Raw genomic sequence first — 111,592 nt, forward strand, 5'->3', positions numbered from 1 at the left:
CCGAATCCGCCAAGCGCGTGGCGGCGGCCGTCGGCGAGGGTTCGATGGCCGTGATGCTGGTGCACCGCTACCTGGCGGAAGCGTAGGAAGGAAGTCCGATGGGCTCACAGAACGGTGAGGAGTGCGTGCGCGAGGAACTCCGCACGCTGTTCCTCTTCGAGGACCTCTCCGATGAGCAGCTGGACATCCTCTGCCAGGCCGGCCACATCGAGACCTTCCCCGCCGGGCCGATCAGCATGGAGGGCGAGCCCGCCACCTGCTTCTACGTGATGATCGACGGCGAGCTGATCATGTCGAAGCGCTCGGGTGGCGTCGACATCCAGACCAACCGGACCTCGCAGCGCGGCGTGTACTTCGGCGCGTGGTCGGCCTACATCCCCGGTGAGGAGCAGAGCTACCAGGCCTCGGTGCGGCTGACCAAGCCGTCGCGGTGCTTCGTGCTGGACTCGAACGACTTCGCCCGCTTCATGCAGACCCAGTTCCCGATGGCGGTACACCTGCTCGAGGGTCACCTCGTGGGTGGCAGGCGGCAGAGTCAGATCATCGGGCAGCGCGAGAAGCTGCTCGCGCTGGGCACCATCACCGCGGGCCTGACGCACCAGCTCAACAATCCGGCGGCCGCCACGGCGCGGGCCGTCTCCGACCTCAGAGAGACGGTCGGCAAGATGCGGCACAAGCTGTCGATGCTCGCCGACGGCAAGTTCTCCCCCGAAGCGCTGCGCGTGCTGGTCCGCATCCAGGACGACGTCGCCGAGCAGGTGGCCAAGAACCGGGGCGTCGAACTGTCGGCGCTCGAGGCGTCCGATCGGGAGGACGCGATCGGCGACTGGCTCGAGAACCACGACATCGTCGGCGCCTGGGACTACGCACCGACCTTCGTCGAGGCCGGCCTGGACACCGATTGGCTGGAGAAGGTGCTCACCTCAGTGGACGAGGTGGACGCCACCGCGTCGCTGCAGGCCGCGGTCGGGTGGCTGAAGTACACCATCGACAACGAACTGCGGATGAACGAGATCGCCGAGGCCAGCAAGCGCATCTCGGCGCTGCTCGCGGGGGCCAAGCAGTATTCGCAGATGGATCGCGGCTCCTATCAGAGCGCCGACGTGCACGAGTTGCTCCGCAGCACGATCATGATGTTCGGCGAGAAGATCGGCCATCAGGGCAAGGGCAGGCCCATCACCATCGTCAAGGAGATGGACAAGACGCTGCCCGAATTGCATTGTTATCCAGGCGATCTGAACCAGGTGTGGACCAACATCATCGACAACGCGATCCAGGCCATGGACGGGCACGGCACCCTGACCATCCGGACCAGCCGCGAGAGCGAGCAGATGATCCGGGTCGAGATCTGCGACGACGGCCCCGGCATCCCCGAGGACATCGTCGACCGCATCTTCACTCCGTTCTTCACCACCAAGCCGTTCGGCGAGGGCACCGGCCTCGGCCTGGACCTGGCGTGGCGGATCGTGGTGGAGAAGCACGCAGGCAACCTGTCGGTGCAGTCCCGCCCTGGCGACACCCGGTTCATCGTGTGCCTGCCGCTGGTGGCACCGCCGCCGGTGACGCCGACGCCCGGCGAACTCTCCGCCGCAGGCACCGAATGATCGTGGGCGGAGTTCAGCTCGACCTGAGCCGAACGGAATAGCACTCACCCGGCCGGAGGTTGTCGCCACCATGACCAAACCAGACATGGGCCGTTACGGCGTCATGGGGCTGTACTCCCAATTCGCGCAGCTGACGCCGGCGCAGCTGCGCGAGATCGAGGCGCTCGGCTACGGCGCCATCTGGGCGGGCGGATCGCCGCCGGCGGAACTCGAGTGGATCGACCCGATCCTCGGCGCCACCGAGAAGCTGCAGCTGGCCACCGCCATCGTCAACGTGTGGAGCGCCGCCCCTGGCCCGACCAGTGAGTCGTTCCACCGCATCGAGGCCGCCTACCCCGGCCGGTTCCTGCTGGGCATCGGCGTCGGCCACCCCGAAGCCGACTCGGAGTACAAGAAGCCGTTGGCCGCGCTGAACGACTACCTCGACAAGCTCGACGAATACGGCGTCCCGAAGGACCGCCGGGTGGTCGCCGCGCTCGGCCCGAAGGTGCTCGAGCTGTCGGCGCACCGGTCGGTGGGTGCACACCCGTATCTGACCACCCCCGAGCACACCGCCACGGCCCGCGAGGTGATCGGCGCCGAGGCGTTCCTCGCACCGGAGCACAAGGCGGTGCTGACCACCGATCCGGAGCGTGCCCGCGCCGTCGGCCGCAAAGCCCTCGAGATCTACCTCGACCTGCAGAACTACCTGAGCAACTGGAGACGTCTCGGGTTCGATGATCAGGATCTGGCAAAACCGGGTAGTGACCGTCTTGTGGACGCCGTCGTCGCCTACGGGACACCTGGCGACATCGCCGCGCGTCTCGCGCAGCACATCGGCGCCGGCGCCGACCACGTGCCGGTGCAGGTGCTGACCGGACCTGACAAGCTGGTGCCCGCACTGGCCGACCTGGCTGGGCCGCTCGGCCTGCAGTGAACCTGAAGGGACTCGAATCGTATGAGTGAGGCTTCGACGAGCGAGGGTGTGTCGCTCAAGCCCGGACTGGGCCGCTACGGCGTCTGGACCGGCGGGGCGCCGGAACCCGAACAGGCCGCGGAGATCGAGAAGCTCGGCTACGGGGCGCTGTGGGTGGGCGCATCACCCGCGGCCGACCTGGCGTTCGTCGAGCCGATCCTCGAGCAGACCGAGACGCTGCAGGTCGCCACCGGCATCGTCAACGTCTGGGCGTCGTCCGCCGAGGAGGTCGCGGAGTCCTACCACCGCATCGAGGATGCGTACCCGAACCGGTTCCTGCTGGGCGTCGGCATCGGCCATCCCGAGCACACCGATGAGTACCGCAAGCCCTACGACGTGCTGGTCGAGTACCTCGACAAGCTCGACGCCGCGAAGGTGCCGACGAGCCGCCGCGTGATCGCCGCGCTCGGGCCGAAGGTGCTCGAGCTCTCGGCGCGGCGCAGCGCGGGTGCGCACCCGTACCTGACGACGCCCGAGCACACCGGCCAGGCACGCAACCTGGTCGGCCCGACGGTGTTCCTCGCGCCCGAACACAAGGTGGTGCTGGAGACCGATGCGGACGAGGCGCGCGACGTCGGCCGTCAGACCGTCGAGTTCTATCTCGACCTGCGCAACTACGTGAACAACTGGAAGCGGCTCGGCTTCACCGACGACGACGTCACCAAGCCGGGCAGCGACAAGCTGATCGACGCGGTGGTCGCATACGGCACCGCGGAGCAGATCGCGTCGCGCCTCAACGAGCATCTCGACGCGGGCGCCGACCATGTGACCATCCAGGTGCTCGGCGGCAAGGATGCGCTCATCCCCACGCTGACCGAGCTCGCCGGTCCCCTCGGACTCAAGAGCTGATCCGCAAGGGGTGAGCATGGGCCACGGCGCCCGATAGGGTCGAGGCCATGCGACTGCTGGTCACCGGCGGTGCCGGTTTCATCGGCGCGAACTTCGTCCATCGCGCGGTGAGCGAGAACGCGGCGTCGGTCACCGTGCTCGACGCGTTCACCTATGCGGGCAGCCGCGAGTCGCTCACGCCGGTGCAGGGCGCGGTCGACGTCGTCGAGGGCGACATCACCGACGGCGCCCTGATGGACGAACTGGTCGCGAAGTCGGACGCCGTCGTGCACTTCGCCGCCGAGACCCATGTCGACAACGCACTCGCCGAACCCGAGCCGTTCCTGCACACCAATGTCATCGGCACCTACACGGTGCTCGAGGCCGTGCGCCGCCACGGCGTCCGGCTGCATCACGTGTCCACCGACGAGGTGTACGGCGATCTGCCGCTCGACCAGCCGCAGCGATTCACCGAGGCGACGCCCTACAACCCGTCGAGCCCGTACTCGTCGACCAAGGCGGCCGCCGACATGCTGGTGCGGGCGTGGGTGCGGTCTTACGGGATTCGGGCGACGATCTCGAACTGCTCCAACAACTACGGGCCGTACCAGCACGTCGAGAAGTTCATCCCGCGCCAGATCACCAACATCCTCACCGGGCGGCGCCCAAAGCTCTACGGCAGCGGCGCCAATGTCCGCGATTGGATCCATGTCGACGACCACAACAGTGCGGTGTGGCGCATCCTCGAGCGCGGCGACGTCGGCCGCACCTATCTGATCGGCGCCGAGGGGGAACGCGACAACCTGTCGGTGCTGCGCACGTTGTTGACGATCATGGGACGCGAGCCCGACGACTTCGACCACGTGACCGACCGCGCCGGCCACGACCTCCGCTACGCCATAGACCCCTCAGTGCTCTACGACGAGCTGGGTTGGGCGCCCAAGCACACCGACTTCACCGACGGGCTGCGGGCCACCGTCGAGTGGTACCGCGCCAACGAATCATGGTGGCGGCCATTGAAAGACGCCGTCGAGGCCCGCTACGCGGAGCGCGGCCAGTGACCTTTCGCGAGCTCGCGGTGCCGGGCGCATGGGAGATCACTCCGACGGTGCACGCCGACCACCGCGGCGCATTCTTCGAATGGTTCACCGACCGCGGCTTCCGCGGGTTCGCCGGGCACGGGTTCGGCCTCGCCCAGGCCAACTGCTCGGTGTCCGCGGCCGGCGTGCTGCGCGGCGTGCACTTCTCCGAGCTACCACCGAGCCAGGCCAAATATGTCACCTGCATGTCCGGCGAGGTGCTCGACGTCGTCGTCGACATCCGGGTGGGCTCACCCACTTTCGGCCGATGGGACTCGGTGGTGCTCGACGACCGCAATCGCCGGTCGGTGTACCTCTCCGAGGGACTGGGCCATGCTTTCCTGTCGCTGCGCGACGGGTCCACCGTGGCGTACCTGTGTTCGACGGCCTACGCCCCCGACCGGGAGCACACGATCAATCCGCTGGACGCCGCCATCGGCGTCGACTGGCGCTACGACGGCGAGCTGGTGCTCTCCGATCGCGACGCGGCGGCGCCCTCCCTGGCCGAGGTCGAGGCGGCCGGGCTCCTGCCGACGTGGGCGGATACCCAGGCCTACGTCGAGGAACTGCGCCGAAGCTGACGTCAGGGCTCGATCGTGGTCTCCGCGCAGCCCCTTGCATCCCGCCCGGTCGATTTACTAGGATATCCAAGTAATCAGCCATCGTCGGCGCGTAAGGGCACATTCCATGAGCACACAGATTCCACACTTCATCAACGGCCAGCGCACCAGCGGCCAGTCCACCCGCACCGCGGACGTGCTCAATCCCAGCACCGGTGAGGCCCAGGCCCAGGTGCTGCTGGCCTCGGCGGCCGATGTGGACGCCGCGGTCGCCGGCGCCGCGGAGGCGCAGCTGCAGTGGGCGGCGTTCAACCCCCAGCGCCGCGCGCGGGTGATGATGCGCTTCGTCGACCTGGTGAACCAGAACATCGACGAGCTGGCCGAACTGCTCTCCCTCGAGCACGGCAAGACGGTGGCCGACTCCAAGGGCGACATCCAGCGCGGCATCGAGGTCATCGAGTTCTCGATCGGCATCCCGCACCTGCTCAAGGGTGAGTACACCGAGGGCGCGGGCACCGGCATCGACGTCTATTCACTGCGCCAGCCGCTCGGCGTGGTCGCCGGGATCACCCCGTTCAACTTCCCGGCGATGATCCCGTTGTGGAAGGCCGGCCCCGCGCTGGCATGCGGCAACGCGTTCATCCTCAAGCCCTCCGAGCGGGATCCGTCGGTGCCGCTTCGGCTCGCCGAACTGTTCCTCGAAGCCGGCCTGCCGCCCGGGGTGTTCCAGGTCGTCCAGGGCGACAAGGAGGCCGTCGACGCGATCCTGCACCACCCGCAGATCCAGGCCGTCGGCTTCGTCGGCAGCTCCGACATCGCGCAGTACATCTACTCCACCGCCGCGGCCAACGGCAAACGGGCACAGTGCTTCGGCGGTGCGAAGAACCACATGATCGTGATGCCCGACGCGGACCTCGACCAGGCCGTCGACGCGCTCATCGGCGCCGGATACGGCAGTGCCGGCGAGCGGTGCATGGCGATCAGCGTCGCGGTGCCCGTCGGTAAGGAGACCGCGGACCGCCTCAGGAACAAGCTCGTCGAGCGCGTCAACCAGTTGCGCGTCGGACACAGCCTGGACCCCAAGGCCGACTACGGGCCACTGGTCACCGGTGCGGCGCTCGAGCGGGTCCGCGACTACATCGGCCAGGGCGTGGAAGCCGGCGCCGAAGCCGTCATCGACGGCCGCGAACGCGCCAGCGACGACCTGACCTTCGACGACCAGAACCTGCAGGGCGGCTACTTCATCGGCCCCACCCTGTTCGACAACGTCACGCCGGACATGTCGATCTACACCGACGAGATCTTCGGCCCGGTGCTGTGCATCGTGCGCGCCTCGAATTACGAAGAGGCACTGGCCCTTCCGTCGGAGCACGAATACGGCAACGGGGTGGCGATCTTCACCCGTGACGGCGACACCGCCCGCGACTTCGTGTCCAAGGTGCAGGTCGGCATGGTCGGAGTCAACGTGCCCATCCCGGTGCCGGTGGCCTATCACACCTTCGGCGGCTGGAAGCGCTCCGGCTTCGGCGATCTCAACCAGCACGGGCCGGCGTCGATCCAGTTCTACACCAAGGTCAAGACCGTCACCCAGCGCTGGCCGTCGGGCATCAAGGACGGCGCCGAATTCGTCATCCCCACGATGAAGTAGCGCATTCATGGACCTGTTCGGCCTCGACGACGACGAACGCGTGATCGCCGAGACGGCGGCCGCATTCGCCGAGAAACGCCTGGCGCCAAGCGCTCTGGAGTGGGACGAGTCCCACCACTTCCCCACCGACGTGTTGCGGGAGGCCGCCGAACTCGGCATGGCGGCGATCTACTGCCGCGACGACGTCGGTGGCAGCGGGTTGCGCCGGATCGACGCCGTGCGGATATTCGAGGCCCTCGCCGCCGCCGATCCGACGATCGCGGCGTTCCTGTCGATCCACAACATGTGCGCGTGGATGGTCGACACCTTCGGCACCGAGGAACAGCGCAAGTCCTGGGTGCCCCGGCTGGCATCGATGGAGGCCATCGCCAGCTACTGCCTCACCGAACCGGGCGCGGGTTCCGACGCGAGCGCGCTGCGCACCAAGGCCGTGCGCGACGGCGACCACTGGGTGTTGGACGGGGTCAAGCAATTCATCTCTGGGGCGGGCAGTTCCGACGTCTACGTCGTGATGGCGCGCACCGGAATCGACGGCCCGCGCGGCATCTCGGCGTTCGTGGTGCCCAAGGACACGCCCGGACTGAGCTTCGGCGCCGAGGAGCTGAAGATGGGCTGGAACGCCCAGCCCACCGCACAGGTGATCCTCGAGGGCGCCCGGGTGCCCGCTGACGCGCTGCTGGGCGGGGCCGATGGTGAGGGCGCGGGCTTCGGGATCGCGATGAAGGGCCTCAACGGTGGCCGCATCAACATCGCGGCCTGCTCGCTGGGCGGTGCACAGACGGCCTACGACAAGGCGACCGGATATCTCGCCGACCGGCAGGCCTTCGGCGGGGCGCTGCTCGACGAGCCCACCATCCGGTTCACGCTGGCCGACATGGCCACCGCGCTGCAGACGTCGCGAACGCTGCTGTGGCGGGCGGCGACGGCGCTCGACGACGACCACCCCGACCGGGTCGAGTTGTGCGCGATGGCGAAGCGTTACGTCACCGACTCGTGCTTCGAGGTGGCCGACCAGGCTCTGCAGTTGCACGGCGGATACGGCTATCTGCGGGAGTACGGCTTGGAGAAGATCGTCCGGGATCTGCGGGTGCACCGCATCCTGGAGGGCACCAACGAGATCATGCGCGTGGTGATCGGCCGGGCCGCGGCAAGCCGGGCCCGCGCGTCGTGACCGGAGAACCTGACATCAGAGCGAAGCGACAGGGGACATAGACAGATGGCGACGATCGCGTTTCTGGGACTGGGCAACATGGGCGGCCCGATGGCGGCGAATCTGCTCGCCGCCGGTCACGACGTCCGCGGCTTCGACCCGGTCGCCGCGTCCAAGGCGGCCGCACAGGCCAAGGGCGCCACGGTGTTCGACAGCGGCGCAGCCGCCGTCGCCGAAGCCGACGTGGTGATCACCTCGCTGCCCAACGGCGACATCGTGAAGGCCTGCTACGCCGAGGTGCTGCCCGCGGCCAAGCCGGACACCCTGTTCATCGACACCTCCACGATCTCCGTCGACGACGCGCGCACCATCAACGGCCAGGCGGCCGACCTCGGGTTCGCCCAGATCGACGCGCCGGTGTCCGGCGGCATCAAGGGCGCGACCGCGGGCACCCTCGCGTTCATGGTCGGCGGTGAGGACGCGGCCGTCGAGCGGGCCCGCCCGGTGCTGGATCCGATGGCGGGCAAGATCATCCACTGCGGGGCGTCCGGCGCCGGTCAGGCCGCGAAGCTGTGCAACAACATGGTGCTGGCCGTGCAACAGATCGCCATCGGCGAGGCGTTCGTGCTCGCGGAGAAGCTCGGCCTGCCCGCCCAGTCACTGTTCGACGTGATCACCGGTGCGACCGGCAACTGCTGGGCCGTGCACACCAATTGCCCGGTGCCGGGGCCTGTTCCGGCGTCACCCGCCAACAACGACTTCAAGCCGGGCTTCGCCACCGCGCTGATGAACAAGGATCTCGGGCTGGCGATGGCGGCGGTGCAGTCCACCGGCTCGGCCGCACCCCTCGGTACACACGCCGCCGAGATCTACGCGGAGTTCGCGGCCGACCACGCCGACAAAGACTTCAGCGCGGTGATCGAGAAGCTACGCGGCTGAGCGGTGCCGGCTGCTCCAGCGCGCGTGCAGGCGCTGACAGTCCGCGAGTCGCAGCGCACCGGTGCCCGAGCCGATGTAGTCGGCACGCACCGCGGCCGCGGCCGGGATGTCGCAGCCACCGGCGCCGTCGATCAGCACGGTCGCCATCCCGACGGAGTTCGCCCGTCGCAGCCCCGCGGGCGACCCGGCGATCGCCAGGACGCTGCGAGCGGGCAGTCCCAGTTCGGCGAGTGCGTGCTGATGCGCCTCGCCGCAATGCGCCGGCGTGCTGACGTCGTCGGCGGTGACCAGCGCCTCGACCAGGCCCTCGCCGACCAGCTGGCGCACCAGCGGCGCCACCACGGCGCGGCGTCCGCCGGACACCACCGCGATCGGCACGCCGGCGGCATAGGCGTCCTGCACCAGGTCGACCAGCCCCGGCCTGGGCGCCAGGTCGGCCTCGGCGATCATCTCGTCGAACATCATCGCCTTGGTGGCGCAGATCTCGTCGGCGAGCAGTTCGGTCAGCACGTCGCACTCGGTGCCGACGCAGCGCTTGCGTAGTTCCGCGGTGACGCGCTGCCTCTCGTCGCTCAGCGCCAGCAGCTGGCGGTACCGGCTGACGGACCAGCTGAACGGCATCCCGTGCGCGGCGAAGGCGGCGTTGAAGACCTTGCGGTGTACTTCGAACTCGACGTCGGCCAGTGCGTCGAGGTCGAAGACGAGGGCCTGCAGCCGGGAGTCGTCGGCGTCGGCGGCGCTGCCACCGTCCCACCAGAAGCGACCGGCGCGCCATGTTCTCTGCTCTGTGGAGGGCATGCGACAACAGTGGTCTACGTCACAGGGCTGCGCCTCCCCCATTGGGGGGATTGGCGGCGCGAAGTTGCGCTACCACGCTGGGCGGCGGCCCTAAGGTGATGGCCATGGCCTCCCCGGTGCGCCTCGTGCTGGTCGACGACCACGAGATGGTCATCGAGGGCCTCAAGGCCATGCTCGCCGCGTTCGACGACCGGGTCACGGTGGTCGGACAGGCCGTCGGGGCGGAGCGCGCGGTGGGCGTGATAGACGACCTCAAGCCGGACATCGTGCTGTGTGACGTGCGGATGCAGGGCGCCAGCGGCCTCGACCTCTGCCTGCAGCTGCGCGAGCGGGACCCCGCCCAGAAGGTGGTGATGCTGTCGGTCTACGACGACGAGCAGTACCTGTTCCAGGCGCTGCGGGTGGGCGCATCGGGATACCTCCTCAAGAGCATCGGCAGCGACGAGCTGGTGCGCCAGCTGGAGTTCGTGCACGGCGGCGAGACCGCGATCGACCCGACGATGGCCGCGCGGGCGGTCGACACGGCGGCCCGGCTGCAGCGCGACGAGTTCTGGCCCGGTGCCCGGCAGGGCCTCACCCAGCGGGAGAGCGAGATCCTGTCCTACGTCGTCAACGGCCTGTCCAATCGCGGCATCGCCGGGAAGCTGGTGATCGGCGACGAGACCGTGAAGAGCCACCTGAGGTCGATCTACCGCAAGCTCGGCGTCAGCGACCGCACCGGCGCGGTGGCCACCGCCCTGCGCGAAGGCATCTACCGGTGAGGCCCCACGCGGTGCGCGACCTCGGTCAGTACGCCCTGGCGGCCGACCGGGAGCTGGCCTTGCTGCGCGAGCTGATCCAGGCCGCCTCCAGCGGTCCCGGTGTGGAACCGCTCGCCGCCGCGGCCGCCAGGATGATCACCGCCGCCACCGCCACCGACGTGTGCTTCGTACACGTGCTCGACGACACCGAGCGGTCGCTGACACTGGCCGGCGCGACGCCGCCGTTCGACAGCGAGGTCGGCAAGATCCGGCTGCCACTCGGGCAGGGCATCTCGGGCTGGGTGGCCAGCCATCGCGAACCCGTGGTGATCGCCGACGAGAAGGAGTCAGACCCGCGCTACATGCCCTTCGAGTCGCTGCGCGGGCGTGACTTCACCTCGATGGTGTCGGTGCCGATGGAGACCGACCCCGGCGGTCTGGTCGGCGTGCTCAACGTGCACACCGTCGCGCGGCGGGAGTTCGCGGCCCGCGACGTCGAACTGCTGCTGGTCATCGGGCGTCTCATCGCCGGTGCGCTGCACCAGGCCCGCCTGCACCGTCAACTGGTGGCCCGCGAACGCGCGCACGAGAATTTCGTCGAGCAGGTGATCGAGGCGCAGGAGATGGAGCGCCGGCGGCTGGCCGCCGACATCCACGACGGCATCTCGCAGCGGTTGGTGACGCTGTCCTACCGGCTCGACGCGGCCGCCAGGGCGGCGGATCCGGCCAGTGCGGCCGAGCAGCTGGGCATGGCCCGCGAACTCGTCGACCTGACACTGGGCGAGGCCCGCGCCGCCATCGGAAACCTGCGGCCGCCGGTGCTCGACGATCTCGGGCTGGCGGGCGGGCTGGCCAGCCTGGCCCGGTCGATCCCCCAGGTGGAGATTCAGGTCGACCTCGCCGAGGTCCGCCTGCCCGACCACATCGAGCTGGCGCTGTACCGCATCGCACAGGAGTGTCTGCAGAACGTCGTCAAACACGCCAGGGCCGACACCGCGCGGCTCACCTTCTCCGTCGCCGACGCGCGTGACGTCGCCAAGCTCGAGATCGTGGACGACGGAATCGGATTCGACACCTTCGAGCACCCGCTGGGCAGCGACGAGATGGGCGGCTACGGCCTGCTGTCGATGGCCGAACGTGCCGAGATCGTCGGCGGCAGGCTCAACATCCGGTCGCGGCCCGGCGCGGGCACCGCGGTGACGGCGACCATCCCGTTGCCGGCGACTTCGCCCGACTGAGACCGCCGCTCAGATCCCGAGTTTGGGCCCCTCCTCGGGGCATTCGTACTTCACCCCGACGCGCACGATCACGTCGAGGATCTCCGGCGAGAGCGTGCTGCCCATCTGGATCAGCACGTCGACGACGTCCTGGACCGAATCGTTGAAGCTGCTACCTGCCATGATGCAGGCGAGGGCTATCTGCTCGGCGATCGCGTCGTCGGAGCCCTCGATGCCCGCGGCACGCACCTCTTCGAAGGCTTGTGGTGGCAGGGATTTCGATCCGCCGGCAGGCGCCTCGCTGGTGGGGGTCGTCGTCGTGGTCCTCGTCGTGGTCGTCGTGGTGGTGGTCAGCGGCTCGACGTCGCTCGGGGCGGTGGCTTCACCGCGGACCGTGTCGCCGCACGCCGCCACGGCCGCCAGCGCCACCACCGACAGCGCCAGGCCGAGGCGTTTCGTGATCGTCATGCGAACCTCCGTCTGCCGGATCCGGCCTGTCCGCCGAACCCTAGAAGTCACCGGCGTGGCGGCGCAACGTCTCGATCGACGCGGCCAGCGCCCGGGATTGCTCGCCGGACAGCCCGATGTCGGCGAACACCTCGTTGTTGAGCGTCACCGTGGCGTCCTCGACCGTCGAGCGGCCGAGGTCGGTGATGCGCACCAGCGTGGTGCGTCCGTCGGTCGGATGCGGGATGCGCTCGACCAGGCCGGCGGCCTCCAACCGCCGGATCGCATGGGTCACGCTCGTCACGTGCACCTGCAGCCGGTCCGACGCCTTGGTAATCGGCAGGGCGCCGCTGCGGCTGAACGCCAACAGCCGCAGCAGCTCGAAGCGCGAGAAGCTCAGGTCGTAGGGCCGCAGCGCCGTCTCCACCCGGGCCAGCAGGATCTGGTGGGCCCGCATCACCGACGTCACCGCCACCATCCCGTCGGCGACCTCGCCCCAGCCGGCGTCCTCCCAGTTGGCGCGCGCCAGGCCGATCGGGTCGGGGCGATCGGAGGGTCGGGGGGCCACGCCTCTTCATACCGCATCGGCGGGCGGGCTCACGGTGCAGCGCGCAGGTCAGTCGGGCAGCCCGTACTCGCCGAACCAGTGCGCCAACCGGCCGCGCCGGCTCACCGCCCGCAGCCGGCGTTCGGCGGCCTCCCGCGTCTTGGAGGTGGTCACGATCAGCAGTTCGTCGCCGATCTGGATGCGGGTCTCCGGCTGCGGGACGAACGGCCGGGCCTCACGGATGATCAGCGTGATGACGCTGGGATCGGGCAGCCGCAGTTCGAGCACGGTGACGTTGCGCAGCGACGAGCCCGGCGACACGGTCATCGTCAGCAGTTCGGCCTCGAGCACGTCCAGCGGCGCTGACTCGACCATGATCTCGCGGGTGGCGTCCGGCGAGATAAGCCCGAGCCGGTTGGCGACCGTTCGCAGACCCGGACCCTGCAGCAGCGTGAACACCACCACCAGGATGAAGACGATGTTGAGCAGCCGCTCGCTGCCGGGAACGCCCTCCACCACCGGGTAGGTGGCCAGCACGATCGGCACCGCACCGCGCAGCCCCGCCCACGAGATGAACGCCTGATCCCGCCACGGCACCCGGAAGTGGAACAGCGACAGCACCACCGACACCGGACGCCCGACCAGCAGCAGGATCAGCCCCACGACGAGGGCGGGCACCAGGTCTCGCGGCAGTTCGTCCGGCGACACCAGCAGACCGAGCAGCACGAACAGCCCGATCTGGGCGAGCCAGCCGGAACCTTCGGCGAACGAGCGGATCGCCGACCGGTGCGGCAGCCCGGAGTTGGCCAACACCAGCGCGGACAGGTAGGCGGCGATGAACCCGCTGGCGTGCAGGGTTCCACCCGCGGCGAAGGCGAGCATCGCCAGCCCGAACGTCGCGAGTGGGTAGAGGCCGGAGGCGGGCAGCGCGATGCGGCGCAGCCCTGCCGCGCCGACGAAGCCGCACGCCAGTCCGATCGCGATACCGACCCCGAGCTCGTAGACCAGCGTGAAGGCGATCTCACCGGGCGACAGGTCGAGCGGCGTGGTGCTGAACAGCAGCACCAGGATGATCGCCGGGGCGTCGTTGAAGCCCGACTCGGCCTCGAGCAGGCCGGACACCCGCCGCGGGAGTGGCACCACCCGCAGCACCGAGAAGACGGCGGCGGCGTCGGTGGACGACACGATGGCGCCGAGCAGCAGTGAGAGCTGCCAGTCCAGGCCGAGAAGCAGGTGCGCGCCGACGGCGGTGATCCCGGTGCTGACCGCGACGCCGACGGTGGCCAGCACACCGGCGGGCGCGATGACGTCGCGGATGTCGGAGAACCGCGTCGTCAGGCCGCCTTCGACCAGGATGATGCCCAGCGCCGCGGTGCCGAGCGCCTGCGCGAGCTGGGCGTCGTCGAACTGCAGCCCGACGCCGTCCTCGCCGATGAGCACGCCCACCCCGAGGAACAGCAGCAGGCTGGGCAGGCCGGCGATCGTGGCCAGCCTGGTCGCCGCGATGCTGGACAGCACCACGAGCCCGCCCACCAGCAGCGTCACGTACAGCTGCTGAACCGTCATGTCCCCGCCAGTATCTCAGTACCGATGCCGCGCCGCGCCCTCCGGTCGGTCACCATAGGTTGACACGGCGAAGGAGAACACCATGCGTATCGCGATTGCCGGAGCGGGGGCGGTCGGCCGGTCGGTGGCGAACGAGCTCGTCGAGAACGGCCACAAGATCCTGCTGATCGAGCGCAATCCGGCGAAGTACCAGCCGTCCACGGTGCCCGGCGCCGACTGGTTCCTGGCCGATGCGTGCGAGCTGGCGGCGCTCGAGGAGGCTGCGCTGCAGACGTGCGATGTGGTGATCGTCGCAACCGGTGACGACAAGGTGAACCTGGCCGCCGCGCTGCTGGCCAAGACGGAGTTCGGGGTGCCGCGGGTGGTGGCCCGGGTCAACGACATGCGCAACGAGTGGCTGTTCACCGAGTCCTGGGGTGTCGACGTCGCGGTGTCCACCCCGCAGGCCATTGCGGCGATCGTGGAGGGCGCCATCGACGTCGGCCACCTGGTGCCGCTGATGGGACTGCGCGGTCGGGCGGACGTCTCGACGCTGCGGCTGCCCCGCGAGGATCCCGGGGACAACCCGTTCATCGGGCGGCGGCTGCGCGACGTGGCGCTGCCTGCGAACAGCGCGCTGGTGGCGATCGTGCGCGACGAGCAGGTGATCCTGCCGCCGCACGCGGACGTGCTGCGCGCCGGCGACGAGTTGTGGTTCGTCGCCGACGCCGACGCCGAGGACGTGATCCGCGCGGCGGTGCGCCGGGCGTAGGTCTCGCGCGACAGATTGTGCGGCTAGACGCGACCCGACGCCGCCACCGCTGACAGCACCGCCCTGGTCGACCGCCGATTCCCGACCGTGATCCGCACCCCGCCGTCCGCGTAGTGACGCACCCGCGGGCCGGTGCCGTCGAAGACGTCGCGCCACGGGCGATGCGGCGGCAGATACACGAAGTTCGCGTGGGCGTCGGTGCTGTCGACGCCCATCGACCGCAGCCGCCTGCGCAGCAGCCGGCGTTCCGCGGTGATGGTCCGGACACGTTGCAGCAGTTGACATTCGGCGTCATAAGACGCGGCCACGGCCACCATCGCCAAGCTGCCGATACCGAACGGGAGCTGCCACGTCCACAGCGTGCGAGCAAGTGGCGCGGCGCAGAACGCGTAGCCGACCCGCACCCCCGCCAACCCGTAGGCCTTCGAAAAGGTGCGCACCACCACGGTGTTGGGAAATCGCCGCACCAGTTCTGCCGCGTCGATGCGGTGACGCGGGGCGAGGAACTCCACGTAGGCCTCGTCGAGGATCACCACGGTGTCCTTGGGCACCCGACGCAGGAACTCCTCGACCTCGGCGACGGATTCGACGGTGCCGGTGGGGTTGTGCGGTCGGCACAGCACCACCACCCGCGCGGTGCGCGCCGCCTCGGCCATTCCGTCGAGGTCGTGATGGCCGTGGGCGTCGAGTGCGACGGTCACCGAGATCAGCCGCGCCGTCGCGGCGAAGATCGGATAACCGTCGAAGGTCGGCGAGGTCATCACCATGGTGTCGCCGGGGTCGGTGACCGCCTGCAGCACCTGCATGATGACGCCGGTGGCGCCGACGCCGAGGACCACCTGATCGTCGGCGACCCCGACGTGAGAGGCGACCAGCGTGCGCAGCCGCTCGGGGAGGAACGGCGGATACCGGTTGGCCGCGTCGATCGAGGAGATCATCGCCGCGCGCACCGCAGGCAACGGCGGAAACGGACTTTCGTTGAGCGACAGCGCCAGTGGATCCGACGCGTCGGGCAGTGCGGCCACCGCATCGTCGAGCGCCAGGCGGGGGCTGCTCATCAGCTCCGTCCGCCCCAGCGCACCGCCGCGGCGCCGGCGAAGTCGCCGGCATGGGCGAACGCCGCCATCAGCACGACATCGCCCCTCTCGAGCCGGCCGTCCCGGATCGCCCGGTCCAGATTCACCGGAATGGCTGCGGCGAACAGGTTGCCGCACTCGTCGAAGGTGTCGACATGCCGGGACGCGGGCAGCTCCAACGCTTCCCGCCAGTTGCGCAGGAACAGCCGATTCGGCTGGTTGGTGACGAACAACCCGATGTCGCCGGGCGCCACGCCGATCCGTCGGCACACCGCCAACGACACCTCCGGCACCTGCCGGTTGCCCCTGGCCAGCACCTTGGTGATCTTGCCTTCGGTGAATCCGATGCAACCCTCGCCGGGGCCGGCCTGCCACCACTTGCGCGGTGGGTCGGTCGCGATGGTCATGTCGCCTGCGTATTCGCCGTAGCTGCGGCACACCACATCCAGGATGGGTGATTCGTCCGACCGCGTGATGAGCCCGACGGCGGCCCCGTCGCCGGGCACCGCGGCCTGTGCCCTGCGCCGCACGGTCGGCTGGTCGAACACCTGACCCGCCGAGTTCTGCGCCACCGCCACGAGGGCGCAGCGGCCCTCGCCCGACGTCAGCAGCTGCCGCGCCAGCTTGAGCCCGAGCACGAAAGCCGCACAGCCGCCGTTGTGCAGGTCCACCACCCACTCGAGTTTCATGCCGAGGCGATGGGCCATCGCCGCGCCGCCGCCGTAGAACGGCATGTCCGGGAGTTGTGTGTGGGTGATCAGCACATCCACCTCGGCGAGCACGTCGGGGCCGTGCCGCTCGAGCAGGCCCGCCGCGGCCCGCTCGACCATGTCGACCGCGGTCTCGTCCTCGGCGACGTGGTGGCGCCACCGCGGTGCCCGGAACATCACGTTGTCGCGCAGGTCGTCGGATTCTGCATGTCTGGCGTAGTACTCGGCACCGATCGGTTCACCGGGCAGGTACGTCGACACGTCGATCAGGCTGGCGGTCACCGGGCTCACCTCGTCCAGTCCGGCGTCACCGGCAGGCCGTTGTGGTGCCGGTACTCGGCGATCGCCTTGAGATTGTCCAATTCCAGTCGATGGCCCGCCCCGAACATGTCCCAGAAGTCGCCCACCCAGACCGGCCGCTGGGGCGGCGCCGCCTCGGGATGGGGATTGTGGTCGTAGAACGGGTGATGACAGTTGGTCCACAGCACCACCGACCCCGGCCGGTCGAACACCACCTGCGCGTCGACGACCCGCATGAGGTAGATCATCCAGAGGTGGCGGCCCTGGTCCCACGCGCAGTGGTAGTCCACCGTCCTCGCCGTGCGGTCGGCCACGGTGCGGGTGTAGATCGTGGTCTCCGACCCCAGTCGGTCGTAGGCCAGCCACAGACCCGGCTCGTCGGTGGGGGTGAAGTCGCGCAGGCTGTAGGTCCACTCGGCCAGGCATCGGGTGTCGGCCAGATAGTCGAACAGGTCGTCGGGTGGGCAGTCGACGAAGCTGTTGACGGTGCAGTAGTCGCCGAACACCTCGTCGTGCGGGTACACCGACCGCATCATCTCCATGATGACCGCGGTGACTTTCTCCCGCGGCGACGTCTCGATGCGGATGAGGCCTTCGATCGGTTCTGCGGTGCCGCGATGAGCGGTGATGTCAGCGAGCGTGGGAATCGACATCGGCACGGTCTTCCCTTCTGGTGAGTGAGTGGTCGGGTGGGTCGAGAAAGGCGGCGAACGGCGGGATCTCGTCGGCCGAACATTCGACGGAGACGACCGACGGACCGTCGACGGCCAAGGCCGTGAGCAGCGCGCCGGGCAACGTGTCGAGGTGTTCGACGTCGACCGCGGGCAGGCCGGGGAACATCGCGGCCAGGCCCGCGCCGAGCCGGCTGGCGCCGAACCTGTTGTAGGTGTAGCGCCCGCCGAAGAACCGCTGCTCGCGGGTGACGCACATGGCGTGGGCGTGGTTGTCGAAGAGCACGAAGGTGATCGGCAGCCGGTACTGCAGCGCCGTGTGGATCTCCATGCCGTGCATCAGGAAAGAGCCGTCCCCGGCGATCACCACGGTGCGCCTGCGGCGGTGGAACGCGACGCCGATGCCTGCGCCGAAGCTGTAGCCCATGCCGCCCATACCGAGCGCCACGACGAAGCGGCCGTCGCGCCGCACGGGCAGGTGGTGGATGGCGGCCGCGCCGATGTTGCCCGCGTCGACGACGAGGTCTGCTCCGTCGGGCAGTGCGGAGTCGAGTACGGCCATCGCGTCGCGGTAGCGGATGCCGGGTCCGTGGTGTGCCGGTGGCCGCAGTTCGGCCCGTGGCGCGTCACGGGGCACCCGCAAGCGCTGCGGACGTCCGGCCCCCGACAGCGACGCGATCAGCATGGACAGCGAGGCGCGCAGGTCCCGGGTGTGGACGTGGGTGCACGCCAGATACGTCGGCGCAGAACCGATCGAGTAGGTCGGCACCGTTGCCAGCGCCTTCTCGAGACCGCTGCGCGCGGTCACCGTCAATCGGGTACCGACCACCAGGCACAGCGCGCTGTCGGCCACCGACTCGGCGACGGACGGATGTCCCATCACCCCGGTCACCCCGAGTGCCGACGACGACCCGTACCCGGGTGTGCCCGCAACGTCCTTGGCGTCGGGCACGCAGGCCACCCTCGCCCGCAGTAGCGAGCGCAGCTGGGCCAGTTCCGCGCGGGCATCGTCGCGTGCCACCTGCTCACCGGCGATGATGGTGACCGGCCCGGCGGCGGTGCGCACAGCCCGCGCGATCGGGTGCGGGTCGCCGACCCACCGGTCCTCGGCCTCGGCGGGCACGCCGTTGACGTCGCTCAGCGATGCCTGCTGAATGTTTTTGGGCAGCAACAGAACCGCGGGGCCACCGGATCGGGCGGCGGTGACCGCCGCAGGCAGCGCCGCGCGGATGGCCTCCGGTGTCAGCACCCGCACGCAGAACAACGACACCGCGGAGAACAGCGACTCGGCGTCGAGTGCGCCGTTGCGGCCGCTGGTGTCCTGGAACGCGCCGCGACCGTCCAGCACGGTCGGCGGTTGCCCGACCAGAGCCAGCACCGGCACCCGGCTGGCCAGCGACTCCGCCAGCGCGGGAACGGTGTTCAGGCACCCGCCGCCCGAGGTCGCGGCCACCACGCCGAGCGGCGCACCGGCACGGCTGTAGCCGTCCGCCATGGTGGCGGCGCCGAACTCGTGCTTGGCCAGCACCGCGGTGATGTCCTCGCGGGGGTGCGCCGCATCGTAGAGATCCTCGATGTTGGCGCCGCCGACACCGAAGATCTGGGCGACCCCCACCGCCGCGAGGTGGCCGACGATGTGGTCGACCACCCGGTACGCGCTGGCCATGGTCTCACCTGTCGTCGTGACGTCGCACTGCGGTGCGCTCTCCCCAAGGACACGACAGCCGGCCCGGTCTGGTTCACCCCGTCGGGTGATTCACAGCTTTTTCTCCAGGAGCACGGTGCCGTCGGGCGACGAGATCATCTGTACGGCGGCGATGTCCTCCGGCTGCATCGGCGTGTTCGCGCTCGGCATCGCGGTGGCACCGGACAGTCCGAGCCAGGTGGCGATCTCCGAGCGGCTGCCGTCCCGGCCGATCACCACCATGGCGAGGTTCTGCGGTGCGGCGTCGCGGACACCCCAGTCGCCGTACGTACACGTCATGTCGATCCGCGTGCCCCACCCGAACCCACTCACGGTGATGGACGCGTTGATCGGCGTCGGCGACACCTTCGCCATCTCCAGTGCCGGGGCGCCGGCCTGCGTGGTGGTGGCCCGTTCCAGCCCCACCACCTCGGGCCGGATCGCGATGACGGTGCCTGCGGCGAGCAGCGCGGCCGCAAGGCCGACGGCCGCAGCGGTCACCCTGCGGTAGCGACGCCGCCGCGACCCGACGTCGTGGAGCACGGAGTCGAGCACCTCGGGCCGCAGCGGCGCCGGATCGGCGGGGTGCTCGTCGATCGCGCGGACGTCGTCGCCGTCGAGCGTGGCCAGCAGGGCCGGGATACCGCTGAGCTCGGCCACCGCGGACCGGCAGCGGCCGCAGCCGGTCAGATGCCCTTCGTATTCGCGGCGCTCGGCCTCGGACAGGGCGCCGAGCACGTAGGCGGCGTCCCAGGTGAGGTACCGGTCGTCGGGGGGCGCGGCCTCCGCCCCAGCATCACCATGATGGTTCACCGGGTCACCCCCATCTCTTGCAGATTGAGCCGTAGCGCCCGCACCGCGTAGTGCAGCCGGGACTTCACCGTGCCCTCGGGAATCTGCAGCTCCTGCGCGATCTGCCCGGTGGCGGCGCCGTCGTAGTACGCCCGCCGGATGACGGCGAGGTGTTCGTCGGACAGGCCGGCCAGCGCGGCGTGCAGTGTCATCCGGTCCAGGGTGGCACTCACCTCGTCGGGGCCGGCCCGGTCGGCCACGTCCTCCACGACCGGCGTACCGGACTCGTTGCGGTACCGCGCGCTGCGGCGGTCGTCGATGACGAGGTTGCGGGCCACCGTGAACAGCCAGGCCCGCGGCGAGCGCGCGCCGCTGTCGAGATGACTGACCGCCACCCCCTCGGGCTGCCGCCGCCAGGCTCGCAGCAGCGTCTCCTGGACCACGTCCTCGGCGCTGGCCTGGTCACCCGTGAGGCGCAGCGCATAGCGCCACAACGCCGCGGCGTGCTCGGCGTAGAGCATCCGCATCATCGCGGCCTCTGGGTCCTCCATGACCAACCTCCGTCTGTGACACGACGGCGACGGTGGTCAGGTTCATCTCCCCCGTCAGGCGGTGAGGATGCGTGGCCCGTCGTCGGTGACGGCGACGGTGTGCTCCCAGTGCGCCGCCCGTGAGCCGTCGGCCGTGACGACCGTCCATTCGTCGGCGAGCACGATGGTCTTGGTCGTCCCCAGCGTCAGCATGGGTTCGATGGCCAGCACCGAACCCGGCGCCAGCAGCGGCCCACGCCCGGGTGCGCCCTCGTTGGGTAGGAACGGGTCCATGTGCATCTGCTGCCCGATGCCGTGGCCGCCGTAGCCGGCGACGATGCCGAACGCACGGTCGTGGCGCTGTTCGGCGGCGTGGGTCTCGACCTCGATGGCGTGCGACACGTCGGTGAGCCGGTTGCCGGGCAGCATCGCGGCGATGCCGGCCTCCATGGCCGAGCGGGTGGCGTCCGACAGTGCCTCGTCGACGGGTATCAGGGCGCCCACCCCGAAGGTGACCGCGGAGTCGCCGTGCCAGCCCTCGAGGATGGCGCCGCAATCGATGGACACCAGGTCACCGGACGCCAACAGCTCGTCGCCGGACGGGATGCCGTGCACCACCCGGTCGTTGACCGACGAGCAGATGCTGGCGGGGAAGCCGTGGTAGCCGAGGAACGACGGGATGCCGCCGCCGTCGCGGATCACCGACTCGGCGACCCCGTCGAGCTCCTTGGTGGACACCCCGGGCGCGGCGGCGGACTGCACGGCGCGCAGCGCGGCGGCGACCAGCGCGCCGGCCGCGGCCATCGCGTCGAGTTCCCCGGCGCTGCGCTGCGCGACGACCTTGCGGCTGCGCAGTCTCAGCCCGGCCACGTCACTTACCGAGTGCGCGCAGCGCGCGGGCGAAGACCTCGTCGAGCGAACCGACGGCCTCGACGGTCTTCAGCTCGTCGCGGTAGTACTCCAGCAGCGGCTCGGTCTCGTCGCGGTACACCTTCATCCGGTTGTGGATGACCTCTTCGGTGTCGTCGGCGCGGCCGCGGTCCTTGAGCCGGGACAGCAGCTCGTCCTCGGACACCTGGAACTCCAGCACGGCGTCGAGCTGCAGACCGTGCGCCTCCAGGATGTCGTGCAGCGCCTTGGCCTGCTCCACCGAGCGCGGGAAGCCGTCCAGGATGAACCCGTCCTTGGCGTCGTCGTCACCGATGCGGTCCTCGACGAGCGCGTTGGTGAGGCTGCTCGGGACGAGGTCGCCGGCGTCGAGGTAACGCTTGGCCTCCTCGCCGAGCGGCGTCTTCTCGCTGATGTTCTTGCGGAAGAGGTCCCCGGTGGAGACGTGCGGGATACCGAGCTTCTCGGCGAGCTTCTTCGCCTGCGTGCCCTTGCCCGCCCCCGGCGGTCCCAGCAGAACGATCCTCACTTCAGGAACCCTTCGTAGTTGCGTTGCATGAGCTGGCTCTCGATCTGTTTCACGGTGTCCAGGCCCACGCCGATCATGATGAGGACGGCGGTGCCACCGAACGGCAGGTTCTGTACCGTGCCGGTGTTTCCGATCTGCAGGAACAGGTTCGGCAGGACGGCGATCACACCGAGGTAGATCGAGCCCGGCAGCGTGATCCGGCTCAGCACGTAGCGCAGGTAGTCGGCGGTCGGCTTGCCCGGCCGGATGCCCGGGATGAAGCCGCCGAACTTCTTCATCTCGTCGGCCCGCTCGTCGGGGTTGAACGTGATCGACACGTAGAAGTACGTGAAGAAGATGATCAGCCCGAAGTAGACGGCGATGTAGACGGGGCTGCTGGGGTCGGTCAGGTACTCCGCGACGATCCGTTCCCACCAGCCGGTGCCCGGGCTGCTGCTGCCGCTCTGGATCAGCTGGGTGATCAGGTGCGGGATGTAGATCAGCGAGGACGCGAAGATCACCGGGATGACGCCTGCCTGGTTGACCTTCAGCGGCAGGTAGGTCGACGTGCCGCCGTACATCTTGCGGCCCACCATCCGCTTGGCGTACTGCACCGGGATGCGGCGCTGGCCCTGCTCGACGAAGACGACGCCGATGATGATGATCAGCGCGGCGATGAGGACCAGGGTGAAGACCATGCCGCCGCGGCTGTCGAGGATCGACTTGCCCTCGCCGGGGATGGCCGCGGCGATGCTGGCGAAGATCAGCAGCGACATGCCGTTGCCGATGCCGCGCTCGGTGACCAGCTCGCCCATCCACATCACCAGCGTGGCGCCCGCGGTCATCACCAGCACGATGATGATCAGCGCGAAGATCGACTGGTCGTTGATGATGTCGAGGGTGCAGCCCTGCAGCAGCCCGCCGTTGGCGGCGAGCGCCACGATGCTGGTGGACTGCAGGACCGCCAGCGCGACGGCCAGGTAACGCGTGTACTGCGTCATCTTGGCCTGGCCGGACTGGCCTTCCTTACGGAGCTGCTCGAAGCGTGGGATCACCACCGTGAGCAGCTGCACGATGATGCTCGCGGTGATGTAGGGCATCACGCCCACCGCGAAGATCGACAGCTGCAGCAACGCGCCGCCGGAGAACAGGTTGATCAGTGAATAGATCTGACCGGAGTCACCGCCGCTGACCTGCTCGATGCACTGTTGCACGTTGGGGTAGTCGACACCGGGAGACGGCAGCTGTGCGCCGGCCCGGTAGAGGATCACCACGCCGAGCGTGAACAGGATCTTGCGTCTCAGGTCGGCCGTCCGCAGTGACGAGATGAAAGCCGAGAGCACTCTTCCTCCTGCGCAGCCGACCTCTCAGCGCGGCGTGCCAAATGGGGCTGGATTCGTCCAGCGTATTGGTCAAATGTGCGCGTCAGCCCCGCGGGCGCACAGCCTGCGGAAGTCGCGCGTGAAACAGTCTACGAGAGTAACAGTTGGGCATCGTCATCCCCGCATCGTTGACCAGGCCAGCCGGGGTATCGGCGGCCGGTCCGCCGGGCACGCCGGTCACGGTCCGTCCTGGTGCGCGTCGGCCGACTGGTCGATGAGGTCGTTGAGGATCCGCCCGGCCAGCGTCTCGATCGAGGCCTCGATGGAGGCGGCGAGCGTCGCGGCCACCTGGGCGACGGCCTGCGTGCGGAATCGCACCAGCATGGTGATCAGCTCGGCGATCTCGGTGTCGGCGGGCAGCCCCTCCCCCGGCCGGATCCGCTCGGTGACGTGTTCGGCGCCGGTCCGCACCAGGATGTTGCTGATCTCGGTGACCGGCGCCAGCGTCTCTTCGTAGACGTCGATCAGCTTGTCGATGCCGATGCCGTAGCCGCGGATCTCGTCGAACGCCTCGAGCAGCTTGGGCCGCACGATGGTGGCCTTCGGGTCGGAGTCGGCGGCTTCGGCGGCCTCCGGGGGGATCTCCGGGTCGAGCCGGATCAACCGCAGCGCCACCAGCCGGTCGAAGGCCGCCGGGTCGCCGACCAGTTCCTCGGCCCGGGCCCGGGTGGTGGTCTCGGGCTTCTCGGCCGCCCAGGTGCCCGCCAGTGCGGTCTCCAGGCCGAGCACGTCGCCGATGCTCTTGCCCTGCTCCCAGGCGCTGAGCATCTCGTCGACGTGGGCCAGGGTGTAGCCGCGGTCGAGCATGGAGGTGATCAGCCGCAGCCGGGTCAGGTGGGTGTCGTTGAACACCGCGATGCGGCCGACCCGAAGCGGCGGGTGCAGCAGTCCGCGGTCGCGGTAGACCCGCACGTTGCGGGTGGTGGTGCCCGCCAGCCGGGCCAGGTCGTCGATGCGGTACTCCCCGTCGGTCCCGGTGTCGAGCGCTTGGCGCACGGCGGCGTCGAAGAGCTGCGAGACGGCCGTCTCGATGAGGTCGCGGGACTGTCTGCGGACCCGCCCCGGCGCCTTGCGCAGGGTGGCCAGGATGGCGGTCACCGCCCCCGCCTGGTCGCGCGGCGGCCGCTCGCGGGCCACGGTTCAGGCGCTGGACCGGGCGACCGCGCGGCCGTCGGCCACCGCGTGGTAGTCGCCGATCCGGAAGTCGCGCATCTGTCGAAGATACTGCGTGGCGAATCCCGGGTACATCGACGCGTTGAACCCGTCCTCGGTGAGGTACCAGCTGGTGCACCCCGACATCCACGTGGTGGCGCCCAGCCGCTTCTGCAACCGCTCGTTGTAGCGGCGCTGGACGTCGCGGCGGACGTCGAGGTAGCGCCAGCCGCCGTCGAGGATGGTGGTGATGGCGCGCACGGCGTAGTCGATCTGACCTTCGACGTACACCAGCAGCGAGTTGTGACCGGGCCCGGAGTTCGGACCCGTCATGAAGAACAGGTTCGGGTAGCCGTGCGCGCTGGCGCTCTTGTAGGCCTGCGCGCCGCGCCGCCACTCGTCCTGCAGCGATCTGCCGCCGAGTCCGGTCACCGGGTACGGCGGCCCGGTCAGGTGGACGTCGTAGCCGGTGGCGAAGACGATGCAGTCGAGGTGGTGTTCGATGCCGTCGCTGGTGCGGATGCCGACGGGGCTCACGGTCGCGATGGGCCAGTCGATGAGCTTGCAGTTGTCGGCCTGCAGCGCCGGGTAGTAGTCACTCGACATCAGCATCCGCTTGCAACCCGGCGTGAAGTCCGGCGTGAGCTGGCGGCGCATCCACGGGTCCTTGACCTGGCGGTGCAGGTGGGCCTTGCCGAGCCGGGCCACCAGGGAGGTCAGCGGCGAATTCCACACCAGTGCCGTCGCGGTGGCCTCGTGTCCCCAGAACAGGGCCTGTCGCGCGATCTGTTGCGTCGCAGGAACTTTGGCGAACAACTCCTGTACCACCGGCGGCACCGACACGTCCAGGCGGGGCAGCACCCAGCCGGGGGTGCGCTGGAACACCTTGACGAAGCCGGCGCGTTCGACCAGTTCGGGCACGATCTGCACCGCACTCGCGCCGGTGCCGATCACCGCCACCCGCTTGTCGGTGAAGTCGTAGTCGTGGTCCCACCTGGCGCTGTGGATGGTGTGGCCGCGGTAGGTGTCGAGGCCGCGGATGTCCGGTGCTTTGTGGTCGGGCAGCGGGCCCGACGCCAGCACGACGGTGCGGGCGCGGTACCTCTTGCGGCCCGCCATCACCGTCCACTCCCCTGCGGTCTCGTCGAAGTGCAGGCCGGTGACCTCGACGCCGAACCGGATGCGGCTGCGCAGTCCGGACTCGTCGACGAGTTCTTCGATGTGGCGGCAGATCTCATCGGCCGGTGAGTACGCCCGCGACCAGGCCGGGTTGGGCACGAACGAGAACGAGTAGAGCAACGACGGGATGTCGCATGCCGCACCGGGATAGGTGTTGTCGCGCCAGGTGCCGCCGACCCGGTCGCTGCGCTCGAGGATGACGAAGTCGGTGACGCCGGCCTCGCGGAGCTTGATGGCCGCCCCGATGCCGGTGAAGCCTGCGCCGACGATCAGCGTGTCGTGAACCGTGGTGCGCGCCATGTCAGGCCGCCGGCTCGTAGGTGAGTTCCTTGAACCAGCTCGGGATCGGCCGCAGCAGCTTGCGCGGGTAGAGGTCGGACGCCCGCACCATCGGGTTGGCCAGCCAGTGGTACGGGTGGCGGGGGTTGACCACCATCCGGCCGTGCAGCTTGAGGATCTGGTACGTGGGCACCCGCCAGGTGAACTCGGCGCGGCCGCCGAGTTCCTTGAAGCGATTCATCGCCTTGTACAGCCGCTCCGGTTCCAGTCCCATGTCGACGATGTTGTTGCGCATCCGGTTGAGCAGCGGAACGTACATGATCATGCCGATGACCAGGCCGGGGGTGGCGAAGCTGCCGACGAAGTCGACGGCCAGCCTGCGCGCCTTGGCGTGGCCGATCATGTTGAGCACCTCGAAGTCCACCGCGATGTGCCGGGACTCGTCGTTGTTGATCTTCTCGAAGACCTTGTGACACACCGGGTCGTCGACCTCGTCGAGCAGGAACTTGAGCAGTGCGCCGTCGAGGGCCACCTCGAGCATCGGGATGACGGTGCCCAGCACGGAGAGCGACATGTCGTCGGAATACTTGTCCAGCCACTCGATGACGAGCCTGATGTTGACGTTCGGCTCCGGCATCTCGCCGTCCTCGAGCATCCCCCACCGCTTCATCAGCGCGAGTTCGGCGTTGGCGTGCCGCTGTTCCTCGGCGTGGAAGTACCGGTAGATCTCGGCCAGCGTCGGTGTCGGCGCCTTCTTGGCCAGCGCGGCGAATCCGCGGGCGCCGACGTTCTCGATCCAGCACAGGTCGGCCATGAACGCCTTGAGTTTCGGCCGGAACTCGTCGCTGATCGTCTCGGCGCCGGGGGCCTCCCAGTCGATGTCGGCCAGCGCCCACTGCCGGTCCTTGATCTTGGCCAGCATCGCGTCCATATCCATGCTCATCCGACGATCTCCTTGCTCTGCGTGGGGAGGTTGATGCGCGACACCAGGCCGACCGCGCGGGTGTAGACGCCCGGTGTGAGTCGTTTGACCGCCCAGCCCATCCGGGCGTCGAGCTGGGGCATGCAGTACAGACCGCCGCGATCGTGGGTGTCGAGGCACTGCCGGGCCACCCGGGTCGCGGACATCCCGGTCCACCGCATCAGGGTCTCGGCGAGGCGGGTCGACTCGTCGGAGATCCGTCCCGCGGCGACGATGTTGGTCTTGACGAACGTCGGGCACAGCACGGTGACTCCGACGCCGGTGCCGGACAACTCGGCGGCCAGCGTCTCCGACAGCGACAGCACGCCCGCCTTGCTGACGTTGTAGGCCGCCATCCCCGGCGCGGCACCGAAGGCGGCGGCGGATGCGACGTTGATGATGCCTGTGGAGAGGCCCGAGGCAGCCGCCTCGCGCAGTACCGGCGCGAAGACATGGGAGCCGTGGATCGGCCCCCACAGGTTGATGCCGAGTGTCCACGACCAGTCCTCGAGTGACACCTCGCCGATCGGCGCGCCGCCCGCCCCGACGCCTGCGTTGTTCACCACCAGGGTGGGTGCCGCGCCGAACCATGACTGGGCTTGCGCGGCAAGCTCTTCGACGTCGCCGATCGCCGACACGTCGCAGCGCACGGCGATCGCCCTACCGCCCTGGTCGGTGATCGCGTCGACGGTGCGCTGGGCGGCGATCTCGTCGATGTCGGAGCACACCACCTGCCCGCCGCGGTCGGCCAGCTCGACGGCGAACGCCGCGCCGATGCCACTGCCCGCTCCGGTGATCACCGCCCGTGAGTCGCGGCTGCGCCTGTCGCCGAATCCCAACATCGTCATCCCACTTTCTCCGTGTCCTTCGCTTCCGCGTCCGCGTCGTTCTCCCTGCTGCGCAACGCCGAACCGATGAATCCCGCTGCGTATCGCATGGCGTGCACCGCCTCCGGCGACAGCCGCGGCAGGGCCTGGAAGACGTGCACCTGGTCCGGCCAGACCTGCAACTCGCAGTCACCGCCCGCGGCCGAGATCTCGTCGGCCAGCCGGTGGGCGTCGGCGGCCAGCATCTCAGCACCGCCTGCCTGGATCAGCGTCCGCGGCAGCACGGGACCCGCGGCCACGTCGAGGGCCAGCCGGTGATCCGTGGGATCGGTTTCCGGACAATACATCCGGACGAGGCGGGCCGCGTCGGCCGAGCGGATCGCGGGGTCGGCGCGCAGCCGCTCCCGTTCGCGGGCCAGACCGAAGGTCAGGTCGAACAGCGGGGAGAACAACACCATGGCCGCCGGGTGCCGCTGCGCCACATCTGGGGTGAGCAGCAGGTCCACCGCCAGGTGTCCGCCCGCCGAGTCGCCGGCCACCACCAGCCGCCCTGGATCGAATCGCTGGTCGTCGAGCAGCCAGTCCCAGCCCGCGCGCACGTCGTCGGCCGCAGAGGGGAACCGGTGCCGCGGCGCGAGCCGGTAGTCGTCGCAGAACACCGGCAACCCGGTCAGTGCCGACAACCACGCGGTGAGCCTGCGGTGCGTGCGCGGCGAGCACAGCGCGTACCCACTTCCGTGCAGGAAGTAGACCGCCGCGTCGCCGCGGGCCACCCCGCGGGCCCGGACCCATTCGCCGCGGACCCGCCTGCCGTCGGCGGTGACGGTGTCGACCGGTTCGACGACGGCGCCCGCGAGCGAGGGGCCGAACGCGTCCATCACCCCGGCGATGATCCACCGGGACATGTGCAGTCCCCATGCCCGCTCGGGCGGCAGCACCGCGCTGATCTGCCGCAGGGTCACCGCGCTCATCGCGGCCGCCGCACGTGACCGCCGGGATCCGCGCCGACGAACCGGCGATTCGGCTGCCACCGCGATGGGAGACGTCGTTGTCATCGGACTGAGTCAACACCCAATGGTGACATTGGTCAATGACAACATTCGCTGTTGGCGGTGTTGCCCGGGCTTTCAGGAGTCGTTCAGGTTCGGCGGGTACTGTCGATTACATCAGCTAAGTAACCGTCCGACGTGCAGAAGAGGGAGACATGGCGCGCACCGACAACGACACCTGGGACCTGGCTTCGAGCGTAGGGGCCACCGCAACCATGGTGGCCGCCGCCCGCGCCGTCGCGACCAGGGCCGACGATCCGGTCATCGACGATCCGTTCGCCGAGCCCTTGGTCCGCGCGGTCGGCGTCGAGTTCTTCACGAAACTGGCCAGCGGAGAACTGCGGCCCACCGAACTCGACCCCGAATCGACCGGCGGCGTCGGCAACATGGACCGGTTCGCCGACGGGATGGCCGCACGCACGCGATTCTTCGACGACTTCTTCCTTGACGCCGCCCGCGCCGGAGTCCGGCAGGCGGTGATCCTGGCGGCGGGTCTCGACGCGCGTGCCTACCGGCTGCCGTGGCCCGCGGGCACAGTGGTGTTCGAGATCGACCAGCCGGAGGTCGTCGCATTCAAGACCCGCACGATGGCCGAGCTCGGCGCGACCCCGAGCGCCGACCGGCGCACCGTGCCGGTGGACCTGCGTGACGACTGGGTCGGCGCACTGACCGCCGCCGGTTTCGACCGCACCGCACCGACGGCGTGGATCGCCGAGGGACTGTTCGGTTACCTGCCGCCCGAGGCGCAGGACCGGTTACTCGACCAGATCACCGAGCTGAGCCCGGCGGGCAGCCGGATCGCCGCCGAGGGTGTCGTCCACCAGGAGGACATCGACGAAGACGAGCTGCGGTCCAAGATGAAGGCCGTCTCCGACCAGTGGAGCAGGCACGGCTTCGATCTCGATTTCTCCGAACTGGTCTACACCGGCGAACGCGCCGAGGTGGCGGCCTACCTCGAGGGCAGCGGCTGGAGCGCCGAGAGCATCACCGCCAGCGATCTGCTCGTGCGGGTGGGCCTGGCGCAGGCCGACGGTGACAACGCCAACTTCGCCGACATCCGTTACGTCTCCGCCGTCAAGTAGGGGCACCCGATGGCACGAACCGACTCCGACAGTTGGGATCTGGCGTCCAGTGTCGGCGCGACGGCGACCATGGTGGCCGCGGCCCGCGCACTCGCCAGCCGGGAACCCGGCGCGCTGATCGACGACCCGTATGCGGCACCGTTGGTGCGCGCGGTCGGCGTGGAATTCTTCGTCAAGCTCGTCGACGGTGAGCTCGAGCTGCCCGCCGACACCGAAGAGGCCCGCGCCGCAGCGCAGGTGATGACCGAGATCATGGCGGTGCGGACGCGGTTCTTCGACGACTTCTTCGTCGAGGCGGCGACCGGTGGAGTCCGGCAGGCGGTGATCCTGGCCTCCGGCCTGGATTCGCGTGCCTACCGGCTGCCGTGGCCGGCGGGCACCCTGGTCTACGAGCTCGACCAGCCCGAGGTGATCGAGTTCAAGACGCAGACCCTGGCGGGGATCGGTGCACACCCGACCGCCACCCACCGCCCGGTCGGCGTCGACCTTCGTGACGACTGGCCGGAGGCGTTGCGCGCCGCGGGATTCGACGCCACCGCGCCCACTGCGTGGAGCGCCGAAGGCCTGCTGCGCTATCTGCCGCCCGATGCCCAGGATCGGCTGTTCGACAACATCACCGCGCTGAGCGCACCGGCCAGCCGGCTGGCCACCGAGGATCACCCCGACGCCGGGGTGGGGATCGGCGAGAAGGCCGACCGGCTCGGCCGCCAGTGGAAGGACCACGGGTTCGACGTGAACCTTTCGCAGCTGTTCTATCCCGGCGAACGCACACCGGTGGTCGACTACCTGCGCGAGCGCGGCTGGGCCGTGCGGTCGCGCTCCCGCCCCGAGGTGTTCGACGGCTACGGCCGGGACTTCCCCGACACCGACGAGCTGGCGTCTCTACGGGATTCGCTGGCCGTCACCGCTGTTCGAGAATAGGAGACCGCAATGACCCGGACCGACGGCGACAGCTGGGACCTGGCATCGAGCGTGGGCGCCACCGCGACCTCGGTGGCCGCGTCGCGGGCACTGGCCTCCAAGGGTCCCGACGCACTGATCGACGACCCGTGGGCCGACGTCCTGGTCAGGGCCGTCGGGCTGGAATCGTTCGTCCGGGTGGCGGACGGGCAGGTGCACGTGGCCGGCGACCCGATCCTCGACCGCAGGCGGATGAGCGAGCAGATCGCGGTGCGCACGCGGTACTTCGACGACTTCTTCACCGACGCGTGCGCGGCGGGCGTGCGGCAGGCGGTCATCCTGGCGTCCGGGCTCGACACCCGCGCCTACCGGTTGGACTGGCCGGCGGGCACCGTGGTGTACGAGATCGACCAGCCGCAGGTGATCGAGTTCAAGACCCGCGTGCTCGCCGACGCCGGTGCCACACCGGCCGCCGACCGCCGCACCGTCGCGGTCGACCTCCGAGACGACTGGTCACAGGCGTTGCGCAACAGTGGTTTCGACCCGCAGGCGCCGACGGCATGGATCGCCGAGGGGCTGCTGGTGTACCTACCGCCCGACGCGCAGGACCGGTTGTTCGACAACATCACCGCACTCAGTGCACCGGGCAGCCGGCTGGCCACCGAGCACATGGACACCACCGCACTGCCCGAGAACTGGGCCGCGGAGCTCACCGAGCGCGCGAAGCGCGTCGGCTCCGACATCGACCTGGCTGCATTGTTCTACACCGGTGAGCGCACCCCGGCCGGCGTGTACCTCGCCGATCACGGTTGGCAGGTCAGCACGGTGTCGAGCACAGAGGCCTACGCCGCCAACGGTTTCGCCTTTCCCGAGGACGACCTGCTCCGGGTGTTCGGCGACTCGGGCTACCTCTCGGCCACCCTCACGACGTAGCGTGAGGCACGTGGCACGTGCAGATGACGACAGCTGGGACCTGGCGTCCAGCGTGGGCGCTACGGCGACGATGGTGGCCGCAGGCCGGGCCGTCGCCAGCCGCGACCCGCGCGGGCTGATCAACGATCCCTTCGCCGCTCCGCTGGTGCGCGCGGTGGGCATCGAGTTCTTCACCAAGATCGCCGACGGCGAGTTGGACATGTCCGACCTCGACCCGGAATCCGCACCGCGGGTGCAGGCCAACATCGACGAGATGGCGGTGCGCACGAAGTTCTTCGACGACTACTTCGAGGCGGCCACCAGGGGTGGGATCCGCCAGGCGGTGATCCTGGCGTCCGGCTTGGACTCGCGGGCCTACCGGCTGGCATGGCCGGACGGCACCGTGGTCTACGAGATCGACCAGCCCGAGGTGATCGAGTTCAAGACCCGCACCCTCGACGGTATCGGCGCGACGCCGACCGCTCAACGCCGCGCGGTGCCCATCGATCTGCGCGAGGACTGGCCGGCCGCGCTGCGGGCCGCGGGATTCGACGCCGGTGCGCCGACCGCGTGGTGCGCCGAGGGACTGCTGATCTATCTGCCGCCCGAGGCGCAGGACCGGTTGTTCGACGACATCGACGCGCTGTCGGTGCCGGGCAGTGCCGTCGCCACCGAATTCGTCCCGGGTATGCGAGATTACGATCCGGAGAAGGCGCGGGCGGCGACCGCGGAGTTCCGCAGGCAGGGCCTGGACATCGACATGCCGTCTCTGGTCTACCACGGCGAACGGCAGAGCGCGGCGGAGTACCTGACGGCGAAGGGATGGCGGATGGACGGCACGCCGCGCTCAGAGTTGTTCGCGCGCTATGGCCTTACGGTCCCCGAACTGGACGAGGACAATCCGCTGGGCGAGATCGTCTACGTCAGCGGCCACCGCTAGAAGCGGTGGTCCCCCAGCCACAATGCGTTCACCCCGGACAGCGACCGTTCGGCCTGACCGAGCATCCCGACCACCGACCGGCTCACCAGCGCACCGAGCGCGTCGGGCAGCGACGCCGCGGCCGGCTGTGACGACTGCCTTGGCCGCAACATGTCCATCAGCGAGGAACCCGGGTATCCGACGAGACGTACGTCGGCGTCCGCGTCGAGACCGGCGAGCACCTTGGCCCGGTTGATCGCGGTGCGCAACCCGCCCAGTTCGTCGACCAGGCCGTGCTCCTTGGCGTCGGCGCCCGTCCACACCCGGCCCCGCGCCACCGCCTCGACCGCCTCCTCCGACAGTTTGCGGCCCGCGGCCACGCGTTCGACGAAGTCGGTGTAGGACATGTCCGCCTCGGCGACCACCTGGGCGTGCTGCTCGTCGGTGAACGGGGCGTTCGGTGACCAGGCGTCGGCATTGGCGTTGGTGCGCACCGAATCCGAGCCCACACCGAGGCGGTCCTTGAGTTCGCGCGCCACCAGCTTGCCGGTGATGACGCCGATCGATCCGGTGATGGTGCCGGGATTGGCGACGATCGCGTCGGCGTCCATCGAGACGTAGTAGCCGCCGGACGCGGCCACCGCGCCCATCGAGGCGACCACCGGCGTGCCGTTGCGGCGCACCCTGACCACCTCACGCCAGATCGTCTCCGACGCCGTCACCGACCCGCCGGGGCTGTCCACGCGCAGCACGATCGCCGACACCGAGTCGTCGGCCGCGGCCTCACGCAGCGCCGCCGCGATGGTGTCGCCGCCTGCGCTCGAGTTGCCCAGCGGCAGCAGCCCGGGGCCGCCGCGGCCGCTGACGATCGGGCCGTCCAGAGTCACCACCGCAATGGTCGGCTTGCCCTTGCGGCCGGGGAGCGACGGCGCAGGGCGGGGCACGGTGGCCCGGGCGTAGCGGGACAGGAACAGCCGCGGTGGGGCGTCCGGGCCGTCGGGGTCACCGGACTCGGGCGAGATGTCCTGTGCGCCGGACAATTCAGCGATCCGGGCATATGCCTCGTCACGGAAGCCGATGCGGTCCACCAAACCGGCGGTGACCGCGGCGTCGCGTAGCAGTGGCGCCTTGTCGGCCAGCCCGTCGATGCCCGCACGGTCGATGTGGCGCGATTCGGCGATCGCGTCCCACACCTGCGACTTGAGGCTCTCGATCAACCGGCTGTCGGCCTCGCGGTGGGCGTCGGTGTAGCGATCCTCGGTGAACACATTGGCCGCCGACTTGTACTCGCCGAGCGCGATGAACTGCGCCTCGATGCCGGCTTTGTCCAGCGCGTCACGCAGGAACATCGCGTTGGTGGCGAAGCCGACCAGGCCGACGGTGCCCGACGGCTGCATCCAGACCTCGCGAAACGCCGAGGCCAGGTAGTACGACAGCGTGGCGGGGTACGCCTCCGCCCAGGCCAGTGTCGGCTTGACGTCGCTGAACGCCGAGATAGCCTCGCGCAGCTCCTGCACCGGGCCGGCGGCCCAGACCGGGAACTGCACCCGCGCGATCAACCCGGCCACGCGGTCGTCCTCGGCCGCGCGGTGGATGGCGGCCACGACCTGGCGCAGCACCGGGGGACGCCCGCCACTGGAGATCATCGCGAGCGGATCGAATCCGTTGCTCTCCTTGGGCACCGACTGCAGATCGAGTTCGAGGATGCACCCGTCGGGAACACCGTGGTGACGTGCGGTGTCGACGCGACGGACGAGCCCGCGCAGGTCGTCGGCGCCGGGGATACCCGGAAGGAAAGCGGCCATGATTCGAGGGTACCGATCGCCGCAGGACCGCCTGTCCGGCCTCGTACGGTGGTCGGGTGCGGTTCTCCATCGCGATACCCCAGTTGGACCCCGACGGCTTCGATGCGGACGGGGTGAAGGATTTCCTGACACGGGCCGAAGACCTGGGTTTCGAGGGCGGCTGGGTGCTGGAGCAGGCGATCGGGCCGACACCGGTGCTGGCGCCGCTCGAGCTGCTCGCGTACGCCGCCGCCTGCACCAGCCGTCTGCGGCTCGGGGTCGGGGTGATGCTGACGGCGCTGCACGATCCGCTGCAGTTGGCGGCGGCGGTGACGACGGTCGACCGGCTCAGTCACGGCCGGCTGGATCTCGGTGTCGCGGCAGGCGGCAAGCGGCGCAAGTTCGAGGCGTTCGGCGTCGAGCGCGCCACGTTCGTCAGCAGCTTCACCGAGGGCCTCGAGCTGATGAAGGCGGCGTGGTCCGACGAGCCGCGGGTGACGTTCCACGGCCGCTTCCGGGACGTCGACGATCTACCGATCCAGCCCAAGCCGGTGCAGCGCCCGCATCCGCCGATCTGGTTCGGCGCCAACGCCCCGAAGCCCCTCGCCCGCGCGGTGCGGATGGGCGACGCTTTCCTGGGCGCCGGTTCGTCGACCACCGCGGCATTTGCCGATGCGGTCCGGGTGGTGCACCGCGAACTCGACGAACAACGCAGGGACGCCGGAGAGTTCACGATCGGCAAGCGGGTGTACCTGGCGGTCGACGACGACGCGGATCGGGCACGGGAGCGTGTGCAGGCCGGCCTGCGCCGGATCTACGGCGGCATGTCGGGCATCGAGGACGTCCCCGTCGCAGGCACGCCGGACGACGTGGCACGCGGGCTGCGTGAGGTGATAGACGCGGGAGCGCAGATGGTTCTGCTCAACCCGTTGGGTGCCGACGTGGCCGAGGACCGTGAGCAGATGGAACGGCTTGCCGCAGAGGTTCTTCCACAGTTGCGCTGAGTTAGGCGCGGTTGTCCACAGCTTCGGTCTCGCGCTTTCGCGTGTCGTACCCCTCTGCCATAATCGAATGTATGTTCGATCCGGCGCAGGCAAGCTTCGACCAGGTGCTGGCCGTCACGCGTCCGGAGTCGGTCGAGGCACGCGAACTGCTCTGCGCCGTGGTGGCGGCGGCGCGTCGGGAGAACCAGCAGGCCGCGGCGCGGTTGACCGCGATCGGTGAGTTGTATGCGGTGCGGTTCGCCGAGCGCGATGAGCTCAGCGACCAGTGGGCCGTGGACACCGAATCGGCGGTGGCCGTCGAGATCGGCGCCGCACTGAACATCGCCTACGAGCGGGCCAAGGACCAGGTCAGCCTCGCCCGCGGACTGCGTGAACGCCTACCGTTGGTCGCGGCGATGTTCCGCGCCGGTGCACTGACCCTCGACATCGTCGACACCCTGCTGCACCGCACCACCCTGATCACCGACCCCGCGGTGCTGACCCACGTCGATGCCACCCTGGCCGGTGCGGCGGCCCGGTTGATGAGGCTGAGCTACGGCCAGCTCTGCGGGTACGTCGACCGTGTGATTGCCACCCACGATCGGGATGCGGTGCGGCGCCGACAGAAAGCCGCCTACGAACGTGAGGTGTGGGTCATCGACGGCCTCGACGGCATGAGCAGTTTCGGCGGCACCATGCCCACCACCGGGGCCCGAGTGTTCGACAACCGCCTCGACGCGCTCGCCGACACCGTCTGCCCCGACGACCCCCGCACCAAAAAGCAGCGCCGCGTCGACGCCATCGAAGCCCTCTCCAACGGCGCCGACCACCTGCCCTGCCAGTGCGGCAACCCCGACTGCCCGAACAGAAACGCGATCGCCGCCCCCTTCGTCATCCACACCATCACCGGACCCAACAACCCCGGTGGGGCTGCGGCCGACACTGAGGCTGCCGCCGAGGATGCGAACACCTCGGCCGACGCGTCGGTCGACACCACCGACACCGACACCGACGTCGCTGAGTCGGTGGCGAGCCTCGTGCACAACGACGGCCTCCTGCCACCTGAGCAGCTCGCCGGCCTCGCCGAACACGCCACCACCCGCCCACTGATTCACCCCGGCGACGCCCCACCCGAGCCCCGCTACACCCCTTCGCGGAATCTGGCGGAGTTCGTGCGGTGCCGCGATATGGGCTGCCGATTCCCCGGCTGCGACGTGCCGGCCTTCAACACCGACATCGACCACACCATCCCCTACAGCCAAGGCGGACCGACCCAGGCATCGAACCTCAAATGCCTGTGCCGCCTGCACCATTTGATCAAAACGTTCTGGGGCTGGCACGACCAACAATTGCGCGACGGCACCGTCGTCTGGACCAGCCCCGCCGGGCAGACCTACACCACCCGACCAGGAGCGGCGCTGCTGTTCCCCTTCTTGTGCAACCCGACCGCGGCCGCGGTCATCACACCGCGACCCGACGACAATTGCGGTGAACGCACCGCGATGATGCCCACACGGCAACGCACCCGAGCGCAGAACAAAGCAGCCCGCATCGCCGCCGAACGCCAAGCCAACCGCGAACACCGCGAAGCCCGCCGCCAAGCCCGCCAACAAGCACTCGACAAACTCTTCGCCCCCCAGCCACCACCCCAACCCGGCGACGAACCCCCACCCTTCTAGCCACACCACGGCCACCACCGCCGACGCCACCACACGTCGGCGGTATCCGCCTGCGCGGAGCACTCGAATCCCTCTCCCCCGCAGCAGGCGGTGCCCTACTCTGCCGTCAAGGCGGGAGGTCAACATGGTGCTCAAGGTCGCGGTATCACCGGACGACATTCACGGCGACGCCGACGAGGGCTACGGCAAGGTTGCCGACGCGTTCCGCGCCAACTTCGCCGCGCGGCAGGAGGTGGGCGCCGCCGTCGCGGTCTATCGCGACGGCGTCAAGGTGGTCGACATGTGGGGCGGCTACCGCAACGGCTTCACGAAGCAGCCGTGGCAGCGCGACACCATCGTCAACATGTTCTCGACCACCAAAGGCATTGCGGCGCTGACGACTGCAGCCGCGGTGTCGAAAGGCCTCTACTCCTACGACGACCGGGTCGCCGACCTCTGGCCCGAGTTCGCTCAGGCCGGCAAGGCCGACATCACCGTGCGCCAACTGCTCGCCCACCAGGCCGGTCTCTGTGCCCTGACTCCGGCACCCACACTTGCCGACGTCGCGGACACCCAGCGCCTCTCGGCGATGCTCGCCGCCCAGAAACCCGCCTGGGTACCCGGCACCCGGCACGGCTACCACGCCATCACCCTGGGCTGGTACCAGTCCGAATTGATTCGCCGCACCGACCCCGCGGGCCGGACGCTCGGCCGGTTCCTCGCCGACGAGATCGTCACACCGCTGGGCCTCGACCTGCACATCGGACTGCCCGACACCGTCAGCACCGACCGCATCGCCCTCGTCCACTACTGGAAACGCTGGGAGACGCTGCTACACACGAACGTCATGCCGCCGGGCTTCCTCGCGACATCTCTCAACCCCGTCGGCCTCACGGCGCGAACGGTCGGTGTGCCCAAAGACATCAACGCTTTCGACGGCGCCTACAACCGCCCGGACGTTCGGGCCGTCGAGATCCCGTCCGTCAACGGTCACGGCACCGCCGATTCCGTCGCCCGGCTCTACGGTGCCGCCGCCACCGGCGGCGCCGAGATCGGCTTCGACACCGCCACGTTCGAGGCACTCACGGCGGACCCCGTACCACCAAGCAAGGGCTCGAGCGACAGGGTCATGCACATCGGCGTGGCGTACTCACTCGGGTTCTGCAAGCCGATCTCGCCGCACTTCTCGTTCGGCTCATCGGAGAAGGCCTTCGGCACACCGGGATTCGGCGGATCCTTCGGCTGCGCCGATCCCGACACCGCCACCGGTTTCGCGTACGTGATGAACCGGCAGGGGTTCCATCTGTACAGCGACCCACGGGAACTCGCGATCCGTCAGGCGCTGTTCCGCGACGTGCTGCAGACGCGTCCGCAGAACTGACTAGCGACCCGTCATCCGGCTGAACTGCGGGCAGTAGACCGCGACCGACGCCCGCAGGAAGCCGACCGCCTGCTCCTTGGTCATGTTGCTGTTCGTCAGAGTGGCGACCACGCCGCGCACCACCGGAGCCGGGTTCGGATTGGCGGCCATCTGCTGGGTCAACGAGTCACAGACCGAGCGCCCGATGCCGGGGATGTCCGTCCCGGGAGCTGCCTTGATGCCCAGCGCGGTGACGGCTTCGGTGAACCGCTCGTCGTTGGTCTGAGCGTGGACCGTCGCTGTGCCACCGCAGACGGCGAAGCCGGCGACGGCAAGCGCGGCGGCGGCCGAACGGAAGTGCCGGTTCATGGTCTGCTCCTCGGTTCGCAGTCGCTGTGTGATCGCGCCCGCGTCGTGCAACGTTACGTCAACGACAAAGGCCCCGCACGCGGGAAGCGTGCGGGGCCTGTGATCGAGTGTCAGAGCTCGGTGGCCGATCCGCCTGCGGCGGTGATCTTCTCGCGAGCACTGCCGCTGAACTTGTGAGCGCTGATATTGACGCTGACCGACACCTTGCCGTCGCCCAGCACCTTCACCAGCGTGTTCTTGCGCACCGCACCGGCCGCCACGAGTTCGTCGAGGCCGATGTCGCCGCCCTTGGGGAACAGGCGGTCGAGATCGCCGACGTTCACCACCTCATACGAGGTGCGGAAGCGGTTCTTGAAGCCCTTGAGCTTCGGCAGCCGCATGTGGATCGGCATCTGGCCGCCCTCGAACGTCGCCGGGACGTTCTTGCGGGCCTTGGTGCCCTTGGTGCCACGGCCTGCGGTCTTGCCCTTGGAGCCCTCACCGCGACCGACGCGCTGCTTGGCCTTCTTCTCGCCGGGCGCGGGCCTCAGGTCATGGAGCTTGATCGGTGTCATTCTCAGACCTCCTCTACGTCAACGAGGTGGTGCACGGTCTTGATGAGTCCGCGGGTCTGCTCGTTGTCCTCACGGACCACCGTCTGGCGGATCTTCCGCAAGCCGAGCGTGCGCAGACTCTCCCGCTGGTTCCAGCGCGCACCGATGGTGCCGCGCACCTGGGTGATCTTCAGTTCAGCCATGTCATGACGACCCTTCACGTGCAGCCGACGCGGCCAGCGCGTCAGCCTCACGACGGTGCCGCAACATGCTGGCCGGGGCGACATCCTCGATGGACAGCCCACGCCGGGCGGCCACCTCTTCCGGACGCTGGAGCATCTTCAGCGCGGCCACGGTGGCGTGCACCACGTTGATCGCGTTGTCGCTGCCCAGCGACTTCGCCAGGATGTCGTGCACGCCGGCGCATTCCAGCACCGCACGGCACGCACCACCGGCGATCACACCGGTACCGGGGCTGGCCGGACGCAGCATCACCACGCCTGCGGCCGCCTCACCCTGCACCGGATGCGTGACGGTGCCACCGATCAGCGGGACACGGAAGAAGCCCTTGCGAGCCTCCTCGACACCCTTGGCGATCGCGGCGGGAACCTCTTTGGCCTTGCCGTAACCGACGCCGACCATGCCCTTGCCGTCACCGACGATGACCAGGGCGGTGAAGCTGAATCGCCGACCACCCTTGACCACCTTGGAAACCCGGTTGATCGCGACGACGCGCTCCAGGTAGTTGCTCTTGTCGCCGCCGTCGCGGCCGCCGCGTCCACCGCGGTCGTCACGACGACCCCGGTTGTCGCCGCGATTGTCGCGGGAGCCTCGCTGGTCGGACGTCGCCGGCCCGGCCGCTCCTGCTGCCTGCTCGGCCATCATGCAGTCCTTCCGTTGCTGTCAATCATCAGAACGTGAGCCCGCCTTCGCGAGCCGCATCGGCGAGCGATGCGATCCGTCCGCCGTAGGTGTATCCGCCGCGGTCGAACACGACCTTGTCGATACCCGCGGCCTTGGCGCGCTCCGCGATCAGCTGACCGACGCGAACGCTGTGGGCCTTCTTGTCGCCGTCCACCGCCCGCACGTCAGCCTCGATCGACGAGGCCGCGGCCAGGGTGGTGCCGGTGAGGTCGTCCACCAGCTGCACGTGGATGTGCCGCGACGAACGGTGCACCACCAGGCGCGGGACGTCGGCGGTACCGGCGACCTTCTTCCGCAGCCGCGCGTGGCGACGCAGTCGCGACGTCCGGCGGGTCTGGGAGATGTTCTGCCCCACGGGCTTGCGCGTGGTGGGGGCTTCTGTCTTCGCAGCCATCTCTACTTACCTGTCTTTCCGACCTTGCGGCGGATCTGCTCACCTTCGTAGCGGATCCCCTTGCCCTTGTAGGGGTCGCTCTTCCGCAGGCGGCGGATGTTGGCCGCGATCTGGCCGACCTTCTGCTTGTCGATGCCCGTGATCGAGAACTTCGTCGGCGTCTCCACCGCGAAGGTCACACCCTCGGGCGCGTTGATGACGACGGGGTGGCTGTATCCCAGCGCGAACTCCAGCGTGTTGCCCTTGAGCACCACGCGGTAGCCGACGCCGAAGATCTCCATCTTGGTGGTGTATCCCTCGGTGACACCGGTGACCAGGTTGGCCACCAACGTCCGCGACAGCCCGTGCAGCGAGCGGTTGCGCCGCTCGTCGTTGGGCCGGGTCACCACGATGGCGCCGTCGTCCTGTGAAACCTTGATCGGCTCGGCCAGGGCCACGGCCAAGGTGCCCTTGGGGCCCTTCACCGAGACGTTCTGACCGTCGATGGTCACGTCGACCCCGCTGGGGATCGTGACCGGCTGCTTACCAATGCGCGACATGATTCAGTTCCCCCTCACCACACGTAGGCGAGGACTTCGCCGCCCACGCCGCTTCGCGCTGCCTGGCGGTCGGTGAGCAGGCCCGACGACGTGGAGATGATCGCCACGCCCAGGCCGCCGAGCACCCGGGGCAGGTTGGTTGACTTTGCGTACACCCGCAGGCCGGGCTTGGACACCCGGCGCAGACCCGCGATGCTTCGCTCGCGGCTGGGGCCGTACTTCAGCTGCACCACAAGGGATTTGCCGACGCGGGCATCCTCGGTGCGGAAATCGGAGATGTAACCCTGCTCCTTGAGGATCTCGGCGATGTTCGCTTTGATCTTCGAGTGGGGCAGTGTCACCTCGTCGTGGTACGCCGAATTGGCGTTGCGCAGACGTGTCAAGAAGTCTGCGATCGGGTCCGTCATTGTCATGACAGCCGGTTCACCTTCCTCGCGGCGGTTCCCACTGTGGTCAGTTCCATCGGGGGCCTACCGCAACCTGTTTGGATTGGTCTGATTTGAAAGCCGGCTTACCAGCTGGACTTCTGCACACCGGGCAGTTCACCCGCGTGCGCCATTTCGCGCAGGCAGATGCGGCACAGCCCGAACTTGCGGAACACCGCGTGGGGACGGCCGCACCGCTGGCAGCGGGTGTAACCCCGCACCTTGAACTTCGGCTTCTTGTTGGCCTTGTTGACCAGCGCCTTCTTTGCCATCTGCTCAGTTCTCCTTGAACGGAAAGCCCAGCGCCCGCAGCAGCGCTCGTCCTTCGTCGTCGGTGGTCGCCGTGGTGACGACGGTGATGTCCATGCCGCGGGGACGGTCGATGTCGTCGATGTTGATCTCGTGGAACATCGACTGCTCGTTCAGACCGAAGGTGTAGTTGCCGGTGCCGTCGAACTGCTTGGGGCTCAGGCCGCGGAAGTCGCGGATACGCGGCAGCGCGATCGAGGTCAGCCGGTCGAGGAACTCCCACATCCGGTCGCCGCGCAGCGTCACGCGCGCACCGATCGGCATGCCCTCGCGGAGCTTGAACTGCGCGATGGACTTACGGGCCCGGCGGATCTCCGGCTTCTGGCCGGTGATCAGCGCCAGGTCGTTGACCGCGCCGTTGATCAGCTTGGCGTCGCGGGCGGCGTCGCCGACACCCATGTTGACGACGACCTTGACCACGCCGGGGATCTGCATGACGTTGGCGTAGCCGAACTCTTTGTTCAGCGCGTCCTTGATCTCTTCGCGGTAGCGCTGCTTCAGGCGGGGGATGGTCTTCTCAGAGTTCTCAACAGTGGTCATTTACTAGATGTCCTTGCCGTTGCGCTTCGAGACGCGGACCTTCTTGCCGGTCTCGTCGTCGAAGCGGTAGCCGATGCGGGTCGGGTTGCCGTCGGAGTCGATCACCATCACGTTGCTCACGTGGATCGCCGCCTCCTGCGTGACGATGCCGCCCGAGGACGCGCCCCGCTCGTTCGCCGACTGCGCGGTGTGCTTCTTGATCCGGTTGACGCCCTCGACGAGGACCTTCTCGCGGGTCGGGTAGGCCTCGATGACCTTGCCCTTGGCGCCCTTGTCCTTGCCGGAGATGACCAGCACCGTGTCGCCCTTGTGGACCTTCATCTACAACACCTCCGGGGCAAGCGAGACGATCTTCATGAAGCGCTTCTCACGCAGCTCGCGGCCGACCGGGCCGAAGATGCGGGTGCCGCGCGGGTCGTTGTCGGGCTTGATGATGACGGCGGCGTTCTCGTCGAATTTGATGTAGCTGCCGTCGGCGCGCCTGCGCTCCTTGACGGTGCGGACGATGACGGCCTTGACGACGTCGCCACGCTTGACGTTGCCGCCGGGGATGGCGTCCTTGACGGTCGCCACGATCACATCGCCGATGCCGGCGTATCGCCGACCCGAGCCACCGAGCACACGGATGCACAAGATCTCCTTGGCACCCGTGTTGTCGGCGACCTTCAGCCGCGATTCCTGCTGAATCACTCGATCTCCTGACCTGGGTTATGTCTGCACGCCAGATACCGACCTGGTCGTACGCGGTCTTGCGTCACCGAAGAGCACGCAGGGCCCATCCGGATGGATCGGCCGAGGTCTGCCCAAGGCAACCCGTTGATTCTAGGTGAGGACCTGCGGAGAACCAAATCGTCGCTGGTCAGCTATTACGGCCGCGGCTGCGGAGCCCATCGTGGGCGGTGGCGCAGCGCCCGCAGAGTCGTGGTTCAGGGTAGTGCGACGCCGAAGTCCCCGGTGAACACCTCGGCCGCGGCCTCGAAGCCGGCGGCCCCCATCGGCGCCGTGACGTGCACGGCAGCCAGGTACATGCCGCCGTCGGGGGTCCAGATGTGCACGATGCGGTCCCGGTATTCGATGGCGTCCTGGTCGGTGTCGGACAGCGTGCCCATCAGTTCCTGGCCGCTGTAGTCGCAGAGCTCACCGGGCAGCACGCTGACCGCGCTGATCGACGAGTCGGCCACCAGCCGGTCCGAGTAGGTCTCGAAGGCGTAGGCCGGCTGCTCGTCGGTCGCCGTCACGGTCACCAGGGCCTTGATGTCCTCGGGACCCGCGATCAGGACCCCGTCCGCGCTGGGCTGCGGCGGCCCGAAGCCGTCCGGGACCGCCACGGTGATGATCGGCGCGGCGGGGCCCGGTCCGGGCACCCTCGCCTCGGCGGCAGGCCGCGCCTCCGGCGAGCAGGTCACCGTTCCCGGCGGCACCGGCACCCGATTGGTCGGGACGACGCCGAAGTCGATCGGACCGGACGGAGGCGTGAACGTCGGACTGCTCGACGACGACGGCTGCGACGACTCCGAGGAGTCCGGCTGCTGCGAATCCGCCACAGCCGTGCCCTCGTCGGTTCGCGAGCATGCCGTCGCCAGACACACCAGGGCCAGCGCCGGCACGAGAGTTCTCTTCATCATCAGTCCCTCGCGTACGCCCGCGCGAAGTCGCGGTCCAGGTCGGCATACGGTGTGCCCGAGACGTCGACGTTCACCAGCGTGATGGTGCCACCGGTGAACGGGAACGGCGCGGTGTAGCTGCGCGACACCGGTGAGCCGGTGTTGCGTCCGACCGACAGGCTCGCGCCCGCAAGGCCGAACGTGCCGGGGTGCACCTCCATGCCGGCCAGGGTGGCGACGGGTTCGTCGTCCAGGTAGAGCGTCGCCTCGCCGAGTGGGGTGTGGCTGCCCTCGACCGTGCCGGTGCGGACGAAACCGACGCCCAGCGTGTGCCGCCCGGGCGCGACGGCCGCAGGCGAGGACATCGTCTGCTCCTTCTCGCCGAGGAAGTTGTGCACGTAGTGCAGTCGGCCGTCGGCGAAGAACAGCACGTGGCCGCCGTGTGCGCCACCGTGTTTGAACACCACACCCCCGGCGTCCGCGTCGTCGAGCAGCACGTCGGCCCGCACCGCGAACGACCGGCCCTGGATCTCGACGGCCGCGCCGACGCCGACGTCGGCGGTGCCCGGGTAGTAGGAGTAGGAGTCGCGTGCCCCGGCCAGGTACGGCCGGTGCCGCGACAACGTCTCGAGGATGTTGAGGTCCGCCAGCGGAAGGCCGTTGTACTTGTCGGCCTCGCTGAACCACAGCGCCTGCAGTTCCGCGAGCCTGTCGGGGTGTTCGGCGGCGAGATCCCGGCACTGGCTGCGGTCTTCGGCGATGTGGAACAGCTCCCAGCGGTCGCGGTCGAAGTGTGACCAGCCGGCAGGCGACGCGGCGTGCACGGTGTTGGCGAACCAGCCCCGGTGCCAGATGCCGCGGGTGCCGAGCATCGCGTAGAACTGGGTGTCCTTGCCGGTGTCGGCGGCCGGGTCGTCCAGCGCCGCGCGGAAACTGGTGCCGTCCAACGGTTTCTGCGCCACGCCCTTCACCGTGTCCGGTGGCGTGATGCCGAGCAGGTCGTACACCGTCGGGGTGACGTCGCAGACGTTGGCGTAATGGTCCCGCACCTCGCCGTGCGCGGCGATGCCCGCGGGCCACGAGACGATGGCGGTGTCGGCGATGCCGCCCTCATGTGAGGCATAGCGCTTGAACAGCTTGTAGGGCGTGTTGAACGCCATCGCCCAGCCGATCGGATAATGGTTGTAGGTCTGCGGGCCGCCCAGCCGGTCGAGGAACCGCATGCCCTCCTCAGCGGTGTCGATGTAGCCGTTGAAGAACTTGACCTCGTTGACCGAACCGTTCGGTCCGCCTTCACCGCTGGCCCCGTTGTCGGAAATGACGACGACGATCGTGTTGTCGAGCTGGCCGGACTCCTCGAGATAGTCCAGCACCCGGCCGATCTGAGCGTCGGTGTAGCTGAGGAACCCGGCGAACACCTCGGCCATCCGGCTGAACAGTCGCTGCTCGTCCCCGCTCAACGAATCCCAGGGCCGCACGGTGTCCTGCTCGGGCCATGGCTGCCCGTCCGGACCGGTGACGCCGCGGTACGGGTTCATCGGCGACAGCTCGGTGTCGGGCGGGACGATGCCCAGCTTCTTCTGGTTCTCCAGCACGATCTCGCGATAGCGCTCATAACCCATGTCGAAGCGTCCGGCGTAGCGGTCCGCCCACTCCGGGGCGACGTGGTGTGGCGCGTGGCCGGCGCCGGGGCACAGGTAGGTGAACCACGGCTTGTCCGGGGCGATCACCTTGGCGTCGCGGATGAACTCGATCGTCTTGTCCGCCAAATCTTTCGACAGGTGGTAGCCGTCCTCGGGGGTGGCGGGCGGCGCGACGGGGTGGTTGTCGTAGACGAGTTCGGGATACCACTGGTCGGTCTCGCCGCCCATGAAGCCGTAGAAGCGCTCGAACCCGCGTGACAGCGGCCAGTGCCTGCGGGTGGCCGCCAGATTGGATTCCTCGAGCGGCGTGAGGTGCCACTTGCCCACGCAGTAGGTGTTGTAACCCCGCTCGGCGAGCACCTCGGACAGCAGCGCGGTGTCGAAGGGGATGCGGCCGTTGCAGTTCGGGAATCCGTCGGTGAACTCTTCGATGGTGGCCATGCCGACCGTGGTGGCGTTGCGACCCGTGAGCATCGATGCCCGGGTGGGCGAACACAGTGCGGTGGTGTGGAATTGGCTCATCCGCACGCCGCGTTCGGCGATCCGGCTCATGGCGGGCATGTCGACCAGGCCGCCGAAGCAGTCCCACGTCGCGATGCCGGTGTCGTCCCACACCAGGTACAGCACGTTGGGCGCACCGGCGGGCGCGGTCGGAGCCGCGTAGGGCCCCCAGTCCGGCTCCGAATCCCGGATGTCGAGGTTGATCCTGCCCGCGAATTCCGGCGCCATGGCCGGGACGCTACACCGGCGGTACGGCCGGGGACGGCGGAATTGACGACGGCGACATCGGCCTACAGCAACGCGTCGCGGGTGATCGGCACGCCGGTGATGTCGCCCATTCCGGCCATATCGATCCCCCCGGGCACCACTCTGAGGTATTCCTAAGCGGAAGAGTTAGAGAGGTGCCGACATGCCCGCTCCGCTGCTGCCACCCGGCTTCGACTTCACCGATCCCGACATCTACGTCCACCGGTTGCCCGTGGAGGAACTGGCCGAGCTGCGACGCTCGGCGCCACTCTGGTGGAATGCCCAGCCACCCGACGTCGGCGGCTTCGGCGACGGCGGGTTCTGGGTGGTGACCAAGCACCGCGACGTACGCGAGGTCTCGGTGCGCAGCGACGTGTTCTCCTCGGCGGAGAAGTCGGTGGTGCCCCGCTACAAGGTCACCGGCGGTGGCGGTCAAATCGAAGCCGGCCGGGCGTCGATGATCATGATGGACGATCCCGAGCACACGCGACTGCGCAAGATCATCTCCCGCGGCTTCACCCCAAGGGCCGTCGAGCGGCTGCGCGCCGAACTCGATCAACGTGCACAGCGCATCGCGGCCGCGGCGGCCGGACTGTCCACCGGCGACTTCGTCCTCGACGTCGCCCGTGAACTACCGCTGCAGGCCATCGCCGGCCTGCTCGGCGTACCGCAGGAGGACCGCGAGAAGCTGTTCGACTGGAGCAATCAGATGATCGGTGACGAGGACCCCGAGTTCGCCGAATACGACTCGCTCGGCTCGGCGGCCGAGTTGATGTGGTACGCCATGCAATTGGCGCAGCGCAAGGCCGGGCAGCGCAGCGAGGACATCGTCAGCGCGTTGATGGACGCCGACGACGACGGCCAGCTGACCGACGCCGAGTTCGGGATGTTCGTCGTCACCTTGACCATCGCCGGCAACGAGACGACGCGCCAATCCATCACGCAGGGGATGATGGCCTTCACCGAGCACCCCGAGCAGTGGGAGCTGTTCAAGGCCCGCCGCCCGAAGACCGCTGCGGACGAGATCATCCGCTGGGCCTCCCCGATCAACGCGTTCCAGCGCACCGCGCTGCGGGACACCGAACTCAACGGCGTCCGCATCGAGAAGGGGCAGCGGCTGGTGCTGTTCTACCGGTCCGCGAACTTCGACGAAGAGGTCTTCGACGAGCCGTCACGATTCGACATCCTGCGACACCCCAACCCCCATCTCGGATTCGGCGGCACCGGGGCGCACTACTGTGTCGGCGCCAACCTCGCGAGGATGACGATCGACCTGATGTTCAACGCGATCGCCGATCACCTTCCCGACCTCGAGCCGCTCGGAGATCCCGAGCGCCTGCGGTCCAGCATGATCAACGGCATCAAGCACTGGGAGGTCGACTACACCGGCGGCCGCCGGACGGATCAGTCCGCGCCGGCGTGACGGACGGGCCGATACGTTCGGGACCGGACCGGCCGCTCCCAGAGCGCTCCCCCGTCGGCGGTGACGCCGGCCTTGATCAGTTCGCGTTTGAGGATCTTGTTGGTGGCCGTCTGCGGCAGCGCGTCGTTGATGCGGACGAAGCGGGGCCACGCCTTGGGTGACAGATCCTGTTGTCCGGCGAGAAAGGTCTCGAGCCCGGCCGGGGAGAGTGCGGCACCGTCGTTCAGGACGACCGCGGCCATCACCTGGTCGCCGACGTGGGAGTCCGGTACCGCGTAGACCGCGACCTGGTTGAGTGCGGGCAGCCTCAGCAGGATGCGCTCGATCGGTGCGGCCGCGAGGTTCTCGCCGTCCACCCGCATCCAGTCGGCCGTGCGGCCCGCCAGGTAGATCCACCCCTCGGCGTCACGGTAGGCGAGGTCTCCGGACCAGTACATCCCGTGGCGCATGCGCTCGTCGGTGGCGCCCGGGTCGTTGTAGTACCCGCCGAACGCGCCGCCGCCGGTGGTGTTGACCAGCTCACCCACCGCGTCGTCGAAGTTGGCCAGCGCACCGGTCTGATCGAATATCGCTGTCGCGCATTCGGTCACGGTGTCGGGGTGGTAGACGGCGACGCCTTCCCAGCCCCGGCCGATGGACCCGGGCGGGGTTCCGTCCTCGCGGACCACGATGACGGCGAACTCGCTGGAGCCGAACCCGTCCATCACCCGGCAGCCGAACCGCCTTGCGAATCCCTCGATGTCGCGGTCGGCGGCCTCGTTGCCGAACGCGACGCGCAGCGGGTTGTCGGCGTCGTCCGGTTGTTCCGGGGTGCCGAGCACCAGGGCGAGCGGCTTGCCGACGTAGTTCATGTACGTGGCGCCGTACCGCCGGATGTCGTCGAGGAAGCGTGAGGCCGAGAACTTGGCGGGCACCATGGCCGCGCCGCTGCACACGGCCACCGACCAGCCGCCCGCCACGCCGTTCGAATGGAACAGCGGCATCGAGAGATAGCAGACATCGTCGGGGGTGATGTCGTGTTGCAGCACCAGGCTGCTGCCACTCAGTACCGCCATCACGTGGGCGAAGGGGACCGCCTTGGGATTGCCGCTGGTGCCCGAGGTGAAGATCAGCATCATCGGGTCGGTGGCCACCACCTCGCGGTGCGGCACCAGGGCCCCCGCGGCGCCGACCGCCTCGAGGTAGGCCGGTGACGTCACGTCGATGACCGTGACGCCGGTCAGATCCAGCCCGTCCAGCAGCGGCCGGTGGTCGGGATCGATCAGCAGCAGCTGACAATCCGATCGGCGGATGTCGTCGAGCAGACCCGCGCCGCGGCGGGTGGTGTTGATGCCGCACAGTACGTAGCCACCCAGTGCGGCGGCGGCCATGGAACGCAACATCGCCGGGGTGTTGCCGAGCAGCACTCCGACGTGCAGCGGACGGGCCGGATCGGCCGAGCCGATGATCGCCGACGCCTCGGCGGCGGCCTCCGCGAGATACTCGTGCCACGACCACGTCAGGTCCCCGTGCATGACGGCGATGCCGTCGTCGTCCATGCGGTCGCGAAGGACCTGCTGGATGGTCTCATGCATGGGGCGTCCTCATCGCGACGTGAACACCAGTCCGGCGTAGTCGTTCTCGGCGACGTCGTCGCACTGCCTCCGGTAGTTGCCGAATCCCCCGACGTACGGCATGAACACCCGCTTCTTGCCCTCGATGTTCGCGCCGAGGTACCACGACGAGGCGGCGTGGACGAACAGCGTGCCCTCGGCCACCTCGGTGACGTGCCGGGTCCAGGCGTCGGCGGCATCGGCACGTGGTTCCACCTGGGTGGCGCCCAGCGCGCGGGCCTCGGTGATCAAGGCGATCGCCCAGTCGACCTGGACCTCGGCATGCAGGACCATGTTGGCCAGCACCGACGGGCTGCCCGGTCCGCTGAAGCTGAACAAGTTCGGCAACTTCGGGATCATCAACCCGAGGAACGTGACCGGTCCGTCGGACCACAGGTCACCCAGCCTGGCGCCACCCGCGCCGACCGGGTCGATGCGGCTCAGCGCGCCGGTCATCGCGTCGAACCCGGTGGCGAACACCAGTACGTCGCAGGGGTATTCGGAGTCGACCGTCCGCACGGCGCCGGCCGTGACGGCGGTGATCGGCTCGCGACGGAGGTTGACGAGGCTGACGTGGTCGTGATTGAACGTCTCGTAGTACCCCGTGTCGGTGCAGATGCGCTTGGTGCCGATCGGATGGTCGACCGGGATGAGGTCGTCGGCGACCACCGGATCGGCGACGAGCTCTCTGATGCGTGCTTCGGCGAACTCCCTGGCGATGTCGTTTGCGGCCAGGTCGGTCAACTGGTCGGCGAAGGTCTTGCTGAACAGCACGCCGCCCTGGGTCCATCGCTGCCGCAGCGCGTCCTCACGCTCCTCGGGGCCGGTGGCGGCGGCGGCCCCGGCCGGGCTGGTGTGCGGCGTCCCCGAGGGCGCGTACGCCGACCGGCGGCGCCGCTCGGTGTACTCCGCCAGGATGGTGTGCACGTCGTCCTCGGTCCAGGGGTGGTTGGGCATCGGCACGCTGTAGTTCGGCGACCGCTGGAAGACCGTCAGTGACGCGGCCGACGCCGCGATGACGGGTGCGACCTGGATGCCCGATGAGCCGGTGCCGACGAGCCCGACGTGCTTGCCGGTGAAGTCCGGATCACGCCGGGGCCAGGCCGCGGTGTGGTAGACCTCGCCGGCGAAGTCCCCGACGCCCGGCAGGTCCGGCCGGTTGACCGCGGACAGACAGCCGGTGGCGCACAGCAGGAATGCGGCACGGTGGTGCGCGCCGGTCGACGTGCGCACCTCCCACGTCGCGGTGCGTTCGTCGAAGGCGGCGCCCGTCACGGCGGCGCCGAACACGTAGTGGCGGGTCAGGTCGAACCGGTCGGCGACGTGCTCGAGGTAGGCCAGGATCTCGGGCTGGCCGGCGAATCGCTCGGTCCAGGTCCACGACTGCTGCAGGTCGTCGTCGAACGAGTACGAGTAGTCGACGCTCTCGACGTCGCAGCGCGCGCCCGGGTAGCGGTTCCAGTACCAGGTGCCGCCCACACCGTCCGCGGCGTCGATCCCCATCACACTGAGCCCGGCAACGGCAGCGCGGTGTACGGCGTACAGCCCGGCGAAGCCCGCCCCGATCACGATGACGTCGAGCCGCTCGCCGGTCACGACACCTCCTCCGCGACGCGGGCGGCCAGCAGCGCACGCATGTCCGACCACAGCAGCTCGCGGGCGGCGACCGCAGGCGGGAACGCCATCATGGTGAGGAAGCCGTGGAAGAGGCCGCGAAAGTCGCGGTGCAGCACCGCGGTACCGTCGTCACGCAGTCGCCGGGCGTACGCCACGCCCTCACTGTGCAGCGGGTCGAGGGTGGCGGTGACCACGATGGCCGGAGGCAGCGCTGCCAGGGACGCAGCGCGCGCAGGTGCGACGAGGTGCGCCGGCTCAGGCAGCGTCGTTCCGCCGAGGTACTGCCGCCAATACCATTGCAGGGCAGCACGGGTGGTGGAGTACCCGGTGGCGCGCAGGCGCTGACTGACGCTGTCGCAGGACGGGTCGATCACCGGATAGAGCAGGATCTGCGCGAGCGGCGGGACCGTGCCCCGATCGCGGCACAGGATCGACGCGACCGCGGCGAGGTTGCCGCCGGCGCTGTCTCCCGCCACAGCGATGCGCCGGGGGTCGACGCCGAGTTCCGGCGCGTTGCGGGTGACCCAGTCGAACGCCGCGAAGGCGTCCTCCGCCGCGGCGGGCGCGGGGTGCTCGGGCGCCAGCCGGTAGCCGACCGACACCACCACCGACCCGGTCTGGCGTGCCATCGCCCGGCAGAACCCGTCGTGGCTTTCGATGTCGCACAACACGAATCCGCCGCCGTGATAGAACACCACACCGGGGCGGCGCGGGTCGCCGGGGCCATGCGGCCGGTAGACCCGGACGCCGAGGGATCCGGCAGGCGTGTCGATGACGCGGTCGCGCGCGGCGGCGTCGTCGATGTTGGTCACCGCCTGGCGCCTGGCCGCCACGGCAGCGCGCGCCGCTTCGGCGGACATCTGCTCGACCGCCGGGAAGGCGTCGTCGAGCGTCCGCAGCATCGCGGTCACACCGTCGTCCATGGGCTCCTCGTGGATGGTGACCTGTTTCTATCAGAAATAGAGAGATGGCCGGGCCGGATTGTCGGCATCCCCGGGCTGCCCCTCATCTAGGGTGTCGCCATGGCCGACGACCACCCGGAGCCGGGCCCGCGCCTGCGGGCGACGAGCTACGCGGTGCTCGGCCTGCTCTCCTTCGGTCAGGAGCTGTCGGGTTTCGACATGAAGCGCTGGGCCGACTGGAGCCTGAAGTTCTTCTACTGGGCGCCGTCCTACAGCCAGATCTACGGCGAGCTGCACAAGCTCGAGGCGATGGGCCTGGTCGCATCGCGGCTGGACGACAACAGGAACGTCGCGCGCAAGCGCGGTGAGCGCGAGAAGCGGGTGTACCGCATCACCCCCGAGGGTGAACGAGCCGTCTCCGCCTGGACGGCCGAGGCGGCACCCGAGCCCGCGGTGCTCAAACACGGCATCATGTTGCGCGCATGGTTGGGCCACACCGCCGATCCGGCAGCACTGCGTGAGATGGTGCTGGCGCACCGTGCGCAGTCCGAGCGCATGAGGGTGCTCGCTCAGGACCACGCCGAAGGCGCGGCGCCCGTGCCCGAATGGGAGTACCCCGTGGCGGTGCTCAACTGGTCGGCCCAGTACTACGCCGACGAGTGCGCCCGCGCAGACACCCTGCTCGCCGAACTGGACCGGCTCGCCGCCAAACGCCGACGCAAGGCGCGACGCAAGTCCTGACGTCTCACGCCTGCCGGTACCGCAGCAGCGTGACGCCGGTGCCCGGCACGTCGTGGAACACCGGCGCGACCCGCATCCCGACCTGGATCTGCCCGGGTTCGACGTCGACCAGCTCGGTGCTGACACGCGGCCCTTCATCCCACTGGACGACCGCGAGCAGTTGCGGCAGCGCGTCGGCCCACGGCGGACCGGTGGGCCGCTGGGCGACGGTGTAGGTGAACAGCTCACCGGCGCCGGAGATCTCGCGCCACTCCAGGTCGTCGGCCAGCGTCCCGGGCGCCAGGGTGCGGGGATAGAACACGTGGCGTCCCAGGGACGGGCTGTACTGGATCAGGATGCGGTGCTGCGTCAGCGCGTGCCAGTACGGTGCGGACACCGGCGTCGGCTCGGGCAGCGGCGGAGCCGGCCGCGATTCAGTGCTCACGTCAGTCACCTTCCAGCACCAGTGCCACCTGCTCACTCATGATGCCGCCGGTGCCGGTGACGAAGGCCACGTCGCAACCCGTCACCTGGGCGTCGGCGCTGCGGCCCATCACCTGCCGGGCGGCGTCGACGACGTGGTGCATGCCGCCCGCCATGCCGGCCTGACCGAAGGACAGCTGGCCGCCTGCGGTGTTGAGCGGGAAGTCGCCCCGGTGGGTCAGATCGCGTCCGTTGATCCACTGTGCCCCTTGGCCCTTGGGACAGAAGCCGGCGTCCTCCAGGCTCATCAGCACGGTGATCGTGTAGCAGTCGTATATCGACGCGACGTCGACATCGGCCTGCCTCAGGCCGGCCATCGCGAAGGCCTTCGCCGAGGAACGGGCCACCGGGGTCACCATCAGGTCGTCGGCGTAGGTCGGCGTCTTGAAGGCGATGTGTTCGCCGAAGCCCTTGATCCACACCGGCCGGTGCCTCGAACGCGCCGCGAGGTCGGCGTTGACGATCAGCACGCCCGCACCGCCCTGGACGCGCATCACCGTCTCCAGCATGTGGATCGGGTCGGCGATCATCGGGCTGCCCAGCACGTCCTCGACGGTGAGCGGCTTGCCGTGGAACACCGCGCCGGGATGAGCGCACGCATTGGTGCGCTGGTCGACGGCGATCTTGGCCAGCGCACCGGGATCGTATCCGTACAGTGCGGCGTACCGCCGGGCGATCTGGGCGTAGGGCGCGTTCTGGCCGACATTGCCGTACGGGATCTCGTATTCGGCCTGCGGCGAACCGAACTCGTTGCTCGACGCGCCGTACCAGGCGGGCGGCTGCGGCGGTCGGCGTTGTGACCGCGGCAGCATCGTCGACCCGGGGACGACGGCGAGCACCGCATCGCAGAGCCCCAGTTCGACGGCCACGGCCGCGCGCCACACCATGCCTGCCGACGTGGCGCCGCCCAGGTCGACACGCTCACCGAAATCGATGGGCAGCCCGAGGTATTCGCTGAGGGTGGCCGGGGCGAACATGGCCGATTCGGCGATGCCGTGGCAGACGATGCCGTTGACCACCGTGGCGTCCAGGCCGGCGTCGCGGCTCACCATCGCGGCCAGCGCGGCGTACTGGTCGATGGTGAAGAGCTCGGGACGGGTCTGCTTGCGCTGCGCGGGAAGTTCCGCGATCCCGACGATCGCCGCTTCGCCATGCAGTCCCGTCATGTGCCGTCCCGCCTCGGCAGGGCCACCGTCGCCGTTCCCGGCATCAGCACCGTGTCCCCCCGTCGGCCCGCGATGTCAACGTCGACGAGGCCGACGCCGTCGTCGACCCGTTTGGTCGTCACGGTCCCTGCGAACGTCAGCTCCTCGTCGGGATAGGCGACGGCGCGGTTCTGCACCGAGTACCGGACAAGCCTGCCGCGGCCGCCGATCCAGTCGGTGAGGGCGCGTGCCAGCAGGGCGGACTGCAACGGGCCCTGCACCAGTACGTCGTCGTATCCCTCGACGGTCGTCGCCCAGTCCCCGTCGTAGTGGATGCGGTGACCGTTGTAGGTGGCGGCGCTGAAGAAGAACATCTGCGTCCGGTCCACTGTGACCGTGAGCGGGACGATCGCGTCGCCGGGTTCGACGTCCTCGTAGTGCAGCTGCTCGTTCACTCGGGTCTCCTATGGCCGGGCGATCATCGACGTGGTGGCCTCGGCCAGCAGCGCACCGAGCTGATTGCGGTAGCCGGTGTGCCACGTCACCAGCACGAAACGCCCTGACCTGCCCTGCTTCTCGACGATCGACTCGATGGTGCGGACCATCTCGACCTCGTCGCGGTGGTAGGCGGGCAGATGGAATGTGGTGGACTCGCCGCCGGCCATCCGGCGCGGCGCGCGTGGGAAGGCGAGGCCGCCGGACACCGCTCCCGACGAGCCGTCGGGGCGCAGGTCGGCCAGCGCCGCGACGCCGAGCACCGCGTACTGCAGGTACAGGGGCGGACAGATCACGTCGTCGTACCCGTTGGCGCGGGCGTACTCCGGGTCGAACCACAGCCGATTGTGATCGCCCACCGAGGCGGCCCAGCGCTGCCACTGCAGCCGGTGCACCTCGCCGGTGGCGCGGGCGGCGACGGTGCCCACCCGGGCCGCCGATTCGGCGTCGATCAGGCTGTCCTCGGTCACGAGTCGCCTCCCTCCAGCCAGGTCGCGGCCACGTCGGCGCCGCCGCCGAGTGTGGAGAGCACCCGTGCGCGTTCGGAATACCGGTGCAGGTCGGTGTCGACGACGTACCCCATGCCGCCGTGCAACTGGTGCGCGTCGAGGGTGGCGAGCTTGGCCGCCCCGGCGGCGTGCATGCGGGCGACGGCGGTCCGACGGGTGGCGTCATGGCCGTCGTCGAGGAGTGACACCGCCGCCCAGCAGGCCAGGCGGGCCGCCGCCAGGGCGATGTGCATGTCAGCCACCAGGTGCTGCGCGGCCTGGAAAGACGCGATGGGCCTGCCGAACTGGTGACGCAGCACGGTGTGGTCGACGGTGCGCTGAAGGGCCGCCTCGCCGACCCCGACGAGGTCGAGGGACGTCAGCGCGGTCGCGACAGTGGCGATCCGGTGCAGCCGCTCATCGGTCACTCCCCCGTCGGCACCGAACACCATCCGGCGGTCGTCGACCGTGACGCCGTCGAAGTGCAGTCGCGCCGCGGTCTGCCGACCCATCATTGTCAGCGGTTCGGCGCGCAGCGACGGGGAATGGGTTGGAACCACGAACACCAGCGACCGGGGCGTGACGGTGTCCGCGGCGGAGACGATGAGGAAATCGGCGTGTGCCGCGTCGAGCACGAAGTCGGCGCGGCCGCTGATCGACCAGCCGTCCCCGTCGGGTACGGCCCGCAGCGTGGGTGTGACGATGCTTGCGTTCACGGCCGACCACAGCGCCGTTGCGTAGCGGCGTCTTCCGGATGCGATGGCGGGTAGCAGCGCGGCGCGCTGTTCGGCGGTGCCGATGGCGTCCACGGCGAGGCCGGCATGGATGGTGCTGTGCACGATCGTCGGGCACAGTCCGCGGCCCGCCTCCACCGAGAAGGCACCGAGGTCCTTCAGGGATCCGCCTGCTCCGCCGTACACCTCGGGCAGGGCGAGGCCGAAGACGCCTGCGTCGGCGAGAAGTGCCCACAGCCCGGGTGATTCGGAGTCCGCGGTGAAGAGGCGCCGCAGCATCGCGGTGAACTCGCGTTCGTCCTCATCGGGCAGCAGGCGCACGTCGGGTCTCCGGTCAGCGTCCGTAGGAGGGCATGCCGTGGCCGCGCTGGGCGATGACGTCGCGCAGCACCTCGTTCGTGCCGCCGCCGAATCGCATCAACGGCGCGGCTCGGTAGAGCCGCTCGAAGACACCGTCGGCGGGGGCGCCGGGCGTGCGGTGCGCCAGCAGGCCGTCGGGACCGAGCAGGTCGATGGCGAGGTCGGCGATCCGTTGGCGCAGCTCGCTGGTGAAGACCTTCTCGACACTCACCTCGACGGTGGGGATGACGCCGGTGTCGAGCATCGATGCGGCCTCCAGCCCCATCAGCGTCGCCACGTCGACGTCGGCCTCGGCCTGCAGGAGACGCCGCACGAAGAACGGATTGTCTGCGGGCACCGATCCATCGCGACGAGGGAGCCGGGCGTGGCGCTGAAGTTCGTCGAGCGCACGCCGCAGATCACCGGCGTTCGTGAGCGCGCCCCGCTCGAGATCCAGGGCGCCGGTGATGTAGGTCCAGCCGTGGTTCTCCTCACCGATCAGATTCGTTGCGGGAACCCGGACGTCGCGGAAGAACACCTCGTTGGTGCGGTAGCCCGACCACGCGGTCAGCGGCCGGATCTCGATTCCGGGCCGGTCGAGCGGCACGATGAGCACCGAGATCCCGCGGTGCCGCCGGGCATCGGGATCGGTGCGCACACAGAGCCACTCGTGGGTGCTGCGCTGCGCCCCGCTGTTCCAGATCTTCGACCCGTTGATCACCCACTCGTCACCGTCACGGACGGCGCGGGTGCGCAGGGCGGCGAGGTCGGTGCCCGCGTCGGGCTCGGAATAGCCGACGGCGCAGGTCAGCTCGCCCCTGGCGATCGGAGGAAGGAACTCGCGCCTGTTCTGGTCGGTGCCGTGGCGCATGATCGTCGGCGCCACCGAGGTCACCGTCAGGTCCGGACCCGGGACACCCCAGTACTCGAATTCGCGCATCAGCAGGTGCTGGTGCATCGCGCCGAGCCCCAGTCCGCCGTACTCCTTCGGCCAGGTGACGCCGAACCAGCCCTTCTCGCCGACTCTGCGACGGAATGCCGACACCTCGCCGCCGATGCGCTCGAGACCGTGTTCGGCCAGTTCGGACACGAGCGCCGGTGTCACCGAGTCGCGCAGGAACGCCCGAACTTCGCCGACCCAGGCCAGTTGCGCCGGATCGAGGCCGTCATCCACGAGCGGCAGCCTAGCCGCAGGCGCGCCTGGCCGGACTATTTCGAAAAGAAAGAGTTTCGGCGGTACGGGATCCGCCCGGCGACGTCACCACATCGTGCCGCGGAGGTGGTCGGCTGGCCTGAGGTCGTGTGCGGCCAGGATGCCGGCCGGGGCGTCGCAAACGGCGCCGACGGCGTTGACCGCACGCGCGGCGGTGGCGATGACTCCGCCTTGATTGTGGTCGATCTCGATGCCGACGTGGGCGTTGATCTCCACACCGGGGTCGCCGTGCACCACGACGCGGTGCACGCCGGGCCTGCCCTCCGGAGGGTAGATCCAGTCCGGCGCGGCCGCCTGGGTGAGCCGGTTGACGTGCTCCATGGTGATCACCACCCGCCCGTCGGCGACACCCTCGACCCCGAACCGCACCGCCGCGACCCGGCCGGGCTCGACCGTCATCATCGTGCAGCGAATGGGCTGCGGCGTCACCCACTTCTCGTGTCGCTCGCGGACGTCGTCGAGCTCGACACCCAGGCCCTCGGCGAGGGTGCGCACCTGTCCGCCCCACAGGGACGTCAGCACCCCAGGCGAGAACATGATCGGCGTGTGGTCCGGCGTGGTGCCGAATCCGAAACTGACGCCGGTGAATTCGGCGTCGTCGTACGAGCCGTAGTCGAAGACCTCCTGCACGGTCACCGCGGTCGCCCTGGTCGAGAGGCTGAGTGCCGCGTGCACCAGGGTGTCCCCGGAGAACCCCGGGTCGATGCCGTTGACGTACAGGGTGCTGCCGCCGGTGCGGCAGGCCTGCTGCAACGGTTCCCGCAACCAGGCGTCGGCGTGCTGCGGGGCGACCAGCCAGACCAGCGACGTGCCGACGACGTTGACCCCCGCCGCGAGGAACGCGGTGAGCTCCCCGATCGCGTCCCTGGGCCGCGTCTCGGCCTGTGAGGTGTAGACGACGCAGTCGGCGTTCAGCGCCAGCAGCGCGTCGATGTCGTCGGTGGCGGTGACGCCGGTCGGCTCGGCCAGGCCGCACAGCTCGGCGGCGTCGCGCCCGATCTTGGCCGCGCCGTTGGCGTGCACACCCACCAGTTCGACGTCGGGCCTGCCGATCAGCGCGCGCAGCGCATGGACGCCGACGTTCCCGGTGGAGAACTGGATGACTCGGCGCTTCGCGGGCATCGTCGCTTCCCGTCCACTCACAGCAGGTCGGTGATCGTCTTGAGGCCGGCGTCGTACAGCACGCCGGGCATCATGCCGCCGTCCACCTCGATCGTGGTGCCGTTGACGTAATCGGCGCCGCCACCGGCGAGGAACACGCAGAGCCGTCCGACCTCGTCGGGCTCGCCACCGCGCCGCAGCGGGATCTTCGCGAAGTACTTCGCGCCGTCCGGATCGTCGGCGGGAAGGACGAACGAACGGAGGTTGTCGGTCAGGTGCGGGCCGAGGGCGAGCGCGTTGACCCGCGCGTGCGGTCCCCACTCCTCGGCGAGGGAACGGGTCATCTGGTTCAGTCCGGCCTTCGCCGCGCCGTAGGACACCAGCGTCGGCGAACCCGCCGGATGCGACGCGCCGCTGGAGATGTTGATGATGCAGCCGGTGCCGTCCTGGCGCCGCATCTGCCGAAAGACCCTGACCGCGAACCACAGTGGGCTGATGAGGTTCATCTGGACGGCGAACGCATGGAACAGCACGGTCCGCTCGTAGTCGTCGTCGCTGCGGGGCGCGCCCTGGATCTTCTGCACCAGTTCGGGAATGTCCTCGGCGTGTGGCGCCGGAACCGTGCCGCCTGCGTTGTTGACCAGGATGTCGATACGGCCGTGGGTGTCGGCGACCTGCTGCACGAACGCATCGATGGCGCGGTGGTCGCCCTGATCGCACACCTGCTGTTCCGAGCGCTCCGCCCAGCCGGGATGCTCACCGACGCCCGGGATCGCGTCCAATGCTGTGCGCGAGCAGCCGATGACCGTGGCCCCGGCGCGCAACAACTCGTGGGCGATGCCGACGCCGACACCGCGGCTGGTTCCGGTGACGATCGCGATCCTGCCGTCCAGGGAACCCATCGATGTCTTTCCTCTCGCGGTCACATCGCGCAGGTGCGGCGGCGGTCGTCCTCACATGCCGGGCCCCGGCCGCGGTCGAACCATAAACAGTTCAATGTTTTGATGTCAATCCCCGACGTGTGGTCCCCTTGTCCGCATGGCTCCCCGAGTCGCGCCGCGCCGGCCCGCGCACGGCAACCAGGCCCGCGCCGAGCGCACCCGGGCCAAGGCGATCGACGAGACGGTGCGGTGCGTGCTCGAGGAGGGAATCGGCGCGGCCAGCGCCAAGCACATCGCCGAACGGGCAGGCATGACATGGGGAGTGATCCAGTACCACTTCGGCGATCGGGACGGTCTGCTCATGGCGGTCGTCGACCAGGGCTTCGCCGAACTGCTTGCGGCGCTGCGGGAATTGCCGCCCGCCGACGCGACGACCGACACCAGGGCGCGGGTCGAACAGGTGGTGGGCGCGGCGTGGGTGGCGATGTCGAGTCCGACGTCGCGGGCCGCCATCGAGATCCTGGTGGGCACGCGCGCCACCTGGGGCGCATCGGCCGGCGACCACCTCGACCATCTGGCGAGGACCTTCGCCGGACTCGGCATCGGCGTCGGTGCGAATCTCGACGCCGCACGCGGCGCCGCGCTGAGCCACCTCCTGCTCTCGACACTGCGTGGCCTCGTCACCACCCAATTGATCATGGCTCGGCCGGTCGACACGGCGCGTGACAGGTCGATGCTCGTCGAGGTGATCTGCGCATACCTCGATCGGGTGTCCGACGCGGGCGGCTCCGGCGTCTAGGTCACCCCGCCCAGGTGTCCCCGCCTAGGCCTCGGGCACCGGTTCGTTGACCCGGTACAACCGCCAGTCCGGCTGGCTGTCACCGTCGTTGGGGATCGAGAGTTCCAGCGTCGCCACGTCGGCGCCCGTGTCGTACAGCGTCGGGTAACGCAGGTTCAGCGCGTCGGCCGCGCCGCGCCCCTCCGGCGGCACCGACAGCAGGTACCGGACGCCGTTCTCGGCGGGCGCGTTCAGCAGCGTGGTGAAGTCGGGGTCCGACGGCACCACGAACGTCTTCGGCCGGTCCGACGCCGCGAGGATGGCGAACCCGTAGACGGTGTCGGTGATCACCGAACTCTCCGGCAGGGCGAGATCGTCGAGATAGTGCGCGATCTCACGTTCGGTGGAGAACGAGGCGGCGATGCGGTGCTCGATCTTCTTGCGGCCGCTCACACTGTCCGGATCGGGCGCCAGCACGGCACCGAGGGCGTACTCCTGTGGGGCGTACCTCGGCAGGCTCATTCCCCACGCCGTCACCGGAAGGCCGAGTGCGAAGACCAGTGCCAGCGCCGCGTAGACCGGCCACGGCCGGCGCGGACCCGGTTCGACGGCCGGCGGTGCGTACCGGCCGCGGCGCTTGGCGGGCAGCAGTGCGCCGTCGGGCACGGCCAGCATCGCCAGGCAGGCGGTCAACGGAACCGCGATGACGTAGAACCGCAGGAACGGGAACGTCGACCCGGCGGCATAGCCCAGCGTCTGGAATGCCAGGGCGGCGCCGTAGACGGCCAGCGGCGGCAGCAGCACCTGCCAGTTCTGCGCACGCGCCCGTCCCGCCACCGCCCACAGCCCGATCGGCAGCAGCGCGGGGGCGAGCAGCAGGATGCACACGACCGCGAACAGCATGCCGGAACCGAAGGTCGGCACCGTCTGTCCCGACTGCGCCAGGATCGCGGTGTTGCCGTACTGGGAGGTGAACTGTGCGAACGCCTCTCCGGTGATCAGCCAGCTGATCACCGCCCAGCCGAGGAAGGCCGCCGTGCCCGGTCCGCTGACCATCAGCAGGTCGAGCAGTGCCCGGCGGAACCGCGGCGCGGGGGTGGCGCGCAGATAGGTGGTGACGCCGACGAGCAGTCCGGCCGCCGCGATGCACGCCACCGCGTCGTAACGGGTGAGGTAGGCCAGGCCCATCGCGATGCCGCCCGCCGTGACGAGGTGATGCACGTCGTCGTCGACCATCCACAGGATCAGCCTGCGCACCGCCCACGACATGAAGAACACGAACGGCGCCTCGCTCATCCCGTTCGAGCCGTAGAACACGATCATCGGATTCAGTGCGAACACGGCGGCGATGGTCAGCGCGTACCCGCGCGGCAGTCCACGGTCGGTGCCCATCGACAGGATCTGCACGGCCGCACCGGCCATGAACACCGCCGACATCATGCTGCCCGAGAACGCCCGCTCGGTCATCTCCGGCCACAGCGGGCTGGCCAACACCGCGGGGATCTGCACCATGGCCGTCAGCGGCGTGAAGATGAAGCCGATCGCGGCGAGGTGCGGATCGCGGCTGAACAGCACCGACTGCGCGGCCGAGACGCGAGACAGCGCGTCGCCGAGGATGAAGCCGTTGCGCACCTGCAGCCAGTATCCGACCCCGAGGTAGATCAGCAGGGTCACGACGAACAGTGCGGCCTTGAGCCGGCGATCGGTCACGACGGCCCGGCCTGTTGCGCCTCGACGTCGTCGGGCCGTTCCGACAGGCCGTGAAACGTCTTCTCCCAGTAGGACGGATTGCGGATCAGCTGGTAGCAACCCTTGGCCGCGGCCACACTCATCATCACCCAGAAGGCGGGCACCGTCAGCGCGGCCACCAGCAGGTCGGAGCGGTCGTCCTCGCGCAGCGCGATCAGGTTCATGTACAGCGTGGCGGCGTTGCCCAGGATCAGCGCGATCAGCGCCGGGAAGTAGATGTACATCGGGAAGATGTCCTCGACCACTGCGGGCTGGCCGAGGAACCAGACCAGGGTGATCAACCAGAACGCCAGGTTGAGCACCGCGATGATCGGCGTGCCAGCGAGCACCAGGTTGAAGCGGACGAAACTGCGGAATCCGATGGTGCGGAACAGCCGCACCGGCCTGCGGATCTGCACCAGCCAGGTCTGCAGATAGCCCTTGTACCAACGGGACCGCTGCCTGACCCAGTTGATCGGATCGCTGTTGGCCTCCTCCAGCGTGCGGGAGTCGATCACCGCGGTGTGATAGCCGTTGGACGCGATGCGCAGTCCGAGGTCGGCGTCCTCGGTGACGTTGAACGGGTCCCAGGCGCCGATCTGCTCCAGCACGTCGCGACGCAGGTGATTCGACGTGCCGCCCAACGGGATTGGTGACGTCGAGCCCATCATGCCGGGTAGCAGATAGCCGAACCACAGGGCGTACTCGGCGGTGAACCACGCGGTGAGCAGGTTCTGGTGGCCGTTGTGGTACACGAGTTTGGCCTGCACACAGGCGATGTCGTCGGGCAGTCGGCCGAATGCGGCCACCACCCGGCGCAGCTGCAGCGGCTCGGGCAGGTCCTCGGCGTCGAAGATCGTCACGATGTCACCAGTCGCGAAGTACAGACCGTAGTTGCACGCCTTCGGTTTCGTACGGGGATCCGCCGGCGGCACCAGCACGATGGTGATGGCGTCGGACTCGGCGCAGTCGCGGGCCGCGGCGATGGTGACGTCGTCGTCGGCCTCCAGCAGCAGCAGCACCTGCAGCTTGTCGGACGGGTACTCCAGCGCCGCCATCGCGCCGATCAGGTCGCCCACCACCTCCGGCTCGTTGTAGGCGGGCACCAGGATCGTGTAAGGCGGGAGGTCGGCGTCGGGAATGGCGCGCGCCTCCTCGTCGGAGACGACGATCGCCCGCGACGCCAGGCCCTGCCGGAAGATGAGCAACCGGTCGGCCATCGTGAGCAGGTAGCCCAGCGTGCACACTCCGATCAGGGCCACCGCCGTCGGCATGGGCTGCCAGACCGCGCACACCGCCAGCAGCCCCAGCAGCGCCCACACCACCGCCTTCTGCCAGGGCAGGACGGAGATCGAGGCCGACCGCAGCGGATCGCCCTCGCGCAGGCCGTCGATGGCCCGGTGCAGTGCGTACTGCTGCTCCGCCTCGGTGGCCGACTCCGGTGACGGACGGTCCGCGAACGTTGTCATCGCTGCGTGCCCGTCGCCGTGAACTGGGCGCCCACCAGTGCCCGCCCGAAGACGGTGAGCAGTTCGCCGTCCTTGAACGTCGGCGTGCGCTGGTCGAGCACCGCGTTGCCGCGGAACAGGAGCGTCAGCAGGGTCCGCAGGGTCGGGAACAGATTCCCCGACGGCACCGGGAACGGTGCGTCCGGCTCGTGGTTGTCCACCGCGAAGATCGTCACCCGCTGCGCGATCTCGGCGTTGCCCCAGGCGAACTGCAGGGAGTTCCACGTCACCAGCAGGTCGTCGTCGACGACGGAGAGCAGCTGACCGGTGATCCCCATTCCCAGGTCGACGGGACGCAGGGTGCTCAGCCGTGCCGCGGTCAACCCGTACAGCACCCGGCCCGGATACACCCCGAACGAGAACGGCCGCTCGCTGACGATGCTGTCCACCACCACCGTGCGGGGCCGGGACGCTTTGTCCCACCGGATGTTTCCCACATCGGCGGTCATGGTCTGGCGCACCAGCACCGCGTCGTCACCGTACAGGCGCTCCACCTGCTCGTAGGTCTGCACGGCGGTGGTCGACCACCCTGTCGGCGCAGCCAGCGGCTGACCCGGCTCCAGGAAGCCGGGAGTGGACCTGCTGATCGGGGCGGTGGTGGTCACGGCGGGCAGGTGGAAGGTCGACAGCACCAGCGCGACGACGATCACCAGCGGCACACCGGACCACACCTGCTTGGCGGCAAGCGGTTCGACAGAGCGTTCGAGTATCCGTTTGGGCGCGCCGCGGCGGGACCGCAGATACATCACCGTGCCGACCACACAGATCGCCGTCAGCGCAGGCACCTGCTGGTAGACCTGGATGGGCGCGTCCTCGAAGAAGACGCCGACCACGAGCAGCACACCGAATCCGACGACCCACGCCGCGACGGAACCGATCGCACCGCGCCTTCGGGTGCGTCCGGTGGCGATGCCGGTGCCGAGGCCCGCGATCAGCAGCGTCACCGCTCCTGCCGCGAATTTTCCACCGCCGAAAAGGATCACCGCGAGGTAGTACGGCAGCGAGAAGCCGAGCAGCAGCATGAACCAGACCCAGGCGAACCGGATCACCGGACGCAGTCCGAACAGCACGATGCAGCAGCTGACGATGAACAGCCACATCGCCACGAAGTCGAGCCGCAGCAGGTGGAAGAACAGGGCGTACCGCTGCAGCAGCACACCCTGCAGCAGCAACGCGAGCACCAGCCCCATCGTCCCGACGATGATGTCGGTCTGCCGGTCGTGGATCGGCAGTTCGGTGCGGTTGCGGCGGGCGACTCCGATCGCCACCAGGACCGCCGCCGCGGGCACCGTCCACACGTAGGCGCCGATGCCGCCGGCCCGGCTGGTCTGGGCCAGGCTCGCGAGGCTGTCCCAGAACGCCACGCCGGTCAGCGCCGCGATGAAGACCCACCGGATGATCAGCCGGTAGACCGGATTGATCTCCTCGTACCTGGCGAGCAGCGCCGCCGGCCCGTGCGGGCCGGTCTCGGTGTCGACAGGTGTCGTCGCGGTCATGGACGCCGGCGGGACCGACTGCGCAGCAGCAGGATCAGGCCGACGGCGAGCACGGCTACCGCCACCCCCGCGGCGACGAGCACCCAGCGCGACCCGGACCCGCCCGTGTCGGCCGGTGCGGCCGCGACGTCCTGCCCACCGGCGCCGGACGACACCGCCGCCGGCGGCTCACCGGGCACCGCGATCACCGCGTCGCCGGTCAGCCGCGACCAGCGGTCCACATCGGCAGACAACCATTCCAGCAGCCGGTCGAGCTCGCCCGGCGCGTTGTCCGACGTCGCCACCAGGACCGTGCGGTTGCCGTCATAGGTCGTCTGCAGTGAACCGAAGGCCGGCGCGGGTGTGATGGTCAGCGTGCCGGCTTCCCCGGTGCCGCGGGCATTCTCGACGGTCAGCTCACCGTCGGCATTCGCGGTGACCGGCAGGGTGATCCGGTCGTCGGTCCACTCGTTCGCGTCGATCAGCACCGCCGGATTGGGCGAAGCGGCGGCCTCGGCCACCGAGGTCACCGCGGTGTCGACGGGCAGCCCACTCAGCCGCTGCAGCCCCACCAGGATCGCGACCGCGCGCCGGGTGTCGGCGAAGTCCTCGCCGATGCCGACCTCGACGCGTGGCATCAGCGCCTGGGGCAGCGCCTGGAAACCGCCCGGCAGCGGTGGCTGTGCGCGCTCGCTGCGGATCTCGCTGTCGCCGTCGATGGTCAGCGTGATCGGCTGGAACTCGCCGCAGCGGCCGACGTTGCCGCTGATGTCGAGCGCCACACCCAGGTTCGTGTAGCGCTCGAGCAACTGATCGGGCACGTCGATCCACCGGTCGATGCGGCCCGAGCTCTCGGCCGGCCAGCTGTCCAGTGTCTCCGCGCCGATCGCGACGACCAGCTGGCCGCCGATCTGCGACGGCAGTGGCGTGTAGGAGCCCTGCAGGTGAACGCGGACGTTGCGGGCGGAACGGCCGAGCCGGGTCTGGTCGAGGCCGATGGACACCTGCGGCGACAGTCCGGTGGCGTTGACACCCGGCTGCCCGAGGCGGCGCAGCGTGGTGCTGTCCGACGCCAGGACAGGACTCGACTGCACCGGTCCGACAACGGCTTTCGAGCTCAACGCCAGGCGGTTGACGTCGCTGGACAGCAGCCGGGCCTGATTGGTCAGCTCCCCGTCGCGGCCGCTGATGAGCAGTGACGGCACCCCGACGGTGCCCAGCAACGACACCCCCGCGTCGTCGCCCTCCCGGATCACGACCTGGCGCTGCATCGGCTGCGATGGTCCCGGTGGCGCGTCCTGGCCGTCGGCCAGCGCGGTGACCGACACCTCGGTGTCCTGTTTCCCGTACCGGGCGACCACCGCGGTCGCGAACCGGATCGCGGCGTCGGACTCGACGCGCGAGGGCGCCGCCGGTACGAACAGGTCGATTCGGCGCAGGATCGGCGGCAGGAAGTCGGCCACCGTGCGCGGCGGTGCCTCGATGCCCTCGTACCGGACCGCCGCGTCGACCAGGCGCAGCGGATTGGAGGGGTCGAGGCAGTAGTCACCGGCGGGGGTCAGGTAGCTCCGCAGGGTGACCGTCACGGCGTTGTCGACGATGGCGGCGCCCGCGAGCGGGATCGAGATCGGCGCCCGGTCGACGATCGGCAACCCGGTCCGCGACAGCGTCCGGTCCTCCTGGGTGGCCGTCAGCGTTCCGGCGGCGACATTGACCGGGACCTCCACCGTGGCGTCGATCGACGCGGGCACCAGACCGGGCGGCACCGGGATGGTGAGCGAGGAGATGCCCTGGGTGCCATAGAACGCGACCACGGGATCGGCGCCGACTTCGGCCAGGCGCAGGGTCGGTGCATCGGCGACCTGACCACCGTCTCCCGGCGCAGCCGTCGCTGGAAAAGCGAAGGCCGTCGGCATGGTTAACAAGACAAGACTTGCGCCGACGGCCAAATTCGCCCGAAATGCAGGCCAGATACCAACCCTCACAAGCCCGAGCGTAGACAATTCGGCCGTCAGGCAAACCCGTAATCGTTGATTTCACCAAAGATGCCGGTAGCCAATGGCACTCGCACGTCGGGCATGGAAAAGCCCCGCACGCATTGCGTGCGGGGCTTTCGCCGTCGTCTTGCGGGTCGGCCTACTTGGCCTTCTCGAGCACGTCGACGAGGCGCCACCGCTTGGTGGCCGACAGCGGACGGGTCTCCATCAGGGACACCCGGTCGCCGACGCCGGCATCGCCGTTCTCGTCGTGCGCCTTGACCTTCGTGGTGGTCCGGATGATCTTGCCGTAGAGCGGGTGGCTCTTACGCGATTCCAGCTCGACCACGATGGTCTTCTGCATCTTGTCGCTCACCACGTAGCCGATGGCCGTCTTGCGACGTCCGCGCGGCTTCTCGGTGCGCGGGGTGCGCGCCGCACCCTTTTCGGTGGCGTCAGATTTTGCGTCTGCCATTACGATTCCTCACCTGCGGGCCCGGAAGCCAGGCCCAGTTCACGTTCGCGCAGCACGGTGTACACGCGCGCAATCTCCTGCCGCACGACACGCAGCCGGCGGTTGTTGGCGAGCTGGCCGGTGGCCATCTGGAAGCGCAGGTTGAACAGCTCTTCCTTGGACTCACGCAGCCGGTCGGTCAGCTCGTCGTCGGTCAGCTCACGCAGCTCACCAGTGGAAACTCCAACGGCCATCAGAAGTTCTCCTCTCTGGTCACGATGCGCGCCTTGATCGGCAACTTGTGGATCGCACGGGTCAGCGCGTCGCGCGCGATCTTCTCGTCCGGGTAGCTCAGCTCGAACAGCACGCGGCCCGGCTTGACGTTGGCGATCCACCACTCCGGCGAACCCTTACCGGAACCCATGCGGGTCTCGGCGGGCTTCTTGGTCAGCGGGCGGTCCGGGAAGATGTTGATCCAGACCTTGCCGCCACGCTTGATGTGCCGGTTGATGGCGATACGGGCGGACTCGATCTGCCGGTTGGTGATGTAGGCGTGCTCGAGTGCCTGGATGCCGTAGTCGCCGAAGCTCACCGAGGTGCCGCCACTGGCGACGCCGCGCTGGCGGGGGTGGTGCTGCTTGCGGTGCTTGACCTTGCGCGGGATAAGCATGTCAGCTCTCCGTATTCTGGGTCGTCTCGGCGGCGGCGCCGGCAGCGGCTTCGGTGCCCACTGCAGCCTCGGCCGCAGCCGGAGCCTCTTCGGTGCCCGTCGCCGCACGACCCGCGTCGGTGCTCGTGGCGGTGGTGCCCGACGCCCCGCTGCGACGCGGGCGGGTGCCCGACGGACGCTCGCGGCGCGGCCGGTCGGCGGCCGGTGCGGCGGCGGCCAGCTCACGCTTGCCACCGACGATGTCGCCCTTGTAGATCCACACCTTCACGCCGATCCGGCCGAAGGTGGTCTTGGCCTCGTAGAGGCCGTAGTCGATGTCGGCGCGCAGCGTGTGCAGCGGCACCCGACCCTCGCGGTAGAACTCCGAGCGGCTCATCTCCGCACCGCCGAGGCGACCGGAGCACTGCACGCGGATGCCCTTGACGTTGGGCTGACGCATGGCCGACTGGATGGCCTTGCGCATCGCCCGGCGGAACGCCACGCGGTTGGACAGCTGCTCGGCGACACCCTGTGCCACCAGCTGGGCCACCGACTCGGGGTTCTTCACCTCGAGGATGTTGAGCTGGACCTGCTTCTTGGTCAGCTTCTCCAGGTCGGTGCGGATGCGGTCGGCCTCCGTGCCGCGGCGCCCGATCACGATGCCGGGACGGGCGGTGTGGATGTCGACGCGTACCCGGTCACGGGTGCGTTCGATCTCCACGTCGGCGATGCCGGCACGCTCGAGGCCCGTGGCGAGCAGACGCCGGATCGCGACGTCTTCCTTCACGTAGTCCTTGTACTGCTTGTCGGCATACCACCGGGACTTCCAGTCGGTGGTGATACCGAGCCGGAAGCCGTGGGGATTGATCTTCTGGCCCACTACTCTGAGCCCTCCTTCGCTTCGTCAGAAGCTTCTGTCTTCTTCGCGGCAGCCTTCTTGGCCGGCGCCTTCTCAGCAGTTGCCTTGGCAGGCGTCTTGGCGGCGGCGGCCTTGCTGCCCTGCGCGCGCCGCGAGCGGGTGTTCGCCGAGGCCTCGCCTGCGGCCTTGCCGCCACGGCCGCTGTCGCGACGCGGCCGGCTCTCGACGATCACCGTGATGTGGCTGGTGCGCTTGCGGATCCGGAACGCACGCCCCTGGGCGCGCGGGCGGATGCGCTTGGCGGTCGGGCCCTCGTCGGCGTGGATCGTGGCCACCACGAGGGTGGACGGGTCCAGGCCGTCGTTGTTCTGCGCGTTGGCCGCGGCACTGGCGATCACCTTGGCGACCGGCTCGCTGGCGTCCTGCGGTGCCCACCGCAGGATGTCGAGCGCCTCGGCGACCGACTTGCCGCGCACCAGGTCGATGACCCGGCGCGCCTTGCTCGCCGAGACGCGCACGAAGCGCGCCTTCGCGACGGCGGACGGATATTCGGTGACTGTAGCGGATGGAGTACTCATTACCGGCGCTTCGCCTTCCGGTCATCCTTGATGTGACCCTTGAACGTGCGGGTGGGGGCGAACTCGCCCAGCTTGTGCCCGACCATCGACTCGGTGACGAACACCGGCACATGCTTGCGGCCGTCGTGCACCGCGAACGTGTGACCGATGAAGTCCGGGATGATGGTGGACCGGCGCGACCAGGTCTTGATGACCTGCTTGGTGTTCTTGTCGTTCTGGACGTCGACCTTCTTGAGCAGATGGTCGTCGACGAACGGGCCCTTCTTCAGGCTGCGTGGCATCGTTGGATCCTTCCCGGCCTAGCGCTTGTTCTTGCCGGTGCGCCGGCGTCGGACGATGAGCTTGTCGCTCGGCTTGTTCTTGCGGGTGCGGCCTTCCGGCTTGCCCCACGGGCTCACCGGGTGACGACCACCGGAGGTCTTGCCCTCGCCACCACCGTGCGGGTGGTCGACCGGGTTCATCACGACACCACGGACGGTCGGGCGCTTGCCCTTCCAGCGCATCCGGCCGGCCTTGCCCCAGTTGATGTTGGCCTGCTCGGCGTTGCCCACCTCGCCGACCGTGGCGCGGCAGCGCACGTCGACGCGGCGGATCTCACCGGACGGCATACGCAGGGTCGCGTAGGGACCCTCCTTGCCGAGCAACTGGATGCTCACACCGGCCGAACGGCCCAGCTTGGCGCCGCCGCCCGGACGCAGCTCGACGGCGTGGATCACGGTGCCGGACGGGATGTTGCGCAGCGGCAGGTTGTTGCCGGGCTTGATGTCGGCGTTGGCGCCCGCCTCGACGATCGCACCCTGCTTGAGTCCCTGCGGCGCGATGATGTAGCGCTTCTCGCCGTCCAGGTAGTGCAGCAGTGCGATGTTCGCGGTGCGGTTCGGGTCGTACTCGATGTGCGCGACCTTGGCGTCGACGCCGTCCTTGTCGTGGCGACGGAAGTCGATGAGGCGATAGGCCCGCTTGTGGCCGCCGCCCTTGTGCCGGGTGGTGATGCGGCCGTGCGCGTTACGACCACCCTTGCCGTGCAGCGGACGGATCAGCGACTTCTCCGGGGTCGAGCGGGTGATCTCGGCGAAGTCGGAGACGCTGGCACCGCGACGACCGGGGGTCGTCGGCTTGTACTTGCGAATAGCCATGTCTACAAAGCTCTCTCTAGTCTCTCAGTCCCTGCCCCGGCTAGGCCGGCGCTCCGAACAGATCGATCGGCTTGCTGCCCGCAGCCAGTGTGACGATGGCGCGCTTGGTGCTCTTGCGCTGGCCATAGCCCGCACGGGTGCGCTTGCGCTTGCCCTGCCGGTTGGCGGTGTTCACCGAGTCGACCTTGACCTTGAAGATCTTCTCGATCGCGATCTTGATCTGGGTCTTGTTCGAATCCGGGTGCACCACGAACGTGTACACGTTGTCCTCGATCAGCCCGTAGCTCTTCTCGGAGATGACCGGAGCCAGGATGATGTCGCGGGGGTCAGTCACGGTCGCCATCAGGCCGACACCTCCTCGTCGTTGGCCGCCGCACTGCGGGTGGCCGTGGTGATGTAGGTGTTCAGCGCCTCGACGCTGAAGATCACGTCGTCGGCCTTCAACACGTCGTAGGTGTTGAGCTGGTCGGGCGAGATCACGTGCACGCCCGGCAGGTTCCGCACGCTGAGCGTGCCGGTCACGTCGGTCCGGCCGACGACCAGCAGCACCTGCGGGCGATCGGTCAGCGTGGCCAGGAACGTCCTGGCGCCCTTGGTCGACGGGGTCTGGCCCTCGACGAACTCGGTGACGGCGTGGATGCGGCCGTTGCGGGCCCGGTCCGAGAGCGCCCCGCGCAGTGCGGCGGCGATCATCTTCTTCGGGGTGCGCTGGCTGTAGTCGCGCGGCTGCGGGCCGTGCACCACGCCACCGCCGGTGAACTGCGGCGCGCGCGTCGAACCCTGACGGGCACGACCGGTGCCCTTCTGCCGGTACGGCTTCTTGCCACCGCCGCGCACCTCGCCACGCGTCTTGGTGGAGTGCGTGCCCTGCCGCTTGGCGGCCAGCTGCGCATTCACCACCTGATGCATGAGCGCGATGTTCGGCTCCACGTCGAACAGCTCGGCGGGCAGCTCCACGGAGCCGTCCTTCGTGCCGCCCGGGGTGAGGACGTCGATCGTCAATGTCTGCGTCTTGTCGGCCATTACTTCTCGCCTCGCTTGATTGCGCTGCGGACCATCACCAGGCCACCGTTGCGGCCGGGGATGGCGCCCTTGATCAGGATCACGCCGTTCTCGGCATCGACCTTGTGCACCTTGAGGTTCTGGGTGGTGATGCGGTCGTGGCCCATCCGGCCCGACATCCGCGTGCCCTTGAACACCCGGCCGGGGGTGGCGCAGCCACCGATCGAACCGGGGCGGCGGTGCACGGCCTGGGCGCCGTGCGCGGCGCCCTGACCCTTGAACCCGTGCCGCTTCATGGTGCCGGCGAAGCCCTTGCCCTTGCTGGTGCCCGTCACGTCGACGAAGGCGCCGTCGGCGAAGATCTCCGCCGTCAGCTCCTGGCCGACCTCGTACTCGGCGGCGGCCGTCTCGTCGTCGAGCCGGAACTCGGCGATGTGGCGGCGCGGGTTCACCCCGGCCGCGGCGTACTGACCGGACACCGGCTTGTTCACCTTGCGGGGGCTGATCTCGCCGTAGGCGAGCTGCACCGCGCTGTAGCCGTCGCGCTCCGGGGTACGGATCATCGTGACGACGTTCGGGCCGGCCTTGACGACCGTCACCGGCACGACCTTGTTGTTCTCGTCGAACACCTGCGTCATGCCCAGCTTGGTGCCCAGAATGCTCTTTCTAGCCATTTCTCTTGGGTCTCCTACTGGATGTTGACGTCGACGCTGGCCGGCAGATCGATGCGCATGAGAGCGTCAACGGTCTTCGGCGTCGGGTCGAGGATGTCGATCAGCCGCTTGTGTGTACGCATCTCGAAGTGCTCCCGCGAGTCCTTGTACTTGTGCGGGGACCGGATGACGCAGTACACGTTCTTCTCGGTCGGCAGCGGCACTGGGCCCACCACGCTGGCACCGGTACGGGTGACCGTCTCCACGATCTTGCGCGCCGAGGCGTCGATCGCCTCGTGGTCGTAGGCCTTGAGCCTGATGCGGATCTTTTGTCCCGCCACGCTTTTCCTACCTCACTCCTGCTTGTGTTCCGACTGGGGGACCCAATCGGACCTGGTGTTGCTGCGCTCCGCCCGCAGGCATCGCGCTGGCTGTTGCCGCCGCTGTGTATCTGTCTCTGGTTCACCGACCCCCGCGCTCGGGTGTGTCGCCCTCGCGCACACTCGCCCGCGCCGGAAAACCGCCACGATCGAGAGTTGGGACCGGATGCACCCCTTCGGGTGCCAGTCGCATGCCCGGCCAGGTGCGAACCCGGCTCAAGGCAACCCGAACAGTATGCCTCAAGAGCGGGCGTCATCCAAATTGCTGGCCGACCGCCCGGCACCTCGCCGGACGCGGCCCGTGCACGCGGTAAACGGGCTCGTCACCCACCTGATCACCACGGTCGGCGGCCGGTCAACTTACTCACGAGTAAGGTAGCGTCCATGAGCACTACGACCAGCACGTACCGGGCCTGGCAGCGACTGGCCGGCGTGCCTGCGGGCAGCCGCCTGTTCTCGGCGGCGGCGACCGCCCGGGTGCCCTACTTCGCCTCGATCGCGCCGCACGTGGTGCGGATGGAGCCGGGCCTGGCCGAGGTCGCGGTGCCGAAGTGGTTCTTCGTGCACAACCACCTGCACACCGTTCACGCGATCGCGTCGTGCAATGCCGCCGAGATGGCGATGGGCATGTTGATGGAGGCCACCGTGCCGACGACGCACCGGTGGATCCCGAAGGCGATGACGGTGCAGTACCTGCAGAAGGCGACGACGTCGCTGCGGGCGACGGCCCGGCTCGACCCGCCGGACTTCACGTCCATCGGCGAGGGCGCCGATCTCGTCGTGCCGGTCACGGTCACCGACCGCCACGGCACCGAGGTGGTGCACGCCGAGATCACCACCTGGGTGACGCCGGCCTGATCCGCCTCGCGCGCTACTCGATGCCGGCCCAGAACGGGCACTGGTGTTCGGCGTCGAAGGTGTCGACCATCTGGCTGCCTCCGGGCTGCAACGACATCCGTGCCGGGTCGGCGATCCCGTCGAGGGCGGGCCAGTCGGGCTGGCCCACCGCGTCGGGTTCGCCGGTGGTCACGAAGCGGCTCCAGTAATCGATCATCTGGTCGGACAGCCGGCGCTGGTCGGCCGACAGCGGGGGCGCACCGCCGACGTCGAACAGGTAGCGCAGCTCCAGGGAATGGCTGGCGCCGACCTTGAACGGCAGCGTCCGCAGCGGCTCGGGCGCAGGCGCGTCGCGGTCGTTGAACTCGTAGCCGTACACGGGTCCGCTGCGGGTCAGGCCGTCGGCCATCCGGTCGGCCACGCAGGCGAACGCCCCGTCGGTGACGGCCGCCGAGTACGCCAGTGCCGCGTCGGGATAGTCGGCGAGCGGATACCGCGCGGCCACCGCGGCGGCGTCTTCGCCGAACGTATCCCGCAGCAGCGCAGGGTATTCGGTGTCGGGATAGCGGACGCCCCGCAGATATTGCAGCGCGACGAACAGGGTGAACTCGTCGCGGGTGGTGCCGATCAGCACCGGCACCTCGAGCGCACGGCCGTCGGTGATCGTCGGCACGGGGTCCACCGGCAGCGTCCGCGTCCCGGTGACCGGCCCGGTCAGCCGGTCCTCCCCGATGCCGGCGTACCAGACCGGTTCGCGGAGTTCGTCGACCGGCAGGTCGCGAAGGCACCGGGCAGCGGCGCCCGGGTCGGGGCAGCCGGCGCCCGCCGCGTAGTCGAGGCTGGCGCGCTCGGCGGTGGGCAGGTCGGCCTGCACCTGACACGGGGCGCTCATCACGATCGCCGCCCGGAACAGGTCCGCCGAGCCGGGGGCGACGAGATGGTCACAGACCGACATGCCGCCCGCGGACTCGCCGGCCACGGTGACCCTGCCGGGGTCGCCGCCGAATCGGCTGATGTTGTCGCGCACCCATCGCAGCGCGGCCTGCTGGTCGGCGAGCCCGTAGTTGCCGACGTCGCCTACCGGCCCCAGCGCGGGGTGGGCCAGGAAGCCCAGGGTGCCGAGCCGGTAGTTCACCGTCACCACCACGATGTCACCGCGCGAGGCCACCCAGCTGCCGTTGTAGACACTGCCGCTGCCGTTGACGAAGGCGCCGCCGTGGATCCACACCATCACCGGCTTGGGCTCGGCCGACACCGGCGGCGTCCAGACGTTCAGCGTCAGGCAGTCCTCGTCGGTCTGCCTGCCGAATTCCAGGTCGGCGCTGGGGTTCTGGATGCAGCGGGGACCCGGGTGGGTGGCGTCGCGCACGTCGGCCCACGGCTCGGGCGGCGCAGGCGGTCGGAAGCGGAGCCGGCCGGTCGGCGGCGCGGCATACGGGATCCCGGAGAACTCCCGGTGGCCGGCGGCCACCTCGCCGCGGACCCGTCCGGTGAGCGTCTGGACCTCCGCGGGGTCGCCCTGGGTCGCCGCGGCCGGCGGCGACGGGTCAGTCCGGTCGTCCGCACTGCCGCAGCCCGCGAGCGTCAGGACCGGCACCAGGGCGAGGCAGGCGGCCCGCACCAGCGCCCGCCGCGACAGGCGAAGCGATGGGGGCACGATTGCGGAGCCTACCGAGGGACGGCAGAAGACCCCCGCGCATCGACCCGTGGCGCATTGCTTCCCAGCGTGGCCCGCGTCACATAAGCTGAGTTATGGACACCCGTCAAGACGAAGAGGAGCGCGGATGAGCACGCCGACGATGGATGACGCCGCGAAGGTGCTGGCCGATCCGTCCGCGTACGCGGACGATGCCCGGCTTCATGCGGCGCTGGCCGACCTGCGGGCGAACAACCCGGTGGCATGGGTGGACAACCCGCCGTACCGGCCGTTCTGGGCGATCACCAAGCACGCCGACATCATGGCGATCGAACGGGCCAACGACCTGTTCCTGTCCGAGCCGCGGCCACTGCTGGCCACCGCGGAAGCCGACGACATGTTCAAGGCGCAGATGGAGGCCGGCATCGGCCTGCGCACCCTGATCCACATGGACGATCCGCACCACCGCAAGGTCCGGTCGATCGGCGCCGACTGGTTCCGCCCGAAGGCGATGCGCGCCCTGAAGATCCGCGTCGACCAACTCGCCAAGCGCTACGTCGACCAGATGCGCGACATCGGGCCGGAGTGCGACTTCGTCACCGACATCGCCGTGCAGTTCCCGCTGTACGTGATCATGTCGCTGCTCGGCCTGCCCGAGGAGGACTACGGCCGCATGCACATGCTCACCCAGGAGATGTTCGGCGGCGACGACGAGGAGTTCCAGCGGGGCAAGAGCCCCGAGGACATGCTGGCGGTGCTGGCTGACTTCTTCAACTACTTCTCGACGCTGACCGCATCGCGACGAGCCGCCCCGACGGCCGATCTCGCCTCCGCGATCGCCAACGGCCGCATCGACGGTGAGCCGCTGGGCGACATGGACACCGCCTCCTACTACGTCATCGTCGCCAGCGCGGGACACGACACCACCAAGGACGCCATCTCCGGCGGGCTGCACGCGTTGATCGAGAATCCCGGCGAGCTGGACCGGTTGCGCCGGAACCCGGAGTTGATGCCGACCGCGGTCGAGGAGATGATCCGCTGGTCGACGCCGGTCAAGGAGTTCATGCGCACCGCCGCCGAGGACACCGAGGTACGCGGCGTGTCGATCGCCAAGGGCGAATCAGTCTATCTCGCATACGTTTCCGGCAACCGGGACGAGGAGATCTTCGACGAGCCGTTCCGGTTCGACGTCGGCCGCGAGCCCAACAAGCATCTGGCGTTCGGCTACGGTGTGCACTTCTGTCTCGGCGCCGCGCTGGCCCGGATGGAGATGAACAGTCTGTTCACCGAACTGATCCCGCGACTCGAGTCGATCGAGTCGGCCGGCCCCGCGGAACTGACGGCCACCACTTTCGTCGGCGGCCTCAAGCACCTGCCGATCCGGTACGCGCTGCGCTGACTCCCCCGTCGGCCGTCCTGGCGTGGGTGGCCAGGAAGCCGTCGACGGCCGCCTCGGCGCAGCCGCGGAAGTCGAAGTCGGCCAGTGTGCTCAGCCGGCCGAGAATCAGGGGCCCGATGAGCAGGGCGATGGCCCCGATCCGGTCGACCTCCACCAGTTCTTCGCGCGCCTGCGGGCTGTCGAAGATCGCGTCGAACGGCAACGTGTACAGCGCCATGATGCGCTCGCGCAGCGTGGCGACGGCCGTTCCGTCGCTGTCGACCGCACCTGATTCGCGCACCTCGGCCCACGGCCCGAGGTCGGGACCCGACGCCAGCCACGTCATCGCGGCCAGCGTCGTGGGCACCTCGGCGATCGCGTCTGCCCAGCCGACGACCACGGCCATCAGCTTGTCGCGCAGTTCGCCCTCGGCGGGCGGCATCGGCGCGGGCTGCAGCAGGCTCACGAAGGCCGCGGCGAGAAGGTCGTTGGCACTGGAGAAGTGGCGGTAGAGGGTGGCGCGCGCGACGTTGGCGGTGCGGGTGACCGCGTCGATGGTCACCGCACTCGGACCACCCGAGCGCAGCAGCGTGGTCGCGGCCTCCAGCAGTGCGGCTCGGGAACGCGCCGGTCGCGGATCGGTACTACCGCCTGCCACCGTTTACACCACCTTCCGCGTGGGTACAAGACTGTCGGTCTCGCTCCAAGACCGTTAGTCTCAAAAGTCACTCTTCCGGAAGGAGAGGTCCATGGTCGACACTCTCGCCCGGCCCGGTCAGCCTACCGATGCGCGACTGGGCGACGTGTCGGCGCGCACCAGGACATGGTTGCTCGCGGTGGCGTGCCTGGACGTGCTGCTGGTGATCTCGTCGATGGTCGCGCTCAACGCGGCCATGCCCGACATCGCCGTCAACACCGCCGCGAGTCAGACCCAGCTCACCTGGGTGGTCGACGGCTACACCCTGGTGCTGGCCTGCCTGCTGCTGCCCGCGGGCGCCGTCGGGGACCGTTACGGCCGCCGGGGTGCCCTGCTGGCCGGGCTGGCGGTGTTCGCTTTCGCCTCGGTGGCGCCGGTGTTCTTCGACGCCCCGCTGCAGATCATCATCGCGCGGGCGGTCGCGGGAGCGGGAGCCGCTCTGATCATGCCCGCGACGCTTTCGCTGCTGACCGCGGGCTTCCCGAAAGCCGAGCGCAACAAGGCCGTCGGCATCTGGGCCGGTGTCTGCGGGTCCGGCGCCATCATCGGGTTCCTCGGCACCGGCGGCCTGCTGCACTTCTTCTCGTGGCAGTCCATCTTCTGGGCCTTCGCGCTCGTGGCCGTCGTCCTCTTCGGGCTGACGCTGACCATTACGTCCTCGCGTGACGAGTCGGGTGCGCCCGTCGACTGGGCAGGCGGAGTGCTCGTCGCCGCGGCGGTCGCGGTCTTCGTCTTCGGTGTCATCGAGGCGCCCGCCCGTGGCTGGTCCAGTCCGGTGGTGTGGGGATGTGTCGGCGCCGGCCTGGCGCTCACCGCGGCGTTCACCGCACTCCAGCTCCGGCTGACGCATCCGCTCCTGGACGTACGGCTGTTCCGGCGACCGGATTTCGCCACCGGCTCACTCGGTGTCACCTTCCTGTTCTTCGCGAACTTCGGCTTCTTCTTCCTGGTGATGCAGTACATGCAGCTGGTACTCGGGTACAACCCTTTGCAGACCGCCTTCGCTCTGACGCCACTGGCGGTCCCGGTGCTGATCCTCAGCGCGCTGACACCGGTGTACCTGCCCCGCATCGGCTTGCGGCTCTCGGTGACCGTGGGCCTGCTCCTCCTCGCGGCGGGCTTGGCGTGCATGAGCATCCTCGACGTCGAGTCGTCCTACTGGGATCTGGCCTGGCCGTTGATGATCGTCAGCGCCGGCATCGGGCTGTGCACGGCGCCGACGACGTCGGCGATCATGGGCGCGGCGCCCGACGAGAAACAAGGGGTGGCGTCAGCGGTCAACGACACCACCCGCGAGGTCGGCGCGGCCCTCGGCATCGCCGCGGCAGGCTCGGTGCTCGCCGCGCAGTACAGCAATGTGCTCGCCCCCGCCGTCGCCGCGCTACCCGAGGCCGTCCGTGGGCCCGCGCTCGACTCGCTGGCCCAGGCGCTCGAGGTCGCCGAACGCATGGGACCGCAGGGCGCCCAGCTCGCCGCCGAAGCCAACCGCGCCTTCCTGCAGGCGATGGACGGCTCACTGCTAGTGCTTGCGGTGGCAGTGACCGTCGCGGCGGTGTTCGTGGCGGTCTGGTCGCCCGGGCGCGACGGCAGGCAGTCGCGGTACCTGCGCCGGCTCGCGTCGGTGCCGCGCGCCCGCCGCATCGCACGCCTGCGCGCTGTGCCGCCGGCCCGGCGCGACTAATCTGGCGGCGTGCGCCTGCTGCTCGTCAATCCGAACACCACTGCGTCGATGACCCGCGCCATCGCCGCGGGCGCCGCTGCGGTCGCGCGACCGGGCACCGTCGTCGAGGCGGTCAACCCGCAGGCCGGCCCTGCCAGCATAGAGAACGACGACGACGAACGTCGTTGCGTGCCGGGCCTTCTCGACTTGTTTCGCGAGGCAGAGCGCCGATCCGCCGGAGACCGGCCGGACGCGTACGTGGTGGCCTGCTTCGGCGATCCCGGCCTGGACGAGGCCCGCCGGATGCTCGCCGCCCCGGTGCTGGGCATCGCCCAGGCCGCGATGCACGCGGCAGCCCTTGCGGCAGGCAGCTTCTCGGTGGTGACGTCGATGTCGGCCACCGTGCCGAGGGCATGGCAATTGGCGAAGGCCTACACCCCGTCCGCGTGTTCGGGCGTGCACGCGTGCGACATTCCGGTGCTGCGCATCGATTCCGATCCGTCGACGATCGGACCGATCGGTGACCTGTGCGCGGCCGCGCTCGCCGGCGACGGCAGCCGGTCCATCGTGCTGGGCTGCGCGGCGATGGCCCGCTTCGCCGAACCGCTGCGGCATCGCCTCGGAGTCCCGGTCGTGGACGGCGTCGCCGCGGCCACCCTGTTGGCCGAGGCGATCGTCCCGCTGGTCACCCCTTGACGAACTCCGCCGCCCGGTGCCCGATCATCGCGATCGTGGCGTGCGGGCCGCGGCCGGTGATCACCGGCATGATCGACCCGTCGGCCACCCACAGATTCTCGAAGCCGCGCACCCGGCACTGCGGGTCCACGACCGCCGCCGCGTCCTCGTCGGACCCCATCCTGGCCGATCCGCACAGGTGTTGCGAGGTCGACCACACGGCAGCCGTCGAGCTCCTCGCGCCACCGATGATATCGGCGGCGAGCTCGGCTCCGGCCGCGAGTGCGGAGACGTCGGCCGGTTCGCTGTCATAGCGGTGCTCGATCACCGGGGCCACCGACGGGTCGGCGGAGGCCACTCTGATCCGCCCACGCGACCGCGGCTTCATCAGCGCTATGCCGAGGTGCGGCCGGTCGGTCGGGTCGTCACCGGGGCCGTGCACCATGGCGGCGAATCCGGCTGTATAGGGCCGGATCTCGACGTCCTCGGTGGTGAGCACGGCCTCCAGCGGGGGAAGGTCGTGGGTCGGCGTCCAGTCCACCGGGAGCACCCATTCCGGGTGGTCGGCCGTCGCGACGCCGACGGGCAGGCCGGCGACCACGGGGATGCCCAATGGCTCGAGCACCTCCGGCGGGCCCACGCCGGAGAGCATCAGCAGCTGCGCGGTGCCGATGGCGCCCGTGCACAGCACCACCCGGTCGGCGGTGAGCAGTTCGTCACCGGCCGCTCCGCGGCACCGCACGCCGGCCACCCGTCCCGCCGCGAGATCGAGACGCAGCGCCCGGGTGTCGGCCAGCAGCGTGAGGTTGCCCCGGCCGAGAGCGGGTTGCAGGAAGGCGCCGCCCGGTCCCACCCGGGTGCCGCCGTGGATGTTGAGTGGCACGGCCCCCACCCCCCGCGGCGACGGCGCATGCGGTGTCGCACCGTTCAGATCGTCGACCCAGGTGTAGCCGGCGTCGAGGGCGGCATTCACGAATGACGCCGTGCAGCCGTCGAATTCGCGGACCCGGCGTACCACGATCGGACCCGAAGACCCGTGCAGCGGACCGGCCTCGTCGATGTCGTTCTCGATCGCGACGAAGTGCGGGAGGACGTCGTTCCAGGTCCAGCCCGGCTGTGCCCAATCGGCGAAGTCGCCAGGCAGCCCCCGGCAGAAGTAGCCACCGTTCACCGCACCGGACCCGCCGACCACCGCGCCGCGCATGATCGACGCCGGCCGTGGCGGCCGGTCGGTGAGCGTGGTCGAGAAGTGCCGCACCACCGAACTCGCCGCACCGATCGGCAGCCGCAGTCCGTCGCTGATCTGGGCCCGCACCCGCGGGTCGGTGGGGCCCGGTCCGGCCTCCACCACCGTGACCCGGCATTGGGGGTCGCTGGAAAGACGCTCGGCGAGAACGGATCCGGCGCTGCCGGCGCCGACGATCAGGACGTCGCTGTGCAAGGTGGCGGTCAGGTCCGGATCTGCGGCTTCAGCGCGCCGGCGTGCCGCTCGCGGAACACACCTGTCCACAACCCCAGCCCGTAGGCGATGTCGTCGAGCCGCTTGAGCAGCAGGTACGTCAGCAACCCGACCGGTCTGGTGTCGTCGTCGGCGTTGCCCTTGCGGGCCAGCCAGTCCGCAACACCGTCCACCACCGCCGCCACCAGCACCGCCTGTCGGCACCGCTGCGACAGCAGCGCCGCGACCAGCGCCACCGGCCAGTAGTGCCGGCAGATCGCCGAGGCCAGTTGCAGGGCGGCGGCCCACAGCCCGTGCGCGGCGACCGCGGCGACCTCCCCCGGTTCGGTGTGTACGGGGCGTAGTGAGTTCGCGACCCGGCGGCCGGTGACACCCGCGACCAACAGCGACGCCAGGAAGCCGGCGTAGGAGCCCATCGCCAGCAGCAGCCAGGCCGCCAGACTCCAGCCGGAGATCACCAGCGGAGCGGTCTTGCCGGGATGGCGCACCGAAAGCGGCGCCGCGGACTCGCCGTAGAAAGCCTTGCGGGAGAACCAGTCCCGAATGTGCGTGCGATGATCGTGGCCCACCAGCGCGATCGGCTCGTAGCGCAGGCGGGCGCCGGCCTCGACCATCCGCCAGCACAGGTCGACGTCCTCGCCCGAGCGCATCGTCTCGTCGAAGCCGCCGAGCTCCGTCAGCACCGCCCGGCGGCAGATGATGGCGGCACTGGGAACGTAGGACACCGCCCCGTAGGGCACCACCGGCGCCTCGCGCAGGCCCAGGTCGAGCGACGAACGCACCGCCTCGTACCGGGCGACCACGTTGTCGGGCTGGCGCAGGCCGACGATGCGGGGAGCGACGAGGGCCACCGCCGGATCGCAGAAGTGGCCGAGCAGCGCCTCCAGCCATCCGCGGCGCGGGACCACGTCGGAGTCGAGGAACGCCACGAAGTCGGTGCCGCTGGCCACCAGGCCGGTGTTGCGTGCGGCCGACGGCCCCCGGCATTCGGGATGCCGGATGACCTGCACGTCTGAGTGCATACCGGCGAAGTCGGACTGCTGCACCGGCACGGCAGAACCGTCGTCGACGACGACGACCCGCATGCCGCGCAGGGCGGCCACCAACCTGTGCAACCCAGATGGGTTGTCACGCACCGGGACGACCACGGTGACGTCGCGATGCGACGGTCCGCTGGCCGGCCGCGGATGTGCGACGGTCGCGTCGAGGAGGGTGCGGGCCAGCTGTGCGCTGATCGCGTCGTGCACCTCGAGGCGGCCGCCGGTGAGCATCGTCTGCGCCGTCGGGGCCAGCCGCAGCAGCCTGGTGGGCGAGCCGCCGAGCAGTGCGGAGCCCTCGCCGAGCACCTTGACGCGCCGGTCCACCTGGACCGCGAAGCCGTCGGGAAGCCGCGGACCGGTCACCTCAGCCGCCCGTCCCGGTCGGGCTGCCACCGCAGCACCCGTTCGGCGCAGCCGTCGATCATCTCGGCGAAGATCCTGGCGCCCTCGGTCGCCGTGGCCGTCGTGGGGTCGCCGAGCACCCCGACCTCGCTGACGGCCGCCATCCCGCCGTTGCGCATGGCGGGCAGCAACTCCGCGAGCGGCGCGGTGTTGCCGGGGACGAGCTCGTCGACGCGCACGTCACTCGGCGAAAGATGGAGTAGTACCGACGTTTCGGTGTGGCCGGCGTGAGCATCGGCGCCCTCGGCGCTGCACGGGCACCAGGCGACGTCGCGACCCTCGTAGCGGAGCAGAGCGACCGCGGCCGACAGCGCCTCCGTGTTACCGCCGTGCCCGTTGACGAACACGAGACGCGACGCCCATCTCGCCGCCGACCGGCCGAACTCCACCAGCAGGAGCCGCAGCGCCGACGTGCCGATCGACACCGTGCCGGCAAACCCCTCGTGCTCCCCGCTCGCCCCGTATCCGAGGGATGGCGCCTGCAGCCATTGCTCCCCCACGGCCGTCCGGAGTTGCTCGGCCACGCCTGCGGCCACCGCGGTGGCGATCCGGGTGTCGGTGTCCAGCGGCAAATGGGGTCCGTGCTGCTCAATGGAACCGATCGGGACGATCAACGCCGGGGACGTGTGCTGCAGCCGCCTCGACGTTGAGTTCCCAAGCTCGCTGGGGAAAGCCACCCGCCGATGGTAGGCCGAATTAACCTGGTGTGCGCCGATTGTTGGCGTATGCGCAGCAATTGATTTCACAATCATTTTGCACGGCGCCGATGTGCCCACCCCGGGAGCCTCTCAGGCCACCCCTGTCACAGCGGCGCAGAGGTCGGGGGCGGGGCGGCGTCAGGCGTCGTTACCAGCGGAGACGCCGAGAGCCCGGGTGAAGCCGTCCGGGATCAGGATGTCCTCGGGTGTCAGATCGTGGATCGAGGATTTGCCCAGCGCCATCAACGCCGAGTCGACCCCCCCGCGCAGGATGTCGAGCACGTTCTCCACACCCGCCTGGCCGTTGGCCGCCAGACCCCACAGATAGGCCCGGCCGATCATCACGGCCCTGGCCCCGAGAGCGACGGCCTTCACCACGTCACTCCCACGCCGGATCCCGCCGTCCAGCAAAACCTCGACCTGATCGCCGACGGCGTCGGCGATGGCAGGCAGGCACCGGATCGCCGCGGGCGTGCCGTCGAGGTTGTTGCCGCCGTGGTTGGACACCGTGATCGCCGAAACACCCGCATCCACCGCGCGTTTGGCGTCGTCGACGCGCACCATGCCCTTGAGCAGGAACGGGCCACCCCACTGCTCACGCAGCCAGGCGATGTCGTCCCAGGTGGGAGGTGGTGTACCCATCCACTGCCCGTAGGCCTCGAAGAACGTGGGTCCGGCCTCGCCGCGCCTGCCCTGATTGGGTACCCGCAGGTCCGGGGGCCGCAGGCCCTTGCCGAAACTCCACAGCCACCGCGGCTTGGTGATCACCTCGGGTGACATCCGCAGCATGGTCCGCAGGTCCATCCGCTCCGGGATCTTCGGGCTGCCCCAGTCGCGGCCGTGCGAGAAGCTCCAATCCGTGGTGGCGATCAATCCGACCGCGCCGGCGTCCTTGGCGCGCTGCACCCGCTCGGCGATCTCGTCCCGGCTGCCCAGCCAGTAGATCTGGAAGAAGATCTTGTCGTTGACCGCGACGACCTCTTCCATCGGCTTGCTGGCGAAGGACGACAACCCCATCGCCGTGCCCCGCGCCGCGGCGGCGCGCGCCACGGCGACCTCGCCGTCCGGGTCGATCGCCTGGACGCCGGTCGGCGAGATGACGACCGGCATCGAGATGTCTTGTCCCATCACCGTTGTCGCCATGTCACGCTTCTCGGTGGCGCCGATGACGTGCGGAGCGAAGCCGAGCTCGGAGAAGGCCTCGACGTTGTCGGAGACCGACACGCCCTTCTCGCTCGCGGAGATCAGCGACGAATACGCGGACTTCGGCAGGCGCTTCTTCGCGCGCTGCTGGGCGATGGCGACCGTTTCGAACCAGGTGTCGCGGGCCATGGGTTACACCGGACTTTCGTTACACAGCCGGGCGGGCGGCTTGGTCAGCAGTTTGAGCGGTATCGGGCCCTGACCGGACACCTGAGGGGTGCCTCGGGAGTGGTCGCCGCTGGGCCGCGGCTTGACCCGCTCCTGGGCCAGCGCGGGCGCACCGAAGCCCTGAACACACTCCGGGTCGGGGCCGTCGAGCGGAAGGCCGGTGAAGAACTTGGCGGCCATGCAGCCGCCACGGCAGCCGTCGTAGTGCGCGCAGCCCGAGCAGGCGCCCGCCGACTGCGGCTCGCGCAGTTCGCGAAACAGCGGCGCATTCTTCCAGACGCTGTCGAATCCGCCGTCGGACAGGATGTTTCCGGCCAGGAACTTGTCGTGGATCGCGAACGGGCACGCGTAGACGTCGCCGATCGGATCGATCAGGCACACCACCCGGCCCGCGCCGCACAGGTTGAGCCCTGCCAGCGCGCCCGGCTCACCGAGCCCGGACAGGTGGAAGAAGGAATCACCGGTGAGCACCCGCTCGCCCTTGGCGACCAGCCAGTCGTAGAGCTGTACCTGCTGCTCGGCGGTGGGGTGGAGCTCGTCCCAGACGTCGGCCCCGCGACCGGACGGTCGCAGGCGGGTGATGCGCAGGGTGGCGCCGTAGCGGTCGGCCAGCGCCTTGAAGTCGTCGAGCTGGTCGACGTTGTGGCGGGTCACCACCACCGAGATCTTGGCGTCGGAGAAGCCGGCGGCCGCGAGGTTCTCCAGCGCGCGCACCGCCATCGCGAAGGAGCCCTTGCCGCGCACCGCGTCGTTGACCTCCGCGGTGGCGCCGTCGAGCGAGATCTGCACGTCGACGTAGTCGCTGGCGGCCAGCTTGGCGGCCACCTCCGGGGTGATGCGCACCCCGTTGGTGGAGAACTTCACCCCGACGTGGTGGGCGGTCGCGTAGTCGACCAGCTCCCAGAAGTCCGGTCGCACAGTCGGTTCGCCGCCGCCGATGTTGACGTAGAACACCTGCATGCGTTCGAGTTCGTCGATGATGTCCATGCACTGCCGGGTCGACAGCTCGCGCGGATCGCGCTTGCCCGACGACGACAGGCAGTGCACGCACGAGAGGTTGCACGCGTAGGTGAGCTCCCAGGTCAGGCAGATCGGCGCGTCCAGGCCGTGCTCGAACTGCTCGATGAGACGCGGAACGGGAACTGTGGATGTCACGGTGTCTGGCCCTCCCGGGTCACGAGCATCTTGGACTGGGCCAGCACGCCAAGTGCGTGCAGGTAGGGCGCCTGCTGCGCATCGTCGACTCCCGCTGCGCGGCAGGCGGATCGGATGTCGGGGTGGTCGTCGAGCGACGTGACCACCTCGACGATGGTCCGATTCTTGAGGAACGACAGCTTGCGGGTGCCGAAGTGGTACAGCAGCGCCCCGAACGACTCCGGCCGCACCGCCACCTGGTGGTGCAGCCGCCACGCCACGTCCGGATCGAACCCCGGGTCGGGCCTCGGACCGGAGCCCGTGCCCGTGCGGGGACCCGCAGCCGTCGTCATGATCAGTAGACCCCGCACATCCCGTCGATGGAGACCTCTTCGACGAGGGTCTCGGTGACGAGCTCGGTGTCGGCTTCGACGTTCTGATTCGGTTCCATTACCGCCGCCTTTCGTGTGGACTGGTTCTCGACAGGTGTGACCGAGATCGCAAGAATATGGCATCGAGTGCCGAAATGGAAGGGTGGGTCGGATGCGGGACCGTTCGGCGCCCCTCCCCCAGGCCGGCGACGTCAAGCGCGGCGTGGGCAGGCGCCGCTCCACCACGGGTGACCACATCACCGACGTCGCGCTCGATCTCTTCGCCGCCCGCGGCTTCGACGAGGTCAGCGTCGACGACGTCGCCGCGGCGGCAGGCATCGCCCGGCGCACCCTGTTCCGCTACTACCCGTCCAAGAACGCCATCCCGTGGGGCGACTTCGGCGCGCACCTGGACCGGATGCGCGCCCTGCTGGACGCCGCCGACCCGCAGGTGCCGATCGGCGACTCGCTGCGCGCGGCGCTGCTGGCCTTCAACCGGTTCGACGAGGCGGAGACGCCGCGGCACCGGCAGCGCATGCGCGTCATCCTGCAGACCGATGCGCTGCAGGCACATTCGATGACGATGTACGGCGGCTGGCGGGCGGTGGTGGCCGATTTCGTGGCCCGCAGGCTCGGGGTGAAGACCGCCGACCTCATCCCGCAGACCGTGGCGTGGACGATGCTGGGCACCGCGCTGTCGGCGTACGAGCACTGGCTGGCCGACGAGTCGGTGTCACTGGCCGACGCGCTCGACGCCGCATTCGACACGGTCAGCGACGGCCTGCGGGCCCTCGACCGCGATGCCGGAAGGCCGGCGAGGAGAAAATCGTGATCGGGGCGTCGGAGTCCGGGCGCCGATGGCGACGTTGAGGGTGTGAGCGCCTCATCCGAGCGGGCAGATCCCGCTCCAGCGCCGCAGCGCCTGCTGGCGCTGTACGACGAAGCGTTGCCGGCCGTGTACGGCTACTTCGTCCGGCGCTGCGCCGACCGCGGCACCGCCGAGGACCTGACGTCGGAGACCTTTCTGGCCGCCATGGACGCGGCCCGCAAGGATGTTCCACCGGCGATCTCGGTGCCGTGGTTGATCGGGGTGGCGCGGCACAAGCTCGCCGATCACTACCGCCGCCGGCATGACCGGCTCAGCGTGCCGGTCGCCGAGCTGCCGGAAGTCGTCGACGCGAGAGACGACTGGGATGCCGAACTCGACCGGATCGTCGCCGAGAGTGTGCTCGCCAGGCTGCCCGAACACCATCGGACCGTGCTGGCGCTGCGCTACCTCGACGACTGCTCGGTACCCGAGTGTGCCGAGCTGATCGGCCGCACGGTGCACGCCACCGAGGCGCTTCTGGTGCGGGCCCGCAGGGCGTTCCGCACGCAATATCCGGATCGGGAAGGAGGGACGCCGTGATGAACAACGATCACGATCCGTTGTCCGCGCTGCGCGGCGACGACGTTCCCGTGGCCCCCGATCCGGAATTCGCGGCCCGGCTGCGCGCCCGCCTGGAATCGGCGGCCTCGCTGTTCGCGGCTCAACCCGACCGAACCGAAGGAGTTGTCATGAGTGGAACCGACACCGCAATCGCCGAACTCAGCGAAACCAGCGCCGCACCGGCGGCCGCCGCGGCATCGCCCCGGCCTGCGGCCCTGCCCTACCTCGCCGTGGCCGACGCGCGCGCGGCCATCGACTGGTACGTCGACGCGCTGGGCGCGACCGTGGTCGGCGAGCCGATCGTGATGGACGACGGCCGCATCGGCCATGCCGAGCTCGCCCTCGCGGGGGGTGTGCTCTACCTCGCCGACGAGTATCCGGAGCTGGGGCTCAGAGCGCCTGCGCCGCAATCGGTCTCGGTGAGCCTGATGCTGCAGGTGACCGACACCGACGCCGCACTCGAGCGGGCCCGCAGCCGCGGCGCGCAGGTGCAGCAGGAGGTCTACGAGGACCACGGCGCCCGCGGGGCGGCGATCGTCGACCCGTTCGGCCACCGGTGGATGTTGTCCGGGCCGCTGACCGGTGGCGCCACGCCGATCCGGCACGGCGACGTCGGATTCGTCTCGGTGTGGACCCCGGACGCCGACCGCGCCGCCGCCTTCTACGGCCACGTGCTGGGCTGGGCCTACGACCCGGCGACCCGCCGGGTCACCAACACCGGCCAGCGCATCGGCATCTTCTCCGTCGGCGACCGCAACACGCTGTTCTGCTGCTACGCCGTCACCGACCTGGCGGGAGCGCGGCAGTCGATCCTCGACGGCGGCGGAAGCGTCGACGAGGTGCAGCAGTTCGACTTCGGCGAGGTGCTCGGCGCCACCGACGCCTCGGGTATGGAGTTCGCGGTGTACCAGCCTGCGCCGGGCGATCCCCGGCCGGAGCTCAACGGCGTTGGGCCGGGCGAACTCTCGTACATCACCTACGAGGTGGAGGATTCGGCGGCGTTCAAGTCGTTCTACAGCCGGGTGCTGTTCTGGACCTTCGAGCGGGGCCGCGTCGCCGACGGCTGGGGCGTCACGGGGGCGCACCCGATGTCGGGGATGGCCGGCGGGAACAGCACCGCGACCACCGTGCCGATGTGGACGGTCGCGGACATCGACGCCGCCGTGCAGCGGGTCACCGAGGCCGGCGGCACCGTGATCGAGCAACCGGCCCGGCAGCCCTACGGCGTCACCGCGCAGTGCGCCGACGACCAGGGCGGCCGCTTCTACCTCGGCGAGTTCTAGCGATTTCGGCGCGGAAACGTTCGCTGAGCGACGGTTTCCGCGCCGAAATCGCTCAAGACTTGGGCAGGACGTCGGCGATCGGGGCGCCGTTGGCGATCTTGGACCTGGTCTTCATCACCTTGCCGGGCATCCCGCCGCCGACCACACCCGCCACCACGCCGTCGCGCTCGTAGAACGCCAGGAACTTGCGGCCGTCGTCCTCGACGACGTGCACGATGTCGTCGGCCTCGGGCTCGCCGAGGCATTGGATCTTCACGTCGTACTGGTCGCTCCAGAAGTACGGGACGCTGACCACCTGGGGCACGTCCTGCCCGAGCATCGCGGGCACGAGCACCCGGGCCTGGTCGGCCACGTTGCTCCAATGTTCGACGCGCACTTGCTGACCCACGGTGTCTCGCCAGGACGCCACGTCACCGATGGCCCACACGTTCGGGGCGCTGCTGCGACCCTGCGAGTCGCAGACGACGCCGTTGTCCAGTTCGATGCCGCTGCCCTCGAGCCAGCCGACGGCCGGGGTGGAGCCGATGCCGACCACCACCAGGTCGGCCTCGACCTCGGTGCCGTCGGCGAGCACCACCTTCTCGACCTTGTCGGTGCCGACGACCTCCGACACCCCGACACCGCACCGCACGTCGACGCCCTCGGCGCGGTGCACGCGGGCGACCAGCTCGCCGATCTGCTCGCCGAGCACGTTGGCCAGTGGCGCGGGCTGCGGCTCGACCAGCGTCACCTCGACACCGAGGCTCCGCAGGCTGGCCGCGACCTCGCAGCCGATGAAGCCGGCGCCGACCACCACCGCGCGCCGCGCCGATCCGGCCTCTTCGCGCAGGGCGAGGCTCTCGTTGAAGTTGCGCAGCACGTGGATGCCCGCGAGATCGGGGAATGACGGGATGCGCTTGGGCACCAGACCGGTCGCGATCACCAGCTCGTCGTAGCCGATCTCGCGCCCGTCGGTCAGCGTCAGCGTCCTGGCGGCGGTGTCGACGGATTTCGCCCCTGCGCCGAGCAGCATGGTGATGTCGTTCTCGTCGTAGAACTCGGCCGGCTTGAGCGTGACGTCGTCGGTCTCGCTGCGCAGTACTTCCTTCGACAGCGGTGGCCGGTCGTACGGCAGATGGTCCTCGTCGCTGACGATGGTCACCGCCCCGCTGAACTGCGAACGCCGTAGCTGCTCGGCGGTGCGCGCGGCCGCCAGGCCGCCGCCGACGATGACGATGCCCCCTGAAGTGCTCACGTGGGAGTTCTACACGATGACGCCCGCCACATGCACGTCACCCTGTGCCGTCGGACACCTCCGGAGCGGCGCGGTCGATCAGGTTCGACAGCACCACGATGCTCTCGCTGCGTTCGATGTCCGCACTGGCGCGGATGCGTTCCAGCGCCTGTTCCAGGTGCCGCATGTCGCGCGCGAGCACGTGCAGGATGGCGTCGGCGGTGCCCGTGACGGTGGCCGCGCTGACCACCTCGGGGATGTCGACCCACGCGGCCCGCAGTTCATCGGGCGCAATTGTGCCGTGGCAGAACACCTGTACGAACGCTTCGGTGTTCCAGCCGAGCGCACTGCGGTCCACGACGGTGGTGAACCCGCGGATCACCCCGTCGTCGATCATCCGGTCGACCCGCCGCTTCACCGCGGGCGCCGACAGGCTGACCCGCTGCCCGATCTCGGCGAACGTCGCCCTGGCGTGCTCGGCCAGCTCGGCCAGGATCCGCTCGTCGGTGCTGTCCAGACGTTCCATGATCACCTCCACGCAATGAATTGCCGTCATGCTAGCTCCAGCGCAACAGATCGTCGGTATACAAGCAAGGGTCAGCGATTGCTTGCATCATAGCGGGCTTATATCGTCGATTCATGACGTTGTCCGCCGCCGACGCCCCGGTCACCGCGCCCGCCGCGGCACGAATCGCCAGAACCCGCCACTACGCCATGACGGCGCCCACGCACTTCGCCGTCGAGTACGCCATCAACCCCTGGATGGACACGACGGTTCCGGTCGACACCGCTGTCGCCGTCGCCCAGTGGGACACCCTGCGCCGGACCTACGAAAGCCTCGGTCACACCGTCGATCTCGTCGACGCCCGGCCCGGCCTTCCCGACATGGTGTACGCCGCCAACGGCGCGGTGGTGATCGGTGACAACGCAGTCGTGGCCCGGTTCGCCTACCCGCAGCGCGCCGCCGAGTCCGGCGCCTACGCCGACTGGCTGCGGCAACGCGGCTTCGCACCGGTGCACACCCGCCACGTCAACGAGGGCCAGGGCGACGTGCTGATGGTGGGCCCGATGATGTTGGCAGGATACGGGTTTCGCACCGACCGGCGGGCGCACGACGAGATCGCGGCGATCCTCGACGTGCCGGTCCTGAGCCTCGAACTCGTCGATCCGCGGTTCTACCATCTCGACACCGCACTCGCGGTGCTCGACGACGCGACGGTGGCGTTCTATCCGCCGGCGTTCGCCGACGCGTCGCGGGCCCGCCTGCTCGAGGTCTTCCCCGACGCGATCGAGGTCGCCACCGCGGACGCCTTCGCCCTCGGCCTCAACGCCGTGTCCGACGGACTCAACGTGGTGCTGCCCGCCGCCGCCACCGGCTTCGCCGCACAGCTCCTCGACACCGGCTTCCGACCGGTCGGCGTCGACCTCTCCGAACTGCTCAAGGGCGGCGGCTCGGTCAAATGCTGCACATTGGAGGTACACCCGTGACGATCGTGGACTTCGAGACGGAGACCGAGCGCGCCATCGCCCTCGACGACCGCCATGTCACCCACAACTACTCGCCGCTACCGGTGGTCGCCGCACACGCGGAGGGCGCCTGGATCACCGACGTCGAAGGCCGTCGCCACCTCGACTGCCTGGCGGCCTACTCGGCGGTGAACTTCGGGCACCGCCACCCGGAGGTGATCGCCACCGCGCACGCGCAGCTCGACGCGGTGACCCTGGTGAGCCGGGCGTTCCACTCCGACCGGCTCGGTCCGTTCTGCGCCGCGCTGGCCGCGATGTGCGGCAAGGACATGGTGCTGCCGATGAACAGCGGCGCCGAGGCCGTCGAGAGTGCGATCAAGGTGGCCCGCAAGTGGGGCACCGACGTCAAGGGCGTCCCCGCAGGCATGGGCAACATCGTGGTGGCCGCCAACAATTTCCACGGCCGCACCACGACGATCATCAGCTTCTCCGACGACGAGACCGCCCGCCGCGGATTCGGCCCGTACACACCGGGATTCCGTTCGGTGCCGTTCGGTGACGCCGACGCGCTGGCCGCGGCGGTCGACGAGCACACCGTCGCGGTGCTGCTCGAGCCGATCCAGGGTGAGGCCGGCATCGTCGTCCCGCCTGCGGACTACCTGCCGCGGGTCCGGCGGATCTGCACCGACCGCGGTGTGCTGCTGATCGCCGACGAGATCCAGTCCGGGCTGGCCCGCACCGGCCGCACGTTCGCCTGTGATCACTGGGATGTGCGGCCCGACGTCTACCTGCTCGGCAAGGCGCTCGGCGGTGGCGTGGTGCCGCTGTCGGCGGTGGTCGCCGACCGCGACGTGCTCGGCGTGCTGCATCCCGGCGAGCACGGTTCCACGTTCGGCGGCAATCCGCTGGCCGCCGCGATCGGCAGCACCGTGGTGGCGATGCTCGAGCGCGGCGAGTACCAGGAACGCTCGACGCAACTCGGCCGGGTGCTGCACGAGCGGCTGCGTGGGCTCATCGGTTACGGCGTCGTCGAGGTGCGCGGGCTCGGCCTGTGGGCAGGCGTCGACGTCGATCCGGCTGTGGGCACCGGCAAGCAGATCAGCCTGCGGCTCGCGCAGCGCGGCGTGCTGGTCAAGGACACGCACGGCTCGACGCTGCGATTCGCTCCCCCGCTGGTGATCACGGCCGACGAGATCCATTGGGCGGTCGACCAGTTCGCGGCGGTGCTGACGAGCTGACCCGGGGACGTCAGAGCACCGTGGCGATCGGCATCGCGGACGACGCGATGCGGTCGAGCACCTCGATGTTGTGCGCGACGTCCCGGCTCTCGCGGGCGGCGACGGCCCGCACCGCCGAGGCCAGGACTCCGGTGAGACTCGGCGGGTCGTAGATCGCCGCGCCCTGGCCGGCCACCTTGTGATCCCGGAGCCGGACGCTGATCGGCCGGACGATGTTCGGCTGCCACGCGAGCCGGGTGGCGAAGCGCCACGCGCTGTCGCGGTAGCCGCGGATCACCTCGTTGACGACGAAGACCTCGTGATCCCTCAGCACCGCGTACACGTCGGCCAGCGCCGGTGAGAGTTCGTTGAGCCGTTCGATGGTGCCCGCGATCTGGCTGGCGAGTACCGCGTTGATCGTCTGGTAGTCGGCGCCGAGATCGGCCACCTGCCCGCCGGTGATCTGCTGGACGACGATGCCGAGGTCGAGGTCGATGTGCGCGTTCACCCCACCGAACATGTGCGCCAGAATGATCGGGTCTTCACGTTGCGCCGCGTCGAAGGTCAGCTGCCACGAGCGGGTCGGCCCCCGATGGCGGTCGGGGTGGAAATGCCCGTTGAGTGCGTCGAAGTAGCGCTGCGCGAACGCCACGTCGAATCGTTCCATTCGATCGGGGTCCTCGAACGCACCGTCCGCGAGCGCGGTCTGCACGGCGATGGTGATCCGCTTGTACAGCGCCGCGAAGTAACCGAGGCGACTCTCGGCTCCTCTCGCCCAGAGGATCACCGAGTCGATCGCGTCCACGACGTCCTGGATGGTCTTGACATCGACGATCGGGGCGGGCACCGCTGGGGTCATGACCGAACCGTAGGGCCGCCCGCCGCCGCCGGCGCGCGTACCCGGCTACCTCACCTCGGCAGCCGGTGAGTCAGTACTTCATCACGCCGCGGTCGACGGCGATCTGACTGCCCGACAACGTCGCCGATCCGTCGCCTGCGAGCCAGGCCACCACGTCGGCGACCTCGTCGGGCGACATGAATTCCTGCAGCCCCTTCTTGCCCTCGTGTTTGACCGGGTGCAGCGGCATCGGGGCGAAGCTGTGCAGGAAGCTCGGATGCTTCCCGAACACCTCCATCATCGCGTCGCGCTCGACCATCGGCGTGTCGATGGAGTAGGGGTGGATCGAGTTGACCCGGATGCCGAACTCGCCCGCCTCGAGCGCGAGGCCGTTGGTCAGCGCGGTGAGTCCGTGCTTGGACGCGGAGTAGTGGCCGTTGCCGGGCGTCGCCTTCAGACCGGCCGACGAGCTGACGATGATGACCGACCCGCCGTTGCCCGCCTCGATCATCGCGGGCAGCGCCGCCCGGATGGTCTTCCAGGTGCCGTTGAGGTTGACGTCGATGACGGTGTGCCACTGCTCTTCCGACATCTCCCACAGCCGCCCCCAGCTGAGCACACCGGCGTTGGCCACCAGGATGTCGAGCCGGCCGAACTGTTCGACACCGTCGGCCACCACCTGCTGCAGGGCGGACAGATCACGGATGTCGACCTCGCGGGCGAGCACCTTGCGGCCGGTGGACTCGACCGCGCGTACGGTCTCCGCGAGTTCCTCGGAGGTGGCCGCCGCGTAGGTGATCGTGTCCGAGACCGGGGCGCAGATGTCGATCGCGATGATGTCGGCGCCGTCGGCGGCCAGCCGGACCGCGTGCGCCCGGCCCTGTCCCCGGGCGGCTCCGGTGATGAAGGCCACTCGCCCGTCCAGGGGTCCACCCGATGCAGTCACCGCTGCTCCTTTCGCGAATACGCGCTCAGGCTAACAGCCGAACTGGAACGTGTTCTAGGTACCGCCGGACTCAGAGGTCGGCGATGATCGCCTGGCGCTTGGCGGCGTACTCCTGCTCGGAGATCGACCCCATGGCGCGCAGCGTCTCGAGTTCCTGCAGGCGAGCGGCCGTCGACTGCTGCGGAGGGGCCACCGCCGCTGCCGGCGACGCGGATGCCGACGGTGTGGGCGCGGCGGACATGGTGGCCGGCGTGTGCGGCGGAGCCGCCGCGGGCGCCTGGCCGGCGGCCCGCCGGACGATGTCCTGCACCTGTTGGCGGGCGGCCGGATTCGAGCGCAGGTCGATCATGTTGTTCATGCCGATGTTGTGCGCCTTGAGGATCTGCAGGATCTCCATCAGCGGTGCTGCCTGACCGGTGAGGTCATAGGTGCGGTTGTCCTCGGCCACGGTGAACGTCGCCGGCATCAGCCCACCGATCAGACTGCTTCTGTCCCAGTCGATCTGGTACTCGTTGGTGGCCGGGTCGACCAGCACGGCCAGCTTGCGGTTGGTGATCATCGGCAACCGGCCGATCGACGCCACCACCCGGTCCTGGCTCGCGAACGGCGTCAGTCCCGGTCCCGAGATCTGCAGGTCGAGCTTGACCAGCGGCTGCTCGTTGATCCGGGTGTTGGTGTCGTGGATACCGGTGACCTGGGCCAGCGCGAGCACACCGCCCGCCTCGAGCGCCTGTGTCTTCGCCGCACGCTGGGCGTTCCAGGACGCCAATGCCAGCGCGGCCAGCACGTCCACGACGGTGATCAGCAGGCCGACCCAGAACATCCATGCGATGAGCGCGCTTCGGCCCATCGCGAAGTACACAACGAGGAAGATCGGACCGACCAGGCCGCCGCACAGCAGGACCATCACCTGAGCTTTGATGTACCGCCACAACATCTGCCACACCCCTCGTCCGACACGTCGCGTGTCAGCGTAACGCCCACCGGGCGCTTTTCGAGTGGTGTCTTTCCAGGTGCCGTCCGGCCTCCGCGCGGGCGCGTCAGGAGGGCAGCGAGACACCCTGGACGGGGTTGGCCGGCACCGGTGCCGACGACGGCAACAGCTGGTAGAGCGGTGAGGTCCAGGCGTAGTCCCCGGTCGTCGTGCTGGCGTAGCTGGTGTGCACGGCCACCGCGAGCGGGTTCATGGTGTCCTCCGCGTCGGGGTCGTAGTCGCACACGGCGTCACCGAGGTCGCACACGCTGATCGTCCGGCTGCCGACGGCGGGCGGGAGAGGCGCGGGGGCGTGCGCCAGGATCGGCCAGTCCTGCGCGACACCCTTGCCTGCGCCGGACACCGACGACACCGAGCCGAGGTTAAGCGTCGGGTCGGCGGGCAGCCGGTCCCCGTCGGCGATCAGCAGCGCCGCGGCGAGGTTCGGGCTCGCGGCCAGCGCGTGCAGGTTGCGGTGCACCACCATCGCGCCCTGCGAGTAGCCGGCGAGCACCACCTTGGTGGTCGGGCACTGCTGAACGAACGCCTCGTACTGGCTGCCGAGCGCTGCGGAGCCGTCGTCCACGCTGTCGATGAAGCCGGACCAGTCCAGGATCCCGCCGTCCTCGGGGACCTCGGTCGCCGGATACACGACGGCCTCGGCGGTCATGGTGCGACCGTCCTGCTGCAGCCGGCGGTTCAGGTCGAGCATCGACCGGTACACCACCCGCCCCATGCCTTCGTTCATGCCGACCTCGGCGCCGCGCTCACCGGAGCCGGCGGCACCCATCCAGTGCACATCCGGGCATGCCAGTTGCGCCTGGACGGTACCGGCCAACCCGATGGCGGCGGCGCCTGCCAGAGCGGCGGCACAGATCACTGAAGCTGAACGACGAAACACGAAACCCCGACCCTTCCCGGCCGTCGCGGCGGCCACTGCGAGGTATATCGCCGGACGCGCGGGCGTGTTACAGGTGGGGCGAAAGCAAAGCGGCGCCCACCCTTTCGGGTGAGCGCCGCTCAGAGGCTTCAGATCGTCGGTAGGCGGACCTACTTGATGATCTTGGTGACCCGGCCGGCGCCGACGGTGCGGCCACCCTCACGGATCGCGAAGCGCAGACCGTCGTCCATGGCGACCGGCTGGATCAGCTTGACGCTGATGTCGGTGTTGTCACCGGGCATCACCATCTCGGTGCCCTCGGGAAGGGTCACCACACCGGTCACGTCCGTGGTCCGGAAGTAGAACTGCGGACGGTAGTTGTTGAAGAACGGCGTGTGCCGGCCACCCTCGTCCTTGGACAGGATGTAGACCTGGCCCTCGAAGTCGGTGTGCGGCGTGGTGGTGCCGGGCTTCACGACGACCTGGCCGCGCTCGACGTCCTCACGCTTGATGCCGCGCAGCAGCAGACCGACGTTGTCACCGGCCTGACCCTGGTCGAGCAGCTTGCGGAACATCTCCACACCGGTGACCGTGGTCTTGGTGGTGGTCGTCTTGATGCCGACGATCTCCACTTCCTCGTTCACGTTGACCACGCCGCGCTCCACACGACCGGTGACCACGGTGCCGCGGCCGGTGATCGTGAAGACGTCCTCGACGGGCATCAGGAACGGCTTCTCGGTCTCGCGGACCGGGTCCGGGATGGACTCGTCGACGGCCGCCATCAGCTCGACGATCGACTCGACCCACTTCTCGTCGCCCTCGAGCGCCTTGAGCGCCGAGACGCGGACCACCGGAGCGTCCTCGTCGAAGTCCTGCGCGGCCAGCAGCTCGCGGACCTCCATCTCGACGAGCTCGATGAGCTCCTCGTCGTCGACGGCGTCGGCCTTGTTCAGGGCGACCAGGATGTAGGGCACGCCGACCTGGCGGGCCAGCAGCACGTGCTCACGCGTCTGCGGCATCGGACCGTCGGTCGCGGCGACCACCAGGATCGCGCCGTCCATCTGGGCGGCACCGGTGATCATGTTCTTGATGTAGTCCGCGTGGCCGGGTGCGTCCACGTGCGCGTAGTGGCGCTTCTCGGTCTGGTACTCCACGTGGGAGATGTTGATCGTGATACCGCGCTGCCGCTCTTCAGGCGCATTGTCGATCTGGTCGAATGCGCGCGACTCGTTCAAATCGGGATACTTGTCGTGCAGAACCTTGGTGATTGCTGCAGTAAGCGTCGTCTTGCCGTGGTCAACGTGACCGATGGTCCCGATGTTGACGTGCGGCTTCGTCCGCTCGAACTTCGCCTTCGCCACTTCTGTGTCCTCCTGGACTTGTTGGTGCTTTGGTTAAAGCAGGTTGGTTTCTTCAGTTGTGGTCCGAGAAGAAAACGGGGGTTACTGACCCGTCGCCTTCGCGATGATCTCCTTCGACACGTTCGCCGGAACCTCGGCGTACGAGTCGAACACCATGGAGTAGTTCGCCCGGCCCTGGGTCTTCGACCGCAGGTCGCCGACATAGCCGAACATCTCCGACAGAGGCACCTGCGCCTTCACGACGCGGGCACCGGACCGCTCCTCCATGGCCTGGATCTGACCACGGCGGGAGTTCAAGTCGCCGATCACCTCACCCATGTAGTCCTCGGGCGTGGTGACCTCGACCGCCATGATCGGCTCGAGAATCGTAGGCTGCGCGGCCTGCGCGGCCTTCTTGAGCACCTGCGAACCGGCGACCTTGAAGGCCATTTCCGACGAGTCCACCTCATGGTAGGCGCCGTCGAGCAGCGTCACCTTGAGGTTGACCAGCGGATAGCCGGCGAGCACGCCGTACTGCATGGCGTCCTGCGCACCCGCGTCCACCGAGGGGATGTACTCGCGGGGGATGCGGCCACCGGTGACCTTGTTCTCGAACTCGTAGGTGGCACCGTCCTCGCCGGTGAACGGCTCGATGGAGATGAGCACCTTCGCGAACTGACCGGAGCCACCCGTCTGCTTCTTGTGGGTGAACTCGACCTTGTCGACCGCGCGCTTGATGGTCTCCTTGTAGGCCACCTGCGGCTTGCCGACGTTGGCCTCGACCTTGAACTCGCGCTTCATCCGGTCGACCAGGATGTCGAGGTGGAGCTCGCCCATGCCGCCGATGACGGTCTGGCCGGTCTCCTGGTCCAGGTGCACCTTGAAGGTCGGATCCTCTTCGGCCAGCTTCTGGATCGCGGTGCCCAGCTTCTCCTGGTCGCTCTTGGTCTTGGGCTCGATGGCCACCTCGATCACGGGATCGGGGAAGGTCATCGACTCGAGCACGACCTGGTGATTCGAGTCGCTCAGGGTGTCACCGGTGGTGGTGTCCTTGAGGCCGATCACCGCGTAGATGTGCCCCGCGGACGCCGTCTCGACCGGGTTCTCCTTGTTGGAGTGCATCTGGAACAGCTTGCCCAGCCGCTCCTTCTTGCCCTTGGTCGCGTTGATGACCTGCGAGCCGGAGTCGACCTTGCCCGAGTACACCCGGACGTAGGTCAGCTTGCCGAAGAACGGGTGCGTGGCGACCTTGAAGGCCAGCCCGGAGAACGGCTCCTCGGTGGACGGCTTGCGGACGATCTCCTCGTCCTCCTTGCCGGGCGCATGGCCGACGGCAGGCGGGACGTCGAGCGGCGACGGCAGGTAGTCGATGACCGCGTCGAGCATGGGCTGCACGCCCTTGTTCTTGAACGCGCTGCCGCACAGCACCAGGTAGGCCTGCGAGCTGATGGTCAGCTTGCGCAGCGCACCCTTGACCTCCTCGATGGACAGTTCCTCGCCACCGAAGTACTTCTCGAGCAGCGCCTCGTCGGTCTCGGCGACGGCCTCGAGCAGCTTGGTGCGGTACTCGTCGGCCCGCTCCTGGAGATCGGCGGGGATGTCAATGGTCTCGTAGGTCTCACCGAGCTTGGTCTCGCCCCGCCAGACCTTCGCGTTCATCTCGACCAGGTCGACGACGCCCTCGAACTCGCCCTCGGAGCCGATCGGGATCTGGATCGGGATCACGTTGGCGCCGAGACGGTCCTCCATGGTCTTGACCGAGAAGTAGAAGTCCGCGCCGATCTTGTCCATCTTGTTGACGAAGCAGATGCGGGGGACGTCGTACTTGTCGGCCTGCCGCCAGACCTGCTCGGACTGGGGCTCGACGCCCTCCTTGCCGTCGAACACGGCCACGGCACCGTCGAGCACGCGCAGGCTGCGCTCCACCTCGACGGTGAAGTCGACGTGCCCGGGGGTGTCGATGATGTTGATCTGGTTGTCTTTCCAGAAGCAGGTGGTGGCCGCGGAGGTGATCGTGATCCCCCGCTCCTGTTCCTGCTCCATCCAGTCCATGGTGGCGGCGCCGTCGTGCACCTCACCGATCTTGTAGCTGATACCGGTGTAGTAGAGGATGCGCTCGGTCGTCGTCGTCTTACCGGCGTCGATGTGCGCCATGATGCCGATGTTGCGGACCTTGGTCAGGTCGGTCAACACGTCCTTCTGTGCCACAGAAGTCATCTCTTTCGCTTGCGTGGTGGGTGTCTGTTCAGTGCGCCGGACCGCAACGCTGCCGCCCGGGGGCGGCTCCGGTGTGCCGCCGGCGCGTTAGGTCACCAGCGGTAGTGCGCGAAGGCCCGGTTCGCCTCGGCCATCTTGTGGGTGTCTTCCCGCCGCTTGACGGCGGCACCCAGGCCGTTGCTGGCGTCGAGGATCTCGTTCGCCAGGCGCTCGACCATGGTCTTCTCACGACGCTGCTTCGAGAAGCTGACCAGCCAGCGCAGCGCGAGGGTGACGGACCGCTCCGGCCGGACCTCGACGGGCACCTGGTAGGTGGCGCCACCGACGCGACGGCTGCGGACCTCGAGTGCGGGCTTGACGTTGTCCATCGCCCGCTTGAGGGTGACCACGGGGTCGGTGCCGGTCTTGTCGCGGGCCTGTTCGAGCGCACCATAAACAATGCGTTCTGCCAGCGATTTCTTCCCGTCCAGCAGCACCTTGTTGACCAGCTGGGTGACCAGCTGCGACCCGTAGACCGGGTCGTTGACCAACGGACGCTTGGGCGCGGGTCCCTTGCGTGGCATCAGCTCTTCTCCTTCTTGGCGCCGTAACGGCTGCGGGCCTGCTTGCGGTTCTTCACGCCCTGGGTGTCGAGCGAGCCGCGGATGATCTTGTAACGCACACCGGGCAGGTCCTTCACACGACCGCCGCGCACCAGCACCATCGAGTGCTCCTGCAGGTTGTGGCCCTCGCCCGGGATATAGGCGGTGACCTCGACCGCGCTGGTCAGCTTGACGCGCGCGACCTTCCGAAGCGCCGAGTTCGGCTTCTTCGGGGTGGTCGTGTACACGCGGGTGCACACGCCGCGGCGCTGCGGGCTGCCCTTGAGGGCCGCGGTCTTGACCTTGGCGATCTTGTCGCGGCGACCCTTGCGGACCAGCTGGTTGATGGTTGGCATGTACCGGCTTCCTGTGTTCGTTCTCGGTTCGTTCTCGATACTTCGGTTTCAAGTCTCTGTACTGCAGTTTCGCCGCGTCCGCCCACCCCGCGACCGGGCGTGTCGCACGCGCTCGCACCGGTGGGATTCCGATGCGTGTTAGACATGCGAATTGGCCCGGCGTGCGGGCATGCGGACACCGCATGCGCCTCTATGGGCCAGGCACGGTCTCCCACGATACCAGGGTGGCCCGCGCCGAACCAAAACGTGTCCGGAGCCCCCGCGAGAGCCGGATCTGCGCGAACGCCGCGGCCTTACCGCAGGTCAGCGCCCACCCCGGAGCGGAGCTCCATTCCGGAGGCCAGCCGCAGCACCATGTCGGTGAACACGGTGTCGGTGTCGATGCCGCGCATGACGCCCGTCATCTCCAACAGTACGAACCCGTGCATCGCCGACCAGAACTCCAGTGCGGCGTAGAACGCGTCCTCGCCTTCGAGGCCGTAGGACGCCAGCACCTCGATCACCGGAGCGGCCGCCGCCCTGGTCGCCTCGGTGAACTCCGGGTCGTCGCCGCCGAGCGGCATCCGGGTGAACGCCGAGTACCGGCCGGGATGGTGATGGGCGTAGCTCCGGTAGGAACTCGCCATCGCCATCACGGCGTCGTCGCGCGTGCGGCCCTGACCGACGGTGTTGAGCATGTCGATGATGTCGCCGACGACCCGCATCCGGACCGTGCGCCGCAGGTCGTCGAGGCTGTGCACGTGGTTGTACAGCGACGGGCCCTTGGTGCCGAGCTGGGTGGCGAGCGCGTTGATGGTCAGCGAGTCCCAGCCGTCACGGTCGAGGAACGTCAGCGCCGCGTTGACGATCGCGTCGCGGCTCAGCCGCGCGGTGCGGGCCGGCGGGCGCGATCGGCCGCCCGCCGATTGCGGTTCCGGCCGACCTGCCATCTGCGGAATTCCCTCCGGCTCGCGTGCGGCCCCGCAAAAGGGGGCAGCGCGAAACTAACACCTCTAGTTTCGACTGGTCAGTTGACCCGCTGCTGGCTGAGCTCGGCGAGTCGCTCGGTGATCTCGCACAGATCGGGCAGCGTGGCCGGGTTCATGGTCTGGATCGACCACGTGATGACGTCCCTGCCCTTGGCGACGTAGATGCTGCAGGCGTTGTCGTCCGCGGCCCGGAAGCCCTTGTTGCCGTCGAGTGTCAGTTCGGTCAGGGTGCGGCCGGCGCGCTGTTCGAGGGTGCGCTCGATGTCCATGTCGCTGCCTCGGTACCACCAGGTGGAGATGCCCATGCCGGCGCCGAACGTGCCGATCAGCGAGTTCTCCTGCCAGAAGCAGCCGGCATCGCCCTCGACCACCTTGGTGAACAGCGACGCCCCGGTGGCCTCGGTCACGTCGGCGTCGGTGACGCCGTTGCACGCACCGCCGCGAAAGCCGCCGTCGACCGACGTCGGGGGCGCTGCGGGCGGCTCGGCCTGCTCCTCCGCCCCGCAGCCGGTCAGCACGGCTGCGCTGAGCACCGCGATGACCGCCGGTACCGCCCACAGCTCGGAGATCGGTTTCATGGCCGTCTCACATGTCCGACGACAGCGTGGCCGTCAGGAGTTTCTGTGCATCCCCGCAGGGGTCGCCATCGGTCTGGTCGCGCAACTGCACCCACCAGCTCAGGACACCGGTGCCCGCGGCCGCGGTCGCGGAGCACGCCGCACCGGTGATGTCGCGGCGCGCCAGGAACGCCTGGTGCCGTTCCACCAGCACGTCGGTGATCTCCGCGTCGCGCTGCTCGGCCACCTGCCGCTCGCGGTCCAGCGTGCCGGTCTCGAACCACGAGTAGGTGACGTCCACCATCGCCGAGCCGCGGGACAGCACGTACTGGCACACCGCGCCGCTGTAGGGCCGCGACACGTTCTCGGCGCCGAGGGTCTCCTGGATGGACGTGTCCAGCAGCAGTCCGCACCGGTCCTCGACGTAGCCGTAGCTGCGGTCGGGGTCTGGCACGCCGGGCTGGGCCCGCTCGGCAGAGCCCGAGACGGTCTGGGCGCACCCGGCGGCAACCGTCATCGCGGTGACCGCCGCAGCCGTCGCCGCCACAACAGGATTGACACGCCGTCGCATCGCACCAACACGCTACCCAGCGCAGACGCCGCACGCGACTCCTGCCGCGGCCGCCCGGTCGCACCGAAGCGGCGAAGCACTGCCGCGAACCACGGGGTGCGACGTACGCTTCCCCAATCGGGGGTTCGGACAGCGGTGGTGTCGAGCGAAGGGGACGGGCGTGGGAGCAGTCGCGGTGGGCCGGGTTCTGGCGTCATGCCTGGTCGTGATCCCGCTCGCGGTGGCGGCCGGAGGCGGCGTCGCACAGGCCAAGAACGGCGACACCCACATCAACGGGATAGGCGTCGAGCGGACACTGGACTGCAACGACTCGACGCTGCACGTGATGGGCTTCGGCCACAAGATCACCGCGCTGGGCACCTGCTGGGCGGTGACCGTGCAGGGTTCGGGCAACATCGTGGTCGCCGACAACGTCGTCAACGACATCACCGTCTACGGCTGGGACCAGACGGTGTTCTTCAAGAACGGGGAGCCGGTGCTCTGGGACCGCGGGCGGGAACTGGGGATGACCAACCGCCTCAGCCGCGTGCCTGCCTGACACTCTCCATCACCTTCGACGGATGAAGCGAGGACTCATGCGCGCGTATCTCACCGGGCCGACGCTGGCCACCGTCGCCGTTGCGGCGGCACTCGGACTGGCCGGCTGCGGTTCGGAGAGCTCGGACACCACCACCCCGACGGCGACGGCGGGCAGTTCGGGCGCACAGGTCGAGATCGGCAACACCATCAACTACGGCTCGATCGGCACCACCGCCGACGTCGACTGTGCGGACGGGAAATCGCTCAACGTCGGCGGGTCGAACAACACCCTGACGGTGAAGGGCAACTGCTCGAACGTCAACATCGGCGGCACCGACAACACGATCAACTTCGACCGGGTCGACAAGGAGCTCAGCGTCGTCGGGCTGAACAACACGATCACCTACAAAGACGGCGATCCGAAGATCAACGACACCGGATCGAACAACAAGATCGACAAGGGCTGACCCCGGGTCCGGTCTCCTCGCGGCTGCTCAGGCGCCCGCGCCGTGGCGCCCGGCGCCCGCGGCGAACCGGCTGGCGCCCTCCAGCGCCTCGTGTTTCACCCGGGAGATGCTGGCGAACTCGAAATCGATTGCAGCGGGCTCTGATACGCCCCACTGGTGCAGCGCCGAGAGCCGATCCGAGCGCATGCACTGCTGTGGCAGCGCCGCGAGTTCGGCCGCCAGTTCCTCGGCCGTCCTGCGCCCCTCGCCGGTCGGCACCACCCGGTTGGCGAGTCCGATCGCGTACGCCTCGTCGGCGTCGACGGCACGCCCCGTGAGGATGAGGTCCATCGCCCGGCTGTGGCCGATCAGCCGGGGCAGCCGGACGGTGCCGCCGTCGATCAGCGGCACTCCCCAGCGCCGGCAGAACACGCCCATCACGGCATCCTGTTCGACCACCCGCAGGTCGCACCACAGCGCGAGTTCGAGGCCGCCCGCGACGGCGTGACCGCTGACCGCCGCGATCACCGGCTTGCTCAGCTCCATCCGGGTCGGCCCCATCGGCCCCGGTCCGGTGCGGTGCACGGGATTGGCGTCCGGAGTGCCGAAGGCCTTGAGATCGGCGCCCGCACAGAATGTTCCGTTGTCGCCGCAGAGCACCGCGACCGCGGCGGAGTCGTCGCGATCGAATTCGTCGAAGGCCGCGAACAGCGCCTCGGCAGTGGGCCGGTTGACGGCATTGCGCGCCTTCGGCCGGTCGATGATCACAGTGGTGACCGGGCCGTTGCGTTCGACCCGTACCGGTGCTGTCATGGTTCCTCCGTCAGTTCGGCGTTGCTTCGTTCATTGCGACGTCACCCCGGCGTCGTCACGCCGCGCGGCGAGTTCGGCGGCGAATTCCCGGTAGGCCGCCCTCAGCGAGGGGCCTGGCCAGCCCGCGGGCAGCAGTTCCTCGGGCAGCACCGGATCGGTGAGCAGATGCCGCACGATCGCTGCGGCCGCCACGAACCGGGCGGGCACGTCGACCGCCGAATCGATCTCGTCGACCAGCCGCCGCCCAGTCGCCGACCAGGCGGGCAGGTCCCACAGCAGCGCCGCAAGGCCACCGGAGTCGTCGTCACGGGCATGCAGCACGCGGGTGCGGTCCCGGACCTCGGCGGGCAGGTCGGCGTCGAGGTTGGCGGGACGGAGCCAAACGCCTTCGCGTAGCTCGCCGAACCGATTGTCGTGCAGCGTGTTCCGCAACGCGGCGCGGGTGCGGGCGTCGGTGCCGACACTCGTCACCACCAGTGTGGTCCATGCGCCGTCCCACGCTCGCAACCGCGGGTCGATCGCGGCGTCCTGGCGGCGCTGCCGGGCCAGCAGCCGGTCCGACAGCCGGTAGCCGTCCTCTGAGCGCACCAGGTCGCCCGCCGTCACCATCCGGGTGAGCGCGACCCGCACCGTGGCTTCGCGGATGTCGAAATCGGCAGTGAGCCGGACGAGTTCGGCCGCGGTGGCCCAGGCCGGGTGGGCGCCCAGCAGCACGCTGAGCACCACCGACCGGGCCGTCATCCGGGACAGGCCGTCCGGCACGGTCACACCCCGGAGGCCTTGCGTCCGTGGTCGCCGAACGGTTCGTCGCGGTGGCGGACCGCCTCGCGAAATCCGTTGTCGCGGGCATCGGCGACGAAAGCGTGACCCTCAGGGGTGTGCCGGGCGATGCCGTCGAACACCGTGCTGACCATCCTGCTGGTGGCGATCCCCTGTTGCAGCAGTGCGCTGTTCATCGCGAGCTTGACCATGATGAGTTGGTTGACCGGGACCGCGGCGATCCGCTCGACGAGCCGTTCGGTGCGCTCGTCGAGATCCTGCGGATCGGGCGCCTCGACGGCGAGGCCCCACTCGGCGGCCTGGGCGCCGGTGATGCAGTCCCCGGTCAGCAGAAGGCGTTTGGCGCGCTGATCGCCGAGGCGGTGCGCCCACATGCCGGCGGCCGGGACGCCCCACACCCGGGTGGGCGGGTAGCCGATCTTGGCGTCGGACGCGGTGATCACCTGGTCGGCGTGCAGCGCGATGTCGGTGCCGCCCGCCACGCAGTAGCCGTGGATCTTCACCACGGTCGGCTTGTCGCAGTGCAGCAGGCTGGCGAACCCGCGGACGAAACGGCTCATCATCTGGTAGTCGACCATCGGGTCCCAGGGCTGGTCCGGCAGGTGGTTGACGGCCTGCGTCTTGCCCGAGAGCACCGTGTCGCGGTACGGGCTGCCGCCACCGGCCGACGACGACCCCTCGGCGTACGCGCTGAGATCGAAACCGGCGCAGAAGCCTTCGCCCCGACCGGACACCAGGATCACGTGCACGGCGGGGTCGAGGTCGGCCCGCTCGACGAGTGCGGAGAGTTCGAGCGGGGTGTCCGCGACGATCGCGTTGCCCTTCTCGGGACGGTTGAAGGTGATGCGGGCGACCCGTCCGGTCACCTCGTAGGTCATCGTCTTCAGGTTGTCGAAGTCGACGGGTCTGATCGCGTGCGTCATGCGGACTTGACCATCGCACGCTCGAGGATCGGCGCGAGATCCAGTCCGGTGGGCAGGGTGCCGAAGGCGCCGCCCCACTGTCCGCCGAGTCTGCTGGCGAGGAACGCCTCGGCCACCGCGGGATGGCCGTGCCGGACCAGCAGCGCGCCCTGGAGCGCCAGCGCGATGTCCTCGGTGACCTTGCGGCCGCGGTACTGGATGCTCTCGAGATCACCGAGGTCCTGCTGCACCGCGGCGACGTGCCGGTCCAGACGCGGGTCGTGACCTGCGGTGCGGGCGAGTTCGTCGAACAGCACCTCGACGCTCTCGGGCCGGGTCGCCATGGCGCGCAACGTGTCCAGTGCGCTGACGTTGCCCGAGCCCTCCCAGATGCCCATCAGCGGCGCCTCGCGGTAGAGCCGCGGCATACCGGATTCCTCGACGTAGCCGTTGCCGCCGAGGCACTCCATCGCCTCCGCGGCGTGCGGGGTCGCGCGCTTGCACACCCAGTACTTCGCGGCGGCCAGACCGATACGCCGCAGCAGCGTCTCGCGCTGATCGCCACGCACCGCGTGATCGGTGGCCCCGGCCATCCGCATGGCCAGCATGGTCGCGGCCTCGGCCTCGACAGCCAGGTCGGCGAGCACGTTGCGCATCAGTGGCTGGTCGATCAGGTACGCGCCGAACGCCTTCCGGTGCTGGGCGTGGTGGATGGCGCGGGTCAGGCCGGTGCGCATGCTGGTGGCGCTGCCCAGCGTGCAGTCGAGCCGCGTCAGGTTCACCATCTCGATGATGGTGGGCACGCCGCGGCCCTCCTCGCCCACCAGCCAGGCGGTCGCACCGTCGTACTCGACCTCGCTCGAGGCGTTGGCGTGGTTGCCGAGCTTGTCCTTGAGCCGTTGCAGGAACATCCGGTTGCGGGAGCCGTCGGGCAGGATCCGCGGCAGGAAGAAGCAGGACAACCCGCCAGGGGCCTGGGCCAGCACCAGGAAGACGTCGCACATCGGCGCCGAGGTGAACCACTTGTGGCCGCGCAGCGCGTACGTGCCGTCACCGTTGGGCGTCGCCTCGGTGGTGCCGGCACGCACGTCGGAGCCGCCCTGCTTCTCGGTCATCGACATGCCCGCGGTGATGCCGGCCTTGGCGGTCGGCAGTGTGAGCTCGGGGTCGTAGACCCGGCTGGTCAGCAGCGGCTCGTAGACCGCGGCCAGCTCCTGATTGAACCGCAGGGCGGGCACCACGGCGTAGGTCATCGAGATCGGGCAGATGTGGCCGGGTTCGGGCGTCCACACCGAGGTCTTCGCCGCGCGCACCACGTGTGCACCGGGGCGGTCGTCGGCCCAGGGCGCGGCGTGCAGCCCGTGGCCGACCGCGACGGTCATCAGCTCGTGGTAGGCCGGGTCGTACTCGACCTCGTCGACCCGGTGGCCGTGGCGGTCGTGAGTGTGCAGCACCGGGCGGTGGCGGTCGGCCAGCTCACCCCAGCGCTGCGCCCGGACGCTGCCCGAGAGCGCGCCGAGTTCGGTCACCTCGTCGACACCCCACTCGCCGCCCTCGCGGATCAGCGCCTCCTGGAGCACCGGCGCATCGGCGGGATTGTGGTCGAGCAGGGGCGGCACCTGGTTGGTGACGACGTGTGTGTCTGCCATGGCTCGATATTACAGTTTCACGACAGTCGCACAATAGCCGTAACAGACTCACGTGCCGCGGCCCTGCGCCTTCGCGGGCTGGTCGGCCGACCGCACACTGTTGAGCACCGACTGGCCCTGCTGGTCGATGAGCCGGGTGAAGATCTGCTGCGCGTACCCGAACACCAACCCCCACGCCAGGATCTGCGCGGACGTGTCGAGTGCGTTGAGCCCCGGGACGAACTGCCCCCGCATCAGCAGCAGGCCGAGGAACGCGGTGAGCGCGCCGGTCGGCAGCTTGAGCGCCGCCAGCGCCACCGGGATGCCGTACCGCTCGGACGAGCCCTTCACCCGGCTGATCGCGGCCGCGGACGCGATCGCGGCGGCCGTCAGACCGATGAGTTCGACGACGATCAGGTCCCAGCGGGTGGTGGTTCTCGCCACCATGACGTCGATGTCCTCGCCGTCGGGCACACCCGGCTTCTGCGCGGTGAACGGTGGCGACTGATTGGTGGGACACACCACCGTGACCTCGTTGGTCTCCTCGGGCGAGAAGCACAGCGGGATCAGGTTCTGGGCGAAGACCCCGATGACGGCGACCCCGATCGCCAGCAGCGTCAGCAGCACCGTCGTGACGACCACGATGTTGCGGAAACTGCGCAGCCGCAGATCTTCTCGCAGCGCCTCGGAACTGGCCGCCCGGACCGTGGTGACGATCTTGTTGCGGTCCTCGCTGAACGGCTCGGGCCGGTCCTTCCCGCCGTCGGCACGGGAGGCGCTCAACTGCTCGGCGATCCGCTCGACCTCCCGACGGCCCGGGTCGGTCGACCGGAGATGGCGTTGCACGTGCCGCAGCAGCGACGGCATCTGGCCGGCGACGTAGCTCGCCGGCGCGAGGTTGAGCAACTGCGCCTCCGCCGCGTCGAGGTTGCTCATCGCCCGCTCGAGCAAGGGTCCGTTGCGACGCGGCCGCCACCGCTTGCCGTCGTCGGGCGGTTTGCCCTCCGCGGCGTCGCGCGCCGCGCGCAGATGACACTTGATGGCCTCGGCGAGCAGTCCTTCGACCGGCCCCGCGGAGTTCAGCATCATCCAATCGCACAGCGTCTCGAGTTCGTAGGCCCTGGTCAGCGTGCCCTCCCGCCAGCTGACCCGGACCGGGCCGCCAACCGGCCGCAGCACCGCGATGTCCGGCGCCGGGATCGGCAGAGTCGAGATAGCGGTCATCGCGTCACGGCAGGAACGAGACGACGGCGTTGTTTCCGCCGCGGCAGGTGATGACGCCGTCGCGGGACTGCACGCACGCCATGGTGTACGTCTGGTGCGTCGCCGGACTGAAGGCCTGGATCTCGCCTTCGACGAACGGCGCACTGAACCACGCCGCCCGCACGTTGGCGGCGAACTCACACGAGGTGCTCGGGCTGACGAACAGCCCGTCGCCGCACGTCTTGTCCTCGCCGTTGCGCAGCGTGAGGCCCAGCCGGATCAGCACCTCGGGGCCGGCGACGCCGTCGTCGTCCAGCCCGGACCGGCGCTCGAACTCGCGCACCACGGCTTCGGTCTTCGGGCCGAAGTCGCCGTCCGTGGAGAGTTTCGAATACGCCGGGTAATCGCGGTTGAATCGCGCCTGCATCTGCCGGACGTCCTCGCCCCGGTCGCCGATGCGTAGAACTGTCGCCGTGATGGTCATGATGTGCTCCCCCTGTGGTGTCGAACGGTATGCAGGGAGCGTATTTTCGGCGCGGCAGATGATCGCGGGTAGTCGGCTACCCCTTCGGCGACGAATTCATCTCGCGTGCGGCCCGCCGCGCGTCATACCGGTTCAGGCCGACGACGATCAGCGCCGCGAACAGCCAGCCGAGCAGGATGTCCACCACGTAGTGCTCGGCGGTGTACACCAGCGTGAACGCCATGATGAGCGGATAGGCCACCAGCACGGGCCGCCACGCGCGGTGAACGCGACGCCACAGGAAGTAGGCCAGCGCCGCGGACATGCCGGCGTGCAGTGACGGGATCGCCGCCACCAGGTTGACGCTGGCCTGTCCCTGGTCGAGAAGCGCGGTGGCCGAATGCAGATTCAGCTTCCCCCAGCCGCGTCCGACGATGCGTTCGACCCACTGGTTGGCGCCGTCCTGGCTGTCCTGCATCGCACCGAGGACGCCGCCGTCGGGCACACCGCGGGCGGACCGGAACATGCACCGCGGGCCGGACGGGCCGCCTTCCACATCGGTCGCCGTGCACCTGGCGGCCGCCCACGGTGGTGCGGCTGGAAGCAGCGCGTAGATGACCAGCGCCGCCACGTTGAGTCCGACGAACAGCCGGACGAAGCCCTTCCACTCGTCGCGGTTGCGCAGCCACAGGGCCCCTGCCACGACGTACGGCAGGATGAAGAACGACATGTAGACGCTGCTGATGACCACCTCCCACCAGGGCGGCTGCGGCAGTTTGAGCCGCTCCTGCAGCCACACCGTCGGCATCGTCCCGAAGAACAGCCAGCGGTCCATATCGGCCTGCCAGTGCCAGAGTGTGGGGCGACCGATCAGGGTGGCCGCGCCGCGGCTGAGGTCGTAGGCGAGCAACAGCAGCGCGAACGGCAGCCAGTCGCGCAGGACGTAGAGCATCTTTCTGCCCTGGCCGATGCTCGCCGCGAGCAGACCGGTGGCGATGTAGAGCAGCAGCAGTTCCCGGTTGAACGCCAGTCCGTCGGTGACCGTGCGGTACACCACGACGGCGGCCCATGCGGCGATCGCGGTCCACCGCAGGAACCGGAGTCGCCGCACGCGCGTGTCGGCGGAGTCGTCGTCGACGTGCGTCAGCGCAATCGACGACTGGTCGGTCGCGGTCACATAGGCCTTTCTGACGCCGGTCGGATTCCCGGCGACAGCCTAGTTAACCTTCGCGCCACCCGGCGTTCGAGACGGGTTCGCTCACCGAAGTGTGATTCAGCCGACGTGTTCGCGCAGGAACGCGATGTCGTCCTTGCGGCCCTCGTCGGAGGTTTCGCAGATCACCGGTGCGTCAGCGGCCTTGACCACCGCGGCCAGCAGTTGCGGGTCGATCTGGCCGGTGCCGAAATTGGCGTGCCGGTCGGCACCCGAGCCCGCGGCGTCGCGCGAGTCGTTGCAGTGCACCAGGTCGATGTGGCCGGTGATGGCCTTGATCCGGTCGACGGCGTCGATCAGGGCCTCGCCGGCGGCCCAGGCGTGGCAGGTGTCGAGACAGAAGCCGATGCCCTTGTCGCCGATCCGGTCCCACAGCCGGGCGATGGTGTCGAAGTGGCGGGCCATCGCGTGATCGCCGCCCGCGGTGTTCTCCAGGTACACCGCGACGTCGGTCTCGAGGTAGTCCAGCGCCTTGGCCCAGCGCTCGAAGCCGGCCTCCATGTCGTTGTCGTCGGCGTGGCCACCGTGCACGATGACCGCAGTCGCGTTGATCTCGGCGGCCGCGTCGCAGGTGTCCTGCAGGATCTTGCGCGACGGGATTCGCACCCGATTGTTCGCCGATGCCACGTTGATCAGGTACGGCGCGTGCACGTACAGCGGAATGCTGGACGCCTTGAGCA

121 protein-coding genes (2 of these 121 running past the window's edge) are annotated in these 111,592 nt (G+C 69.2%); 33 read left to right on the forward strand and 88 right to left on the reverse strand.

Annotated features, from left to right (window positions below; genetic code table 11):
- The 9 genes from AB0K11_RS04345 to mmsB all read left to right on the forward strand — a co-directional run.
- A protein-coding gene (locus AB0K11_RS04345) for an FAD-dependent oxidoreductase (protein WP_364972601.1) crosses the window boundary here: on the forward strand, positions 1-86 show its end. It extends 1,615 nt beyond the left edge of the window; the window shows 86 of its 1,701 coding nt (coding positions 1,616-1,701); its start codon lies off the left edge, out of view; it ends in the stop codon at positions 84-86.
- Between the two features lie 12 nt (positions 87-98).
- Positions 99-1,604 (forward strand): ATP-binding protein, encoded by a 1,506-nt coding sequence (locus AB0K11_RS04350; protein WP_364972604.1) that lies wholly within the window; start codon positions 99-101, stop codon positions 1,602-1,604.
- 70 nt (positions 1,605-1,674) lie between these two features.
- Positions 1,675-2,520, forward strand: coding sequence for an LLM class F420-dependent oxidoreductase (locus tag AB0K11_RS04355; protein ID WP_364972608.1), 846 nt, complete (start codon positions 1,675-1,677; stop codon positions 2,518-2,520).
- A gap of 21 nt (positions 2,521-2,541) precedes the next feature.
- Positions 2,542-3,408 (forward strand): LLM class F420-dependent oxidoreductase, encoded by an 867-nt coding sequence (locus tag AB0K11_RS04360; protein WP_364972610.1) that lies wholly within the window; start codon positions 2,542-2,544, stop codon positions 3,406-3,408.
- Between the two features lie 47 nt (positions 3,409-3,455).
- Complete coding sequence (rfbB, locus tag AB0K11_RS04365) at positions 3,456-4,448, forward strand: dTDP-glucose 4,6-dehydratase (RefSeq protein WP_364972613.1); 993 nt, start codon at positions 3,456-3,458, stop codon at positions 4,446-4,448.
- Positions 4,445-5,047: a dTDP-4-dehydrorhamnose 3,5-epimerase gene (rfbC, locus tag AB0K11_RS04370; RefSeq protein ID WP_364972615.1), complete on the forward strand. Its 603-nt coding sequence runs from the start codon at positions 4,445-4,447 to the stop codon at positions 5,045-5,047. Before rfbB ends, rfbC begins: the two co-directional genes overlap by 4 nt.
- A 106-nt stretch (positions 5,048-5,153) precedes the next feature.
- Positions 5,154-6,674: a CoA-acylating methylmalonate-semialdehyde dehydrogenase gene (locus AB0K11_RS04375; RefSeq protein ID WP_364972618.1), complete on the forward strand. Its 1,521-nt coding sequence runs from the start codon at positions 5,154-5,156 to the stop codon at positions 6,672-6,674.
- Positions 6,675-6,687: 13 nt separating this feature from the next.
- A complete protein-coding gene (locus AB0K11_RS04380) occupies positions 6,688-7,845 on the forward strand; it encodes an acyl-CoA dehydrogenase family protein (RefSeq protein ID WP_364973725.1) in 1,158 nt (385 codons plus the stop codon).
- Between the two features lie 45 nt (positions 7,846-7,890).
- A complete protein-coding gene (gene mmsB, locus AB0K11_RS04385; RefSeq protein ID WP_364972621.1) occupies positions 7,891-8,763 on the forward strand; it encodes a 3-hydroxyisobutyrate dehydrogenase in 873 nt (290 codons plus the stop codon).
- Here the strand turns inward: mmsB and AB0K11_RS04390 are convergent.
- Positions 8,752-9,561, reverse strand: coding sequence for an HAD family hydrolase (locus tag AB0K11_RS04390; RefSeq protein ID WP_364972623.1), 810 nt, complete (start codon positions 9,559-9,561; stop codon positions 8,752-8,754). The genes mmsB and AB0K11_RS04390 overlap by 12 nt on opposite strands.
- A gap of 98 nt (positions 9,562-9,659) precedes the next feature.
- Between AB0K11_RS04390 and AB0K11_RS04395 the strand changes: the two genes are divergently transcribed.
- Both AB0K11_RS04395 and AB0K11_RS04400 read left to right on the forward strand, forming a co-directional pair.
- Positions 9,660-10,322, forward strand: coding sequence for a response regulator transcription factor (locus tag AB0K11_RS04395; protein WP_264011126.1), 663 nt, complete (start codon positions 9,660-9,662; stop codon positions 10,320-10,322).
- Positions 10,319-11,539 carry a GAF domain-containing sensor histidine kinase gene (locus AB0K11_RS04400; RefSeq protein WP_364972627.1) on the forward strand — a complete coding sequence of 407 codons (1,221 nt, stop codon included), beginning with the start codon at positions 10,319-10,321 and terminating at the stop codon, positions 11,537-11,539. Before AB0K11_RS04395 ends, AB0K11_RS04400 begins: the two co-directional genes overlap by 4 nt.
- A 9-nt stretch (positions 11,540-11,548) precedes the next feature.
- Here AB0K11_RS04400 and AB0K11_RS04405 read toward each other — a convergent pair whose 3' ends face one another.
- Genes AB0K11_RS04405 through AB0K11_RS04415 form a run of 3 tightly spaced genes read right to left on the reverse strand, consistent with a single transcriptional unit; the run spans position 11,549 to position 14,078 of the window.
- Positions 11,549-11,986 carry a hypothetical protein gene (locus tag AB0K11_RS04405; protein ID WP_364972630.1) on the reverse strand — a complete coding sequence of 146 codons (438 nt, stop codon included), beginning with the start codon at positions 11,984-11,986 and terminating at the stop codon, positions 11,549-11,551.
- Between the two features lie 40 nt (positions 11,987-12,026).
- Positions 12,027-12,533: a MarR family transcriptional regulator gene (locus AB0K11_RS04410; protein WP_364972633.1), complete on the reverse strand. Its 507-nt coding sequence runs from the start codon at positions 12,531-12,533 to the stop codon at positions 12,027-12,029.
- Positions 12,534-12,581: 48 nt separating this feature from the next.
- Positions 12,582-14,078, reverse strand: a complete 1,497-nt coding sequence (locus tag AB0K11_RS04415; protein WP_364972636.1) for a potassium/proton antiporter — start codon at positions 14,076-14,078, stop codon at positions 12,582-12,584.
- A gap of 82 nt (positions 14,079-14,160) precedes the next feature.
- Here AB0K11_RS04415 and AB0K11_RS04420 point away from each other — a divergent pair, with 82 nt between their 5' ends.
- Positions 14,161-14,829, forward strand: a complete 669-nt coding sequence (locus tag AB0K11_RS04420; protein ID WP_364972639.1) for a TrkA family potassium uptake protein — start codon at positions 14,161-14,163, stop codon at positions 14,827-14,829.
- A 23-nt stretch (positions 14,830-14,852) separates the two neighbouring features.
- On the opposite strand, the gene AB0K11_RS04425 is transcribed toward AB0K11_RS04420, so the two are convergent.
- From AB0K11_RS04425 to AB0K11_RS04490, 14 genes are all read right to left on the reverse strand, one after another.
- Positions 14,853-15,887, reverse strand: a complete 1,035-nt coding sequence (locus AB0K11_RS04425; protein ID WP_364972641.1) for an aminotransferase class I/II-fold pyridoxal phosphate-dependent enzyme — start codon at positions 15,885-15,887, stop codon at positions 14,853-14,855.
- Positions 15,887-16,897 carry a 3-oxoacyl-[acyl-carrier-protein] synthase III C-terminal domain-containing protein gene (locus AB0K11_RS04430; protein WP_364972644.1) on the reverse strand — a complete coding sequence of 337 codons (1,011 nt, stop codon included), beginning with the start codon at positions 16,895-16,897 and terminating at the stop codon, positions 15,887-15,889. Before AB0K11_RS04430 ends, AB0K11_RS04425 begins: the two co-directional genes overlap by 1 nt.
- A gap of 5 nt (positions 16,898-16,902) precedes the next feature.
- Entirely contained in the window at positions 16,903-17,568 is a 666-nt protein-coding gene (locus tag AB0K11_RS04435; protein ID WP_364972646.1) for an SRPBCC family protein, read from the reverse strand.
- Positions 17,546-19,252, reverse strand: a complete 1,707-nt coding sequence (locus tag AB0K11_RS04440) for a thiamine pyrophosphate-dependent enzyme (RefSeq protein ID WP_364972649.1) — start codon at positions 19,250-19,252, stop codon at positions 17,546-17,548. Before AB0K11_RS04440 ends, AB0K11_RS04435 begins: the two co-directional genes overlap by 23 nt.
- Positions 19,253-19,342: 90 nt before the next feature.
- Complete coding sequence (locus AB0K11_RS04445) at positions 19,343-20,083, reverse strand: zf-HC2 domain-containing protein (RefSeq protein WP_364972651.1); 741 nt, start codon at positions 20,081-20,083, stop codon at positions 19,343-19,345.
- The gene (locus AB0K11_RS04450; protein WP_364972653.1) at positions 20,080-20,613 is read right to left on the reverse strand and encodes a sigma-70 family RNA polymerase sigma factor; all 534 of its coding nucleotides are present in this window, start codon (positions 20,611-20,613) and stop codon (positions 20,080-20,082) included. Before AB0K11_RS04450 ends, AB0K11_RS04445 begins: the two co-directional genes overlap by 4 nt.
- Positions 20,614-20,667: 54 nt before the next feature.
- On the reverse strand, positions 20,668-21,462 hold the full coding sequence (map, locus tag AB0K11_RS04455) for a type I methionyl aminopeptidase (protein ID WP_364972655.1): 795 nt from the start codon (positions 21,460-21,462) through the stop codon (positions 20,668-20,670).
- 1 nt (position 21,463) lies between these two features.
- Complete coding sequence (locus AB0K11_RS04460; RefSeq protein WP_364972658.1) at positions 21,464-22,009, reverse strand: adenylate kinase; 546 nt, start codon at positions 22,007-22,009, stop codon at positions 21,464-21,466.
- Positions 22,006-23,331 (reverse strand): preprotein translocase subunit SecY, encoded by a 1,326-nt coding sequence (secY, locus tag AB0K11_RS04465; protein WP_364972660.1) that lies wholly within the window; start codon positions 23,329-23,331, stop codon positions 22,006-22,008. The genes AB0K11_RS04460 and secY overlap by 4 nt, the downstream gene beginning before the upstream one ends.
- Before the next feature lie 216 nt (positions 23,332-23,547).
- On the reverse strand, positions 23,548-24,507 hold the full coding sequence (locus AB0K11_RS04470) for a MerR family transcriptional regulator (protein ID WP_364972663.1): 960 nt from the start codon (positions 24,505-24,507) through the stop codon (positions 23,548-23,550).
- Between the two features lie 3 nt (positions 24,508-24,510).
- Complete coding sequence (locus AB0K11_RS04475) at positions 24,511-26,001, reverse strand: NAD(P)/FAD-dependent oxidoreductase (RefSeq protein WP_364972666.1); 1,491 nt, start codon at positions 25,999-26,001, stop codon at positions 24,511-24,513.
- A 1-nt stretch (position 26,002) separates the two neighbouring features.
- A complete protein-coding gene (locus tag AB0K11_RS04480; protein ID WP_364972669.1) occupies positions 26,003-26,923 on the reverse strand; it encodes a ferritin-like domain-containing protein in 921 nt (306 codons plus the stop codon).
- Positions 26,920-27,783 (reverse strand): SDR family NAD(P)-dependent oxidoreductase, encoded by an 864-nt coding sequence (locus tag AB0K11_RS04485; protein ID WP_364973727.1) that lies wholly within the window; start codon positions 27,781-27,783, stop codon positions 26,920-26,922. The genes AB0K11_RS04480 and AB0K11_RS04485 overlap by 4 nt, the downstream gene beginning before the upstream one ends.
- Positions 27,784-27,785: 2 nt before the next feature.
- Entirely contained in the window at positions 27,786-28,823 is a 1,038-nt protein-coding gene (locus tag AB0K11_RS04490) for an alpha/beta hydrolase (RefSeq protein WP_364972671.1), read from the reverse strand.
- Between the two features lie 149 nt (positions 28,824-28,972).
- Between AB0K11_RS04490 and AB0K11_RS04495 the strand changes: the two genes are divergently transcribed.
- The 4 genes from AB0K11_RS04495 to AB0K11_RS04510 are packed head-to-tail and all read left to right on the forward strand — an operon-like array spanning position 28,973 to position 32,651.
- The gene (locus AB0K11_RS04495; protein WP_364972673.1) at positions 28,973-29,899 is read left to right on the forward strand and encodes a class I SAM-dependent methyltransferase; all 927 of its coding nucleotides are present in this window, start codon (positions 28,973-28,975) and stop codon (positions 29,897-29,899) included.
- A 9-nt stretch (positions 29,900-29,908) separates the two neighbouring features.
- Positions 29,909-30,820 (forward strand): class I SAM-dependent methyltransferase, encoded by a 912-nt coding sequence (locus AB0K11_RS04500; protein WP_364972675.1) that lies wholly within the window; start codon positions 29,909-29,911, stop codon positions 30,818-30,820.
- A 9-nt stretch (positions 30,821-30,829) separates the two neighbouring features.
- Entirely contained in the window at positions 30,830-31,732 is a 903-nt protein-coding gene (locus tag AB0K11_RS04505) for a class I SAM-dependent methyltransferase (protein WP_364972677.1), read from the forward strand.
- Positions 31,733-31,742: 10 nt separating this feature from the next.
- On the forward strand, positions 31,743-32,651 hold the full coding sequence (locus tag AB0K11_RS04510) for a class I SAM-dependent methyltransferase (protein ID WP_364972679.1): 909 nt from the start codon (positions 31,743-31,745) through the stop codon (positions 32,649-32,651).
- Here the strand turns inward: AB0K11_RS04510 and sppA are convergent.
- Positions 32,648-34,435, reverse strand: a complete 1,788-nt coding sequence (gene sppA, locus AB0K11_RS04515; protein ID WP_364972681.1) for a signal peptide peptidase SppA — start codon at positions 34,433-34,435, stop codon at positions 32,648-32,650. The two genes, AB0K11_RS04510 and sppA, sit on opposite strands and share 4 nt — an antisense overlap.
- A 56-nt stretch (positions 34,436-34,491) precedes the next feature.
- Here sppA and AB0K11_RS04520 point away from each other — a divergent pair, with 56 nt between their 5' ends.
- The 3 genes from AB0K11_RS04520 to AB0K11_RS04530 all read left to right on the forward strand — a co-directional run bounded on the left by AB0K11_RS04520 (position 34,492) and on the right by AB0K11_RS04530 (position 38,436).
- Positions 34,492-35,418 (forward strand): LLM class flavin-dependent oxidoreductase, encoded by a 927-nt coding sequence (locus AB0K11_RS04520; RefSeq protein ID WP_364972683.1) that lies wholly within the window; start codon positions 34,492-34,494, stop codon positions 35,416-35,418.
- Positions 35,419-35,489: 71 nt separating this feature from the next.
- Positions 35,490-37,076: a DUF222 domain-containing protein gene (locus AB0K11_RS04525; protein ID WP_364972685.1), complete on the forward strand. Its 1,587-nt coding sequence runs from the start codon at positions 35,490-35,492 to the stop codon at positions 37,074-37,076.
- Between the two features lie 124 nt (positions 37,077-37,200).
- Positions 37,201-38,436, forward strand: coding sequence for a serine hydrolase domain-containing protein (locus AB0K11_RS04530; RefSeq protein WP_364972688.1), 1,236 nt, complete (start codon positions 37,201-37,203; stop codon positions 38,434-38,436).
- Here the strand turns inward: AB0K11_RS04530 and AB0K11_RS04535 are convergent, their stop codons facing one another.
- The 13 genes from AB0K11_RS04535 to AB0K11_RS04595 all read right to left on the reverse strand — a co-directional run bounded on the left by AB0K11_RS04535 (position 38,437) and on the right by AB0K11_RS04595 (position 46,424).
- Positions 38,437-38,784: a DUF732 domain-containing protein gene (locus tag AB0K11_RS04535; protein ID WP_364972691.1), complete on the reverse strand. Its 348-nt coding sequence runs from the start codon at positions 38,782-38,784 to the stop codon at positions 38,437-38,439.
- A gap of 110 nt (positions 38,785-38,894) precedes the next feature.
- Positions 38,895-39,338: a 50S ribosomal protein L15 gene (rplO, locus tag AB0K11_RS04540; protein WP_269893735.1), complete on the reverse strand. Its 444-nt coding sequence runs from the start codon at positions 39,336-39,338 to the stop codon at positions 38,895-38,897.
- Between the two features lie 2 nt (positions 39,339-39,340).
- The gene (gene rpmD, locus AB0K11_RS04545; protein WP_364972694.1) at positions 39,341-39,520 is read right to left on the reverse strand and encodes a 50S ribosomal protein L30; all 180 of its coding nucleotides are present in this window, start codon (positions 39,518-39,520) and stop codon (positions 39,341-39,343) included.
- A gap of 1 nt (position 39,521) precedes the next feature.
- Complete coding sequence (rpsE, locus tag AB0K11_RS04550; RefSeq protein WP_364972696.1) at positions 39,522-40,199, reverse strand: 30S ribosomal protein S5; 678 nt, start codon at positions 40,197-40,199, stop codon at positions 39,522-39,524.
- Positions 40,200-40,227: 28 nt separating this feature from the next.
- On the reverse strand, positions 40,228-40,596 hold the full coding sequence (gene rplR, locus AB0K11_RS04555) for a 50S ribosomal protein L18 (protein WP_264011206.1): 369 nt from the start codon (positions 40,594-40,596) through the stop codon (positions 40,228-40,230).
- A 41-nt stretch (positions 40,597-40,637) separates the two neighbouring features.
- The gene (gene rplF / locus AB0K11_RS04560; protein WP_364972699.1) at positions 40,638-41,174 is read right to left on the reverse strand and encodes a 50S ribosomal protein L6; all 537 of its coding nucleotides are present in this window, start codon (positions 41,172-41,174) and stop codon (positions 40,638-40,640) included.
- A 14-nt stretch (positions 41,175-41,188) separates the two neighbouring features.
- On the reverse strand, positions 41,189-41,587 hold the full coding sequence (rpsH, locus tag AB0K11_RS04565) for a 30S ribosomal protein S8 (RefSeq protein ID WP_264011091.1): 399 nt from the start codon (positions 41,585-41,587) through the stop codon (positions 41,189-41,191).
- 98 nt (positions 41,588-41,685) lie between these two features.
- On the reverse strand, positions 41,686-41,871 hold the full coding sequence (locus AB0K11_RS04570) for a type Z 30S ribosomal protein S14 (RefSeq protein ID WP_011558444.1): 186 nt from the start codon (positions 41,869-41,871) through the stop codon (positions 41,686-41,688).
- 4 nt (positions 41,872-41,875) lie between these two features.
- Positions 41,876-42,448, reverse strand: coding sequence for a 50S ribosomal protein L5 (gene rplE / locus AB0K11_RS04575; RefSeq protein WP_364972703.1), 573 nt, complete (start codon positions 42,446-42,448; stop codon positions 41,876-41,878).
- Between the two features lie 3 nt (positions 42,449-42,451).
- Positions 42,452-42,769 carry a 50S ribosomal protein L24 gene (rplX, locus tag AB0K11_RS04580; protein ID WP_269893730.1) on the reverse strand — a complete coding sequence of 106 codons (318 nt, stop codon included), beginning with the start codon at positions 42,767-42,769 and terminating at the stop codon, positions 42,452-42,454.
- On the reverse strand, positions 42,770-43,138 hold the full coding sequence (gene rplN / locus AB0K11_RS04585) for a 50S ribosomal protein L14 (RefSeq protein ID WP_137148880.1): 369 nt from the start codon (positions 43,136-43,138) through the stop codon (positions 42,770-42,772).
- 236 nt (positions 43,139-43,374) lie between these two features.
- Positions 43,375-44,070 carry a hypothetical protein gene (locus tag AB0K11_RS04590; RefSeq protein ID WP_364972707.1) on the reverse strand — a complete coding sequence of 232 codons (696 nt, stop codon included), beginning with the start codon at positions 44,068-44,070 and terminating at the stop codon, positions 43,375-43,377.
- Positions 44,071-44,072: 2 nt separating this feature from the next.
- Positions 44,073-46,424 (reverse strand): arylsulfatase, encoded by a 2,352-nt coding sequence (locus AB0K11_RS04595; RefSeq protein ID WP_364972709.1) that lies wholly within the window; start codon positions 46,422-46,424, stop codon positions 44,073-44,075.
- Between the two features lie 181 nt (positions 46,425-46,605).
- On the opposite strand from AB0K11_RS04595, the gene AB0K11_RS04600 reads away from it, so the two are divergent.
- Positions 46,606-47,865 carry a cytochrome P450 gene (locus AB0K11_RS04600; RefSeq protein ID WP_364972712.1) on the forward strand — a complete coding sequence of 420 codons (1,260 nt, stop codon included), beginning with the start codon at positions 46,606-46,608 and terminating at the stop codon, positions 47,863-47,865.
- Here AB0K11_RS04600 and fadD1 read toward each other — a convergent pair.
- The 3 genes from fadD1 to AB0K11_RS04615 are packed head-to-tail and all read right to left on the reverse strand — an operon-like array spanning position 47,847 to position 51,997.
- Complete coding sequence (gene fadD1 / locus AB0K11_RS04605) at positions 47,847-49,439, reverse strand: fatty-acid--CoA ligase FadD1 (protein ID WP_364972714.1); 1,593 nt, start codon at positions 49,437-49,439, stop codon at positions 47,847-47,849. The genes AB0K11_RS04600 and fadD1 overlap by 19 nt on opposite strands.
- Positions 49,440-49,448: 9 nt before the next feature.
- The gene (locus tag AB0K11_RS04610; protein ID WP_364972716.1) at positions 49,449-51,053 is read right to left on the reverse strand and encodes an NAD(P)/FAD-dependent oxidoreductase; all 1,605 of its coding nucleotides are present in this window, start codon (positions 51,051-51,053) and stop codon (positions 49,449-49,451) included.
- Positions 51,050-51,997, reverse strand: a complete 948-nt coding sequence (locus AB0K11_RS04615; RefSeq protein ID WP_364972718.1) for an alpha/beta hydrolase — start codon at positions 51,995-51,997, stop codon at positions 51,050-51,052. The genes AB0K11_RS04610 and AB0K11_RS04615 overlap by 4 nt, the downstream gene beginning before the upstream one ends.
- A 99-nt stretch (positions 51,998-52,096) precedes the next feature.
- On the opposite strand from AB0K11_RS04615, the gene AB0K11_RS04620 reads away from it, so the two are divergent.
- Entirely contained in the window at positions 52,097-52,717 is a 621-nt protein-coding gene (locus tag AB0K11_RS04620; RefSeq protein ID WP_364972719.1) for a PadR family transcriptional regulator, read from the forward strand.
- Between the two features lie 4 nt (positions 52,718-52,721).
- Here the strand turns inward: AB0K11_RS04620 and AB0K11_RS04625 are convergent, their stop codons facing one another.
- From AB0K11_RS04625 to AB0K11_RS04660, 8 genes are all read right to left on the reverse strand, one after another.
- The gene (locus tag AB0K11_RS04625) at positions 52,722-53,141 is read right to left on the reverse strand and encodes an OB-fold domain-containing protein (RefSeq protein WP_364972720.1); all 420 of its coding nucleotides are present in this window, start codon (positions 53,139-53,141) and stop codon (positions 52,722-52,724) included.
- Between the two features lies 1 nt (position 53,142).
- A complete protein-coding gene (locus tag AB0K11_RS04630) occupies positions 53,143-54,345 on the reverse strand; it encodes a thiolase family protein (protein WP_364972721.1) in 1,203 nt (400 codons plus the stop codon).
- On the reverse strand, positions 54,342-54,779 hold the full coding sequence (locus AB0K11_RS04635) for an acyl dehydratase (protein WP_364972723.1): 438 nt from the start codon (positions 54,777-54,779) through the stop codon (positions 54,342-54,344). The genes AB0K11_RS04630 and AB0K11_RS04635 overlap by 4 nt, the downstream gene beginning before the upstream one ends.
- Before the next feature lie 9 nt (positions 54,780-54,788).
- A complete protein-coding gene (locus AB0K11_RS04640; protein WP_364972725.1) occupies positions 54,789-55,289 on the reverse strand; it encodes a MaoC family dehydratase N-terminal domain-containing protein in 501 nt (166 codons plus the stop codon).
- Entirely contained in the window at positions 55,286-56,362 is a 1,077-nt protein-coding gene (locus tag AB0K11_RS04645) for an acyl-CoA dehydrogenase family protein (protein ID WP_364972727.1), read from the reverse strand. The genes AB0K11_RS04640 and AB0K11_RS04645 overlap by 4 nt, the downstream gene beginning before the upstream one ends.
- A gap of 13 nt (positions 56,363-56,375) precedes the next feature.
- Positions 56,376-57,554, reverse strand: coding sequence for an acyl-CoA dehydrogenase family protein (locus AB0K11_RS04650; protein ID WP_364972729.1), 1,179 nt, complete (start codon positions 57,552-57,554; stop codon positions 56,376-56,378).
- Positions 57,555-57,638: 84 nt separating this feature from the next.
- Positions 57,639-58,715 carry a dihydrodipicolinate reductase gene (locus AB0K11_RS04655; RefSeq protein WP_364972731.1) on the reverse strand — a complete coding sequence of 359 codons (1,077 nt, stop codon included), beginning with the start codon at positions 58,713-58,715 and terminating at the stop codon, positions 57,639-57,641.
- 17 nt (positions 58,716-58,732) lie between these two features.
- Positions 58,733-59,596 carry an SDR family oxidoreductase gene (locus tag AB0K11_RS04660; protein ID WP_364972733.1) on the reverse strand — a complete coding sequence of 288 codons (864 nt, stop codon included), beginning with the start codon at positions 59,594-59,596 and terminating at the stop codon, positions 58,733-58,735.
- Between the two features lie 136 nt (positions 59,597-59,732).
- Between AB0K11_RS04660 and AB0K11_RS04665 the strand changes: the two genes are divergently transcribed.
- The gene (locus AB0K11_RS04665) at positions 59,733-60,374 is read left to right on the forward strand and encodes a TetR/AcrR family transcriptional regulator (RefSeq protein ID WP_364972735.1); all 642 of its coding nucleotides are present in this window, start codon (positions 59,733-59,735) and stop codon (positions 60,372-60,374) included.
- Between the two features lie 24 nt (positions 60,375-60,398).
- Here AB0K11_RS04665 and AB0K11_RS04670 read toward each other — a convergent pair whose 3' ends face one another.
- From AB0K11_RS04670 to rpsJ, 15 genes are all read right to left on the reverse strand, one after another.
- Positions 60,399-62,063 (reverse strand): ABC transporter, encoded by a 1,665-nt coding sequence (locus AB0K11_RS04670; protein ID WP_364972738.1) that lies wholly within the window; start codon positions 62,061-62,063, stop codon positions 60,399-60,401.
- The gene (locus AB0K11_RS04675) at positions 62,060-63,550 is read right to left on the reverse strand and encodes a glycosyltransferase (RefSeq protein WP_364972740.1); all 1,491 of its coding nucleotides are present in this window, start codon (positions 63,548-63,550) and stop codon (positions 62,060-62,062) included. Before AB0K11_RS04675 ends, AB0K11_RS04670 begins: the two co-directional genes overlap by 4 nt.
- Complete coding sequence (locus tag AB0K11_RS04680; protein WP_364972743.1) at positions 63,547-65,085, reverse strand: hypothetical protein; 1,539 nt, start codon at positions 65,083-65,085, stop codon at positions 63,547-63,549. The genes AB0K11_RS04675 and AB0K11_RS04680 overlap by 4 nt, the downstream gene beginning before the upstream one ends.
- Positions 65,082-66,980 (reverse strand): hypothetical protein, encoded by a 1,899-nt coding sequence (locus AB0K11_RS04685; RefSeq protein WP_364972745.1) that lies wholly within the window; start codon positions 66,978-66,980, stop codon positions 65,082-65,084. The genes AB0K11_RS04680 and AB0K11_RS04685 overlap by 4 nt, the downstream gene beginning before the upstream one ends.
- Positions 66,981-67,200: 220 nt before the next feature.
- Positions 67,201-67,515 carry a 30S ribosomal protein S17 gene (gene rpsQ, locus AB0K11_RS04690; protein ID WP_264011068.1) on the reverse strand — a complete coding sequence of 105 codons (315 nt, stop codon included), beginning with the start codon at positions 67,513-67,515 and terminating at the stop codon, positions 67,201-67,203.
- Entirely contained in the window at positions 67,515-67,748 is a 234-nt protein-coding gene (gene rpmC / locus AB0K11_RS04695) for a 50S ribosomal protein L29 (RefSeq protein WP_264011067.1), read from the reverse strand. The genes rpsQ and rpmC overlap by 1 nt, the downstream gene beginning before the upstream one ends.
- The gene (gene rplP / locus AB0K11_RS04700; protein ID WP_264011066.1) at positions 67,748-68,164 is read right to left on the reverse strand and encodes a 50S ribosomal protein L16; all 417 of its coding nucleotides are present in this window, start codon (positions 68,162-68,164) and stop codon (positions 67,748-67,750) included. The genes rpmC and rplP overlap by 1 nt, the downstream gene beginning before the upstream one ends.
- 1 nt (position 68,165) lies before the next feature.
- Positions 68,166-69,023, reverse strand: coding sequence for a 30S ribosomal protein S3 (gene rpsC / locus AB0K11_RS04705; RefSeq protein WP_364972748.1), 858 nt, complete (start codon positions 69,021-69,023; stop codon positions 68,166-68,168).
- Positions 69,023-69,580, reverse strand: a complete 558-nt coding sequence (gene rplV / locus AB0K11_RS04710) for a 50S ribosomal protein L22 (protein WP_364972750.1) — start codon at positions 69,578-69,580, stop codon at positions 69,023-69,025. Before rplV ends, rpsC begins: the two co-directional genes overlap by 1 nt.
- Positions 69,580-69,861, reverse strand: coding sequence for a 30S ribosomal protein S19 (rpsS, locus tag AB0K11_RS04715; protein ID WP_260992268.1), 282 nt, complete (start codon positions 69,859-69,861; stop codon positions 69,580-69,582). Before rpsS ends, rplV begins: the two co-directional genes overlap by 1 nt.
- Positions 69,862-69,879: 18 nt before the next feature.
- Positions 69,880-70,716 carry a 50S ribosomal protein L2 gene (rplB, locus tag AB0K11_RS04720; RefSeq protein ID WP_264011063.1) on the reverse strand — a complete coding sequence of 279 codons (837 nt, stop codon included), beginning with the start codon at positions 70,714-70,716 and terminating at the stop codon, positions 69,880-69,882.
- A gap of 40 nt (positions 70,717-70,756) precedes the next feature.
- Positions 70,757-71,059 carry a 50S ribosomal protein L23 gene (gene rplW / locus AB0K11_RS04725; RefSeq protein ID WP_264011062.1) on the reverse strand — a complete coding sequence of 101 codons (303 nt, stop codon included), beginning with the start codon at positions 71,057-71,059 and terminating at the stop codon, positions 70,757-70,759.
- Positions 71,059-71,739 (reverse strand): 50S ribosomal protein L4, encoded by a 681-nt coding sequence (gene rplD / locus AB0K11_RS04730; RefSeq protein ID WP_364972755.1) that lies wholly within the window; start codon positions 71,737-71,739, stop codon positions 71,059-71,061. The genes rplW and rplD overlap by 1 nt, the downstream gene beginning before the upstream one ends.
- The gene (gene rplC / locus AB0K11_RS04735) at positions 71,739-72,392 is read right to left on the reverse strand and encodes a 50S ribosomal protein L3 (RefSeq protein ID WP_364972758.1); all 654 of its coding nucleotides are present in this window, start codon (positions 72,390-72,392) and stop codon (positions 71,739-71,741) included. The genes rplD and rplC overlap by 1 nt, the downstream gene beginning before the upstream one ends.
- Before the next feature lie 14 nt (positions 72,393-72,406).
- Positions 72,407-72,712, reverse strand: a complete 306-nt coding sequence (rpsJ, locus tag AB0K11_RS04740) for a 30S ribosomal protein S10 (protein ID WP_003883485.1) — start codon at positions 72,710-72,712, stop codon at positions 72,407-72,409.
- Positions 72,713-73,135: 423 nt separating this feature from the next.
- Between rpsJ and AB0K11_RS04745 the strand changes: the two genes are divergently transcribed.
- Positions 73,136-73,609, forward strand: coding sequence for a hotdog fold domain-containing protein (locus AB0K11_RS04745; protein WP_364972761.1), 474 nt, complete (start codon positions 73,136-73,138; stop codon positions 73,607-73,609).
- 13 nt (positions 73,610-73,622) lie between these two features.
- On the opposite strand, the gene AB0K11_RS04750 is transcribed toward AB0K11_RS04745, so the two are convergent.
- Positions 73,623-75,245 carry a carboxylesterase family protein gene (locus AB0K11_RS04750; protein WP_364972764.1) on the reverse strand — a complete coding sequence of 541 codons (1,623 nt, stop codon included), beginning with the start codon at positions 75,243-75,245 and terminating at the stop codon, positions 73,623-73,625.
- A gap of 127 nt (positions 75,246-75,372) precedes the next feature.
- Here AB0K11_RS04750 and AB0K11_RS04755 point away from each other — a divergent pair, with 127 nt between their 5' ends.
- Positions 75,373-76,623: a cytochrome P450 gene (locus tag AB0K11_RS04755; RefSeq protein WP_364972766.1), complete on the forward strand. Its 1,251-nt coding sequence runs from the start codon at positions 75,373-75,375 to the stop codon at positions 76,621-76,623.
- On the opposite strand, the gene AB0K11_RS04760 is transcribed toward AB0K11_RS04755, so the two are convergent.
- Positions 76,589-77,260, reverse strand: a complete 672-nt coding sequence (locus AB0K11_RS04760; protein ID WP_364972768.1) for a TetR/AcrR family transcriptional regulator — start codon at positions 77,258-77,260, stop codon at positions 76,589-76,591. The two genes, AB0K11_RS04755 and AB0K11_RS04760, sit on opposite strands and share 35 nt — an antisense overlap.
- A gap of 91 nt (positions 77,261-77,351) precedes the next feature.
- Here AB0K11_RS04760 and AB0K11_RS04765 point away from each other — a divergent pair, with 91 nt between their 5' ends.
- Together AB0K11_RS04765 and AB0K11_RS04770 are read left to right on the forward strand one after the other, a co-directional pair.
- Positions 77,352-78,980 (forward strand): MFS transporter, encoded by a 1,629-nt coding sequence (locus tag AB0K11_RS04765; protein ID WP_364972770.1) that lies wholly within the window; start codon positions 77,352-77,354, stop codon positions 78,978-78,980.
- Positions 78,981-78,989: 9 nt separating this feature from the next.
- The gene (locus AB0K11_RS04770; protein ID WP_364972772.1) at positions 78,990-79,655 is read left to right on the forward strand and encodes an aspartate/glutamate racemase family protein; all 666 of its coding nucleotides are present in this window, start codon (positions 78,990-78,992) and stop codon (positions 79,653-79,655) included.
- Here AB0K11_RS04770 and mftG read toward each other — a convergent pair.
- The 7 genes from mftG to mftA form a co-directional block, all read right to left on the reverse strand.
- The gene (mftG, locus tag AB0K11_RS04775) at positions 79,645-81,075 is read right to left on the reverse strand and encodes a mycofactocin system GMC family oxidoreductase MftG (protein WP_364972774.1); all 1,431 of its coding nucleotides are present in this window, start codon (positions 81,073-81,075) and stop codon (positions 79,645-79,647) included. The two genes, AB0K11_RS04770 and mftG, sit on opposite strands and share 11 nt — an antisense overlap.
- An 8-nt stretch (positions 81,076-81,083) precedes the next feature.
- Complete coding sequence (gene mftF, locus AB0K11_RS04780) at positions 81,084-82,496, reverse strand: mycofactocin biosynthesis glycosyltransferase MftF (protein WP_364973732.1); 1,413 nt, start codon at positions 82,494-82,496, stop codon at positions 81,084-81,086.
- Positions 82,493-83,287: a mycofactocin biosynthesis peptidyl-dipeptidase MftE gene (gene mftE, locus AB0K11_RS04785; RefSeq protein WP_364973734.1), complete on the reverse strand. Its 795-nt coding sequence runs from the start codon at positions 83,285-83,287 to the stop codon at positions 82,493-82,495. The genes mftF and mftE overlap by 4 nt, the downstream gene beginning before the upstream one ends.
- Positions 83,288-83,371: 84 nt before the next feature.
- Positions 83,372-84,565, reverse strand: a complete 1,194-nt coding sequence (gene mftD / locus AB0K11_RS04790; protein WP_364972777.1) for a pre-mycofactocin synthase MftD — start codon at positions 84,563-84,565, stop codon at positions 83,372-83,374.
- A gap of 3 nt (positions 84,566-84,568) precedes the next feature.
- Complete coding sequence (mftC, locus tag AB0K11_RS04795; protein WP_364972779.1) at positions 84,569-85,759, reverse strand: mycofactocin radical SAM maturase; 1,191 nt, start codon at positions 85,757-85,759, stop codon at positions 84,569-84,571.
- Entirely contained in the window at positions 85,756-86,091 is a 336-nt protein-coding gene (gene mftB / locus AB0K11_RS04800) for a mycofactocin biosynthesis chaperone MftB (protein ID WP_364972782.1), read from the reverse strand. Before mftB ends, mftC begins: the two co-directional genes overlap by 4 nt.
- A 2-nt stretch (positions 86,092-86,093) precedes the next feature.
- Positions 86,094-86,189, reverse strand: a complete 96-nt coding sequence (mftA, locus tag AB0K11_RS04805) for a mycofactocin precursor MftA (protein ID WP_264011047.1) — start codon at positions 86,187-86,189, stop codon at positions 86,094-86,096.
- A 92-nt stretch (positions 86,190-86,281) separates the two neighbouring features.
- Here mftA and mftR point away from each other — a divergent pair, with 92 nt between their 5' ends.
- Genes mftR through AB0K11_RS04820 form a run of 3 tightly spaced genes read left to right on the forward strand, consistent with a single transcriptional unit; the run spans position 86,282 to position 88,821 of the window.
- Entirely contained in the window at positions 86,282-86,941 is a 660-nt protein-coding gene (gene mftR / locus AB0K11_RS04810) for a mycofactocin system transcriptional regulator (protein ID WP_364972785.1), read from the forward strand.
- Positions 86,942-86,983: 42 nt separating this feature from the next.
- Positions 86,984-87,517 (forward strand): sigma-70 family RNA polymerase sigma factor, encoded by a 534-nt coding sequence (locus AB0K11_RS04815; protein WP_364972787.1) that lies wholly within the window; start codon positions 86,984-86,986, stop codon positions 87,515-87,517.
- Entirely contained in the window at positions 87,517-88,821 is a 1,305-nt protein-coding gene (locus tag AB0K11_RS04820) for a VOC family protein (RefSeq protein ID WP_364972790.1), read from the forward strand. Before AB0K11_RS04815 ends, AB0K11_RS04820 begins: the two co-directional genes overlap by 1 nt.
- 52 nt (positions 88,822-88,873) lie before the next feature.
- On the opposite strand, the gene AB0K11_RS04825 is transcribed toward AB0K11_RS04820, so the two are convergent.
- Entirely contained in the window at positions 88,874-90,055 is a 1,182-nt protein-coding gene (locus AB0K11_RS04825) for an FAD/NAD(P)-binding oxidoreductase (protein WP_364972793.1), read from the reverse strand.
- A gap of 37 nt (positions 90,056-90,092) precedes the next feature.
- On the reverse strand, positions 90,093-90,560 hold the full coding sequence (locus tag AB0K11_RS04830) for an Lrp/AsnC family transcriptional regulator (RefSeq protein WP_364973737.1): 468 nt from the start codon (positions 90,558-90,560) through the stop codon (positions 90,093-90,095).
- Between the two features lie 113 nt (positions 90,561-90,673).
- On the opposite strand from AB0K11_RS04830, the gene ddaH reads away from it, so the two are divergent.
- Together ddaH and rocD are read left to right on the forward strand one after the other, a co-directional pair.
- Positions 90,674-91,522: a dimethylargininase gene (gene ddaH / locus AB0K11_RS04835; protein WP_364972796.1), complete on the forward strand. Its 849-nt coding sequence runs from the start codon at positions 90,674-90,676 to the stop codon at positions 91,520-91,522.
- Positions 91,495-92,739 carry an ornithine--oxo-acid transaminase gene (gene rocD / locus AB0K11_RS04840; RefSeq protein ID WP_364972799.1) on the forward strand — a complete coding sequence of 415 codons (1,245 nt, stop codon included), beginning with the start codon at positions 91,495-91,497 and terminating at the stop codon, positions 92,737-92,739. Before ddaH ends, rocD begins: the two co-directional genes overlap by 28 nt.
- Positions 92,740-92,749: 10 nt before the next feature.
- Here the strand turns inward: rocD and AB0K11_RS04845 are convergent, their stop codons facing one another.
- The 11 genes from AB0K11_RS04845 to AB0K11_RS04895 all read right to left on the reverse strand — a co-directional run bounded on the left by AB0K11_RS04845 (position 92,750) and on the right by AB0K11_RS04895 (position 102,945).
- On the reverse strand, positions 92,750-93,577 hold the full coding sequence (locus AB0K11_RS04845) for a DUF5995 family protein (RefSeq protein WP_364972802.1): 828 nt from the start codon (positions 93,575-93,577) through the stop codon (positions 92,750-92,752).
- Positions 93,578-93,647: 70 nt separating this feature from the next.
- A complete protein-coding gene (locus tag AB0K11_RS04850) occupies positions 93,648-94,502 on the reverse strand; it encodes a mycofactocin-coupled SDR family oxidoreductase (RefSeq protein WP_364972805.1) in 855 nt (284 codons plus the stop codon).
- A 70-nt stretch (positions 94,503-94,572) separates the two neighbouring features.
- A complete protein-coding gene (locus AB0K11_RS04855) occupies positions 94,573-95,439 on the reverse strand; it encodes an SHOCT domain-containing protein (protein WP_364972807.1) in 867 nt (288 codons plus the stop codon).
- A gap of 103 nt (positions 95,440-95,542) precedes the next feature.
- Positions 95,543-96,355 carry a cutinase family protein gene (locus AB0K11_RS04860; RefSeq protein WP_364972810.1) on the reverse strand — a complete coding sequence of 271 codons (813 nt, stop codon included), beginning with the start codon at positions 96,353-96,355 and terminating at the stop codon, positions 95,543-95,545.
- 170 nt (positions 96,356-96,525) lie between these two features.
- Positions 96,526-97,716, reverse strand: a complete 1,191-nt coding sequence (gene tuf / locus AB0K11_RS04865; RefSeq protein WP_264011645.1) for an elongation factor Tu — start codon at positions 97,714-97,716, stop codon at positions 96,526-96,528.
- 81 nt (positions 97,717-97,797) lie between these two features.
- Positions 97,798-99,903, reverse strand: a complete 2,106-nt coding sequence (gene fusA, locus AB0K11_RS04870) for an elongation factor G (protein WP_364972815.1) — start codon at positions 99,901-99,903, stop codon at positions 97,798-97,800.
- A 101-nt stretch (positions 99,904-100,004) separates the two neighbouring features.
- Complete coding sequence (rpsG, locus tag AB0K11_RS04875; protein WP_077077601.1) at positions 100,005-100,475, reverse strand: 30S ribosomal protein S7; 471 nt, start codon at positions 100,473-100,475, stop codon at positions 100,005-100,007.
- Positions 100,475-100,849: a 30S ribosomal protein S12 gene (rpsL, locus tag AB0K11_RS04880; protein WP_135126427.1), complete on the reverse strand. Its 375-nt coding sequence runs from the start codon at positions 100,847-100,849 to the stop codon at positions 100,475-100,477. The genes rpsG and rpsL overlap by 1 nt, the downstream gene beginning before the upstream one ends.
- Positions 100,850-101,142: 293 nt before the next feature.
- The gene (locus AB0K11_RS04885; protein ID WP_364972819.1) at positions 101,143-101,778 is read right to left on the reverse strand and encodes a WHG domain-containing protein; all 636 of its coding nucleotides are present in this window, start codon (positions 101,776-101,778) and stop codon (positions 101,143-101,145) included.
- Positions 101,779-101,855: 77 nt separating this feature from the next.
- Positions 101,856-102,395: a DUF3558 domain-containing protein gene (locus AB0K11_RS04890; protein ID WP_364972821.1), complete on the reverse strand. Its 540-nt coding sequence runs from the start codon at positions 102,393-102,395 to the stop codon at positions 101,856-101,858.
- Between the two features lie 7 nt (positions 102,396-102,402).
- Positions 102,403-102,945 (reverse strand): DUF3558 domain-containing protein, encoded by a 543-nt coding sequence (locus AB0K11_RS04895; protein ID WP_364972824.1) that lies wholly within the window; start codon positions 102,943-102,945, stop codon positions 102,403-102,405.
- A gap of 160 nt (positions 102,946-103,105) precedes the next feature.
- Here AB0K11_RS04895 and AB0K11_RS04900 point away from each other — a divergent pair, with 160 nt between their 5' ends.
- Both AB0K11_RS04900 and AB0K11_RS04905 read left to right on the forward strand, forming a co-directional pair.
- Positions 103,106-103,483: a DUF3060 domain-containing protein gene (locus AB0K11_RS04900; protein WP_364972826.1), complete on the forward strand. Its 378-nt coding sequence runs from the start codon at positions 103,106-103,108 to the stop codon at positions 103,481-103,483.
- 22 nt (positions 103,484-103,505) lie between these two features.
- Positions 103,506-103,931: a DUF3060 domain-containing protein gene (locus AB0K11_RS04905; protein ID WP_364972828.1), complete on the forward strand. Its 426-nt coding sequence runs from the start codon at positions 103,506-103,508 to the stop codon at positions 103,929-103,931.
- A gap of 27 nt (positions 103,932-103,958) precedes the next feature.
- Here the strand turns inward: AB0K11_RS04905 and AB0K11_RS04910 are convergent, their stop codons facing one another.
- The 8 genes from AB0K11_RS04910 to AB0K11_RS04945 all read right to left on the reverse strand — a co-directional run.
- Entirely contained in the window at positions 103,959-104,723 is a 765-nt protein-coding gene (locus AB0K11_RS04910) for a crotonase/enoyl-CoA hydratase family protein (RefSeq protein WP_364972830.1), read from the reverse strand.
- A 30-nt stretch (positions 104,724-104,753) separates the two neighbouring features.
- Positions 104,754-105,464 (reverse strand): PaaX family transcriptional regulator C-terminal domain-containing protein, encoded by a 711-nt coding sequence (locus tag AB0K11_RS04915; RefSeq protein WP_364973740.1) that lies wholly within the window; start codon positions 105,462-105,464, stop codon positions 104,754-104,756.
- Between the two features lie 23 nt (positions 105,465-105,487).
- Positions 105,488-106,426, reverse strand: a complete 939-nt coding sequence (locus tag AB0K11_RS04920) for a crotonase/enoyl-CoA hydratase family protein (protein WP_364972832.1) — start codon at positions 106,424-106,426, stop codon at positions 105,488-105,490.
- Entirely contained in the window at positions 106,423-108,054 is a 1,632-nt protein-coding gene (locus tag AB0K11_RS04925; RefSeq protein WP_364972834.1) for an acyl-CoA dehydrogenase family protein, read from the reverse strand. Before AB0K11_RS04925 ends, AB0K11_RS04920 begins: the two co-directional genes overlap by 4 nt.
- A gap of 48 nt (positions 108,055-108,102) precedes the next feature.
- Complete coding sequence (locus AB0K11_RS04930) at positions 108,103-109,257, reverse strand: hypothetical protein (protein ID WP_364972836.1); 1,155 nt, start codon at positions 109,255-109,257, stop codon at positions 108,103-108,105.
- Between the two features lie 4 nt (positions 109,258-109,261).
- Entirely contained in the window at positions 109,262-109,720 is a 459-nt protein-coding gene (locus tag AB0K11_RS04935) for a peptidoglycan-binding domain-containing protein (protein ID WP_364972838.1), read from the reverse strand.
- A 76-nt stretch (positions 109,721-109,796) separates the two neighbouring features.
- Positions 109,797-110,876, reverse strand: coding sequence for a phosphatase PAP2 family protein (locus AB0K11_RS04940; protein ID WP_364972841.1), 1,080 nt, complete (start codon positions 110,874-110,876; stop codon positions 109,797-109,799).
- Between the two features lie 96 nt (positions 110,877-110,972).
- Positions 110,973-111,592: the 3' portion of a deoxyribonuclease IV gene (locus tag AB0K11_RS04945; protein ID WP_364972843.1), read on the reverse strand. Its footprint extends 133 nt past the window's final position; the window shows 620 of its 753 coding nt (coding positions 134-753); its start codon lies off the right edge, out of view — the gene reads right to left on this strand; the stop codon is at positions 110,973-110,975.

It is taken from the genome of Mycobacterium sp. NPDC050551 (assembly GCF_040674075.1).
GTDB lineage: Bacteria > Actinomycetota > Actinomycetes > Mycobacteriales > Mycobacteriaceae > Mycobacterium.

Bases quoted from the DNA above. Each gene is read 5' to 3' on its own strand.
- AB0K11_RS04525 (WP_364972685.1), top strand. From the start codon at position 35,490: ATGTTCGATCCGGCGCAGGCAAGCTTCGACCAGGTGCTGGCCGTCACG.
- AB0K11_RS04395 (WP_264011126.1), top strand. From the start codon at position 9,660: ATGGCCATGGCCTCCCCGGTGCGCCTCGTGCTGGTCGACGACCACGAG.
- rplP (WP_264011066.1), bottom strand. From the start codon at position 68,164: ATGCTTATCCCGCGCAAGGTCAAGCACCGCAAGCAGCACCACCCCCGC.
- AB0K11_RS04405 (WP_364972630.1), bottom strand. From the start codon at position 11,986: ATGACGATCACGAAACGCCTCGGCCTGGCGCTGTCGGTGGTGGCGCTG.
- rpsL (WP_135126427.1), bottom strand. From the start codon at position 100,849: ATGCCAACCATCAACCAGCTGGTCCGCAAGGGTCGCCGCGACAAGATC.
- rfbB (WP_364972613.1), top strand. From the start codon at position 3,456: ATGCGACTGCTGGTCACCGGCGGTGCCGGTTTCATCGGCGCGAACTTC.
- AB0K11_RS04630 (WP_364972721.1), bottom strand. From the start codon at position 54,345: ATGACGGGACTGCATGGCGAAGCGGCGATCGTCGGGATCGCGGAACTT.
- rplO (WP_269893735.1), bottom strand. From the start codon at position 39,338: ATGACACCGATCAAGCTCCATGACCTGAGGCCCGCGCCCGGCGAGAAG.
- AB0K11_RS04500 (WP_364972675.1), top strand. From the start codon at position 29,909: ATGGCACGAACCGACTCCGACAGTTGGGATCTGGCGTCCAGTGTCGGC.
- mftB (WP_364972782.1), bottom strand. From the start codon at position 86,091: ATGACGACGGCTGCGGGTCCCCGCACGGGCACGGGCTCCGGTCCGAGG.
- AB0K11_RS04680 (WP_364972743.1), bottom strand. From the start codon at position 65,085: ATGACCGCGACGACACCTGTCGACACCGAGACCGGCCCGCACGGGCCG.
- AB0K11_RS04885 (WP_364972819.1), bottom strand. From the start codon at position 101,778: ATGGCAGGTCGGCCGGAACCGCAATCGGCGGGCGGCCGATCGCGCCCG.
- AB0K11_RS04905 (WP_364972828.1), top strand. From the start codon at position 103,506: ATGAAGCGAGGACTCATGCGCGCGTATCTCACCGGGCCGACGCTGGCC.
- AB0K11_RS04450 (WP_364972653.1), bottom strand. From the start codon at position 20,613: ATGGAGGACCCAGAGGCCGCGATGATGCGGATGCTCTACGCCGAGCAC.
- AB0K11_RS04485 (WP_364973727.1), bottom strand. From the start codon at position 27,783: ATGTTGGGATTCGGCGACAGGCGCAGCCGCGACTCACGGGCGGTGATC.
- mftD (WP_364972777.1), bottom strand. From the start codon at position 84,565: ATGGCCCGCGACACCTGGTTCGAAACGGTCGCCATCGCCCAGCAGCGC.
- AB0K11_RS04820 (WP_364972790.1), top strand. From the start codon at position 87,517: ATGAACAACGATCACGATCCGTTGTCCGCGCTGCGCGGCGACGACGTT.
- rpsS (WP_260992268.1), bottom strand. From the start codon at position 69,861: ATGCCACGCAGCCTGAAGAAGGGCCCGTTCGTCGACGACCATCTGCTC.
- rplD (WP_364972755.1), bottom strand. From the start codon at position 71,739: ATGGCCGACAAGACGCAGACATTGACGATCGACGTCCTCACCCCGGGC.
- AB0K11_RS04685 (WP_364972745.1), bottom strand. From the start codon at position 66,980: ATGCCGACGGCCTTCGCTTTTCCAGCGACGGCTGCGCCGGGAGACGGT.
- AB0K11_RS04535 (WP_364972691.1), bottom strand. From the start codon at position 38,784: ATGAACCGGCACTTCCGTTCGGCCGCCGCCGCGCTTGCCGTCGCCGGC.
- rpsH (WP_264011091.1), bottom strand. From the start codon at position 41,587: ATGACAATGACGGACCCGATCGCAGACTTCTTGACACGTCTGCGCAAC.
- AB0K11_RS04570 (WP_011558444.1), bottom strand. From the start codon at position 41,871: ATGGCAAAGAAGGCGCTGGTCAACAAGGCCAACAAGAAGCCGAAGTTC.
- mftE (WP_364973734.1), bottom strand. From the start codon at position 83,287: ATGATTGTGAAATCAATTGCTGCGCATACGCCAACAATCGGCGCACAC.
- rocD (WP_364972799.1), top strand. From the start codon at position 91,495: ATGCTGCACATTGGAGGTACACCCGTGACGATCGTGGACTTCGAGACG.
- AB0K11_RS04440 (WP_364972649.1), bottom strand. From the start codon at position 19,252: ATGGCCAGCGCGTACCGGGTGGTCGACCACATCGTCGGCCACCTCGCG.
- AB0K11_RS04475 (WP_364972666.1), bottom strand. From the start codon at position 26,001: ATGGCGCGCACCACGGTTCACGACACGCTGATCGTCGGCGCAGGCTTC.
- rpmC (WP_264011067.1), bottom strand. From the start codon at position 67,748: ATGGCCGTTGGAGTTTCCACTGGTGAGCTGCGTGAGCTGACCGACGAC.
- rplC (WP_364972758.1), bottom strand. From the start codon at position 72,392: ATGGCTAGAAAGAGCATTCTGGGCACCAAGCTGGGCATGACGCAGGTG.
- AB0K11_RS04350 (WP_364972604.1), top strand. From the start codon at position 99: ATGGGCTCACAGAACGGTGAGGAGTGCGTGCGCGAGGAACTCCGCACG.
- AB0K11_RS04360 (WP_364972610.1), top strand. From the start codon at position 2,542: ATGAGTGAGGCTTCGACGAGCGAGGGTGTGTCGCTCAAGCCCGGACTG.
- AB0K11_RS04755 (WP_364972766.1), top strand. From the start codon at position 75,373: ATGAGCACGCCGACGATGGATGACGCCGCGAAGGTGCTGGCCGATCCG.
- AB0K11_RS04490 (WP_364972671.1), bottom strand. From the start codon at position 28,823: ATGACAACGACGTCTCCCATCGCGGTGGCAGCCGAATCGCCGGTTCGT.
- AB0K11_RS04660 (WP_364972733.1), bottom strand. From the start codon at position 59,596: ATGGGTTCCCTGGACGGCAGGATCGCGATCGTCACCGGAACCAGCCGC.
- AB0K11_RS04505 (WP_364972677.1), top strand. From the start codon at position 30,830: ATGACCCGGACCGACGGCGACAGCTGGGACCTGGCATCGAGCGTGGGC.
- AB0K11_RS04925 (WP_364972834.1), bottom strand. From the start codon at position 108,054: ATGGCAGACACACACGTCGTCACCAACCAGGTGCCGCCCCTGCTCGAC.
- AB0K11_RS04745 (WP_364972761.1), top strand. From the start codon at position 73,136: ATGAGCACTACGACCAGCACGTACCGGGCCTGGCAGCGACTGGCCGGC.
- AB0K11_RS04845 (WP_364972802.1), bottom strand. From the start codon at position 93,577: ATGACCCCAGCGGTGCCCGCCCCGATCGTCGATGTCAAGACCATCCAG.
- rplF (WP_364972699.1), bottom strand. From the start codon at position 41,174: ATGTCGCGCATTGGTAAGCAGCCGGTCACGATCCCCAGCGGGGTCGAC.
- AB0K11_RS04665 (WP_364972735.1), top strand. From the start codon at position 59,733: ATGGCTCCCCGAGTCGCGCCGCGCCGGCCCGCGCACGGCAACCAGGCC.
- AB0K11_RS04890 (WP_364972821.1), bottom strand. From the start codon at position 102,395: ATGAAACCGATCTCCGAGCTGTGGGCGGTACCGGCGGTCATCGCGGTG.
- mftR (WP_364972785.1), top strand. From the start codon at position 86,282: ATGCGGGACCGTTCGGCGCCCCTCCCCCAGGCCGGCGACGTCAAGCGC.
- AB0K11_RS04655 (WP_364972731.1), bottom strand. From the start codon at position 58,715: ATGCCCGCGAAGCGCCGAGTCATCCAGTTCTCCACCGGGAACGTCGGC.
- mmsB (WP_364972621.1), top strand. From the start codon at position 7,891: ATGGCGACGATCGCGTTTCTGGGACTGGGCAACATGGGCGGCCCGATG.
- AB0K11_RS04390 (WP_364972623.1), bottom strand. From the start codon at position 9,561: ATGCCCTCCACAGAGCAGAGAACATGGCGCGCCGGTCGCTTCTGGTGG.
- AB0K11_RS04830 (WP_364973737.1), bottom strand. From the start codon at position 90,560: ATGGAACGTCTGGACAGCACCGACGAGCGGATCCTGGCCGAGCTGGCC.
- rplX (WP_269893730.1), bottom strand. From the start codon at position 42,769: ATGAAGGTCCACAAGGGCGACACGGTGCTGGTCATCTCCGGCAAGGAC.
- rplB (WP_264011063.1), bottom strand. From the start codon at position 70,716: ATGGCTATTCGCAAGTACAAGCCGACGACCCCCGGTCGTCGCGGTGCC.
- AB0K11_RS04620 (WP_364972719.1), top strand. From the start codon at position 52,097: ATGGCCGACGACCACCCGGAGCCGGGCCCGCGCCTGCGGGCGACGAGC.
- AB0K11_RS04675 (WP_364972740.1), bottom strand. From the start codon at position 63,550: ATGACAACGTTCGCGGACCGTCCGTCACCGGAGTCGGCCACCGAGGCG.
- ddaH (WP_364972796.1), top strand. From the start codon at position 90,674: ATGACGTTGTCCGCCGCCGACGCCCCGGTCACCGCGCCCGCCGCGGCA.
- AB0K11_RS04855 (WP_364972807.1), bottom strand. From the start codon at position 95,439: ATGTTGTGGCGGTACATCAAAGCTCAGGTGATGGTCCTGCTGTGCGGC.
- AB0K11_RS04415 (WP_364972636.1), bottom strand. From the start codon at position 14,078: ATGACGGTTCAGCAGCTGTACGTGACGCTGCTGGTGGGCGGGCTCGTG.
- AB0K11_RS04615 (WP_364972718.1), bottom strand. From the start codon at position 51,997: ATGGACGACGGTGTGACCGCGATGCTGCGGACGCTCGACGACGCCTTC.
- AB0K11_RS04355 (WP_364972608.1), top strand. From the start codon at position 1,675: ATGACCAAACCAGACATGGGCCGTTACGGCGTCATGGGGCTGTACTCC.
- AB0K11_RS04590 (WP_364972707.1), bottom strand. From the start codon at position 44,070: ATGAAGAGAACTCTCGTGCCGGCGCTGGCCCTGGTGTGTCTGGCGACG.
- AB0K11_RS04915 (WP_364973740.1), bottom strand. From the start codon at position 105,464: ATGACGGCCCGGTCGGTGGTGCTCAGCGTGCTGCTGGGCGCCCACCCG.
- rpsG (WP_077077601.1), bottom strand. From the start codon at position 100,475: ATGCCACGCAAGGGACCCGCGCCCAAGCGTCCGTTGGTCAACGACCCG.
- AB0K11_RS04600 (WP_364972712.1), top strand. From the start codon at position 46,606: ATGCCCGCTCCGCTGCTGCCACCCGGCTTCGACTTCACCGATCCCGAC.
- mftA (WP_264011047.1), bottom strand. From the start codon at position 86,189: ATGGAACCGAATCAGAACGTCGAAGCCGACACCGAGCTCGTCACCGAG.
- AB0K11_RS04495 (WP_364972673.1), top strand. From the start codon at position 28,973: ATGGCGCGCACCGACAACGACACCTGGGACCTGGCTTCGAGCGTAGGG.
- AB0K11_RS04375 (WP_364972618.1), top strand. From the start codon at position 5,154: ATGAGCACACAGATTCCACACTTCATCAACGGCCAGCGCACCAGCGGC.
- rpsQ (WP_264011068.1), bottom strand. From the start codon at position 67,515: ATGGCAGACGCAAAATCTGACGCCACCGAAAAGGGTGCGGCGCGCACC.
- AB0K11_RS04595 (WP_364972709.1), bottom strand. From the start codon at position 46,424: ATGGCGCCGGAATTCGCGGGCAGGATCAACCTCGACATCCGGGATTCG.
- rpmD (WP_364972694.1), bottom strand. From the start codon at position 39,520: ATGGCTGAACTGAAGATCACCCAGGTGCGCGGCACCATCGGTGCGCGC.
- fadD1 (WP_364972714.1), bottom strand. From the start codon at position 49,439: ATGCATGAGACCATCCAGCAGGTCCTTCGCGACCGCATGGACGACGAC.
- AB0K11_RS04530 (WP_364972688.1), top strand. From the start codon at position 37,201: ATGGTGCTCAAGGTCGCGGTATCACCGGACGACATTCACGGCGACGCC.
- AB0K11_RS04920 (WP_364972832.1), bottom strand. From the start codon at position 106,426: ATGACGCACGCGATCAGACCCGTCGACTTCGACAACCTGAAGACGATG.
- rplE (WP_364972703.1), bottom strand. From the start codon at position 42,448: ATGACCACTGTTGAGAACTCTGAGAAGACCATCCCCCGCCTGAAGCAG.
- AB0K11_RS04935 (WP_364972838.1), bottom strand. From the start codon at position 109,720: ATGACCATCACGGCGACAGTTCTACGCATCGGCGACCGGGGCGAGGAC.
- AB0K11_RS04435 (WP_364972646.1), bottom strand. From the start codon at position 17,568: ATGTCGATTCCCACGCTCGCTGACATCACCGCTCATCGCGGCACCGCA.
- rplV (WP_364972750.1), bottom strand. From the start codon at position 69,580: ATGAGTACTCCATCCGCTACAGTCACCGAATATCCGTCCGCCGTCGCG.
- AB0K11_RS04930 (WP_364972836.1), bottom strand. From the start codon at position 109,257: ATGACCGCTATCTCGACTCTGCCGATCCCGGCGCCGGACATCGCGGTG.
- AB0K11_RS04910 (WP_364972830.1), bottom strand. From the start codon at position 104,723: ATGACAGCACCGGTACGGGTCGAACGCAACGGCCCGGTCACCACTGTG.
- sppA (WP_364972681.1), bottom strand. From the start codon at position 34,435: ATGGCCGCTTTCCTTCCGGGTATCCCCGGCGCCGACGACCTGCGCGGG.
- AB0K11_RS04765 (WP_364972770.1), top strand. From the start codon at position 77,352: ATGGTCGACACTCTCGCCCGGCCCGGTCAGCCTACCGATGCGCGACTG.
- AB0K11_RS04480 (WP_364972669.1), bottom strand. From the start codon at position 26,923: ATGAGCATGGATATGGACGCGATGCTGGCCAAGATCAAGGACCGGCAG.
- AB0K11_RS04420 (WP_364972639.1), top strand. From the start codon at position 14,161: ATGCGTATCGCGATTGCCGGAGCGGGGGCGGTCGGCCGGTCGGTGGCG.
- AB0K11_RS04895 (WP_364972824.1), bottom strand. From the start codon at position 102,945: ATGCGACGGCGTGTCAATCCTGTTGTGGCGGCGACGGCTGCGGCGGTC.
- rplW (WP_264011062.1), bottom strand. From the start codon at position 71,059: ATGGCGACCGTGACTGACCCCCGCGACATCATCCTGGCTCCGGTCATC.
- rpsE (WP_364972696.1), bottom strand. From the start codon at position 40,199: ATGGCCGAGCAGGCAGCAGGAGCGGCCGGGCCGGCGACGTCCGACCAG.
- AB0K11_RS04425 (WP_364972641.1), bottom strand. From the start codon at position 15,887: ATGAGCAGCCCCCGCCTGGCGCTCGACGATGCGGTGGCCGCACTGCCC.